This is a genomic window from Aeromicrobium flavum, from assembly GCF_007992115.1.
GTDB classification, from domain to species: Bacteria; Actinomycetota; Actinomycetes; order Propionibacteriales; family Nocardioidaceae; genus Aeromicrobium; species Aeromicrobium flavum.
Genome location: NZ_BJZQ01000003.1, coordinates 1 through 113,114 on the forward strand (window position 1 = coordinate 1; position 113,114 = coordinate 113,114).

Here is a 113,114-nt window from a genome sequence, read left to right on the forward strand (position 1 = left end):
CCCGCCACTCGCCGAGTGGCGGGCGTTTCTGCGCCACTCGGCACCCCGCTTTGCGCCACTCGGCGTCGCCCGCGCGATTCGGTCGTCCCCGACCCCGGGCGTCGGGGCAGGGCTAGGCTGCGAGGGTGAGGACCCTCATCACCGGAGGCGTGCGCTCGGGCAAGTCGTTCCACGCCGAGTCGCTCGTCGTCGCGGCCCCCGACGTCACCTACGTCGCGCCGGGCCCGCCGCCGGATCCTGAGTTCGACCCCGACTGGGCCGCCCGGGTCGAGGCGCACCGCGCGCGTCGCCCCGAGCACTGGAAGACGGCCGAGACCGCCGACCTCGAGCGCGCGATCGCGATGGCCGACGGCACCGTGATCGTCGACTGCCTCGGCACCTGGGTCACCGCCCTCATCAGCGAGCTCGACGGCTGGGACAAGACCCTCGACGACTGGGAGCCGGAGTTCTGGGACCGCGTCGAGCGCGCCGTGCAGGCCATGACGGCCCACGCGGAGGACGTCGTCGTCGTGACCAACGAGGTCGGCTGGGGCGTCGTCCCCGAGCACCGGTCCGGGCGGCTGTTCCGCGACCTGCTCGGCAAGGTCAACCAGCGGTTCGCGATGGACTGCGACGAGGTCCTGCTCGTCGTCGCCGGGCGCATCCTGCGCCTCTGACGACTGCCCGCCACCCTCCACTTTTGGAACTGGATCCACGCCACATCGGCTCGCCGAGGTGAATCCAGTTCCAAAAGTGGGGAGGGGGCCGGTCGGGAGCGGGCGGGAGTGGGTCAGGCCGGCCGGGGGAAGGCGGCGCGCGCGGCGTCGACGCGGGCGCGGACGACGCAGTCGCGCGCGTGGTCGTTGATCAGGCCCATGGCCTGCATGAACGAGAACACGGTGGTCGGGCCGACGAACTTCCAGCCGCGCTTCTTGAGGTCCTTCGACAGCGCGGTCGCGGTGGGCGAGGTCGTCAGCGACTGCGGCTCCGGCACCTCGGCCGGGTCGGGCTCGTGGCACCAGACGTACGCGGCGAGCGATCCCTCGGACTCGATGAGATCCAGCGCGCGGGCGGCGTTGTTGATCGTGGCCTCGATCTTGCCGCGGTGGCGGATGATCCCGGCGTCCTGCAGCAGGCTCGCCACGTCGGCCTCGTCGTAGCCGGCCACGGTCTGGAGATCGAAGCCGGCGAAGGCGGCGCGGAAGTTCTCGCGCTTGTCCAGGATCGTCCGCCACGACAGCCCGGCCTGGAAGCCCTCGAGGCAGAACTTCTCGAACAGCCGCACGTCGTCGGAGACCGGGAAGCCCCACTCGGTGTCGTGGTACTCGACGAAGCCGGGCGCACCGCCGGCCCAGTCGCAGCGCGGAGCGCCGTCGGGCCCGAGGAACGTCATGCGACGACCGCCGCGCAGCCGAGCAGGAGGACGGCCAGCGCGATCTCGACGGACGCACCGACCAGGTCGCCGATGATCCCGCCGAGCCGCCGCGCCACGTGGTGGACGAACGCGAACACCACGGCGAGGGTCAGCAGCACCACGGACACGCCCTGCAAAACTGGCCGATCGACCACGACCGCGACGACCGAGGCGATCAGCAGGACAAGAACCCACACGGCCGCCAGGGCCGGCACGGCCACGCTGCCGGCGAAGGTGGCGCCCATGCCGTCCGGGCGAGCCGGGGGGACCCCGCGACGCAGCGGCACGGTGGCCGCAGCGCGCGCCAGGCACCAGAGCACTCCCACGGCGACGGGCCCCCACGCCCAGGACGCCAGCGCCCCGGCCGAGGCCGCCTGCAGGAGCAGCACGAGCACGAGGGCGACGGCGCCGGCCGGTCCGACGTCACCGGTGCGGGCCACGGTCAGCGCCCGCTCCCGGTCGTAGGAGGAGGCGAGCGCGTCCGAGGTGTCGGCGAGCCCGTCGAGATGGAACCCGCGGGTCGCCCACGCCCCGGCACCGATCGCCAGGGCGCCGATCGCGACGGCCGGCAGGGCGAGCTCGCGGCCGGCCCAGGCGAGGGCCGCGACGAGCCCCCCGACGGGCAGCACGGCGAGCGGCGCGAGGGCGACGGCGATGCCGGCGGTGGCCCGGTCGACCCGGCGCGGCGCCGGGACGGGCACCGCGCTGAAGGTGCCGACCGAGAGTCGGACGGCGTCGCCGAAGCGGCTCACAGCAGCTCGTCGAGGCGGGCCATCTGGGCCAGCAGCAGGGCGGCGGAGCGGACCATCGGGACGGCGGCGACGGCCCCGGAGCCCTCGCCGAGCCGCAGGTCGAAGTCGACGAGCGGCGCCAGGCCGAGCGCCTCGAGTGCGCGCCACTGGGCCTGCTCGGTCGAACGGTGGCCGGCGGCGAGCCAGGGCGCGACGCCGGGCGTGAGCCGCTCGGCGACGGTCGCGGCGGCCACGGAGATCACGCCGTCGAGCAGCACGGGCACGCCGGCCTCGGCCGCGGCCGAGATGAACGCGGCCTGGGCGGCGAGGTCGGGGCTGCCGAGCGCGGCCAGCAGCTCGACGGGATCGGCGACGCGGTCGCCGGCGCGTTGCAGCGCGGTGGCCAGGACGTCGGTCTTCACGGCCAGCGCTTGGTCGTCGATGCCGGTCCCGCGGCCGACGACGTCCTCGGCCGGCAGGCCCAGGGCCCCGGCGATGAGAGCGACGGCCGTGGTCGTGTTGCCGATGCCCATGTCCCCGCCGATGAGCAGGTCGGCACCCGCGGCGATCTCCTCGGCCGCGATCTGGCGACCCGCCTCGATCGCGCGGTGGGTCTCGTCCACCGTCATGGCGTCCTTGAGGTGGATCGGCTCGGTGCCGCGGCGGATCTTGTACGCGCCGAGCGCCGGGTCGAGATCGGGGAAGTCGGCATCGACACCGAGGTCGAGCACGCGCAGCGACACGTCGTGCTGTCGGGCCAGGACCGACACCCCGGCGACGCCGGCGACGAAGCCGCGCACCATCGCCGCGGTCACCGCCGAGGGGTACGCCGAGACCCCGTGCGCGGCGACCCCGTGGTCGCCGGCGAACACGACGGCGCGAACGTGGGCGGGCGGTGCGGGCGTGGTCTCGCCGCGGACCGACGACCACCAGACCGCGAGCTCGCCGAGCCGGCCGAGGGCTCCGGTGGGGATGGCCAGCGCGGCCAGTCGGTTACGCGCTGCGGCCTGTGCGTCCGGCGAGGGTGGGGTGATCATGGGCCCATTCTCGCGCGAGCCCGACCACGTCGGCCTCGAGGGTCAGCAGCCGAGAAGTGGCCTCGCGGTCGAGCCCCGCGACCACGACGCGGTCGGTCGCGTCCTCGATCTGCTGGCGCGCCGCACGGCCCGTGTCGGTGCCCTCGCCGTCGGGCGTGAGCCAGCCGCGGGTGACGAGGTCGGTGATCGCCGCCTGCCACTCCTCCTCGGTCCAGCCACGCTTGCTGCGCTGGTCGGCGAACCACGCCCACCCGGTGCCCACGGCCAGGGCGTTGGCCGCGGCGCCGCTGAGCCCGGCGGCCGTGATCACCGCGAGGTGGCAGTCGCCGCGGTACTCGCGCAGGGCGGTGACGGACTGCCAGAAGTCGACGACGGGATCGTCCGACCGCGGCAGCCCGGCGTGCGCGGCGGCCAGCGGCTTGCCCGCCCAGTCGACACCCGCCAGCACCTGGCGCATCGAGCCGGCGAGGGCGGTCGCCCGCTCGGCCACCGGCGCGAGCAGGTCGCGGGCCAGTTCGTAGCGAGCCTCGAGGACCGCGTCGCGGTCGGCGAACCGCCAGGCGTCGGGGAGGGCGCGGTGCACCAGGCGCGGTGCGAAGCCGTGGAACGTCGCGACGACCAGCTCGGGTCCGGGCGTGCCCAGGGCGGCGGACCGGCTCGCGAAGTAGCCCATCCAGTAGCCCTTGAGGCCGACCGCCTCGTAGCGGGCCTGCGCGTCCGGGGCGAAGTACACGCCCCCGTGCAGGATCTCGATCGCGTTCCACAGGTCCTTCGAGGTCATGGCTGGACTCTAGGGCGGCGGGTTGCGAGATAGGGGAGCCACGGGCCCCCGGTCTCAGATACCATCGGTATGCGAAGCAGGGAGGAGCGATCGTGGCAGAGACCAGGGTGAGCCGGGCCGAGCGCCAGCGACAGACGCGCGAGCGCCTGATCGAGGTGGCCCGCGAGATGTTCCTCGCCGTCGGCTACGCCGGCACCTCCCTGGACAAGGTCGCCGTCGAGGCGGGCTTCTCCAAGGGCGCCGTCTACTCCAACTTCGCCGGCAAGGAAGAGCTCTGCATGGCGGCGCTCGACGTGATCCATGCCGAGAAGATCCGCCTCGTGCAGCAGGTCTTCACCGAGGAGACCTCGCTCGAGGCGCGCCTCAAGAGCTTCGTCGAGTGGTCGCGCTCGGGTCTGGGCGAGCCGCAGTGGACCGCCCTCGAGGTGGAGTTCGCCGCCGTCGCCCGGCACAACCCGTGGGTCGCGTCGGAGCTGGTGAAGCGGCACCGCGAGGTCCGCCGTCTCATCGGCCAGCTGATCTCGGCCACGATCGAGGAGGCCGACCTCGAGACGACGATCCCGGTCGAGCACGTCGCGACGGCCCTGCTGGCGCTCGGCGCGGGCCTGGGCGGCCTGCGCGCGCTCGACCCGAAGGTCGACCCCGACGTGTTCGGGGTGGTGCTGGCCGGTCTGGTCCGTCCCCGCCGGGGGACGGACGGGGCTCAGTAGCCCCCGTTGTCCTTGAACCGCTGGAAGCTGGCCTCGATCTCGGCCTCGGCCTCGCTGCGGCCGACCCAGTAGGAGCCCTCCTCGACGGACTTGCCCGGCTCGAGGTCCTTGTAGCTGGTGAAGAAGTGCTCGATCTCGCCGAGGTCGAAGTCCGAGACGTCGCCGACGTCCTGCGTGTGGTCGTGGCGCGGGTCGCCCGCGGGCACGCACAGGATCTTGTCGTCGCCGCCGGCCTCGTCGGTCATCTTGAACATGCCGATCGCGCGGCACTCGATGACGCAGCCCGGGAACGTCGGGAACGGCAGGATGACGAGCGCGTCGAGCGGGTCGCCGTCGTTGCCGAGGGTGTTGTCGATGAACCCGTAGTCGGCCGGGTACTGCATCGACGTGAAGAGGGTGCGGTCGAGCCGGATGCGGTGGGTCTTGTGGTCGAGCTCGTACTTGTTGCGCTCGCCCTTGGGGATCTCCACGGTGACGTCAAAGAACACGGTTCCTCCGGCTTTCGGGGTGATGACGGGTGTCACATAGTCTGACGCACGTGACAGCCCGTGGCGCCCGCAGGGGGGACAGGATGCGCGCAGCCTGGGTGCTGCCGCTGCTCGTCCTCGTCACCCTCGCGTCCATCGCGGTGCTCTACGTGCGTGGAGACCTGAACCCCATCCTGTGCGACGGGCCGTGCGCACCGCAATTCGTGACGCCTCCGGTGGGGCTCGGCACGCCGTCGCCCGACCCCGACCCGGTGGCCGCCGTGGGATCGGGCCCGGTCGATGCGACAGCGCTCGCCGCGGCGGTGGCCGGAGCGTCGGCGTCGGACGCGCTGGGCGGCCGCACGAGCGTGGTGGCGCTCGACGCCCGTGACGGCACGCCGCTGGTGGCGGACGCCCGCGGCACGCACGTCCCGGCGTCCACCACGAAGCTGCTGACCGCGGTCGCGGTCCTCGACCAGTGGGGGCCGGACGCGACGTTCACGACCTCGGTGGTCCGCGACGGCGATCGGCTGGTGCTCGTCGGCGGCGGCGACCCCTACCTCACCGCCACGCGGACGAAGGGCTCGTCGGTCGAGCGGGCCGACCTAGCCACGCTCGCCGCGGCGACGGCGAAGCAGGTCGGGCGCACGCCGGTGACGCTCGGCTACGACGTCTCGCTGTTCTCGGGCCCGGCAGTCAGTCCGGCCTGGGAGGAGGGCTACGTCGGCGGCGTCGTGGCGCCGGTCAGCCCGCTGTGGATCGATCGCGGTCGCGTCGGCGCCGGCCGTTCCACCGATCCCGCGGGCGACGCCGCCCGCCGGTTCGCCGAGCTGCTGCGGTCCCGGGGCGTGCCGGTGAACGGGACTCCGACGCAGGTCGAGGCTGCGGGCACCCCCGTGGCGAGCGTCCGCAGCGCCCGGCTCGCGCGGATCGTCGAGGCGTTCCTCGCCGACTCCGACAACGAGGTGGCCGAGGTGCTGCTGCGGCAGGCCGCGCTGAAGGCCGGCGAGCCGGGGTCGTTCGCCGGTGGCGCGAAGGTCGTCGCGCAGGTCCTCGGTGACGCCGGCGTCAGCACCGACGGGCTGGTCCTGAACGACGGCAGCGGGCTCTCGCGCAAGAACCGCATCGCAGCCGCCACTCTCGCCGAGGCGATGGTGGAGGTCTCGGCCGCGCCCCGGCTCGGCGCCGTCCTGACGGGCCTGCCCGTCGGCGGGTTCAGCGGCACGCTCGAGAACCGCTACGACCGGGCCGGCCGGGCGCGCGGTCTGGTCCGGGCGAAGACCGGCACCCTCACCGGCGTGCACTCCCTGGCCGGGATCGTGACCCTGCCGGGGGCCCGGCCCGTCGCCTTCGCGGTGATGGCCGACGACACCGAGGGGATCAACCCGCTCGTGACGCAGGCCGCGCTCGACGCCGTCGCCACGGCGATGGCCGGCTGCGCCTGCGGCGGCTAGATCGCCCGTCGCCGCGCCCGGCCGTGGCCGCGACGCCTAGGCTGCTCGGGTGGCTTCACGACTGGTCGACCTGCTCCCGGCGGAGCCGACCGAGGACGTCGACGCCGTCCACGAGGCGATCATGCAGTGGGTCGACGACCGTGGCCTGACGCTCTACCCCGCCCAGGACGAGGCGATCCTCGAGTGTGTCTCGGGCTCGAACGTCGTGCTCGCGACGCCCACCGGCTCGGGCAAGAGCCTGGTGGCCACCGCCGCGATGGGAGCCACGCTCGCCCGCGGCGGGTGCAGCGTCTACACCGCGCCGATCAAGGCGCTCGTCAGCGAGAAGTTCTTCGACCTGTGCGAGATCTTCGGGGCCGAGAACGTCGGCATGGTCACGGGCGACGCGGCGGTCAACGCCGACGCCCCGATCATCGCCGCGACCGCCGAGATCCTGGCCAACATGGCGCTCCGCGAGGGGGCCGCCGCCGACATCGCCACCGTCGTCATGGACGAGTTCCACTACTACGCCGACCCGGACCGGGGCTGGGCCTGGCAGGTGCCGCTGATCGAGCTGCCCCGCGCCCAGTTCCTGCTCATGTCGGCCACGCTCGGCGACACCTCGCGGCTCGAGGCCGACCTCGCCCGCCGCACGGGCCGCGAGACCGTCGCCGTCACCTCGGTCGAGCGGCCCGTGCCGCTGGTCAGCGAGTACGTGACGACCCCGGTCCACGAGACGCTCGAGCAGCTCGTCGAGACGCACCAGACGCCCGTCTACGTCGTCCACTTCTCGCAGGCGGCGGCGCTCGAGCGGGCGCAGGCGCTGACCAGCGCCAAGGTCGCCACCCGCGCCGAGCGCGACGCGATCGCCGAGGCGCTGGGCGACTTCCGCTTCACGTCCGCGTTCGGCAAGACCCTGTCGCGGCTGATCCGGATGGGCATCGGCGTCCACCACGCCGGCATGCTGCCGCGGTACCGCCGCCTCGTCGAGACGCTCACCCAGCAGGGCCTGCTGAAGGTCGTGTGCGGCACCGACACGCTCGGCGTCGGCATCAACGTGCCGATCCGCACGGTGCTGTTCAGCGGCCTGTCGAAGTACGACGGCGTCCGGCAGCGGCACCTGCAGGTCCGTGAGTTCCAGCAGATCGCCGGTCGCGCGGGCCGCGCCGGGTTCGACACGGTGGGCCACGTCGTCGTGCAGGCCCCCGACCACGAGGTCGAGAACGCCCGCCTCGTGCGCAAGGCCGGGGACGACCCCAAGAAGCTCAAGCGGATCCAGCGCAAGAAGCCGCCCGAGGGCTTCGTCTCGTGGGGGCACGGCACCTTCGAGCGACTGGTGAACGGCACCCCCGAGGCGCTCGTGTCACGGATGCGGGTGAGCCACGCGATGGTGCTCGACGTCATCACCCGTCCCGGCGACGCCCGGGCCGCGCTGGAGCACCTGATCCGCGAGAGCGGCGAGACGGAGGAGTCGCAGGAGCGGCTGCTCGAGCAGGTCGGCCACATCGTCGAGGCGCTCGTCGCCGGCGAGGTCGTCGAGCAGATCAACCCGCCCGACGCGCAGGGCCGCACCCTGCGCCTGACCGTCGACCTGCAGGCGAACTTCGCCCTCAACCAGCCGCTGTCGCCGTTCGCGGTGGCCGCGTTCGACCTGCTCGACCGCGAGTCGGAGACCTACGCGCTCGACGTGGTCTCGGTCGTCGAGGCGACGCTCGACGACCCGCGCCCGATCATCAGCGCCCAGCGGTTCCGGGCCCGGGGCGAAGCCGTGGCCGAGATGAAGATGGACGGGATCGAGTACGACGAGCGCATGGAGCTGCTCGAGGACGTCGAGCACCCCAAGCCGCTCGAGGAGCTGCTGACCGCGGCCTACGAGATGTACCGCAACGGGCACCCGTGGGTCGCCGACCACGAGCTGCGGCCCAAGTCGGTCGTGCGCGAGATGTGGGAGCGCGCCATGACGTTCTCCGAGCTCGTCTCGGACTACCAGCTCGCACGCTCCGAGGGCATGGTCCTGCGGTACCTGTCGGACGTCTACAAGACGCTCGTCCGCACGGTGCCGCAGGCGGTGCGCAACGACGAGCTGACCGACCTCACCGAGTGGCTCGGCGAGCTGGTGCGCCAGACCGACTCGAGCCTGCTCGACGAGTGGGAGGAGCTGATCGCGCCCGGGCAGGACCCCGCCGAGGTCCGCGCCCAGTCGACCGGCGCCGACACGCCGCGTCCGCTCACCGCCAACGCGCGGGCGTTCCGCGTGCTGGTGCGCAACGCGATGTTCCGCCGGGTCGAGCTGGCCGCCTTCGGCCGGTGGACCGCCCTGGGTGAGCTCGACGCCGAGTCGGGCTGGGACGCCGCCGCGTGGCGTGAGGCGATCGCCGAGTACCGCGAGGAGTACGACGAGCTCGGCACGGGCCCGGCGTCGCGCGGTCCGGACCTGTTCATGGTCGAGGACGACACGGTGCGCGTGTGGACGGTCCGCCAGGTCTTCGACGACCCCGAGAAGGACCGCGACTGGGGCATCGCGGCCGAGGTCGACCTCGACGCGTCCGACGAGGCCGGCGAGCCGGTCGTCCGGGTCCTCGACGTCGGCCCGCGCTGAGGCCCGAGGCCGTAGGTTGGACGCCATGATCGACTGGAACGTCGCGCAGGCCACGGCTCGACGCCTCATGCGCCCGGGCCCCGAGATGAGCCAGGCCGAGGTCGGCGAGGTCGTCGCCGAGCTGCGCGAGGCGTCCCTCGTCGCCGAGGGTCCCGTGCGCGAGTTCACCGGGCTCGTTCCCCGGTACCCGACGCCGGTCCTCGTCGTCGACCGGCCGCGCTGGGCCGATGCCAACCTCCAGGCGTTCAGCCTGCTGATGGCGCCGCTCGACGAGAAGCTCGCGGCCGCCGGCAAGCTGCCCACCGGCCTGCCCCGGGCGATCGGCGGGCGCGTCACCGGCGCGGAGCTCGGCGCGATCGTGGCGTTCCTCGGCGGCAAGGTGCTGGGCCAGTTCGACCCCTTCGCGGAGGGCGAGCACGGTCCCGGACGGCTGCTGCTCGTCGCGCCGAACATCGTCCACGTCGAGCGCGAGCTGGACGTCGACCCCACCGACTTCCGCCGCTGGGTGTGCCTGCACGAGGAGACCCACCGCGCCCAGTTCACGGCGGTGCCGTGGATGCGCGACCACATGATGGGCAAGGTCGACGAGCTGATGGACGCCACCGACGTCGGCGGCGGCGCCATGACCGAGATGGTCTCGGACGCGCTGCCGGAGCTGGTCCGCATCGTCCGCGGCGAGTCGGACAAGTCGCTGTCCGACCTGTTCCAGAACGAGCAGCAGCGCGCCGTGGTCGATGGGCTCACCGGCCTGATGTCGCTCCTGGAGGGGCATGCCGACGTCGTCATGGACGACATCGGCCCGGAGGTCGTGCCGAGCGTGGCCGAGATCCGCCGCAAGTTCACCAAGCGCCGGGGCGCCGGCTCCGCGCTGTCGAAGGTGGTGCGCCGACTGCTGGGCTACGAGGCGAAGATGCGCCAGTACAGCGACGGCGCGGCGTTCGTCCGGGCCGTCACCGACCAGGTCGGCAAGGACGGCTTCGACGCCGTGTGGGCCGAGCCCGCGCACCTGCCCACCCGCGCCGAGATCATCGACCCGAAGTCCTGGGTCTCCCGCGTCCACGGCTGATGGCCCGGCTCGACCCGTTCGTCGCGCGGGCCCGGAACCTGGTCGAGCCCCACCTCGTGCCCGGGGCGGTGGTCGCGGTGTCCGGCGGGGCCGACTCCCTCGCACTGGCTGCGGTCGTCGCCTTCTTCGTGCGCCGCCGCGAACTGGAGGCCCGGGCCGTCGTCGTCGACCACGGGCTCCAGCCCGGCTCGGCTGAAGTCGCCGCCCGGGCCGTGGAGCAGTGTGCAGGTCTCGGCCTGCCGGCCTCGGTACGGCGGGTCGAGGTGCGCGACGTCGGCACCGGCCCGGAGGACGCCGCCCGGGCCGCCCGTTACCTCGCCCTGCACGACGAGGCCGGGAACGCGCCGATCCTGCTCGCCCACACCCTCGACGACCAGGCCGAGACGGTCCTGCTGGGCCTCGGTCGCGGCTCCGGGCCGCGCGCGATCCAGGGCATGCGCGCGGTCAACGGACACCTGCGTCGCCCCTTCCTGACCCTGCGACGTGCCGACACCGAGCGGATCTGCGCCCTGCACGACCTCGACTGGTGGGACGACCCCCACAACGAGGACCCCGCCTACCGCCGCGTGCGGGTCCGCTGCGAGTTGCTGCCCCTCATGGAGGACGTGCTCGGCGGGGGAGTGGCCGAGGCATTGGCGCGCACCGCCGACCTCGTCCGGATGGATGCCGACGCGGTCGACGGCCTTGCGATCCGCGCAATGCCGACCTCGGGTGGGATCGAGGACCTGTGGACCTTCGCCGACCTCGACACCCCGGTGCGGCTGCGCATCTGGCGCCGTCTCGCGATCGACGCCGGCGCCTCGCCCGGCGAGCTGTCGCACGCGCACACCCTCGCCCTCGACGGTCTGCTGCAGGCGCGCGGCGGCACCCGGATCGAGCTCCCCGGTCACGTGACGGCCGTCCGCGAGGGCGACCGCGTGCGCTTCGAGCCGCAGACGCGAGATGTGTAGCGCTGCGTACCGAATTCGTGCCGAAACGGACCGCTTCGCTACACATCTCGAGCGGCGGCGCCGCTGGACCTTGGTGATTCGCGACCGGCTGGCGTGCGAAAGGTCGCTCTGTGGCACGCTGGCACCGTGGACACCGAGCGCGTTGAAGCCGACCTCGACCTGACCAAGACGCTCTTCACGGAGGAGCAGATCCAGACCCGGATCGCCGAGATGGCACGCCGGATCGAGGCTGACTACGAGGGGCGCGACCTGCTGCTCGTGGGCGTGCTGAAGGGCGCGGTCATGGTGATGGCCGACCTCTCGCGCGAGCTCGACCGTCACGTCGAGATCGACTGGATGGCGGTCTCCTCCTACGCAGGCACCAAGTCCTCCGGTGTGGTGCGCATCCTCAAGGACCTCGACACCGACCTCGACGGCCGCCACGTGCTGATCGTCGAAGACATCATCGACACGGGCCTGACCCTGTCGTGGCTGGTGGCGAACCTGCAGTCGCGCGGACCGGCGTCGGTCGAGATCGCCACGCTGCTGCGCAAGCCCGAGGCCCTCGAGATGCCCGTCGACGTCAAGTACGTCGGCTTCGACATCCCCAACGCGTTCGTCATCGGGTACGGCCTGGACTTCGACGAGAAGTACCGCAATTTGCGCAGTATCGGCACACTGGCCGAGCACATGTACTCCTGAGCCCAGGCACCGAACCGGACGGAACCCCACCTGCATGAACGACGAGGCGGCATGAACTTCAAGAGCCTGTTCAAGGGCCCGTGGCTGTGGATCATCCTCATCGCCGCCGTGGTCATCGGCGTGCTGTCGTTCTCCGGCTCGGCCGACGGGTACCGCGAGGTCAAGACCTCCACGATGGTGGGCTACTTCGACGACGCCAAGATCAAGGACGTCGAGTTCGTCGACGGCGACCAGGAGATCCGCGCAACGCTGAAGGGCGACGGGGCGAAGAAGGTCAAGGCCACGTGGCTCGGCCCCGACCAGGGCACCGAGTTCGTCACCAAGGCCCAGCAGCTGCGGGCCGACGACAAGCTGACCTCCTACAACGTCAAGCTCCCGCCGAAGAACACGCTGCTGTCGGTGCTGCTGAGCTTCCTGCCGTTCGTCATCTTCATCCTGATCTTCCTGTGGCTGATGAACTCGATGCAGGGCGGCGGCGGGCGCGTCATGCAGTTCGCCAAGTCCAAGGCCAAGCTCATGACCAAGGACACCCCGCAGACCACGTTCGCCGACGTCGCCGGGTGTGACGAGGCCATCGAGGAGCTCGGCGAGATCAAGGAGTTCCTCCAGGAGCCGGCCAAGTTCCAGGCCGTCGGCGCCAAGATCCCCAAGGGCGTCCTGCTGTACGGACCGCCCGGCACCGGCAAGACCCTCCTCGCGCGCGCCGTCGCCGGCGAGGCCGGGGTGCCGTTCTACTCGATCTCCGGATCGGACTTCGTCGAGATGTTCGTCGGCGTCGGCGCCAGCCGCGTCCGCGACCTGTTCGAGCAGGCGAAGGACAACGCGCCCGCGATCGTCTTCATCGACGAGATCGACGCCGTCGGCCGCCACCGCGGCACCGGCATGGGCGGCGGTCACGACGAGCGCGAGCAGACCCTCAACCAGCTGCTCGTCGAGATGGACGGCTTCGACGTGCGCGGCGGCGTCATCCTCATCGCCGCGACCAACCGTCCGGACGTGCTCGACCCTGCGCTGCTGCGCCCGGGCCGCTTCGACCGCCAGATCGCCGTCGAGGCTCCTGATCTGGCCGGCCGCACCCAGATCCTCAAGGTCCACGCCCGCGGTAAGCCGATCGGTCCCGGCGTCGACCTCGAGGCCGTCGCCCGCCGCACTCCCGGCTTCAGCGGCGCCGACCTGGCCAACGTCCTCAACGAGGCCGCGCTGCTCACCGCGCGTGGCGCCGCCACGACGATCGACAATGCCGCGCTCGACGAGGCCATCGACCGCGTCATCTCCGGCCCGCAGAAGCGCTCGCGCCTGATGAACGAGCACGAGCGCCTGGTGACGGCGTACCACGAGGGCGGCCACGCCCTGGTCGCCGCCGCGCTGCCGCAGAGCGACCCGGTGCACAAGATCACGATCCTGCCGCGAGGCCGGGCGCTGGGCTACACGATGGTCCTGCCCGACGAGGACAAGTACAGCCAGACGCGCGCCGAGCTGCTCGACAAGCTGGCCTACATGCTCGGCGGCCGCGCCGCCGAGGAGTTGGTCTTCCACGACCCCACCACGGGTGCCGGCAACGACATCGAGAAGGCCACCAGCCTGGCCCGCGCGATGGTGACGCAGTACGGCATGAGCCAGCGCATCGGCGCCGTCCGCTTCGGCGAGGACAACGGCCAGCCGTTCCTCGGCCGCGACATCGGCCACTCGCGCAACTACTCCGAGGACGTCGCCGCGACGATCGACGACGAGATCTCGGCGCTGATCAAGCAGGCCCACCAGGAGGCGTTCGACATCCTCGTCGAGAACCGCCACGTCCTGGACGAGCTCGTCCGCGAGCTGATGGAGAAGGAGACGCTCGACAAGGCCGAGGTCGCCCGGATCTTCGAGGCGCTCAACCGTCGCGACGTCCGTCCGGCCTGGACCGGCTCCGACCAGCGCCAGCCGTCGTCGCAGCCGCCCATCTCGGTGCCGGCACGCAACGGCGACGTTCCGCAGGAGGGCATCGTCGTGGGTCCGGACTCCGGCTCGGACGCCCCCGCCCCCGACGCGCCCCAGCCGGGCGAGTCCCCGACCCTCTAGGAGCACCGTGGCCGTCGACCAACCCCGTGCCGAGGCAGCCGTCCGCGAGCTGCTCGCGGCGATCGGCGAGGACCCCGACCGCGACGGTCTGCTCGACACGCCGGCACGCGTCGCCCGGTCGTACGCCGAGCTGCTCGGCGGGTACGACCAGGACGCGCGCGAGGTGCTGTCGGCCGTGTTCGAGGTCGGTCACCGCGAGCTCGTGCTGGTGCGCGACATCGAGGTCTGGAGCATGTGCGAACACCACATGGTGCCGTTCTTCGGCGTCGCCCACATCGGGTACATCCCTGGGGAGACCGGGCACGTCACGGGCCTGTCGAAGCTGGCCCGGCTCGTCGACGTGTACGCGCGCCGGCTGCAGGTCCAGGAGCGCCTCACGACCCAGGTCGCCGAGGCGATGGTCGAGGTCCTCGAGCCCCGCGGCGTCATCGTGGTGATCGAGGCCGAGCACCTGTGCATGACGATGCGCGGCGTCGCGAAGGCCGGCGCCCGCACCATCACCAGCGCCGTTCGCGGCCAGCTGCTCGACCCGGCCACGCGTGCCGAGGCGATGCAGCTCATCAGCAAGTGACCCCGTAGGACACCCGATGGTGACGCTCCCGCTGCCCGACCTGGCGCAGGACCGCTGCGTCGTCATGGGGGTCGTCAACGTCACCCCCGACTCGTTCTCGGACGGGGGATGCTGGTTCGACCCCGGCGCCGCCGCCGAGCACGGGCTCGAGCTGGTGCGCCGCGGCGCCGACCTCGTCGACGTCGGCGGCGAGTCCACCCGCCCGGGAGCCCTGCCCGTCGATCGTGCCGAGGAGCTGCGCCGGGTGGTGCCGGTGGTGCGCCGGCTCGCCGACGCGGGCGTCCCGGTGTCGGTCGACACGATGTGGGCCGAGACGGCCGAGCAGGCGCTCGACGCCGGCGCCGTGATCGTCAACGACGTCTCGGGCGGCCGTGCCGACCCGCGCATGGTGCCGCTCGTGGCCGCCGCCGAGGTGCCGTTCGTCGTCATGCACTGGCGGGGGCACTCCGACCGGATGCAGCAGCACACGGACTACACCGACGTGGTCGACGACGTCGTCTCCGAGCTGCGGGCGCAGGTGACGGCGGTGTGCGAGGCGGGGGTCGATCCGGCACGCGTCGTCGTCGACCCCGGACTGGGCTTCAGCAAGACCGGCGACCAGAACTGGACGCTGCTGGGCCACCTCGACCGCTTCGCCGCGCTCGGCCACCCGCTGCTGGTCGCCGCGAGTCGCAAGGGATTCCTCGGGTCGCTGCTGGCCGACGAGGCCGGTCCGCGGCCGGTCGACGAGCGCGAGGACGCCACGGCGGCCATCAGCATGCTCTCGGCGCTGGCGGGCGCGTGGGGCGTGCGGGTGCACGACCCCCGTCGCAGCGCCGACGCCGTCCGCGTCGCCGCCCGCGTCCGCGCGGAGGCGGCCGGTGGCTGACGTCCTGGCCGCGCACCGCGCCTTCTACGATGCGATCGAGACCGGCGACGTCGACCTGATGTCGTCGCTGTGGGTCGACGACATCGCCACCACGTGCGTCCACCCGGGCGCTCCGCCGCTCAAGGGCACCGGGCCGATCCTGCGCTCGTGGACCGTCCTGATGGCCGGCGTCGGGTACATCCAGTTCTTCCTGACCGACCTCGAGGTCACGCTGCTGCCCGCGCAGGACCCCACCACGGCGGTCATCGTGTGCACCGAGAACATCCTGTCCGACGCGGGCTCGGTCGAGTCGTTCAGCGGTGGCCGCGCGGTCGCCACGAGCATCCTCGTCCGCGATGCGGGACGATGGCGGTTCTGGGCGCGGCACGCGTCGCCCCTGATCGATCCTGAGGGGGACACGTGAGCGAGCGCCATGCGGGCGACCGGATCGAGTTGAGGGGCCTGTCGGCGATCGGCCATCACGGCGTTTTCGACCACGAGCGCAGGGACGGCCAGACGTTCGTCGTCGACCTCGTCCTGTCGGTCGACCTCGAGCCGGCGGCCACCTCGGGCGACCTCACCCGGACCGTGCACTACGGCGAACTCGCCGAGCAGGTCCACGCGATCATCACGGGGGAGCCGGTCGATCTCATCGAGACGTTGGCGCTCCGTATAGTGAGCGTATGTCTGGGCCATGAGCCCGTCCGCTGGGTCAGCGTGACGGTGCACAAGCCCGAGGCGCCGATCGAGGTGGCGTTCACTGACGTCACCGTGACGATGGAGCGGAGCAAGCTGTGACCGAAGCACCCACGCCGTACGAGCTCGATGCCGACACGATGACCGGGGGAATGCGTCCCATTCGCCAAGCCGTCCTGTCGATCGGCTCCAACCTCGGCGATCGTGCCGGCCGCCTGCAGGGCGCCGTGTCCGCCCTGGAGGACACCCCCGAGGTCACCGTCGTGGCCATCTCGTCGGTCTACGAGACCGAGCCCGTCGGCGCCCCCGAGGGCTCCGGTCCGTTCCTGAACGCCGTCGTCCTGATCGACACCACCTTGACCGTCCACACGCTGCTCGACCGCGCCCTGGCGATCGAGGACGCGTTCGAGCGTGAGCGCAGCGAGCCCGGTGCCCCGCGCACCCTCGACGTCGACATCATCGTCGTCGGCGACCGCGTCGCCCACGACGACTCCCTGACGCTGCCGCACCCGCGCGCCCACGAGCGCGCGTTCGTCCTCGTGCCGTGGCTCGAGATCGACCCTGAGGGCGAGATCCCCGGACACGGCTTCGTCGCCGACCTCGTCTCGGGCGTCGACGCCTCGGGCGTCACCAAGCGCGAGGACGTCGAGATCTTCCTGTGACCGACCGATGAGGAAGGTCCGGCGCAGTACGCCGCTCTACGTCGCGGGCCTCGTCGCGTCGGGCCTGGTCGTCGGTCGGCTGCTGCCGCCGCTCACGGTGCGGCTCGACGGCACGTCGCCGCCGGTCCCGGGCTGGGCGGCCGCCATCGTCCTGCTGTGTGGCGCCATCGCCGTCGGCGCCCTCGCGTGGGGCACCTGGCAGAACCTCCACCGCGACAAGCGCGTGTACTCCGCCGAGCACGCGATCCGGATCCTCGCGCTGGCCAAGGCGGCCGTCCTCGTGGGCGGCGTCTTCACCGGTGGCTACGCGGGCTACGCGCTGGCCTACCTCGGCTCGTCCACCGAGCTGGGCGAGTTGCGGCTGTGGCGCTCGGCCGCCGCGGCCGGCGCCGCGCTGCTGCTGCTGATCGCCGCGCTGGTGCTGGAGTGGACGTGCCGGCTGCCCTCGGACGACGACGAGGAGAAGTCGGCCCCCTCCGACGCCGATCCGTCGCCCGCCTGAAACGGCTGTCCACATGCTCCCCGCCCACTCTGGTGGGCGTCGGTGAGGTCTGGCATCGTCGTCCTCCAGTCGTCATGATGGGGGAGTGATCGAGTTGAACGAACCGCAGGTGTGGACGCTGATCGGGGTCTTCGCGGCGTCGACGTTCGCGCTGATGGGCGTGGTGACCGGCACGTTCACGCGTGTCCTGCGCGCCGAGATCGGCGGGGTGAACGCGCGCATCGACGGGCTGCGCGGCGAGATGGCCGCCCGCTTCGAACGGGTGGACGAGCAGTTCCGACGGGTCGACGACCGGCTCGACCACCTGGATCGCGACGTCCAGGCGGTTGCGCGCAAGGTGTTCGACCGGCCGGAGTGAGCGTCAGCCGCGGCGCCACCAGCGCCGCGGCGCCGGGACGGTCTGCTGCCAGGACACGTTGCGCCACGTCAGTAGCAGTCGTTCGTCGGCACCGCGCGGCGCGTGCTCGGCACGCACCGTGAACTCGGCGCCGTGGCTCTCGACCGAGGTTGTCAGGTCCGTCGGCGCCTCGTCGCCCGCGCGCCACGCCTGCCACCGGACGACGACCTCGTCGAGGTCCCCGTCGCCGGCCACGTGGACGTGGGCCGTGCGTCCGTCGAACGTGGCGGAGGCCTCGGTCATCCGCACGCGAGCGGCCTTCCGGGCCAACGCCCCGCGGGCGAGCTCGGCCCAGTCGGCCAGGAACGACGCGTGGCCGTGGGCGATGGCTCCGGCGCGGGCGCGGGACCGCATGGCCTCGAGGCGAGGGCGGTCGTTCAGCAGGTCGAGCGTCGCGTGGGCCAGCCGGGCGGCGTCGCCGGCGGGCACCAGCACGCCGTCGACCCCGGACTCGATCTGCTCGGCCGGGCCGTAGGGGACGTCGAACGCAAGCACCGGGCACTCGCGCATCCGCGCCTCGAGGATGAACAGGCCGTAGCCCTCGAACCGGCTGGTCAGCCAGGCCAGGTCGGCCTCCCAGAGGCGGTCGGCGGCGTCCGGGACGTGGCCGTGGAAGACGACGCGGTGGGCCACGTCGCGAGCCTGCGCCCGGGCGCGGAGCCGGGTCTCCTCGTCGCCGTCGCCGTAGATCTCGAGCATCGCGGTCGGGTGGCGCGGGGCGACGAGGGCGAATGCGTCGATGGCGCGATCGAGCTGCTTCTGGGGATGCAGGCGGGCGATCACGACGATCCGCCCGGGCACCCGCGCCGGCGCGGGGGAGGGCGGCTCGACGACCTCGACGGGGTTGGCCACGACATGGAGCTGTGGCAGGTCGCCGAACCGCAGCCGCAGGTCGTGCCGTTGGCGCTCGGTCAGGGTGTTGAGGGCGTCGAACCGGTCGACGTGCTCCAGCGACGACGCGTACGACGGCTCGATCGGCGAGTCCCAGCGCCGGTCGCCGCGCAGGTGCGGGTTGTGCATCTGGTGCATCAGCACGATCCGGGGATCGTCGAGCAGGCCCAGCTCCTCGGCGACGAACCGGCTGTCGCTGACCAGGAAGACCGGCCCGTCGGCGGGCACGACCCGCCGGGTCCACCAGCGCCACAGGTCGCCGAGCCCGTCGCCACGCAGCACCGTGCGCCCGTCACGGTCGAGCACGCGGGTGTCGCCCTCCATGACGTCGGGCGGGGTGAACGCATAGGTCGTGCCGTCCGGTCGGAGGTACTCCCACGTGGTCTCGACGCCCGCCTCGTCGAGGTGCCGCCGGCGCCACGCGTACCCGTCCTCGACGTCGTCCTCGGTGCGGGCCGCGGGTGGGATCGCCGGGGCGTCGGCTCCGGGCAGCCCGGAGAGGTCGCGCTCGCGCAGGTCCTCGTGCAGGTTGACCAGCCGGCTCTGCGGCAGCAGCAGCCCGTCGGCCAGCAGGCCGGCGCGGATCGGCTCGTACGAGGGAACCGGGTTGTAGGTCAGGATCGGGAAGTCCAGGCCCGCGGCGACGAACAGCCGGTGGCGCAGCAGGACCATGCGGGTCTGGCCGCCCGCGCCGAGCCGGACGTTGCCCACGACCGAGAACCAGGCCCCGGCGGGGAACGGTGTGGCCGGCTCGCCCGGTGCAGCGACGGAAGGCGACACGCGGCGAGCGTATAGCATCGACGCCGTCCGGGATGTTCGGCGAAGGCGTAGGTGACATGGGCAGGTTGCGGTCGCTCACGCGGCGGGTGCGAGACCTCGCGACGGGTCCGAACAAGCCCCTCGACGTCCTCGCGCGCGAGGTCCCGGCCGCGATCCGGAAGCTCCCCAAGGACCTCGACGGCAGCATCGAGGCCGAGCTGCGCGCGCAGGTGCCCGAGCTGCTCCGCGAGGTCGACCGAGCCGCGCTCGTCCGCGCGGTGCCGTCCTGGGCCAAGGTCGCGCTGCGCCACCTCGAGCACGACGACGTCGACGCCCTGCACGCGGCGCTCAACCAGGGGCTCATCGACGTCCGCCAGTTCGCGGGCGGCCTCCACGACGGGCTCCCGGTGCTGCACCTGCCCGGATGGGACGACCCCTCGATCCCGCGCGAGACGTTCGTGCTGGCCGACTCCGAGACCCGCTTCGCCGGCGAGGTCGTCCGTTCGCGCGTCGTCGACGACCGCTTCGAGGCCGTCCTGCGCGCCGGCTTCGCGCACATCGACGCCGACGGCGCGGTCCCCGAGCTGACGGTCATGACCCCCGGCGTGCGGGCCGCCTACGTCGGCGAGACCTCCGGGCACCGCGGCGGCGCCGCGATGTGGCGCGAGACCTACGACCTCAGCACCTGGGCGGTCGACCTCCCGCTGTCGCGGCTCGGCCCCGAGCAGGCGCTCGAGGTCGAGGTCGAGGTCCGGCTCGCCGGTCGCACCGCCCGCGGACGCCTGCAGCTCGTCGTCCCGCCCGAGCCGATCGGGCCCGCCGTCGACGCCATCGACCTGGAGCGGGGCACGATCGTCGTCCGGGGCCGCGGACTGGACACGGCGCCCACGCTGCAGTCGTCCTCGGTCACGCTGACGGCCACCGAGTTCACGCGGCTCGGCTCCAGCTTCCGCTGCGTCTTCCCCGCGACCGCCGACCGGTGGGGCCGGGGCGAGCTGCCGCTGCCGATCGGCGACTACGTCGTCGTCGCCGACGGTGAGCCGCTGCCGCTGGCGGCCGAGCTCGTCGGCTGGCCCGTCGACCTCGCGGACGGCCCGCTCGTCGGGCACACCTCCGACGCCGGCCTGCGGCTGATCAAGCCGCGGCTGCCCGACGAGAACACGATGTACGGCCAGCGGTACCTCCGGGAGGCGTACGTCGCTCTCGAGACGGCCGTGGATCCGAAGATGGCGATGTTCCAGTGCTACTGGGCCGAGGTCGCCACCGACAGCCAGGCGGCGATCCACCGCGAGCTCCACCGCCGCGACCCGCGGATGCGGCTCTACTGGGGCACGGTCGACCACTCCGTCGCGCTGCCCGAGGGCGCCAAGCGCCTCGTGGCCGGCACGCGGGAGTGGTACTCCGCGCTGGCGACGGCGCGACTCCTCGTCAAGAACACCGAGGTCGGCGCGTACACGCGCCTGCGCCCCGGGCAGGTCTACCTGCAGACGTTCCACGGCCAGCCGTTCAAGCGCATGGGCCGGCCCGACTTCGCGCGTCGCATGGCCTCGTGGCGGGCCGAGTACGAGGCCACCGAGCGGCGCTCCACCTATTGGGACGTCATCTGCCTGCCCTACCCGGAGGCCGACGAATTCTACCGCGAGGCCTACGACTGGCAGGGCCCGGCGTTCGACCACGGCCTGCCCCGCACCGACGCGCTGTTGGCCGAGGACGCCGACGACGTACGCCGCGCCACGCGCCGCCTGCTGGGCATCCGCGACGACCAGACCGCGGTGCTGCACGCCACGACGTGGCGCGAGGACCTGTCGCGCGGAGACAACACCTCGGCCGACCCCGGCCTGCTCGACGTGAAGGCGCTCGCCGAGGAGCTCGGCGACGACGTGGTCGTGCTGCAGCGCAGCCACCACTCCGTCGCGCGCTCCGACCAGCGCCACGGCAGCGGGGGAGGGGTGGTCGACGTCACCGACCATCCCGAGATCAACGACCTCGTGCTGGCGTCCGACCTGGCGATCCTGGACTACACCTCGCTGCGGTTCGACTACGCGATCACCGGCAAGCCCATGGTCTTCTTCGTGCCCGACCTGGAGAAGTACGAGCAGGAGCTGCGCGGCTTCCTGTTCCCCTTCGAGGAGTCCGCGCCCGGTCCCGTCGTCCGCGACTCCGGCGACCTCGCGGCCCTCGTGCGCGACACCGCGTGGGTCGCCGAGCACGCCGACGCCTACGCCGCCTTCAATGAGCGCTTCAACCGGTTCCACGACGGGCGCGCGGCCGAGCGGGTCGTCGACGGCCTGCTCGGGTGGGACGCGTGAGGCTGTTCCGGCGTGCGGCTCCCGAGCCGCTGCTCAGCGTCGTCGTGCCGGTGTACGCCGTCGAGCAGTACCTGGCGGCGTGCCTCGACTCGATCCTCGACGCGCCCCTGGCGATGGAGGTCATCGTCGTCGACGACGGCTCGCCGGACGGGAGCGCGAGGATCGCCCGGAAGTACGCGCGACGTGATCCGCGGGTGCGGGTGGTGACCCGCCCCAACGGGGGCCTCAGCGCCGCCCGGACGACCGGCGTCGAGCACGCGACGGCGCCGTACCTGACGTTCGTCGACTCCGACGACCTCATCGATCCCTACGGGTTCACGAGCGCCGTCGCCGCCCTCGAGCGGACGGGGTCGGACTACGCCCTCCTCCCGTACCGGCAGTTCCGCGATCCCGCCTCGCCCATTCCCACGCCGCCGTGGGTCGAGAGCCTCTACGAGGACGAGACCCGGACGCTGGTCGCCCACGACCACCCCGAGCTCCTGGCGCAGGCCACCGCCTGGTCGAAGGTCTACCGGCGCTCCTTCTGGGACGAGGCCGGCCTCGAGTTCCGCGAAGGCGTCCTCTACGAGGACCAGGAGGTCACCGCGCGCGCGTTCGTCGCTGCCGGCCGCGTCGACCTCGTGCCGTTGCCGACCTACCGGTGGCGCATCCGTCCGGGGTCGATCACGCGCGAGGCGACGGAACGGTCGCTGGGGGCGTTCTTCGACGCGATCGCGCTGAGCCTCGATGCGCTCGACCCGGTTCCGGGTGCGCGGGCCGCGCGAGCGACTCAGGTGCTGTCGAACGACGTGCCGCGGTACCTCCGCACGCTCGCGAAGGTGGGCGACGAGGGCTACCGCGAGCGGTTGTTCCGGGGCGCGCTCGACCTGCTCGCGGAGCCGGGCGTCGACCTGTCGCAGGCGCCGGCCGAGGCGCGCGTCGTCTACGCGCTGCTCAACGCCGGACGATCGTCGGACGTCAGCGTGTTCGTCGACCAGGGTGGGTTCGACCTGCCGTCGCTGCGGTCCGACGAGGTCGACGGCCGACCCGCCCTCGTCTTCCCGTTCACGGGCGACCCCGACGTGCCCGACGAGGCACGCATCCTGTCCGAGCGCCAGACGCCGGTCGACGCCACGGTCCTGCGGGCGCGGCTGGACGACGACGGCCTGCGCCTGACCGTGGCGGCGTGGTTGCGTCACGTCGACGGAGGTCGGCCGACCTGCCGGGCGTGGCTGCGGGACCTCACCGGCTGGGAGCGTGAGTTCACCGTCGCGCCGGCCGAGGAGCTCATCGGCCACCGGGTCCGTACGACGCGTCGGAGCAATGAGGACAGCGTCTGGGACCTGACGCTCGAGCTGCCGGACCTCGACGACGTCGACTGCTCGGAGCTGGTCGTCGAGGTCACGCACGGCGGACGTGTCCGGCGGGGGAGGGTCACGCGCATCGATCCGGGCGGATCGGCCGCGGTCCCGCAACAGGCCGGGTCCGCGGGACTGACGGGTGCCGAGCCGTGGGAGCTCGACTGCGTCGAGGTGAAGCCGTGGAAGGGCGACCTCGTCGATCCGGCCTCTGTCGAGATCCCTGCCGAGGTGGGCGAGCACGAGGTGCCGGGGCTGCTGGACCAGTCGCTCGCGCTGCAGCTGCCGTGGGACTTCGAGCTCGACGACCGGCAGGGCTACCTCGCGCTCGCCGGTCCGCGCCGGCTCAAGGTCGTCGTGCAGCCGAAGGTGCCGCGCGAGCAGCTCGCCTTCTGGTGGCGGCGCGATCATGGCTGAGTCCGCTGGAGGCATCGACATCGACGTTCCCTCGATCCGCGAGGCGTGCGAGGCCGGTGGGTACGACGCGTTCTGGCTCCGGCTGCGCACCGACGGCGACGACGCTGCCGGCGTCACCGCCGCCGCCGCCGAGGCCGACGAGGCGGCGCAGGAGGCGGAGCTCGACATCGCGGCGATGGGCGTGACGCCCTGTCCCGGTGGGTTCGCGCTCGAGCTGGGCGCCGCGTTCTGGGACGAGCACGTCGACGCCTGGCTGGATCACTTCGTCCGTGCGCTCGCCGGTCGCGGCATCCACGGACGACTCGAGGGCGCACGGGACGTGTGGCTGCCCGAGCTGCTCGCCGCGGCTCAGCCGCCGGTGCCCACGCTCTTCGTCTGGTTCGACGGCGTCGACCGTCCGGACCGGTACGCCGGGTGGCAGCTGCCCGCCGTGGCCACGCGAGAGGTGGTCGGCACGGCCGTCGCGTGGGTCCTCGAGCAACCGGGGCCGGTCGTGCTGACGCAGTTCGGGCTGTCGTTGAGGGCCGAGCGCGAGGGCCTGGCCCGTGAGCTCGGGCGAATCCTCTCCGGGGCGCCCAGCGGCGCCGTCGACCTGGTTGACGACGCCGCGTGGACGGCCCGCCGGGTGGCCTTCTGTCCCGAGGCGTGCGGTGTCTTCCAGACGCTCGGTGGCTCAGCGCAGGACCAGGTCGACCGGTTGCGCGATCTCGCCCTGCTCCTGGCGCCCCACACCCGTCTCGGGTTCATCCGGGTCGCGCAGCGGGGCGTGAGCGGTCCCCACGCCATCGACTCCGCGCAGCCGCTCGCCGGGATCGAGGAGTATCACGTCCGTCGGGCTCCCGCCCTGCTGGATCGGCTGGTGCCGGACGCCCACGGCGTCCAGGTGGTCGGCCGGGCGCATCTCGCCGCCGCCGGCGATCTCCCCGGCTGGAGGGTCGAGGAGCTGGGCCACGACAGGTTCCTGGTCTCGGCTCCCGACCTGGACGCCTGGTACGCCGGCGGCCGCCCCGACGCGGCGGTGCTGGCGCGCGCCCGTGCCGACTGGGACTCGGCCCTGCTCACCGCGGCCAGGTCCGACGCCCACGCGGCCGGCGAGGACTGACGCGTCCCGCGTGGCACCGAGCGCGGGAGGACTCCGGCGAAGGTAGGTTGAGCCGGTGGACCTCGTGCGGAAGGCGCTCCTGCGGTGGCGGCGGCTCGCCGGTGGCGACTCGCCCTCGCCCGTCGCCCTGGCGAAGCGGGCCCGCACCGCGTTCCGGCTCGACGACGCGGGATGGCGCCGACTGGTCGGCGAGGCGGCCGACGGCGCCGCGGTCTGGTCCCGCGACGAGTGGCTGAGCCTGCCCGTGCGCGACCGCGTGGCCCTGCACGCCGCGTCCGTCGACGACCGTGACGCCGTCGAGCTCCTCGCCGAGTCCCGGACCGTCCACGGCCCGTCGTTCCTCGTCGACCGCGGCTCGCGTCACATCGACCTCGGTGAGCGGATCGACGCGCCCGACTGGCTCCTCGTCGCCCAGGAGCACGACCTCGTCGCCCGGCTCACCATCGAGGCGGCCGGGTCGTCGCCGGTGTACGTGGCGGGCACCTCCTTCGTCTCGGGGATCACGTTCGACCCTGCCGCCGACTCCGTCCGCATCGAGGCCACCACGAGCCGTGGCACGGTCGAGCCCGAGGTGTCGATGCGGCCCGATCCGGTGGCCGACGCCGAGAGTGGCGAGCGCTGGGCCGACCAGACCGACGCGTCCTGGTGGACGCGGCTCGACCTCGATCGCACCGAGCCGATCACCCTGGCCGTCACCATCACCGTCGACGGGCTGGTCCGCCGCAGCGAGATCACGATCCCTCCGCTCGACGACGGCGTCTGCACGGTCGCGATCGATGCCACCGAGGCGGGCGTGCGCGTCACCGCCGACGGGGTCGACCTGCGCGTCGCCGCCCTCACCCAGGGCTGGAGCACCGGTCGCTCGCCGCTCGACCTGGAGGCTGCATGCGAACGGTTCGGCGCCGTCGCCACGGTGCCGATCGGGCGGTACTCGGTCACGTCCGACGTCACCCTGGACCTCGCCGATCCCGAGGTGCTCCGCCTGCCGATGGCCGAGCGCGCGATCGACCTGGTCGACCTGCTCGTCACCCCGCGAGCGTGGTCGCCGGGCGAGGCGGACGTGTCGCTCGTCGTGCGGAACCCGATCCCCGTCGCCGACCGTGGCCGCCGGCGCCAGCGACTGCTCCTCGACGAGGTGCGCGAGCACGCCGGTCCGCTGCGCGAGCGCGCGATGGCGATGTGCTTCGGCGGCAGTGGGGCCGGTGACAGCGTCGCGCCGATCGCGCGCGGCCTGGTCCGCCGCGGCATCCCGGTCGACTGGTGCGTCACCGACCACTCGGTGACGGTGCCCGAGGGCGTCCGACCGGTGCTGCTGCACTCGCGCGAGTGGCACGAGGCGTTCACCCACGCGCGCTACCTGGTCAACAACGCCGAGTTCCCGCACTACGTGAGGTTCCGCGAGGGCCAGCGCTACCTGCAGACCTGGCACGGCACGCCGCTGAAGCGCATCGGCCGCGACATCACGGTCAACCGGCTCTCGGCCGGGTACACCGCGGCGATGGCGCGCGAGGCCGTGGCGTGGGAGGCGCTGCTGGCGCAGAACGCGTTCGCGGCCGGCGTCCTGCCGCCCGCGTTCGGGTTTACCGGGCGCACGATCGTCGAGGGGTACCCCCGCAACGACGCCCTCGTCCTCGACACGGACGGCGCCCTGCGCCGCCGCACGCGCGACGCGCTCGGCCTCCGCGACGAGCGCGTCGTGCTCTACGCGCCCACGTGGCGCGACGCCGCGCGGGGTGCCGGTGGCCGTCGCGCGTTCGTCTCCCACCTCGATGCGGCGCTCGTCCATGAGCGCACCGGCGCCACCGTGCTCGTCCGCAGCCATGCCAACGCCGCCGCCGGCCGCGGCCGCATCGCCGAGCCGGGCGTCGTCGACGTCACGGCCCACCCCGACATCACGGCACTGCTGGCCGCGGCCGACGTGCTGGTCACGGACTACTCCTCGGTGATGTTCGACTTCGCCGTGACGGAGCGGCTCCAGATGCTGCTCGTGCCGGACGCGGACGAGTACCTCGGGGATCGGGGCTTCTACTTCGACCTGCGCCAGACCCCGCCCGGTCCGGTCGTCACGTCCACCGACGAGGTGATCGACGTGCTGCTGGACGGCGACCGCTCGGGCGCCGATCGCACCGCGTTCCGTCAGCGGTTCGCGCCGCTGGACGACGGCCGGGCGGCCGACCGCGTGCTCGACGCGTGGCTGGGCCCGGTGTCAGGAGCCGAGTAGGCCCAGCAGGTAGCCGCCGTAGCCGCTCTTCACGAGCGGCCTGGCGAGCTCGGCCAGCTGGTCGTCGGTGAGCCAGCCCTGGCGCCAGGCGATCTCCTCGGGGCACGAGATCTTCAGTCCCTGCCGCTTCTCGATGGTGCGGACGAAGGCACCCGCGTCGGCGAGGTCGTCGAACGTGCCGGTGTCGAGCCAGGCGGTGCCGCGGGGGAGGACCTCGACCTGCAGGGTGCCCTCGTCGAGGTACGTGCGGTTCAGGTCGGTGATCTCGAGCTCGCCGCGCGCCGAGGGCGACAGGGCGCGGGCCCGCTCGACGACGGAGTTGTCGTAGAAGTACAGGCCGGGGACGGCGTAGTTGCTGCGCGGCTTCTCGGGCTTCTCCTCCAGGGAGATCGCGCGGCCGGACTCGTCGAACTCGACGACGCCGTAGGCCGCGGGGTCGGCCACGTGATAGCCGAAGACCGCTGCGCCCACGGTCTGGTCGAAGCGGTGCAGGTTGGTGCCGAGGCCCGCGCCGTAGAAGATGTTGTCGCCGAGCACGAGCGCCGATCCCTCGTCGCCGATGTGGTCGGCCCCGATCAGGAACGCCTGCGCGAGGCCGTCGGGGGACGGCTGCTGCGCGAAGGTGAGGTTGACCCCGAAGCGGGAGCCGTCACCGAGCAGCCGCTCGAACGCCGCCGCCTCGTGGGGCGTCGTGATGACGAGGATGTCGCGGATGCCCGTGGCCATGAGGGTCGACAGGGGGTAGTAGATCATCGGCTTGTCGTAGACCGGGACGAGCTGCTTGCTGACGCCGAGGGTGAGGGGATGCAGTCGCGATCCGGTGCCTCCGGCCAGAATGATGCCGCGCATGCGATGACCCTACTGTGATCTGCGTCGTCTGAGCCCGCGTTCGGAAACCTGCCGTTACGCTCACCCCATGCGTCGCTTGCTGGTCACCGGGGGTGCCGGGTTCATCGGATCCAACTTCGTGCGTCAGGTCGTGGACCGGACGGACGACCACGTCACGGTGCTCGACAAGCTCACGTACGCCGGCAGCCGTGCGTCGCTGGCCGGGCTTCCCGAGGACCGTGTCTCGCTCGTCGTCGGCGACGTCGCCGACACCGAGCTGGTCGACTCGCTCGTCGCCGAGCACGACACGGTCGTGCACTTCGCCGCCGAGTCGCACAACGACAACTCCCTGGTCGGCCCGCGACCGTTCCTCGACACCAACATCGTCGGCACGTTCGCCCTGCTCGAGGCGGCCCGGAAGCACGACGTCCGCTACCACCACATCTCGACCGACGAGGTCTACGGCGACCTCGAGCTGGACGACCCGGAGCGATTCACCGAGTCGACCCCGTACAACCCCTCGAGCCCGTACTCCTCCACGAAGGCCGGGTCCGACCTGCTCGTGCGGGCCTGGGTGAGGTCGTTCGGCGTCCGCGCGACGATCTCGAACTGCTCCAACAACTACGGTCCGTTCCAGCACGTCGAGAAGTTCATCCCGCGCCAGGTCACCGGCCTGATCGACGGGATCCGCCCGCGGCTGTACGGCGAGGGCCTCAACGTGCGCGACTGGATCCACGTCGACGACCACAACGACGCCGTGCTCACGATCCTCGAGTCGGGCCGCATCGGCGAGACCTACCTGATCGGGGCCGACGGCGAGAGATCGAACCGCGAGGTCGTCGAGGCGCTGCTGGAGCTGTTCGGCCGCGCGCCCGACGACTTCGACCACGTGACCGACCGCGCCGGGCACGACCTGCGGTACGCGATCGACTCCACCAAGCTGCGCACCGAGCTGGGCTGGCAGCCGGGCTACCCGGACTTCTCGGCCGGTCTCGAGGCCACGGTGCGCTGGTACCGCGAGCATGAGGACTGGTGGCGCCCGGCGAAGGCCGCCACCGAGGCGAAGTACGCCGCGCTGGGCCAGTGAGGGAGACCTGATGAGGATCGAGACGACCCCCGTCCCCGGACTGCTCGTCGTCCACCTCGACGTGCACGGCGACAACCGTGGCTGGTTCAAGGAGAACTGGCAGCGCGAGAAGATGGTCGCCGCCGGGCTGCCCGACTTCGGTCCCGTCCAGCAGAACATCTCGTTCAACGCCACCGCGGGCACGATCCGCGGCGTCCACGCCGAGCCGTGGGACAAGTACGTCTCCGTGGCGGCGGGCCGCGCGTTCGGCGCGTGGGTCGACCTGCGTGAGGGCGACGCGTTCGGGACGACCTTCTGGACCGAGCTCGACCCGCAGACGGCCGTCTTCGTGCCGCGCGGCGTCGCCAACTCGTTCCAGGTGCTCGAGGACGGCACGGCCTACACGTACCTGGTCAACGACCACTGGTCGGCCGACGCGGTCTACGCCAACGTGAACCTGCTCGACCCGGCCCTGGCGATCCCGTGGCCGCTCCCCGTCGCCGAGATGTCCGACAAGGACCGCGCCCACCCCGTCCTGGCCGACGTCGAGCCGATGGCACCGCGCCGCACGGTCGTGATCGGCGCCGGCGGCCAGCTCGGCAAGGCGCTGCAGCAGGCGCTGCCGGGCGCCGAGTTCCACGACTTCCCCGAGGTCGACCTGTCCCGGCCCGAGACGCTCGACGCGATCGACTGGACCGGCGTCGGCACCCTGATCAACGCCGCCGCGTACACGAACGTCGACGGCGCCGAGACGCCCGAGGGCCGGCGGCTGTGCTGGGCGATCAACGTCACCGGGGTGGCGGCGATGGCCCGCATCGCGATCGAGCACGGCCTGACGTTCGTCAACGTCTCCAGCGACTACGTCTTCGACGGCACCGTCGAGGAGCACGAGGTCGACGAGCCGGTCTCGCCGCTGGGCGTCTACGGCCAGACGAAGGCGGCCACCGAGGCCGTCACGTCGGTCGTGCCGAGGAACTACCTCGTGCGCACGAGCTGGGTCGTGGGCGAGGGCGCGAACTTCGTCGACACGATGCGCCGCCTGGCCCGCGACGGCGTCTCACCGTCCGTCGTCGACGACCAGTTCGGCCGGCTCACTCCCGCCGCGGTCCTCGCCGAGGGGATCGTCGGCCTGCTCCGGTCGGGCGCGCCGTACGGGATCCACCACGTCACCGGCACCGGCCCGGTCGAGTCGTGGGCCGACATCGCCCGCCGCGTGTTCGCCGAGGAGGGCCGCGACCCCGCCGACGTCACCGGCGTCACCACCGAGGCCTACCTCGCCGGCCGCACCGCCGCCCCCCGGCCGCGCCACTCGGCGCTCCGGCTGGGGTGACGTTTCCCCCGCAACGCGGTGGGAAACCACGCATGGTCCGCGGGTTAGGGTGGCCGGCGTGGCCCGCACGCTGACCCCGCTCGATCCCGCCGAGTTCGCCGAGGTCTGCGCCCGCATCGACGCGGGCACCGCCGAGCGCGCCGACCTCAAGGCCGCCACCAAGCACCTGCTCGCCCTGCTGCAGCGCAAGGCGCCCGGGCACAGCGTCGAGGTCCGCATCCCGCCGTTCGCCGCGATCCAGTGCATCGCGGGGGCCAGCCACACCCGCGGCACCCCGCCGGCGGTCGTCGAGACCGACCCCGAGACGTGGATCGCGCTCGCCCGGGGCCGGCTCGCATGGTCCGATGCGACGGTGCGCGCGAGTGGCGAGCGGTCGGACCTGTCGCCGTTGCTGCCGCTGGTCGACGCCTCGGGTCGGTAGGATCCGGCGCATGCGTCTTCGTCTCCTGGCCCTGCTCGCCCTCCTCGCCCCGGTCCTCGTCGCCTGCGGTGGTGACGACGGCGGCGGCTCCGACGCCGCCTCCGACGAGACGTGCAGCTACGTCAAGGACGGCGACGCCGCCAAGGAGGCGAAGCTGCCGCCGTCGGAGCCCACCTCCGCCGAGACGCTGACGGTCGCGACGAACCGCGGCGACATCAAGCTCACGCTCACGCCCGACGCGGTGCCGTGCACCGTCAACTCTTTCGTCTCGCTCGCCGAGCAGGGCTACTTCGACGACACCAAGTGCCACCGCCTCGTGCCGGGCTTCGTGCTGCAGTGCGGCGACCCGGCCGCGACGGGCGCCGGCGGACCGGGCTACCGGTTCGACGACGAGCTGACCGGCGACGAGACGTACCCGGCCGGCACCCTCGCGATGGCCAACGCGGGCCCGGACACCAACGGATCGCAGTTCTTCATCGTCCTGGCCGACGCCGAGCTCCCGCCGAGCTACACCGTCTTCGGCAAGGTCGACGAGGCCGGACTGGCCGTCGCCCGCGCGATCGAGAAGGACGGCAACGGCCCGGACGGGGTGGCCCCCGCCAAGGACGTCGTCATCGAGTCCGTCTCCTGAGCGCTCAGACCTGGCGGCCGTCGGCCCAGTAGGGCTTGCGCAGGTCGCGCTTGAGGATCTTGCCCGAGGGGTTCCGCGGGAGCATCTCCACGACGTCGATCGTCCGCGGCACCTTGTAGTGCGTCATGTGCTCGCGTGCCCAGTCGATGATCTCGGCCTCGGTGGCCTCGGCGCCGGGGCGCAGCGCGACGACGGCCTTGACCGACTCGCCCCACGTGGGGTCGGGGACGCCGATGATCGCCACCTCCAGCAGGTCGGGGTGCTCGGACAGGACGCGCTCGACCTCGGGGGAGTACACGTTCTCGCCGCCGGTGATGATCATGTCCTTGATCCGGTCCTCGACGTAGACGTAGCCGTCCTCGTCGATCCGGCCGATGTCTCCCGTGCGCATCCACCCGTCGCCGGCGCGGATCTCGGCCGTGGCCTCCGGGCGGTCGTGGTAGCCGGGGGTGGCCTGCTCGGTGCGGAACCACAGCTCGCCGGCCTGCCCGGCGGGCACGTCCTGCAGGGTCGCGGGGTCGACGACGCGGGCCTCGACCCCGGGGATGGTCCTGCCGGCCGAGAGCAGCCGCTCGGGGTGCTCGAGGTCGCGGTGCTCGGCGTCGTGGAGCATCGTCACGACGCCGCAGAACTCGGTGAGGCCGTAGACCTGGTAGAACCGCGTCTGCGGCCAGTGCTTCTGCGCGCCCCGCAGGATCGTCTGCGGCATCGGCGCCGCCCCGTACGAGAACCCGCGCAGCCCGCTGAACAGCTTCATGGCCTCGTCGCCGGCCTGCAGCAGCATGGCGACCACCGCCGGCACGAGGAAGGCGTGCGTGACGCCGGACATCATCGCGCCGGCCAGGGCGCTCGGCTCGACCTCGCGGATGATGTGGCCCGGCACCCGGTTCTTGATGCCGAACATCGCGTAGGACGTGCCGCCGACGTGGAACATCGGCATCGCGATGAGCATCTTCGCGCCCTCGCCGTACTCGATCCCGGCGTCGGCGTTCGCGGTGTGCGCGACCAGGTTGCGCTGGGTCAGCAGCACGCCCTTCGGCCGTCCCGTCGTGCCGGAGCTGTACATGATGACGACCGGGTCGTCGGCGCTCACCTGCTCGGACTGGTCCAGCGGCTCGCCGGCCGCCTGCCAGGCCTCGAACTCGTCGCTCTCGCCGCCCATCACCACGATCTTCTCGACGGTGGTGAGCCGGTCGCGGATGACGTCGACCTGCTCGAGCAGCTCGTGACCGACGAAGAGGATCTTGGCGCCGGAGTCGTTGATCGTGAAGTCGAGCTCGTCGCCGGCGAGCCGCCAGTTGACGATCGCGGTGGCCGCGCCGACGAGGCTGGCGCCGAGCACGAGCTGCAGGATGGCCGGGTTGTTCTTGTCGACGACGGCGATGTGGTCGCCGTGGCCGATCCCGTCGGCAGTGAGGGCGCCCGCCGTGCGCCGGACCGACTCCCACGCCTGGCTCCACGTCCACTCGCGGCCCTCGTAGATCCACCCGGTCTCATCGGGCGCGACGTCTGCTGCGGTGCGGGCATGGTCGGCGATGAAGACGGCGTCGGTCATGGGCTCTCCTGGAGGACGGCACGGGCACGGGCTTGTGATGTGGCTCACACGCTAGCGCCCGGCGACAAGGAGCGGAAGACTTCCAGTCAGCCGTGACTGTTTCTTCCCGCGTCCGGGTTTCCCGGGCCGGTCATCGCGCGGGTGTGCGGCCGCTAGACTGGCGGCGTGCCCCGCGGAGATGGTCTCCTGACCCACGAGCTCGACCCCGCTGACGCCGGACCCCAGGACGCCTGCGGCGTCTTCGGTGTCTGGGCCCCCGGCGAGGAAGTCGCCAAGCTGACGTACTTCGGCCTCTACGCCCTGCAGCACCGCGGGCAGGAGTCGGCCGGCATCGCCGTGAGCAACGGCCGCCAGATCCTGGTCTACAAGGACATGGGCCTGGTGTCGCAGGTGTTCGACGAGGCCACCCTGGAGTCCCTCCAGGGCGAGATCGCCATCGGCCACGCCCGATACTCCACGACCGGCGCGAGCGTCTGGCAGAACGCGCAGCCCACGTTCCGCCCCACGGCGCAGGGTTCGGTGGCCCTCGGCCACAACGGCAACCTCACCAACACCCACGAGCTGGTGCAGCTGCTGCTCGAGCGCACCGCCGACGACCCGAAGTCGGCCCACGCCGAGACCGCCACCACCGACACGTCCGTGATGGCGTCCCTGCTGTCGTCCTACCGCGACCGCTCGGTCGAGGACGCCGCGATGGAGGTCCTGCCGAAGCTGCGGGGTGCCTTCTCCCTCGTCTTCATGGACGAGTCCACGCTCTATGCGGCGCGCGACCCCCAGGGCGTCCGCCCGCTCGTGCTCGGCCGGCTCGAGCGGGGCTGGGTCGTCGCCAGCGAGACCGCCGCCCTCGACATCGTGGGCGCCTCGTACATCCGCGAGATCGAGCCGGGCGAGTTCGTCGCCATCGACGAGAACGGCCTGCGGACCAGCCGGTTCGCCGAGGCGGCGCCGAAGGGCTGCATCTTCGAGTACGTCTACCTGGCCCGTCCCGACACCACGATCAACGACCAGCGCGTCTTCAGCGTCCGCGAGCGCATCGGTCGCAAGCTGGCGCGCACCGCTCCGGTCGAGGCCGACCTGGTCATCCCGGTCCCGGAGTCGGGCACGCCCGCGGCGATCGGCTACGCCGAGGAGAGCGGCATCCCGTTCGGCCACGGCCTGGTCAAGAACGCCTACGTCGGCCGCACGTTCATCCAGCCGTCGCAGACGATCCGCCAGCTGGGCATTCGGCTCAAGCTCAACCCGCTCCGCGACGTGATCGCCGGCAAGCGCCTGGTGGTGGTGGACGACTCGATCGTGCGCGGCAACACCCAGCGCGCCCTCGTGCGCATGCTGCGCGAGTTCGGTGCCGCCGAGATCCACGTGCGCATCTCCAGTCCGCCGATCAAGTGGCCCTGCTTCTACGGCATCGACTTCGCGACCCGTGCTGAGCTGATCGCGACCGGCCTCTCGGTCGACGAGATCCGCCGGTCGATCGGCGCCGACACGCTGTCCTACGTCGAGCTGGACGACCTCATCGAGGCCACCAACGTCCCGGGCGACAACATGTGCCGGGCGTGCTTCGACGGCGTGTACCCCATCGAGCTGCCCGATGACGACCTCATCGGCAAGCACCTGTTGGAGCTGCCGGCCAACGGAACCGAGCCCCTGAAGGTGATCCAGTGACCTCCTACGCCTCCGCCGGAGTCTCGATCGAGGAGGGCGACCGCGCCGTCGACCTCATGAAGCAGTGGGTCGCGAAGGCGACCCGGCCGGAGGTCGTCGGCGGCATCGGCGGCTTCGCCGGACTGTTCGACGCCTCGGCGCTCAAGAGCTACACGCGCCCGCTGCTGGCCACCAGTGCCGACGGGGTCGGCACGAAGGTCGCCATCGCGCAGGCGATGGACCGCCACGACACGATCGGCTTCGACCTGGTCGGCATGCTCGTCGACGACCTGGTGGTCTGCGGTGCCGAGCCGCTGTTCCTCACCGACTACATCGCCTGCGGCAAGGTCGTGCCGGAGCGGATCGCCGACATCGTCAAGGGCATCGCGGCGGCGTGCGTCGAGACCGGCACCGCCCTGCTGGGCGGCGAGACCGCCGAGCACCCCGGACTGCTGGGCGTCGACGAGTACGACGTCGCCGGCTCCACCACGGGCGTCGTCGAGGCCGACCGCCTGCTGGGCGCCGACCTGGTCCGCGACGGCGACGTTGTGATCGCCATGGCCTCCTCGGGCCTGCACTCCAACGGCTACTCGCTCGTGCGCCACGTCTTCTTCGACATCGCCGGCTGGCAGCTCGACCGCGAGGTCCCCGAGTTCGGACACACGCTGGGCGAGGAGCTGCTGACGCCCACCCGGCTCTACACGAAGCCGTGCCTGGCGCTGGCCGACGGCGTCGAGGTCCACGCGATGTCGCACATCACCGGCGGCGGCCTGGCGGCCAACCTCGAGCGGGTCCTGCCCGACACGGTCTCGGTCCGCCTCGATCGCTCGTCGTGGACCCCGGCCCCGGTCTTCTCCCTCGTCGGCGAGCTGGGCGGCGTCGCCCAGGCCGACCTCGACCAGGCCCTCAACATGGGCGTGGGCATGGTCGCGGTGGTGGCCCAGGAGGCCGCCGATGCGGCGGTCGCGCTGCTCGGGTCGCACGGCGTCGACGCCTGGATCGCCGGAGAGGTCGGCGCGGCCGACCAGTACGCAGCGGGCGGTTGCGTCACTCTCGGCTGACGATATTGGCTGCGATCACGGTTCGGGCACGCGCCGAACCGGGGGTCGTGCATGCGTTCTGGGAACGTTTGGGTACGCTGGGGAGCACGACATACTGGACCACTGAGTGCGAGGGGGTCGAGCCCATGGGCCGCGGCCGTGCGAAAGCGAAGCAGACCAAGGTCGCTCGCGATCTCAAGTACCGGACATTGGACACTGATTTCAATGATCTGGCCCGAGAACTTCACGGAGAGTCCGGTGACCCAATCCCGGACCAGTACGTGGATCTCGCCAAGGAGCTGGGGGGACCTGCCGCCAGCTGAGCGGCCGGTCGATGTTCTCTCCACGGCTGAGCCGTGGGACCCACGTAACGCAGGACCCGCGGGGCACGTCCGTGCCCCGCGGGTTCTTGGTGTCCGCTCGCGCGGTGTCGGTCGCCGCTCAGCGTGAGAGCTTGCTGGGCCACCAGAACCAGCGCCCGCACAGCGAGACGATGGCCGGCGTCGCGACGCCGCGCACCAGCACGGTGTCCAGCAGCACGCCGAAGCCGACGACCACGCCCAGCTGCGCGAGCAGCACCAGCGGCAGGACGCCGAGCACCGTGAACACCGCGGCCAGCAGCACGCCGGCGCTGGTGATCACGCCGCCGGTGACGGCCAGGGCCGTGACGATCGACTTCGTCGGGTCGCCCGTGCGGCGCATCTCCTCGCGGGCTCGCGCCGTCAGGAAGATGTTGTAGTCAACGCCCAGGGCGACCAGGAAGATGAAGGCCAGCAGCGGCGTGCTGACGTCCATCGCCGACCAGCCCAGCAGGTGGTCGAACAGCAGCCAGCCCACGCCGAGCGCGGAGAAGTACGACAGCACCGTCGTGGCGCAGAGCACGACGGCGGCGACGACCGAGCGCAGCAGGATGAGCAGCATCAGCAGCACGATCGCCAGGACGATCGGGATCACGCGGCCCCGGTCGTCGGTGGCGGTCTGGGCCTCGTCGAGCGCCTGGGCGTCGGGCCCGCCGACGAGGGCGTCCGGGTCGGCGTCGCTCACGGCGGCGCGCAGGTCCTCGACGGCCGTCAGGGCCCGGTCGCTCTCGGGGGCCACGGACAGCACGACCTGCACCTCCGCCAGGTCCTCCGCCGCGCCGGCGGGGCGCGCGCTCTCGACGCCGTCGACCCCGTTCGCCGCCTCCGTGACGGCCTCGACCTTGTCGGGAGAGGTGGCGATGACGGTGGGCGCCGAGATGCCGGCGGGGAACGTCTTGCCCAGCGTCTCCTGGGCGGTGATCGACTCGGGTGTGTCCAGGAACTGCTCGCTCTGGCCGAGGCCCGTGGTGAGGCCGATCGTGCCGGCGGCCATGGCGCCGAGGATCGCCAGGGCGCCGATCGTGGTGGGCCAGGGCTTGTCGGTCACGGTCTTGCCGACGCGGTACCACCAGCCCTTCTCCGAGGGGTCGGCGTCGCCGTTGCGCGGCACGAACGGCCAGAACAGCCAGCGGCCGGGCAGCACCATCGCCGAGGGCAGCACCAGCAGCGCGAACGCGACGGCCACGACGATGCCGATCGCCCCGGCCAGGCCGATGCCGCTGACGAAGGGCGAGTCGGCGATCAGCAGCGAGAGCAGGGCCAGGATCACGGTGCCCGAGCTGGACAGGATCGCCGGCGCGGCCCCGCCGACGGCGGTCTGCATCGCCTCGTGGCGGGACTCGTGGCGGCGCAGCTCCTCGCGGTAGCGGGCGATCAGCAGCAGGGCGTAGTTGGTGCCCGCGCCGAACACCAGCACCGAGGTGATGCCGGTGATGGATCCGTCGATGCCGAAGTCGAAGGCGCCCGAGAAGCCCTCCAGGGTGCGGGCGGCCACGCGGTCGCCGATGCCGATGACGGTCAGCGGCACGAGCCACAGCCACGGGCTGCGGTAGGTGATGATCAGCAGCAGCGCGACGACCGCCGCGGTGACGGCCAGCAGGCGCACGTCGGCGCCGTCGAAGACCTTGCCGAGGTCGGCCTGCACGGCGGGGGCGCCGGTGACCTCCGAGCGGAGGCCGTCGGGGAGGTCGGTCTTCGCGAGCTGGCGGATGTCCTCGACCAGCGCGGAGTTCTCGTCGGACTCCAGCCTGGTCTCGACGGGGATGGCCACGATCGCCGCGGCCCCGTCCTCGGACGGCACTGGGGGACTGGCCTGCAGGTCGAGCTCGGTGGAGATCGCCTCGGAGCGCGCGCCGAGGGCCTTGAGGTCCTCGGGCGTCAGGCCCCCCTCGCGGGAGTACACGACGATCGCGGGCGACTCGTCCGCCTCGGGCAGCTCCTTGAGCAGCTCGGCTGCGCGGGCCGACTCGGCCGAGTCGGGCAGGTTCGATCCGGCGGACGATCCCGTGGTCGGCTCCGGCGCGAACGCCATGATCAGGCCGGCGACGACCAGCCCGAGCAGGACGACGACGATCGAGCGGCGCGGGCCGACGAGACGGGCGAGGGGGAAGGACCGATGGTCGATGGACTCCACGCGTAGAAGGTTAGACTGTCTAGCGAAATTCCATCTGCCGGGTCACGGCACGAGGATCTGCCCCAGCCGACCGATCTCGCGGATCCGCTGCTCGGCCTGACGGTCGGCGGCCTCGGCGGTGGTGATGCCCTCGGCGGCCGCGCGCTCGAGCACGGCGAGGGTCGTGTCGAAGATGCCGGTGGCGCGTGCCTTCGCCCGGTCGAACGAGAATCCGCTGGGGTCGAGCTCGTCGGCCACCTGGATCACGCCGCCGGAGTTCACGCAGTAGTCCGGGGCGTAGACGATGCCGCGGTCGGAGACCAGCTTGCCGATGCCGTCGTGCGCCAGCTGGTTGTTGGCGGCACCCGCGACGACCTTGGCGGTCAGCAACTCGACGCTCGTCTCGTCGAGCGCTCCGCCCAGGGCGCACGGCGCGTAGACGTCGAGGTCGGCGGCGATCAGCGCCTCGGTCGACTCGGCCACCTCGATCGACGGGTGCTGCCCGACCAGGCGTGCCACCGCGTCGGAGTCGATGTCGGTGACGACGACGCGGGCGTCCTCCTCGACGAGGTGCGCCGTGAGGTGCCGGCCGACCTTGCCGACGCCGGCGATCCCGACGCGCCTGCCCGCGAGCGAGGTGTCGCCCCACGTGTACTGGGCCGCGGCCCGCATTCCCTGGTAGACGCCGAAGGCGGTGAGGACGCTCGAGTCGCCGGCGCCTCCGTGGTCGACGGTGCGCCCGGTGACGTAGTCGCACTCACGGGCGACGACGTCCATGTCGGCGGAGTACGTGCCCACGTCGCAGGCGGTGAAGTAGCGCCCGTTCAGCGTCTGGACGAAGCGTCCGTAGGCGCGCAGCAGGGCCTCGGACTTGTCGGTGCGCGGGTCGCCGATGATGACGGCCTTGCCGCCGCCGAGATCGAGTCCGGCGAGGGCGTTCTTGTAGGCCATGCCCTGGCTGAGGTTGAGCACGTCCGCGAGCGCATCGGCCTCGCTGGCGTAGGGGAAGAACCGCGTGCCGCCGAGGCCGGGACCGAGGGCGGTGGAGTACAGGGCGATGATCGCCCGCAGTCCGGAGGCCTCGTCGTGGCAGAAGACGACTTGCTCGTGGTGGGTGCCGAAGCTGCTGGGCGTGCTCATGCTTCCTCTTCCTGGGCTGGCGGGGGTGGTGCCGACCGGTCGGTGGTGGGTCGCGGCCGGGGGTGGTGGTCGCTGTGACCCACGCTACTCGTGAACGTCGCCGGCGGCGGCACGACGGGCGAGCTCGCGGTCCATCCGTCGGAAGAACGGCGCCGTCGCCCGCGTGACCACGCCGGGCAGCAACGCCATCGAGGCCTCGCCGGCCACCCCGAACGCGCTGGTGACCCTCGACGGCCGCGAGACCACGGCGCGCTCGATCCAGCGTGCTGCCTGGTCGGGGCTCATCATCCGCATCGCCCGGTAGATCTCGGTGCCGCCGGACATGGGCGTGCGCACCATCGGGAAGTGGACGACGGAGGTCGTGATCCCGGCGTGCCCCAGCTCGGCCGAGAGGGAGCGGACGTACGACTCCAGGGCGCTCTTGCTGGCGAGGTAGGCCGAGAACAGGGGGATCGGCACCTGGGTCGAGAGCGTCGAGCTGACGACGACGTGACCCCCGCCCTGCGCGAGCATCGACGGCAGCAGCAGGTGGACGAGCCGGACGGCCGCGAAGTAGTTGATCGCCATGACGCGCTCGTGGTCGTGCAGGCGGTCGAGCGACTCGGCGATGGGCCGGCGGATCGAGCGCGCCGCGTTGCTGAGCAGCACGTCGACGCGCCCGTGCGCGGCGAGGACCTCGGCCACCGTCCGTCGCGTGGCCGCCTCGTCCGTGAGGTCGACGGGGTACGCGTCCGCGCGGCCTCCGTCGGCTCGGATCCCGGCCGCGACGGACTCGAGCTCGTCGGCGCGGCGGGCCAGCAGGCACACCGTCGCGCCACGGGCGGCCAGTCGTCGCGCGGCGGCGGCGCCGATGCCGCTCGAGGAACCGGTGACCACGATGACCTGCCCGGCCGGATCGATGCCCATGGGGTGTGATCGTAGTCACAGGGACGACGTATCGTGGGTCCGTGCTCGCCGACCTCCTCGACCCGATGAAGAACCCGCTGACGTACGCGGTGCCGTTCTTCCTGCTGAGCATCGCGATCGAGGTGGCGGCGCTGCGCTGGCTCGACCACGACGACAACGTCACGGGCTACGCGCTCAAGGACGCCCGCACCTCGATCTCGATGGGCCTCGGGTCGATCGTGTTCCTCACGACGTTCAAGGTCATCACGTTCTTCGCGTTCGTCTTCGTGTTCGCGCACTTCGCGCTGTTCGAGCTGCCCACCTCGGCCTGGTGGTACTGGCCGGCGCTGATCATCGGGCTCGACTTCTGCTACTACTGGCACCACCGCTTCAGCCACCGCGTGCGCATCGGCTGGGCCGGCCACCAGGCCCACCACTCCAGCGAGTTCATGAACTTCGGCACCGCCCTGCGGCAGAAGTGGAATCCCTGGTTCGAGTTCTTCTTCTGGCTGCCGTTGCCGCTGCTGGGCTTCGCGCCGTGGACGCTGTTCGCGGCCTTCGCGATCAACCTGATCTACCAGTTCTTCGTGCACACCGAGATGGTCGGCCGGCTGCCCCGCCCGATCGAGCTCGTCTTCAACACGCCGTCGCACCATCGGGTGCACCACGGGTCGGACCCGGAGTACCTCGACAAGAACTACGGCGGCATCCTCATCGTCTGGGACCGGCTCTTCGGCACCTTCCAGCCCGAGCTGCGCCGGCCGCGCTACGGGTTGACCCACCCCGTGGAGACGTACAACCTGCTCACCCTGCAGTACGGCGACTACCGGAAGATGGTCGCCGACGTCCGATCGGCGGCGACCTGGCGCGACAGGCTGGGCTATGTGCTGGGGCCCCCGGGCTGGAAGCCGGACGGATCGATCGACCGCGGCCGTACGGAGGCCGGCACGGGCTGAGCCTCGTCGTGGCGAGGGGCGCGACCGGCCTTCCCCTCGTAGGGTGAGGCCTGTCGCCGACACGCAACCGAGAGGATCCGACGATGGCCAAGAGCAACGTCGAGAAGAAGCTCCGCGAGACGATCGCCACGATCAACGACCTGCGCGGTGAGGTGAAGAAGGTCCGCAAGGCGGCTGAGAAGGCCGCGGCCCAGCAGTTCGACAAGGCCACCAAGTCGTCCTCGTCCGAGTTGAAGAAGCTGCGTGATGAGCTGGCCCAGGTGCGTGACACCACGGCGAAGCAGATCGCCGACCTGACCGCGATGGTCGCCCGGCTCGCGCCCGACCTCGTCAAGCCCGGCGGCTCGACCCCGTCGGCCGCGCCGAGCGAGGCGCCCGTCGGGTCCCCGCACGGCGACCCGCTCGGCACGTCCGCGGCGAAGACCACGCCCGCGGCGAAGAAGGCCACGGCCACCCGGGCGCCCGCGAAGAAGGCTCCCGCGAAGAGGGCACCCGTGAAGAAGGCCACGCCGCCGGCCCCGGCCGCCGCAGCCGACGACACGCTCTCGTTCGCGGGCGAGGCACTGGCCGCGTCGGAGGCCAACGGACCGGTCGATCCCGAGATTCCCGGCACCGCCCCCACGGCCGAGGTGACCCCGGTCGGCACGACGGCGAAGAAGGCCGGCACGGCGAAGAAGGCTTCGGCGAAGAAGTCGAGTCCGGCCAAGAAGACCAGCGCGGCGAAGAAGTCGAGCCCGGCGAAGAAGGCCTCCGCGGCCTCCTCGACGTCGGCGACGAAGTCCGCTCCCGCCACGAAGACGACGGCGAAGAAGGCGGCCACCAAGAAGGCGGCCACCAAGAAGGCGACGACGAAGAAGGCCGCCGCGAAGAAGGCGCCGAGCGCGACGCCGGGCGCACCGGACACGAAGTCCGAGACCCCGTCGGCGGGCCAGAAGACGACCGCGCGCAAGGCGACGTCCGCCTCGACGAGCGCGGCGGCGACGCCGAAGGCCACGCCGCAGAGCTCGGCCGACGCGAGCACCCCGCAGTCGGACTGAGCCGGGCGGTCGCCCAGGTCACGACGGTCGGCGGTGCACCTTCCACTGCGCGGCCTGGGCGACCGGCTTGATCACCATCAGGTCGATGTCGACGTGCGCGGGGCGCGTCGCGACCCAGCAGATCGCGTCGGCGATGTCCTCCGCCACGAGCGGCTCGTCCACGCCCGCGTAGACGGCCTCGGCGCGGGCCGAGTCGCCGTCGAACCGGGTGAGGCTGAACTCCTCGGTCTTGACCATGCCGGGCGAGATCTCGGTGATCCGCACGGGCTGGCCGTTCAGCTCCAGCCGCAGGGTCTCGGTGACGGCGGCCAGGGCGTGCTTGGCCGCGGTGTAGCCGCCCCCGCCCTCGTACACGACGCGGCCGGCCGTCGAGCCGACGTTGATGATCGTGCCGGCGCCGGAGGCGACCAGCGCGGGCGCGAGGGCCTTCGTCACGGCCACCGTGCCCAGCACGTTGACCTCGTACATCCAGCGCCAGTCGTCCAGGTCGGCGGCGGCCACGTCGGCCATGCCCTTGGCGCCGCCGGCGTTGTTGACCAGCAGATCGAGCCGGTCGCCGACGGCCTCGGCCAGGCGCGCGACGTCGTCGGCGTCGGTGATGTCGCAGGTCAGCGCGATCGCGCCGATCTCCTCGGCGAGCCGCTCGATGCGGTCGCGACGGCGGGCGACGGCGAGGACGGTGTATCCGGCGGCCGAGAGGGCGCGGGCCGTGGCCTCGCCGATCCCGCTGCTGGCTCCGGTGACGACTGCGGTGGGCATGGGCACAGCGTGCCAGAATGGATCTCATGGCTGCTCGAGGGATCCATCGTGTCGCGATGCTCTCGGCTCACACCTCCCCGCTGGACCAGCCCGGCACGGGCGATGCCGGGGGCATGAACGTCTACGTCATCGAGCTCTCGCGCCGATTGGCCGCGCGGGGCATCGAGGTCGAGGTGTTCACGCGCGCCACGTCCCGGCACCTGCCTCCGGTCGTGGAGGCCGGCGACGGCATCCGCGTGCACCACGTCGCGGCCGGACCGTTCGAGGGCCTCACCAAGGGCGACCTGCCGAGCCAGCTGTGCGCGTTCGTGCGCGACGTCCTGCGGGTCGAGGCGTGGCACGAGCCCGGCTACTTCGACCTCGTCCACTCGCACTACTGGCTCTCGGGCCAGGTGGGCACGGTCCTGCGCGAGCGCTGGGGCGTGCCGCTGGTGCACTCGATGCACACGATGGCCAAGGTCAAGAACGCCGCGCTCGCACTCGGCGACCGTCCCGAGCCCGTCGGCCGGGTCGCGGGCGAGGAGGAGATCGTGCGGTTCGCCGACCGCCTCATCGCCAACACCGCCGAGGAGCGCCGCGAGCTGATCGACCTGTACGACGCCGACCCGCTCGGGGTCGAGGTCGTCCACCCCGGCGTCGACCTCGACGTCTTCAGCGGCTCCGAACCCGACGACGAGCCGCCCCTGATCGTGTTCGCGGGCCGCATCCAGCCGCTCAAGGCGCCCGACGTGGTGCTGGAGGCGTCCGCCCTGCTCGACGTGCCGCACCGGGTGGCCGTCATCGGCGGCCCGTCCGGCAGCGGCCTCGACCGGCCCACCGAGCTGACCGACCTCGCCGAGCGGCTCGGCATCGCCGACCGGGTCGAGTTCGTCCCCACCGTCAGTCAGGCAGAGCTCGCCGGCTGGTACTCGAGGGCCGCCGTGGTGTGCGTGCCCTCGTACAACGAGTCGTTCGGCCTCGTCGCGATCGAGGCCCAGGCCTGTGGCACGCCGGTCGTCGCCGCGGCCGTCGGCGGCCTCACCACCGCGGTGGCCGACGGCGTCACCGGCACCCTCGTCGACGGTCACGACCCGGCCGACTACGCCGCGGCGATCCGGCCGTACCTGACCGATCCCGCGTTCCGCCGAGATGCCGGCGCGAAGGCCGTCCGCCATGCTGAGTCCTTCGGCTGGGACGCCACCGCCGAACGCACGCTCGACGTCTATGCCGCGGCGCTGCGGGACCGTGAGGCGGCGCAGGAGGAGGCAGGATGACCGACGTTCGCGACGTGATCGTCGCAGCACTCGACGAGGCCGGACACGAGTACGTCCGGCACGGTGGCGACGTGTTCGAGGTTGAGCTGCCCGGCGAGCGCAAGCTCAAGACCGCGTGTCGGCTCGAGGTCGGCAGGCACGCGCTGGGGGTGCACGCGTTCGTCGCCCGGCACCCCGACGAGAACCACGAGGCCGTCTACCGCTGGCTGCTGGAGCGCAACCTCAAGCTCTACGGCGTCGCGTTCGCCGTCGACTCGGCGGGCGACATCTACCTCGACGGCCGGATGCCGCTGGAGGCCGTGACGGCGCAGGAGCTCGACCGGGTGCTCGGCGCGGTGCTGTCGTACGCCGACGAGTCGTTCAACACGATCCTCGAGCTCGGCTTCGCCAGCAGCATCCGCAAGGAGTGGCGCTGGCGCGAGTCGCGGGGCGAGTCCACGCGCAACCTCGACGCATTCCGCCACCTGCGTCCCACCGATTGAGCAGCTTCCCCGTACCCCGACGGCCCCAGGAGGCCCCGCATGCCCCGCTTCTTCCCGCTCGGAACGAGCCGGTTGCACGAGACCATGGAGGTCCACCCCGACCTGATGGCGTTCCCTCACCTGGGCTACTTCCACTCGAGCTCGCAGATGGTCGACGTGGTGGCGTTCCTCCAGGGCGAGCGCGACCTGTCGCCCGAGCAGGCGCGGTACTTCTTCCGCAAGGACCAGACACCGCACAACCGCTTCGACCCGACGCTGTGGTCCGACGAGCCGCAGGCGGCGTTCGACACCGCCCGCGCCGCTTTCGGCGAGGCCGATCGCGTGATCATCGAGATCTGCAGCCCGCAGAGCTACCGGTGGGGTGACCTGCACGTCCAGGGGAACCCGAACCACTACCGCGACGCCCCGTATGCGGAGGTCTGGCGCGAGGGCTACTACGCGACGTACGACCCGTCCGCCGGTGTCACGGTCTTCGACGACACGGAGAGCGTGTCGGCGAACGTGCGCGCCTTGGCATCGACGCTGGGTCGCTCGGGCAAGGAGCTGACCGTGCTGGGCCACCTCGTCGACCCGGGCAATCCCAACGCCACCCGCGTCGCGAACAACCGCGCGGTGGAGGCGGCGGCAGCGGACAGCGCCGACCTCGGCGTGCGGTACTTCGACGCCTCGCCGTTCGTGGCCGAGCACGGCTTCCGGGTGCTGGACAACGGCACGGTCGACATCCACCACCTGCCCCACGCCGCCTACCCCTCGCTGTTCGACGCGCTGACGGGGACGTCGAACTAGCCGGCACCTCGACCTTCAGGTCGTCCGGAGGTCGTGACCTATGCTCGGCTCATGGGAACCGACGGACCACGCGTGCTGGCGATCGGCAGTTGTCGGGTGTTCCGGCCGCTGCGCAAGCTCGCGGCGGACGACCACCTGACGCTGGTCAACGCAGCTGCCCACGAGTCGTGGTTCACCCACACCAGCGCCGCTGCCGTGCAGTACCTGGATGTCGTCCAGGGGAGGCGGGAGATCCCGCACGAGCTACGTGGTGCGGTGATGGAGAGCCCGTTCACGGAGTGGGCGGACGACATGAGCGTGGAGCTGCCGGCCGCCGACGTGGTCGTGGTCGAGGTCTCGTCGATGAAGCGACACGTCGTCGACGGCTTCCACCTCAACGCCCACAAGGTCTACGGGATCGCGAACGAGGGCGGGTTCGACTACCGGCGAGTCGTCCACGGAGACACCGGCGAGCTGCCGGACGACCACCGGCTCAAGCAGATGACGGTCACGCCGACGTCTCTGGCCGAGACCGTCGCGGACGTCCAGCGCATCGAGCAGCTGACGGGTGTCCCGGTCGTGCTCGTCGACCATCTGCACGCGTTGACCGACGGTGGGGTGGTGCTGGCCGGGCGTGAGGAGCTCGCAGCCCAGCTGCGCGACGCAGCCGCCGAGACGGGGGCGACGTTCCACTCGACCCGTCCGCTGATCGAGGAGCACGGGCAGGACATCGCCCTGCTCGACGTGAACCATTACCGCGACGAGTTCGAGATCACCGCCGGGAAGTCGCTCCTGACGACGATCGAGAGCGCCGCCCAGGTGTCGTCCGGCTCCGCCTCCGGTCGTCCGGGTCCGCAGGACTGACCGGCGCGGGGTCGTCACGTAGCGTGGTGGCCGTGAAAGCCATCGTGTTCGCGGACGTCGTGGACGCCTGGTCGTACGTGGGGGCGGTGCGCTTCGAGCGCGCGGCCGCGCTCTACACGATCCTCACCGGCGAGCCGATCGAGGTCGCCTACCGCGCGGCGGCGTTCGACGCCGTGTCCGAGGCCGGAGACGTGGCCGCGGCCGCCCGGATCACCGGCATCGACCTCAACGTCGACGAGGTCGTCCCGGCCGACTCCACCGATGCGTGGCGGCTGCTGACGTGGGCCGAGGAGTCCGGCGCCGACGTGCAGCGCGAGCTGCTGCACCAGCTCTGGCGCGCGCACTTCCTCGAGGGCACGGACGTCTCCGACGCCTTCGTGCTGGCCAGCCGTGCAGCGCTCGTGGGACTCGACCTCGAGACCGCCGACGCCCTGCTGGCCAGCGACGAGATGCGCGCCGAGGTCGAGCAGCAGCGCGACACCGCCGCGGCCATCGGTGCGACGTCCTCGCCGTTCGTGGTCGTCGACGCCCGCTACACGCTCGCCGGCGTCCACTCCCAGGACGACTACCTGAGGGCCCTGCAGTCGATCGCGGCCCAGCACTAGGGTGGTCGCCATGAGCACTCTGGTCCTGCTGCGCCACGGGCACAGCGAGTGGAACGCCCGCAACCTCTTCACCGGCTGGGTCGACGTCGACCTAAACGAGCAGGGCGTCGAGGAGGCGCTTCGCGCCCCGGCCCTGCTGCGCGACGCCGGCATCCTCCCGGACGTCTCGCACACCTCGCTGCTGCGCCGCGCGATCCGGACGGCCGAGATCACCCTCAACGGCATCGATCGGCACTGGATCCCCGTGAAGCGCAGCTGGCGGCTCAACGAGCGCCACTACGGCGCCCTGCAGGGCAAGGACAAGAAGGCCACCCTCGAGGAGTTCGGCGAGGAGCAGTTCATGACGTGGCGCCGGTCGTACTCGACGCCGCCGCCTGCGCTCGACGACGCGTCGGAGTTCAGCCAGGTGGGCGACGCCCGCTACGCCGAGCTGCCCAGCGAGCTGATGCCGCGCACCGAATGCCTGGCCGACGTGCTCGACCGGATGCTGCCGTACTGGTACGACCAGATCGTGCCCGACCTGCGCGACGGCAAAACGGTGCTCGTGACGGCCCACGGCAACTCGCTGCGTGCGCTGGTCAAGCACCTCGACGGGCTGGGCGAGGACGAGGTCGTCGGCCTCAACATCCCCACCGGCATCCCGCTGGCCTACGACCTCGACGACGACCTCAAGCCGACCCAGCGCGGTGGCCGCTACCTCGACCCCGCGGCCGCCGAGGCCGCCATCGCCGCCGTCGCCAACCAGGGCCGCTGAGGCAACGCTGGCAGTGACGTTCGCGGGGTCGACACGCCGTGACGGACCCCCGGAACGTCACTCCCAGCGCTTCCTGCGGATCAGGCGTACTTGTAGCCGAGCCCGCGCACGGTGGTGAGGACCGTCGGATGGGCCGGGTCCGCCTCGATCTTGGCGCGCAGCCGCTTGACGTGGACGTCGAGCGTCTTGGTGTCGCCGACGTAGTCCGAGCCCCACACGCGGTCGATCAGCTGACCGCGGGTCAGGACCCGACCCGAGTTGCGCAGGAAGAACTCGAGCAGCTCGAACTCCTTCAGCGGCAGCTTGACCTCCCGGCCGTCGACCGCGACCAGGTGGCGGTCGACGTCCATGCGCACGGCACCGACCTCGATCACACCGTCCTCGTCGACCTCCTCGGGGGCGCCTCGGCGCAGGACCGCCCGGATCCGCGCCACGAGCTCGCGCGGCGAGTACGGCTTGGTGACGTAGTCGTCGGCGCCCAGCTCGAGGCCGACGACCTTGTCGACCTCGGTGTCCTTCGCGCTGACCATGATGATCGGCACCGAGGACGTCTGGCGGATCGTGCGGCACACCTCGGTGCCGGACAGGCCCGGCAGCATGAGGTCGAGCAGGATGATGTCGGCGCCGCCGCGCTCGAACGCGGTCAGGGCGTCCGGACCGGTCTCGGCCACCGCGACGTCGTACCCCTCCTTCCGCAGGACGTACGACAGGGCCTCGCTGTAGCTGGCCTCGTCCTCGACGATCAGGACCTTGGTCACTCGTGCTCTCCTTCATCGACGTCCCGCGCCGGCAGCACCAGCGTGAAGGACGATCCGAGGCCCGGTTCGCTCCAGACCTCGACGGTGCCGCCGTTGCTGGCGGCGACGTGCTTGACGATCGACAGCCCCAGGCCGGTGCCCCCGGTCGCGCGGGCGCGCGCGGGGTCGACCCGGTAGAACCGCTCGAAGATGCGCTCCTGCTCCTCGGGGGCGATGCCCACCCCGCGGTCGGAGACGGTGATGCGGACGTCCTCGCCGTCGGCGGACGCCGCGACGGCTACGGCCGAGCCCGGCGGGCTGTACGTCACGGCGTTCTCGACGAGGTTGCTGACGGCGGCGTGCAGCTGGGCGCGGTCGCCGCGCAGGTGCAGGCCGGGCGCGACGTCCTGGGTGATCTTGATGTCCTTGGCCTCGGCGTCGGTGTGCGAGTGCTCGACCGCCTCGGCGACGAGGTCGCCGACGGTGACGACGCCCGCATCGGCGCTGGCGACGTCGGCCTGCAGGCGCGACAGGTCGATGATCTGCTGGACGAGGCGGGTGAGCCGCTCGCCCTCGGTCTGCATGCGCGCGGCGAACCGCTCGACCGCCTCGGGATCGTCGCGCGCCTCGCCGACGGCCTCGGCCAACAGGCTGATCGCGCCGATCGGGGTCTTGAGCTCGTGGCTCACGTTGGCCACGAAGTCGCGGCGCAGCGCCTCGACCCGCTGCTCGGTGGTGCGGTCCTCGACCAGCGCGAGCATCAGCCCGTGGGACAGCGGAGCGACCCGGGCGCGCACGTAGACCGGCGGACGGCGGCGGATCCGGATCTCGAACTCGGCCTCTCGGACCTCGCCGTCACGACGCACCCGGCGCACCAGCTCGAGGAGCTCGGCGCTGCGCAGCTGGTCGTCGTCGGTGACCAGGCCGAGGCCGATCGCGGCGGCGGAGGCGCGCAGCACGCGCTCCTGCTGGTCCATCACGAGGGCGGACGACCGCAGCACGGACAGGACGGTGGAGATGTCGGGCGGGACGGCAGGACCCGGCGACGGGGGCACGGCGTCCTGGGAGCGCTCGGAGAACCACCAGACGTACGTGATGAGCGCGCCGAGCACGACGCCGACTGCGCCGGCCAGGATCCAGGAGACCTCCACGTGGTCGATCGTAGGCCGCTGCGTGCCTGCGACCCGCATCGCAGGCACGGGTACCGCCACCCTTTCCGCTGGCGTTCACCCCGCGTTCATCGCAGGTCGCCGGGCATTCATGCGCCACGCCTACCGTCGACTCATGCGCGACCAGTACTACGAGCAGCTCGACCAGATCGTCGACGAGCTCGTCCTCATCACCGACCGGGTGCGATCCGCCGTGGCCGATGCCACCACGGCCCTGCTCGACACCGACATCGCGACCGCCGAGCGGGTGATCGCGAACGAGAGCACCATCGAGGAGGCGATCGACGAGGTCGAGGAGCGCGCCCTCGTCCTGCTGGCGACCCAGCAGCCGGTCGCCACCGACCTGCGCCAGCTCGTCTCGACGCTGCGCATGGTCGCCGACCTGCAGCGCATGAGCGCGCTCGCGGTGCACGTCTCCAAGACCGCCCGGCGGCGCATGCCTGACGCCGCGGTGCCGCTGCCCGTGCAGCCGCTCATCCGCGACATGGCGAAGGTGGCGGACTCGATGATCGCCTCGGCCGCCCGGATCGTGTCCGAGCGCGACCTCGACGCGGCTGCGGCGCTGGAGTTCGAGGACGACGAGATGGACCGGCTCCGCAAGGAGCTGTTCCGTGTCCTGCTCGACGGCGAGTGGCCGCACGGCGTCGACACGGCCATCGACCTGGCCCTGCTCGGCCGCTACTACGAGCGCGTGGGCGACCACGCCGTCAACATGGCCCGCCGGGTCGTCTACCTCGTCACCGGCGAACTGCCGGTCGCCTGACCACCGAACGACGAACGGCCCGGGCGGGTGCCCGGGCCGTTCGTCGTCGTTCGCGGTGTCGCGTCACTGCGAGGGAGGCGAGGTGTCCTCGTCGTCGCTGTCCGTCTCGGGCTCGGCCGGAGCGGACTCCTCCTCCGCCGCCTGCGCCGTGGCGCTGGGGGAGGGGCGCTTGGCCACGCTCTCGTACATGCTCGTGCGGCCCACGACCGGCACCTCGACGCTGGCGTCGCCGCCTGGGGTGGCCGCGAAGCTGATGGTGACGTAGGCGCCCTCGGCGACCTCGTCGCCCTTGACGACGATCTCGCCCGCGGGGCCGAGGGTGAGCAGCGTGTCGGCCTTGAGCTGGATGGGGCGCGCGAGCTTCTTCGCGGCGCCGTCGACCGAGACCGACTCGATGGTCTGGTCCTCGTCGGCCAGCAGCGCACCGGAGAAGGTGGCGGTGCCGTCGCCGTTGTCGACGAACAGTCCGTTGTGGACCTCGACCGGGCCGTGGCGCAGGTTCGACCCGACGGCGGCCTGGTACTGCTGGTTGGTCTGGGCGCCGAAGCTCGTGCCGCACGCGGAGAGCGCGAACGGGGCGGTGAGGGCCAGGGCGATGGCGGCGATGGTTCGTCGTGTGCTCACGCTGGCATGGTATCCGGGACGGCCGCGGACGAAGGCAGGCAGGGTACTCGTCCCCTTCTGTTATTCTGGTCACCTAGGAAAGGTGCGTCATCCATGGCTTTCTCTGTCGGCGAAACCGTTGTCTACCCGAATCACGGGGCTGCGGTGATCGAAGACATCGAGGTCCGGACCATCAAGGGTGAGGACCGCGCGTACCTCGTTCTCCGGATCATCGCTCAGAACGATCTGGTCGTGCGCGTGCCGGCCGACAACGTCGACCTGGTGGGGGTGCGCGACGTGGTCGACGAAGCGGGGCTGGAGAAGGTGTTCAGCGTGCTTCGTGCCGAGCACGTCGAAGAGCCCACCAACTGGTCCCGGCGTTACAAGGCGAACCTGGAGAAGCTGCACTCCGGTGACGTCCTCAAGGTGGCCGAGGTCGTCCGCGACCTGTGGCGCCGTGATCACGAGCGCGGCCTCTCGGCCGGCGAGAAGCGGATGCTGGCCAAGGCGCGCCAGATCCTCGTCTCCGAGCTCGCGCTTGCCGAGAACACGAACGAGGACAAGGCCGAGACCCGTCTCGACGAGGTCCTCGCCTCCTGACCGCAGCACTCACGACGAACGCCCGGCTCCGGCCGGGCGTTCGTCGTCTGTGGGGGGCGGTCACCACCAGGCCAGGCCCAGGGCGACGAGGTCCTCGACCAGCTGGTCGCGCGTCAGCGGCGGGTCGTCGTCGAGCACGAAGCGCACCGCGAGCGACTCCACCGCCAGCACGATGAGCCACGACGCCCGCGCGGGGTCGCGGCGTCGGTCGCCGGCGGGCATGCGCCCGCCGAGGTAGGCGCGCAGCACGTCGCGGACGCGACGCTCGAGGCCCAGTCGGTCGTCGAGGTGGCGCGACGCCGGCAGCTCCTGCCAGACCACGCGCAGCAGCGTCGCGTCGCGCTCGAGCGCGCTGAGCAGTGCCACGGCCGTCGTCCGGGCCATGGCCTGGGGGTCCTCGTGGACGTGGTCGACCAGCGCCGCCACGACGTCCTCGGCCAGCCGGTCGACGTAGCGGGCGGTGACCTCCTCCACGATCGAGGCCTTGTCCGGGAAGTACTGATACAGCGACCCGGGGCTGACGCCGGCTCGATCGGCGACCCGGTTGGTGGTGAGGCGGTCGTAGCCGTCGGCGACCAGGACGTCGCGCGCCGCGTCGACGATCCGGTCGACCATGTCGCGCGACCGTTGCTGACGGGGCTGCTTGCGAAGGGCCATGACGCGAATTGTATGCGAGTAAATGCTCGTGTCAGGCTCGACGCATGACGAAGCTGCAGAGCTACCCCACGCGGTTCCGCGCGGGCGGGGAGCGCAACACCCGGCTGGGCCGACCGCTCAAAGTGTTCGCCGGGGTGCGCGAGGTCGACGAGGTGCTCATGGCGCGGATCGGGCGGGGGTTCACCCAGCGCGACGAGGTGGGTGCCGCGTTGGCCGAGGCCATGCGGCTCGCGCCGGGTGACCCCGAGCGCGTGACGATGGCGCAGTTCCGTGCCGCGCTGGAGCAGGGCGTGCCCGCGGACGCGCCCGCGGCGCTCGCTGAGTTCTTCGCGGTCGTGCTGCGGGAGCCGGACTGGCTCGACCGCGATCTCGTCGACGAGGGCGCCCGCGTGTTCCGCCGCTTCGGCCGCAACGCCGCGGACGTGCTGCTGCAGTTGTCGCTGATCGGCGGCTACCGCTTCGGCGGTCCGCCCGACCTGCTGGTCGCGACCGGCGGGCTCTCGGGGTCGAGCACCCGGCGCCGCCTGGCCGAGACGCAGTCCTGGGCGGTCGCCGTCACCACCCCCGGCGAGCTGATCCCGCACGGTGCGGGCTGGCGCGCGACGGTGCACGTCCGGGCCATGCACGCCCTCGTGAACCACGCCTTCGAGCCGCGCTGGGACATCGGTCGCTGGGGACTGCCGATCAACCAGGCCGACCAGGCCGGCACTCTCGGCCTGTTCGACGGCGCGGTGCTGATCGGCGTGAAGGCGCTGGGCGTGCCGGTCAGTCGGCGGGAGTCGCGCGCGGTGATGCACCTGTGGAAGTACGTCGGTTGGCTCATGGGGGTCGACGACGCGTGGCTGGTCGACTCCGAACGCGAGCGACAGCGCATCAACTACCACGTGGTGCTGGCGCAGGAAGGGATCACGGAGGCCGGACCACAGCTCGCGCAGGACATCATCGCGGTGCTGGGCACCCTGCCGCACGGCCGCTGGAAGACCGAGCGGAACCTCAGCATGCTCAGTTTGTTCCTGGGCCGCGAGAGCATGCGCGAGCTGGGATTGCCGTGGCGCCCGGCGTGGGCGCACCTGGTGCTGTGGGGCGCGAACACGATGCGACACCGGGTGCTGGGCCGACTGCCCGGAGGGCGTGAACGGCTCGAAGTCGCAGGGGCGCGGGTGGCGCAGAAGATCCTCGGCGAGTACTACGGCTCGGACGACGACCGCGCCGTCGCCGACCTGCCGGCCTGAGCGACTGCTCCGCTCCGGCGCCCCCGCTCCACTTTTGGTCCCCGATCCACGCGTCGAGGCGGATCCGAGGTGGATCCGGGACCAAAAGTGGGACTCAGGCCAGGACGAGGGCGACCGCGACGGCGGCGATGCCCTCGCCGCGGCCGGTGAGGCCGAGGCCGTCGGTGGTGGTGCCCGAGAGCGAGACCGGCGCGCCGATCGCGTCCGAGAGGACCGCGGTGGCCTCGTCGCGCCGGCCCGACAGCCGCGGCTCGTTGCCGATCAGCTGCACGCTGACGTTGCCGATCGACTGGCCGGACTCGCGGACGAGCTCGGCGGTTCCTCGGAGGAACTCCAGCCCCGGGGCGCCGGCGTAGCGCGGGTCCGCCGTGCCGAAGCGCGACCCGATGTCGCCCAGGCCCGCGGCGGTCAGGACGGCGTCGACCATCGCGTGCGCGACGCAGTCGCCGTCGGAATGGCCCTCGAGCCCGCGCGGGGCGTCGGGCCAGTGCAGCCCGGCGACCCACAGGGGCCGGCCCTCGACGAGTCGGTGGACGTCGGTGCCGATGCCGATCCGCGGAACGCTCACGCCTGAACCCTAGTGGGGATCAGAACGCGAGCCGCTTGTTGCGCGGCGCGATGACGTACGTGACGCCACCGCTGCCCTTGAGCCACGCGCGCTCGAACTGGGCGCGGTCGTAGACCCGGCGGACCTGGGCGTTGGTGCGGGCGGCGGGATCGTTCACGATGACGTCGCCGTCCTTCTCGAACCCGCGCACGACCATGAGGTGTCCCGGGGTCGAGCTGATCGGGGCTCCGCGCAGCTGGCCGCGCCCGAACGCGACCGACGCGATCACGGGCACGCCCTTCTTGAGGTACGCCTCGATCTCACGCAGGTTCACGAGGCGGTGGACGACCGCGTCGGTGCTGTACATCGAGGCGTACGCGGTGTTGAACGGCCACGTGCCGGTGCCCCGGTAGGCCGAGTCGTAGGAGTAGCGGGCGGCGTGGTCGACCCAGCGGTCGGCACCGGAGGCCCACGAGTAATCGGCGGCCTTCGGGCCCAGGCCGAAGTAGCGCAGCACCATCGAGGTCGAGGTGGGCGAGCACCAGGCCTCGCCACCGCCGCCGAACTGCGGGTAGTGACCGGTGTGGATCATCTGCGACGACATCGGCACCTTGAGGTCGACCGTCCTCGTCATGGTCGTCCGCGAGGTCCCGGCCGACTTGGTGACGTAGGTGGACGAGACGCCCGAGACGGTGCGGACGATGGGGGACTTCGTCCGCGTCGTCCTCCGGGACGCGGAGACCTGGATCTGCCACTTCGAGAACGTGCGGCCGGCGGCGGCACGGACGACGTCGGTGTCGACGCGGGCCAGGGCGTCGGCCTGCGTGCCGTAGGTGCGGCGGGCGCCACCGGCGAGGGCGTGGCGCCACTGGGCGACGGTCTTCCAGGACGAGACCGTGGAACCGCTCGCGACCCGCACCTTGACCTTGAGGAACGTGCCCGACGGCATCCGCGTGACGTTCCACGAGGGGATGAGGGCTGTGCTCGCCTGCGGCGTCGCGACCCACGGGGAGCGCCAGCTCTTGGACCTCGACCCGGCCGGGATGACCAGCTTGGGCGTCCAGCGGGTCAGCTGCGGACGCGGGTGGGAGGCGGCCTCGGCGGGCGCGGACACCAGCGTGGGAGCGATCAGGGCGGACGTCAGCAGGGCGGTGAGCGCTGCCGCGACGGGGAAGAGTCGGCGGAACACCGCCTCAGGGTAGGTGAAAACTGAGGCCGGTGGTAGTGAAGTGATGCAGGGGCCCGGATTCGGCGCGGTCCTGCGAGGGCGCTGTGGCCGATACTCTTGACCCGTGACGCTGCACCTGTATGACTCCGCCAGCCGTGAGCTGAGGCCGCTCGACCCCGTCGTGCCCGGCCGCGTCGGCATCTACCACTGCGGACTCACGGTGCAGGGCCCGCCGCACATCGGCCACATCCGCAAGGAGCTCGTCTTCGACGTGCTGCGCCGCTGGCTCGAGCGCTCGGGCCTCGAGGTCACGATCATCGCCAACGTCACCGACATCGACGACAAGATCCTCGCGAAGGGCCGCGAGCGCGGCGAGTCGTGGTTCGCCGTCGCGTACGAGAACGAGCGCGCCCTGCACGCCGCCTACGAGGTCCTGGGCTGCCGCCCGCCCACGTACGAGCCGCGCGCCACGGGCCACGTGCCCGAGATGATCGAGATGATCGAGGCGCTGATCGAGCGCGGTCACGCCTACCCGGCCACCGACGGCTCGGGCGACGTCTACTTCGACGTGCGGTCGTGGCCCGACTACGGCGAGCTGTCCAACCAGCGCATCGACGACATGCAAGCCGCGCCCGACGCCCCGGCCGACGGCAAGCGCGATCCCCGCGACTTCGCCCTGTGGAAGGGCCGTAAGGACGACGAGCCCGAGTCCGCCTCCTGGCCCACCCCGTGGGGTCGCGGCCGCCCCGGCTGGCACCTCGAGTGCTCGGCGATGGCGGCGAAGTACCTCGGCACCGAGTTCGACATCCACGGCGGCGGTCTCGACCTGCGCTTCCCGCACCACGAGAACGAGCTGGCCCAGTCGCGCGCCGCGGGCCAGGCGTTCGCCCGGGTGTGGATGCACAACGCGATGCTCAACCTCGGCAACTCCAAGATGAGCAAGAGCGTCGGCAACACGCTGACCGTCGCCGAGGTCGTGAAGCGCGTCCCGGCCATCGCCCTGCGCTACTACCTCATCGCCGCGCACTACCGCTCGATCATCGAGTTCAGCGAGCAGTCCCTGGCCGAGGCGGCCACCGCCTTCGAGCGGATCGAGGGCTTCTGCCTGCGCGCCGCCGAGCTGGTCGGGGCCGGCGAGCCGGGCGACGTGCCCGCCGACTTCGCCGCCGCGATGGACGACGACCTCTCGGTGCCGGCCGCGCTCGCGGTGCTGCAGGCCACCATCGGCGAGGGCAACCGGCTGGTGGCCGACGGCGCCTCGGTAGCCCTCGCCGACACGCTCGCGTCGGCCCGGGCGATGCTGGACGTGCTCGGTCTCGACCCGCTCACCTGGGCGACGCAGGGCGAGTCGTCCGCGACCGCCGACGCGCTGGGCCAGCTGGTCGACGCGCTGGTGGCCGCGCGCGCCGAGGCCAAGGCCGCCAAGGACTGGAACCGCGCGGACGAGTTGCGCGATCAACTGACTGCTGCGGGGATCGAACTCGAGGACACGCCCTCGGGGACCCGCTGGAACCTGAAGGGTGGCCACTGATGGCCGGCAACAGCAAGCGCAAGGGCGCGATCAAGAAGACGGGCAAGGGCAACCCCACCGCGGGCTCGGGCGGCCGTCGCCGCCAGGGGCTCGAGGGCAAGGGGCCGACGCCGCGCGCGGAGGATCGTCCCAACCACAAGAAGTACAAGATGGCCCAGGCAGCCGACAAGCGTCAGTCGAGCCGGCCCAAGCGCCGCAACGACGAGGGCCCGGAGCTGGTCGTCGGCCGCAACTCGGTCGTCGAGCTGTTGCGCGCCAACGTGCCGGTCCTGTCGCTGCAGATCGCCGAGGGCATCGACCGTGACGACCGCGTGCGCGAGATCTTCCAGCTCGCCGCCGACCGCCACGTGCCGCTGCTCGAGGTCGCCCGCGTCGAGCTCGACCGCATCACGTCCGGTGCGGTGCACCAGGGCGTCGCCGCGAAGCTCGAGGCCTACGACTACGCCGACGCCGACGAGCTGCTCGACCTCGCCGCCGAGCGCGGCGAGCCGGCCCTGATCGTCATCCTCGACGGCATCACCGACCCCCGGAACCTGGGCGCCATCGTCCGCTCGGCGGCGGGCTTCGGCGTGCACGGCGTCGTGATCCCCGAGCGTCGCGCCGCCCACATGACGGCGGCGGCGTGGAAGACCTCGGCCGGCGCGGCGGCGCGGGTGCCGGTGGCCCGCACCACCAACCTGACCCGCCAGATCAAGGCGTACCAGGAGGCCGGCCTCATGGTGATCGGCCTCGCGGCCGACGGCGATGTCGCGCTGCCCGACACCGACCTGCTCGACGGTCCGCTCGCGGTCGTCATCGGCAGCGAGGGCAAGGGCCTGTCGCGCCTTGTCGGCGAGACGTGCGACCAGCTCGTCTCGATCCCGATGTCGTCGTCCCTCGAGTCGCTCAACGCCGGCGTCGCCGCGGGCATCACCCTCTACGCGATCAGCCAGGTCCGCGCCTGAGCCCGGGGGAGCGCTGAGCGTGACGTTCGCGGGGGCGACACGCCGTGAGGCACCCCGCAAACGTCACTGCCAGCGCTTCCTCAGCCGCCCAGGACCTGCCTCAGGTAGGCGTTGGTGAACTTGCGGGCGGGGTCGAGGCGGTCGCGGACGGCCACGAAGTCGTCGAAGCGCGGGTAGACCGTGCGGAAGTGGTCGGCGCCGAGGGTGTGCATCTTGCCCCAGTGCGGGCGGCCGCCGTGCGCGACGAAGATGTCCTGCATCGCGGCGAAGTAGCGCGTGGGGTCGGTGCGGTGGAACTGGTGCACCGCGAGATACACGTTGTCGCGCTCGTACCCGGTCGACAGCCAGATGTCGTCGGCCGCCGTGAACCGCACCTCGACGGGGAACGAGACGTGCTCGCCGGACCGGTCGTACCACCGCCGCATCTCGGCGATGGCCTCGCCGGCGGCGGCCCGCGGCAGCGCGAACTCCGACTCGCGGAACCGCACGCGCCGCGGCGAGATGAAGACCTCGTGGGACGCGTCGGTGTACTCGCGAGCGCCGAGCAGTGACCCCGAGAGCTCGTTGATCCGCGGGACGAGTCGCGGCCGGCGCGCGGCGATCCGCTGCACGCGCTCGTAGACGGTGTTCGACAGGAGCTCGTCGTCGAGCAGGTGTCGCCAGCGCGGCAGTGGAGCGGGGGGCGTGCCCTCGGGGACGCGGTTGTTGCGCTTGGTCAGCGCCTTGTCGGTGTGCGGGAAGAAGTAGAACTCGAAGTGGTCGTTGCCGTCGACGAGGTCGTCGAGCCCGGTGAGCACGTCGGAGAGCGCCATCGGCTCCTCGCGGGCGTGCAGCAGGAACGCCGGGACGCACTGCAGGGTGACCTCGGTGACGATGCCCAGGGCGCCCAGGCCCACGCGGGCCGCGTCGAACAGCTCGTGGTCGCCGTCGATCTCCAGCACGGCCCCGTCGGCGGTGACCAGCTGCAGGGCGGCCACGGCCCGGGCGATCCCGAACAGCCGGGCGCCGGTGCCGTGCGTGCCGGTGGAGGTGGCGCCGGCGACGGACTGCGGGTCGACGTCGCCCAGGTTGGGCAGGGCGAGGCCGAGGGCGGCCAGGCTCCGGTTCAGGTCGTGCAGCGAGATGCCCGCCTGGACCCGGACGAGCCCGGTGGTGGTGTCGGCGCTGAGGACCAGGTTCATCCGGTCGAGGTGCAGCAGCGCGCCCTCGGGCGCGGCGATCGGCGTGAACGAGTGGCCCGCGCCGACGGCCTTCACCTGCGGGTGGGCCAGGACGAACGCGACCACCTCGTCGGTGGTGGCCGGGTGGCCGACGGCGGTGGGGTCGGCGCTGACGTTGCCGGCCCAGTTGGTCCAGGTGCTCATCCGAAGTTCTTCCCCTCGCCGCGGTAGGTCGGGATCAGCGAGGCCTGACCCGCGGTGTCGACGAGGGCGACCTGGTCGAAGCGCTCGCACATCTCGCCGGCCTTCGCGTGCCGGAAGAGGACGCGGTCGCCGATCGCGAGCGACCGCGCGACCTTGCCGCGCAGCGGCGTCTGGACCTCGCCGGCCCCCTCCGCGGGATAGAGCTCGAGGCCCTCGGGCCACACGGGCGTGGGCACGCGTGAGTCGCCCGCGGGACCGGAGGCGATGTACCCGCCGCCGAAGCACGTGGCGGCGTCCGGGGACGGCTTGCGGACCACCGAGAGCGCGAAGAACGCCGCCGGTCGCGGCGTGAACGAGCGGTAGTCGTCGAAGAGCGTGGGGACGAACAGTCCGGATCCGGCCGCGAGCTCGGTGATCGTGGGGTCGTCGCGCCACACGTCGAGGCTGCCGGTGCCGCCGGCGTTGACGATCTGCAGGTCGGTCATGGACGACACGGCCTTGACGATCCGGCGCCGACGTTGCCGCAGCTCGGACGCGGAGCGTCGCTTGACCATCCGGATGGCGGCGCCGCTGTCGGGCATCCCCGCGATCTGGGCGTCGTAGAACATCAGCCCGACGAGGTCGAAGCCGGGACGCTCGGCGATGGCCGCCGCGATCCGCTTCGTCTCGCGGGTCGTGTGGACCGGTGAGCGGTGCGCGCCGAGGTGGGCGCCGAACACCCGCAGGGACGCGTCGACGTCGAGGCAGACCCGGATCGGCGGGTGCCCCGGGCCGGCGTAGGAGTCGATCAGGTCGAGGGCCTCGAGCGAGTCGACCATGACGGTGATCGACGCGAGCCGGCGCTCGTCCGCGACGAGGTCGGCGTACGCCTCGCGCTCGACGCTGGGATACGCCAGCAGCACGTCGTCGACGCCGTGGTCGGCGAGCCACACCGACTCCGCCAGCGAGTAGGTCATGACGCCGCGGAACCCGTCCAGCGTCAGCACGTTCTTGATGATCGAGCGCACCCGGACGGACTTCGTGGCCAGTCGGACGGGCACGCCGCCGGCTCGCCGGACGAGGTCGCCGGCGTTGGCCCACAGCGCCTCCTCGTCGATCACGGCGTACGGCGTGTCGAGCAGGGAGGTGGCGCGCAGCAGGCGGGGGAACGGGGGAGTCAGGTCGAGGGGGGCCACGGGGCCAGTATGCATACTGGTCGCGTGCGCCGACCCGTCCTGTTGCTCGTGTTGACGGCGTTCGTGCTGGGCGGCTGCTCGTGGGGGTCCGACCATCCCGACCCCGCCCCCACGCCGAACCCGCAGCCGAGGCCGACGCAGCAGATCTCGCTCGACGAGCTCGGCATCGCCCGGTGGCCCGCTCCGGACGAGGACCGGCTCCCGGAGCCGCCCGCGCGCCCCGAGGGCGTCGAGCCGGCCGAGTACGCGCGGATGGTGGCGGCGGTCCGGACCTGGGCGATCCAGGCGGCCACCTCGCCCGAGACCGTCGGCACCGGGTTGCCCGCGTCGCTGAAGGCGGCGATCGCCGACCTCGAGGACGCGCAGGACGAGGCGCCGGAGCTGGCCCGGGGGAACGTGCTGGACCCGGACCTCGAGGTGCTCACGTCGGGCCTCACGGGGGCGTGGACCGTGTCGGCCGACGACGAGGGCTCGGTGAACGTCTCGTTGCAGACCCGGACGGCCTACGAGGTCCGCTCGCCCGGTGGTCCGGTGCGCGTCATCGGCGTCCTGCGGACCCAGGGCGTCATCGGCGGGCCCGACGACGACGGCTGGGGCACGATCACGGGCTGGCAGGAGTTCGGGGCCGCGGACTGCGCGACCGTGCTCGACGGCTTCCTCACGCCCGGCGGCGACGCCGACGACCAGCAGGCCGACCTCACGACGTTCGCCGAGATCGGCAACGGCGACGAGGCGATCACGCCCGAGCTGCCCGACGACGAGCGGGTCGACGAGGAGTTCGCGCGCACATGTCAGGCCGGACGGGTCTGAGGCTCGTTAGGATGAGCCGTCGGCCTCACCGCCGCGCCCCTGTAGCTCAGTCGGTAGAGCGCTTCTCTTGTAAAGAAGATGTCGCGGGTTCGAATCCTGTCGGGGGCTCCGCCGTGGTCCGGCGGGCGGTCGGGCCGCCCACGGGTTCTCGCGTCGCCACAGCGTCGGCAGGTGCAGGCGCACCCCGTCGCGGTCGGCCAGCCGTCCCAGCACGCGGAGCGTCACGTCGAGGTCGTCGCCGGCGTACGGCAGGGCCCGCAGCGGTGCGCTGAGCGGTCGGAAGAAGTCGTCCCAGTGGGTCAGCACCGCACGCCGTGCGCCGACCGCGGCGACGGTGTGCTGCCAGTACTGCGCGATGTAGTCCTCGCCGAGCACCCCGAGCTGGCCGACGCCGAGGTAGACCACGTCGGCCTGCCGACCGTCGAGTGCACCGGGCATGAAGCCGGCGCTGCCCTGGACGAGCGTGACACCGGAGTCCGGGTGCTCGACCAGCAGCGACCACGCCTCACCGCAGCGGTAGGCGGACGCCTTCGCCGGGGTCCGCAGCGGCTCGTCGATGGTGCCCGGGTAGCGATCGGGCGGGCAGTGCTCCGAGGGCACCGCGGTGACGGTCCACGGCCCGTACGCCGTGGGGGTCCAGGGTGTCAGGAGGCGGGTCTGCTCGGGCTCCAGGCCCGCGCCGGTGCCGACGTGGAGCGTGGAGGTGCCCCCGACCAGCAGGGCTCCGGTGCGCCGCGCGACCTCGGGGGAGTCCATCACGTGGTCGAAGTGGCTGTGCACCGGCAGCACGGCCTCCACCCGTGGCGCGGTCGGACCCAGCAGCCCGAGCCGCTCCAGCCCCGCGTCGATCCGCTCGGGGACCGGCGCGATCCGGCCCACGCCGACCTTCAGCAGCGACGGACGCGAGAAGAACCCGTCGACGACCAGGGCCGAGGCCCCGTCGTCGAACGAGAGCGTCGACACCCCGGCGAAGGTCACGCCGGGCCGGCCCTCGGCCGCCTCGGGGACGTCGAACAGGCTCGCGTACGGGGTCAGGTCCGGGCGACCGAGCTTCATGCGCATGCAGGCACCCTAGGCGCGACGGCCGGACCGCGGACACCGTACGGTCGGAGCATGGAGTCCACCGACCTGACCGACCTCGTCCGCGAACACCTCGACACCGCGCGCTCGGCACGAGCGGGACGCAGCGCCGTCGCCCTGCACCGGGGCCGGCACCACCAGCTGCGCCAGACCGTCATCGCGCTGTCCGCCGACCAGCGACTCGACGAGCACGAGGCCCCCTCGGAGGCGACCCTGCTCGTGCTGGCCGGCCGGGTGCGGCTGACCGCCGGCGACGAGTCCTGGGAGGGCGGCGCGAACGAGCTGCTCGTGATCCCCGACCGCCGCCACGACCTGCTCGCGCTCGAGGACGCGGCCGTCCTGCTCACGACGATCGTGGATGCCACCTGAGGAGGGCCGCTCCGCGGGCGCCCGGGCACCTGAGACGATGCAGACCATGGACGTTCCCCAGGCGCACAGCGACTTCATCCTGACCTTCGCCTGCCCCGACCGGGTCGGCATCGTCGCGGCGATCGCGTCGACCCTGGCGCAGGACGGCTGGACGATCACCGAGAGCCAGCAGTACGCCGACCCCGACACGCGCCGGTTCTTCATGCGGGTGCGGTTCTCGGCCGACCGCGCCGTCGCGCTGGACGAGGTGCGCACGACGCTGGCGCCGGTCCTCGAGCCGTTCGAGATGGACTGGGACCTGCACGACGCGTCCGCGCCGCTGCGCGTCGTGGTGATGGTGTCGAAGCAGGGCCACGTCCTCAACAACCTGCTGTTCCACACCCAGCAGGGGCAGGTGCCGATCGAGATCGTCGCCGTCGTCTCGAACCACCCCGACTGGCGCGACGTCGTGGAGTGGCACGGCATCGAGTTCCACCAGATCCGGGTCACGGCCGAGACCAAGCGCGAGACCGAGCAGTTCGTGCTCGACCTCATGGAGCGCACCGACGCCGAGGCGCTGATCCTGGCTCGCTACATGCAGATCCTGACCGACCAGATGTGCCGCGACGTCCACGGCCGCGCCATCAACATCCACCACTCGCTGCTGCCCAGCTTCAAGGGCGCCCGACCGTACGAGCAGGCGCACCGGCACGGCGTCAAGGTCATCGGCGCCACCGCCCACTACGTCACGGCCGACCTCGACGAGGGGCCGATCATCGAGCAGGACTTCCGTCGGGTCGACCACCGGTCGTCGGCGGCCGAGCTGGCGGCCATGGGCCAGGACCTCGAGGCCCGTGCCCTCGTGCACGCGGTGCGCGCGCACGCCGAGCACCGGGTGCTGCTGAACGGGATGAAGACGGTCGTCTTCGACTGACTCAGCCGAGCTCGCGCTCGGCCCGGGCGAGCCAGGTGAGCGCCCGGACGGCCTCCCAGGTGCCCGGCTTCAGCCGGCCTGCGGTCGTGCGCGCGGTGTCGAGCAGGCCGGACGCCTCGGGCCGACCGGACGCCTCGATCGCCAGCAGCGCGAGGGACTCGACAGCCTCCCACGTGCCCGGTTTGAGGCCGGCGGCCGTGGCGAGGGCGCGGTCCAGCGCCTCGCCGGCACTCATCGCTGCTTGCCGCCCTCGTCCTCGACGGCGGCGGGGTCGGACGCGGTCGCCGGAGCGGTGGACGTCATCGCGACGGGGTCGCCGCCGGTGGTCAGCGTCGTGTCGATGCGCTCGTTGGCGTAGCGCAGGATCTCGGCGACGGTGGCGGTGACGGGCACCGCGAGGAACGCGCCGGTGATGCCGAACATCGAGCCGCCCGCGGTGACCGCCATGAGCACGACGGCCGGATGCAGGTTCATGCTCTTGCCCTGCAGCATCGGCGAGAGCACGTTGCCCTCGAGCTGCTGCACGGCGATGATCACCGCGAGGATGATCAGCGCGTCCTGGGGGGAGTTGGTGACCAGGGTGACCAGCACCGCGATGGCGCCACTGGCGAACGCGCCGACGATCGGGATGAAGCCGCCGATGAAGGTGATGACCGCCAGCGGCACCCACAGCGGCTGGCCCACGAGCGCCAGCGCGACGCCGATCAGCACGGCGTCGATGAAGGACACCAGCGCCTGCGTCCGGATGAAACCGCCCAGCGTGTTCCACGCCCGGTAGAGCAGCTCGCGCAGGTGGCCGCCGACGCGGTGGCCGCCGAGACGCTCGACGTAGGGCAGGAAGCGGTGGCCGTCCTTGATGAACAGGAACGTCAGGATCAGGATCAGGACGGTGTTGACGATGACGTTGGTGGCGACGCCGATCGTCGAGAGGACGCCGCTGCTGATGTCGCCGGCGCTGTCGCGCAGCCAGTCCTCGACGGAGTTGAGCGCGTTGCTGATCTGGCCGGACTCGATCGGCAGTGGGCCGTTGACCAGCCAGTCCTGCACCTCGCCGACACCCTTGGCCGCACGGTCGGCGATCTGCGGCGCCTCGTCGACCAGCTGCGGGATGAGGATCGAGAACAGCACGCCCAGCGCCGCGAGGAAGCCGAGCATGACCAGGCCCGCCGCGGCCGCGGCCGGGACTCCCCGGTCGCGGAGCGCCTTGGCCGGCGGACCGAGGACCGTGGCGAAGAGGATCGCCAGCGCGACGGGGAACCAGACCACCCACGTGTGCCCGACGGCCCAGCCCAGGACGTAGAGGGCGGCGGCGATCACGATGATCCGGATGCCCCAGCGTTGGATCACGACGAAGCCCTGATCGATGATCACGGCCCGGTCGCGAATGCGTGTCTCGCTCACGCGGCAACCCTATCCGGGCAGGGCCCACTCGACCGGTTGCGCGCCCTGCGCCACCAACGCGTCGTTCGCGCGGCTGAACGGGCGCGAGCCGAAGAACCCGCGCGAGGCGGACAGCGGGCTCGGGTGTGCCGACTCGATGCGGGGGACGTCCGCGAGCCGCGGCGCCAGCGCCTGGGCGTCGCGGCCCCACAGGATCGCGACGAGCGGGCCGCCGCGCTCGACGAGGGCGGCGATCGCGCGGTCGGTGACCGCCTCCCAGCCCCGGCCGCGGTGGCTGGCGGACTCGCCGGGCCGCACGGTGAGGCAGCGGTTCAGCAGCATGACGCCGCGATCGGCCCAGGCCGAGAGGTCGCCGTGCGGCGCCGGCGCGATGCCGAGGTCGGCCTGCAGCTCGGTGTAGAGGTTCACGAGGCTGCGAGGCAGCGGGCGCACGTCGGGCTGGACGGAGAACGACAGCCCCATCGGGTGGCCGGGCGTGGGGTAGGGGTCCTGGCCGGTGATGAGCACGCGCACGTCGGCCAGCGGCGTGCGGAACGCGCGGAAGATCGCGTCCGGCGCGGGCAGGTAGCTGCGACCGGCCGCGACCTCGGCGCGCAGGAAGTCGCCCATCGCGGCGATCTGCGGTGCGACCGGCTGCATCGCCTCGGCCCAGTCGGGGGCCATCAGGTGGTCGAGGTCCACGAGATCTCCTGTCAGTGCTTGCGCAGTGCGGTCGGCGCCAGGGCGCTGGCCACGAGGGCGAGGGCGAGCGGCACGAGGAACGCGGTGGTCAGCGACACCCAGTTCGTCAGCAGGCCGATGACGGACGGGCCGCTCAGCAGCGCCACGTACCCCATGCCCGTGACCCGCGCGATGATCGCCGCGCCGTGCCGGGGGTCGACGTTGCCGGCGGCGCTGAAGAACTGCGGGACGCAGCCGGCGAGCCCGATGCCGACGACGGCCCAGCCCGCGATGGCCACCGCGGGCGTGGGGGCGACGATCGCGATCGCGAGCCCGACGGCGCCGAGGATCGAGGCCCACCGGACGAAGGTGCCCGGTCCGGTGAGGGCGACGATCCGGTCGGCGACCAGCCGGGACACGAACATCGCGAGGCTGAACGCGCCGAAGGCCACGGCGGCGAGCGCCTCGGTGGTGCCGAGCTCGTCCCGCAGGTGCACGGTGCTCCAGTCGTACGCCACGCCCTCGGCCAGCATGAGCGCGAACGCCAGGGCCCCGAGCAGCGCGACCTGGGCGGTCCACGGCGGGCGCTCGAGCTGCTCCTCGCGGTCGCGGACGTCGTGGTCGAGCAGGTGCGGCCGGGCCGCGACGACCAGGGCGAGCCCGACGACCGCGAAGACGATGAAGTCGAGGGTGACGGGCCAGCCGAGCGCGAGCATCGCGCCCCCGAGCCCCGAGGCCGCGAGGCCGCCGGCCGAGAACCAGGCGTGGAAGGACGACATGATCGGGCGGCCGTAGGCGCGCTCGACCGTGACCGCCTGCGCGTTCTGGGCGACGTCGACCAGGCCGTTGGTCGCGCCGAGCACAGCCAGGGCCGCGCCGAGCGTCCACGCGTCGGTGGCGAGCGCGGGCAGCGGGAGGAACACGCACATCAGGACCAGCCCGACGGTGGCCGCCCGCGCGCTGCCGGTGCGGTCGACGAAGAACCCCGCGGCCTGCATGCCCAGCCACGCGCAGACGCCCATGAGGAGCAGCAGCGTGCCGAGCGTGGCCGCCGACACCCCGGTGCGGTCCATCACGACGGGGATGTGCACGATCCACGCACCGAGCAGGAACCCGTTCGAGAACAGCAGCGAGGCCGCCGCGACACGGGCCCGGGTCAGCGTCGTCTCGGTCTCCCTCACCCGACGAGTCTAGGAGCGTCCGGCGACGGTGCCCGTGGGGCCGGAGGGCACCTGCGGTGCTGGGACCCGGCCGGTAGCATGGGCTGGTTGTGTCTTCTGCGCTCACCGACTACCGCCGCCTCTGGGGCGCAGCTGGATTCTCGTTCGTCGCGGTGGCGTTCCTGGGTCGCATCCCGCTGGCGATGAGCCAGATGGGCGTCCTGCTGCTGGTCGCGCAGGCCACCGGCCGCTACGGCATCGCCGGGGCCACCGCGGGTGCCCTCGCCGTCGCCAGCGCGATCGGCTCGCCCTTCTTCGGTGCGGCCGCCGACCGGGTCGGGCAGCGCCCCGTCGTGCTCACGCAGTCGATCCTGGGTTCCCTCGGCCTGGTCGCCGTCGTGTACGCCGCCGACCAGGGCGTCTCGTCCGGTGCCCTCATCGGGGTCGCGGCGATGACCGGCCTCGTGATGCCGCAGGTCGGACCGTTGGCCCGCGTGCGCTGGCGCCCGGTCCTGGACAGGCGGGTCAAGCAGGGGCGCATCCGCGACTCCGAGGTGCACCGCTTCGTCGACCTCGCCTTCTCGTACGAGGGTGCGGGCGACGAGGCCTCCTTCGTCCTCGGCCCGGCCCTGGTCGGCATCCTCGGGGTGCTCATCGGTGCCGACGGCGCACTGCTCGCCGCCGCCGCGCTGCTGCTCGTCTTCGGCTCCTGGTTCGCCGTGCACCCGACCGCGGCGCTGGTGCCTCGCGGCAGCGAGCACGCCCCCACCCACGGCGTGAAGCTGTGGACCGCCGCGTTCATCGTGCTGGCGTTCGCCGTCTTCCTCATGGGCACGTTCTTCGGCAGCATCCAGGCCGGCTCCACGGTGCTGGCCACGCAGCAGGGACACCCCGACGTGGCGGGCCTGATCCACGCCGTCCTCGGCGTCGGCAGCATGATCGCGGCGCTGTCGCTCGCGGCGGTGCCGGTCAGCGTCCTGTACGCCACCCGGATGCTGTGGGCGTCCGGCGCGATGGTCGTGCTCGCGCTGCCGCTGCTGCTGGTCCAGACGATCCCTCAGGTCGTCGGGGTGATCGCGGTGCTGGGCTTCGCGGTCGCGCCCTATCTGATCAGCGCCTTCGCGCTGGCCGGCCTCATCGTCCCGCCGGCCCGGATCGGCACGGCGATGACGTTCATGGCCGGCGCCACCGGGCTGGGCTACGCCACCGGCGCGTCGCTCGCCGGTCGCGCCGCCGACGGGGCGTTCGGTCCGTCCGGGCCCACCCCGGCCTTCGCCGTGACGATCCGCGCGATGGCGGTGGCGTTCGTGGTCTCGCTGGTCACGCAGCGCATCCTGCGCAACGCCCGCATCGTCTCCTGACTCAGCGGTCGAGGGCGGCCCGGAGCCGCGACCTCGCCTCCGGCCACTCGTCGTCCAGCATCGAGAAGGTCACGGTGTCGCGCCACGATCCGTCGTCGCGGGGCTTGTGCTTGCGCAGCACGCCCTCGCGGGTGGCCCCGAGGCGCGTGATGGCGGCCTGCGAGCGCTCGTTGCGGATGTCGGTGTGCCACACGACGCGGAGGCAGTCGAGCTCCTCGAACGCACGGGTCAGCAGCAGCAGCTTCGCCTCGGTGTTGAGGCCCGACCGCCAGAACCGCCGGCCGATCCAGGTGTGACCGATCGCGACGGTCCGCAAGGCGGCGCTGACGTCGTAGAAGCAGGTCATCCCCGCCACCTCGCCGGTGCGCACGTCGACCTGCGCCCACGGCACGAGGGCCGGGTCGTCGAGGGTCCGCCGGATGCGCTCGGCGGCGAGGGCCGCGTCCATCACGTCCCAGCCCCGCAGGTGCTCGAAGACGGACTGGTCGTCGCCCGCGGCCGCCAGCCCCTCGGCGTGCTCGAGGGACAGCGGCTCGAGCCGCACGATCTCGCCCTGCATCACGACCGGGGTCCGCCACACGTCCTCCACGCGGAGCACCCTACTGAGTGGCGTGCGCGGCGTCAGCGGGTGAGCCGGTCGAGGAACGCGATCATCAGCGCCTCACGGACCCGCGGGGGAGCGAGGTCGACCAGGGCGTTGACCGGGCCGAGCCGCTCGGGCACGGCCACCGCGCCGTCGCCGCCGGTGAGGCCGGCCAGCGCCAGCAGGGCGTCGAACGCCGCGTCGTCGAGCGTGGCGGGGTCGAGCGTGGCCGCGGCCTCGGCGAGGGCGGGGTCGATCCGCACCGGTCCCGCGGCGACCGCCTCGGCCACGGCCTCACGCAGGGCGGTGAGGAACTCCCCGACGGAGTCGGCCGTCGCCGCCGAGATGGTCAGGTGCAGCGTCGCCGGCTCGTCGCCGAAGCGCATCTGCGGCTGCACGAACCAGCCCCGGTCGAGCATGAGGTCGCTGAGGGTGAAGACGTCGACGGCGTCGTCGGTGCCGGCCACGACGAGCGAGGTGTCGGGACGCTCCACGAGGTGCAGGTGCTCGATCTGCTCGATGCCCTCGGCCAGGGCGCGGGTGCCGGCGAGGGTGCGCTCGACGAGTCCGCGGTAGCCGTCGGCGCCGATGAGGCGCACCACGGCCCACGCGGCGGCGAGCGGGCCGCCGGACTTCGTCGACTGCATCGTCGAGTTGAGCATCGTGTAGCCGGGCCAGTCGGCGTGGGCGAAGAACTGGGGGCGACGCAGGCCGGCGTCGGCGTGCAGCAGCAGGGACACGCCCTTGGGGGTGTACGCGTACTTGTGCAGGTCGACCGAGAGGCTGGTGACCCCCTCGACCGCGAAGTCCCACGCGGGGGCGCCGGGTGTCCACGGCAGGATCCAGCCGCCGATGCAGGCGTCGACGTGCAGCCGCAACCCGCGCTCGCGGGTGACCGCCGCGAGCTGCGCGATCGGGTCGACGACGCCGTGCGCGTACGACGGCGCGGACGCCGCGACCAGCACCACGCGGTCGCCGAGCCGGTCGATCACTTCGGTCATGGCGGCCACGTCGGCCCGGTGCTCGGCTCCCACCGGCACGGTGACCAGCTCGACGCCGAAGTAGTGGGCCGCCTTCGCGAAAGCGGCGTGGATCGTGTCGGGCACGACCATCGCTGGACGCTCGACCCGCGCGGCGTCCCGCGCGGTCTGCACCGCGAGCAGGATCGACTCCGTGCCCCCGGAAGTCACCGTGCCGACGACCTCGTCCGACGCGTGCAGGATCGACCGGGCGAACCCGACGAGGTCGGCCTCCATGGACAGCAGGCTCGGGAACGCCGTGGGGTCGAGACCGTTGCTCGACGCGTACATCGACAGCGCCTGCCGCGCGACCTCGTCGGCCTCGGCCAGGCCGGAGTCGTAGACGTACGCCAGGGTGCGACCGCCGTGGGTGGGCAGGTCGTGCTCCCGGCGGGCGGCCAGCTCGGCGAGGATCTGCTCAGGCGACATCGGCGCTCCTCAGACGGTCATCGAGCCGGTAGCCCCGCAGGGCCACCAGGCTCAGGGCGGTCAGGACGGCCGGGACGAGCGAGAACCCGAGGGCGATGGCCAGGCGCGCGCCGTCGGGCTGCGTCACCGTCTCGTCGCCGGTAGAGGAGACGTAGCCGCCGACGGTCAGGGCGATCGCGAAGATCCCCGGTCCCATCGCGAGGCCGAGGGTCTCGCCCGCGGTCCAGACGCCGGTGAAGACGCCGATCCGGTTCGCGCCGCTGCGCTGCGCGTCGTCGGCGGCGACGTCGGGCAGCATCGCCATCGGGAAGACCTGGGCGCCGGCGTACCCGATGCCGACGAGCGCGGCGGCCACGTACGTCAGCGTGGTCCAGCCGGCGTGGGCGGTGAGGAGGGTCGTCATCCCGACGATGAGGAACGCGCTCGAGAAGGCGTAGCCCGACCGCTTGCCCCGGGTGTGGGCGTACCGCTCCCACAGGGGCGTCACGAGCAGGGCCGGACCGACGAAGGCCAGGAACAGGAACGTGTGGGCCGCGGCGCTGTCGAGCAGGTCGTCGGCGACGTAGGCGACGCCCGCCAACACCGTGCCGATCGCGGCCGCCTGGACCATGAAGGTCAGCAGGACGGCCCGGAAGTCGGCGTTGGAGGCGACCAGGCGCAGCTGGTCGGCGAACGTGCCCGGCGCGGCCTCGCCCGGGTGCTCCGGCGCGCCGCGCGTGCCCCACCACGCCCCGAGGACACCCAGGGCGATGACCGCCCCGACGTACACGCCCATGGCGCGGTGGCCGAGCTGATCGGCGACGAGCGGGGCGGTGGCGCCGGACACGAGGATCGCGAGCGCCAGCACCACGACGCGCCACGTCATGAGCCGCGTGCGCTCCTCGTAGTCGAGCGTCAGCTCGGCCGGCATGGCGACGTACGGCACCTGGAAGAACGCGTACGCGCTGGCGCACCCGAGGAAGGCGACGGCGACCCACGCGGCGGCCAGGACGCGGGGCTCGCTCGGGCCCGCGAACAGCACCGCGAACAGCACGGCCAGCGTGAGCCCGGCGCGGACGAGGAAGGGACGGCGGCGCCCGGCGGGATGCGTGGACCGGTCGCTGATCCGGCCCGCGATCGGGTTGAGGACGACGTCCCACGCCTTCGGCGCGAAGACGAGCACGCCCGCCAGGGCGGCGCCGACGCCGATCGTGTCGGTCAGGTACGGCAGCAGCAGCAGGCCGGGGACGGTGCCGAAGGTGCCGGTCGCGACGCTGCCCAGGGCGTAGCCGCGGCGGACCCGGGCCGGGAGCTCAGTCGTCACCGTCGGACGGGCCGAGATCGCGGACCGCCGCCAGCTCGTCGAGGAACGTCTTGGCCCAGCGCTCGATGTCGTTCTCCATCACCTGCTTGCGCAGCGCGCGCATCCGCTTGCGCAGGTCGACCGGGCTGGCCTGCATCGCGTCGACCATCGCCTGCTTCATGCCGTTGATGTCGTGCGGGTTGACCTGGAAGGCCTGCTTGAGCTCGCCGGCCGCGCCCGCGAACTCGCTCAGGACGAGCGCGCCGCGGTCGTCCCAGCGGGTGGCGATGTACTCCTTGGCGACGAGGTTCATGCCGTCGCGCAGCGGGGTGACGACCATGACGTCGGCGGCCCGGTACATCGCGGCCATCTCCTCGCGCGGGTAGGAGGTGTGGAGGTACTGGATCGGCTGCTGGCCGATGCGGCCCATGTCGCCGTTGATGCGGCCCACCAGCCGGTTGATGTCGTCGCGCAGCACGCGGTACTGGTGCACCCGCTCGCGCGACGGGGTGGCGACCTGGACGAACACGGCGTCGTCGACGTCGATGACGCCGTCGCTCACGAGCTCGCCGAACGCGCGCAGTCGTTGGGGCAGGCCCTTGGTGTAGTCGAGGCGGTCGATGCCGATCAGCACGTGGCGCGGGTTGCCGAGGCTGTCGCGGATCTCCTGGGCGCGGGCGATGACCTCGGGCGTGCGCGAGAGCTGCTCGAAGCCGCGGGCGTCGATCGAGATCGGGTAGGCCTTCGCGATGACCTTGCGGCCGTCGGGCAGGAAGACGGTGTCCTTGACGGTGCGGTGGCCCACGCGCTGGCGCACGAGGCGGGCGAAGTTCTGCGCGCCGCCGGGCATCTGGAACCCGACGAGATCGGCACCGAGCAGCCCCTCGAGGATCTGGCGGCGCCACGGCAGCTGCTGGAACAGCTCGGTGGGCGGGAAGGGGATGTGCAGGAAGAACCCGATCAGCAGGTCGGGACGCAGCTCGCGCAGCATCTGGGGGACGAGCTGCAGCTGGTAGTCCTGCACCCACACGACCGCGCCCGGGGCGGCGAGCGAGGCCGCCTTCTCGGCGAAGCGCCGGTTGACCGTGACGTAGGCGTCCCACCACTCGCGGTGGTACTCCGGGGTGACGACGACATCGTGGTAGAGCGGCCACAGCGTGCCGTTGGAGAAGCCCTCGTAGTAGTCCTCGACCTCCTGCTCGGAGAGGGGGACCGGCACCAGCCGCAGGCCGTCGTGCTCGAAGTCGTCGAGCTCCTCGTCGGACGCGCCGTGCCAGCCGATCCACGCGCCGCCGCGCAGCTTCATCACCGGCTCGAGGGCGGTGACCAGCCCGCCGGGGGACGTGCGCCAGGAGACCTCGCCGTCGGCGGCCACCAGCCGGTCGACGGGAAGGCGGTTGGCGATCACGAGGAAATCGGTCTGCTCGGGCGCCATGGGGCAACCCTAGAGGAGAACGGGTCCTCCCGCGTGTGCGCGACGCGTGGGCGGACCGATTCTCGATCGCGAATGACAACGGTGTGATTCCGGCGGTACCATCGGAGCCATGGCAGCGGTGGAGAAGCACGACGAGATGGTCCATGAGGGCACGTTGTCCGATCGCGACCGCGAGATGCTCGAGCTCGAGCGCCTGTGGTGGAAGTACGCCGGCGCCAAGGAGCAGGCGATCCGCGACAAGTTCGACATGACGGCCACCCGCTACTACCAGATCCTCAACGCGCTGATCGACTCCGAAGAGGCGCTCGCGCACGACCCGCTGCTCGTCAAGCGCCTCCGTCGCCTGCGCTCGCAGCGCCAGCGCCAGCGCCAGGCCCGGCGCACCGGCTCCGACCGCTGAGGTGGAGCAGCCGCCGATCGAGCGTCCCGACGACCGGCGCGACGCCCGACCCGGGCCCACCTGGACCCTGATCGCGCTCCCGGCCGCCTGGCTCGTGTTCGGCGTCCTCGGCGGCGTCGGCATCATCAAGGTCGTCCAGTCCGACGACGCGCCCGCGGCCCAGACCTCGTCGAAGGGCCCCGCCGCGACCACCAAGAAGACCGTGAAGCCGCAGGCCTCCGCCAAGCCGAAGCCGAAGGCGAAGCCCAGGCCCGAGCCGTCGACCGAGCCCACGACGGAGGCCACCACCGAGGCCCCGGCCACGCGCTCGCTCAGCGTCTCGGTCTACAACCAGGTCGGCATCGGCGGCCTCGCCGGCCGGGTCGCGGGTCAGCTCCGCGGCCTCGGATGGACCGTCGGCACCGTCGCCGACTGGCGTGGCGGCGTCCCGCAGGACACCGTCTACTACCCCGCGGGCGGGCAGGCCGAGGCCGCGCTGCTCGCGCAGGACCTGGGCATCGCCCGGCTCATGCCGGCCATCGCGAACATGTCCACCTCGGCACTGACCGTCGTGCTGGCCAGCCCCCGCTGACCCGTCACGGCGACGCGCCATACTCGTGTTCATGAGCGACCCGGGGAACACCCTGCTGGCCCTCGACTTCGACGGCACCCTCGCGCCGATCGTCGAGGACCCCGCGTCGGCCTGGATCCACCCCGACTCCCTGGCGGCGCTGCGCCGGCTCGGGCCCGTGCTCGGCGGCATCGTCATCATCACCGGGCGACCGGTCGACCAGGCTCGACGGCTCGGCCGCTTCGAGGAGGGCCCCGGGCTCGAGCGACTGGTCGTCTGCGGCCAGTACGGCGCCGAGCGGTGGGACGCGTCCAGTGGCGAGGTCCGCCGGCCGGGCCGCCCGCAGGCCGTCTCCGATCTCGCGGAGTGCCTGCCCCAGTGGCTCGAGGACCACGACGCGGCGCGGATCCGGGTCGAGGACAAGGGCCTGGCGATCGCCCTGCACACGCGGGGGATCGCGCCGGGTCTGCTCGACGAGCTGCGTCCCCAGATCGAGGCGCTGGCCGCCCGCGTCGGCCTCCACCTCGAGCCCGGCCGCCAGGTCATCGAGTTGCGGGCGGCGGGCACCGACAAGGGCCAGACCCTGCGCCGGGTCGTCGGGCCCATGAACCCGGCCGCCGTCGTCTACGCCGGCGACGACCTGGGCGACCTGCCGGCGTTCCAGGAGGGCATCCTCCTGCGCGAGCAGGGCGTCGACGTCACACTGGTCTGCTCGGCCTCGGCCGAGCAGGACGCCCTGGTCGCCCTGGCCGACGTCGTCCTCGACGGCCCGGAGGCCGTGGCCGCGTGGCTGACCGGCCTGGCCGACGAGCTCGCGCCGGCCTGACCCACGCCGCTCCGGGCGTCTCGAAGTGTGGACGATGTAGACGTATCGTGAGACGCCGCCCTAGGCTGAAGTCACTCATCCCGAGGGGCAGAGGGACACGGCCCGACGAAGCCCCAGCAACCAGCCGATCACGGCCAGGTGCTAATTCCGTCCGCGGTCGATCGCCGGCCGCGGAGAGATGAATGGAGCCTTCGTGAGCACCACGCTGTCCGACACCCCCACCCTCCGCGCCGGCGCGTTCGGCAACGCCACGTGCCTGAAGTGCCGCGAGTGCGGCGCCACCCGCGAGCTCGGTCCGCACTACGCCTGTTACGAGTGCTTCGGCCCGCTGGAGATCGGCTACGAGTTCGGCGAGGTCACCCGCGAGCAGATCGAGGCCGGCCCGGCCAACATCTGGCGCTACAAGGCACTGCTTCCCGTGCCCGACGACATCGAGTCCAGCCCCAACCTCGAGCCCGGCTTCACGCGCCTGCTCGACGCCCGCAACCTCGCCGCCGAGCTCGGGCTGACGAGGCTCTGGGTCAAGGACGACAGCACCAACCCCACCAACTCCTTCAAGGACCGCGTCGTCGCGTGCGCCCTGAGCGCCGCCCGCGAGTTCGGCAGCAAGGTCTTCGCCTGCCCCTCCACCGGCAACCTCGCCAACGCGGTCGCCGCGGCCGGCGCCCGCGCCGGCATCCGCACGGTGGTGTTCATCCCCAGCAACCTCGAGACTCCCAAGCAGGTGAACTCGGCGATCTTCACCGAGAACCTCGTCGCGGTCGACGGCACGTACGACGACGTCAACAAGCTCGCCAGCGAGATCGCCGGCGAGGACCCGGGCTGGGCCTTCGTCAACGTCAACGTCCGGCCCTTCTACGCCGAGGGCTCCAAGACGCTCGGGTACGAGATCGCCGAGCAGCTGGGCTGGCGACTGCCCGACCAGGTCGTCATCCCGGTCGCCTCGGGCTCGCAGCTGACCAAGGTGCACAAGGCGTTCCGCGAGCTGGTCGAGCTCGGTCTGGTCGAGGACAAGCCGGTCCGGATCTTCGGCGCGCAGGCCCAGGGCTGCAACCCCGTCGCCACCGCCTTCAAGGACGGCGTCGACGCCATCCGCCCGGTCAAGCCCGACACGATCGCCAAGTCGCTGGCGATCGGCAACCCGGCCGACGGCATCTACGTGCTCGACATCGCCCGCTCCACCGGCGGCGCCGTCGAGGAGGTCGACGACGACCAGATCCGCGACGCGATCGTGCTGCTGGCGCGCACCGAGGGCATCTTCACCGAGACCGCGGGCGGCACCACGGTGGCCGTGCTGAAGAAGCTCACCGAGACCGGCCAGCTCGACCCGGAGCTGGAGACGGTCGTGATCAACACCGGTCACGGGCTCAAGACGCTCGACGCCGTCTCCGGGGCGGTCGGGCCCCGCGCCACCATCGCCCCCACCTACGACGCCTTCACCGCGGCCGGCATCGCCTGAGCCGTCCGACCCGAACCTTCCCGAGGAGCACCACCATGGCCGTGTCCGTCCGCATCCCCACCATCTTGCGCAGCTACACCGGTGACGAGTCCCAGGTCACCGCCGAGGGCGACAACCTCAGCGCCGTCCTGGAGTCGCTGGAGGCGAGCTACCCCGGCATCAGGGCCCGCATCGTCGACGAGGACGGCAAGCTGCGCCGGTTCGTCAACGTCTACGTGGCCGAGGAGGACGTGCGCTTCTCGGACGGCCTCGACACCCGCACGGTCGACGGCACGCAGATCTCGATCATCCCGGCCGTGGCCGGCGGAGCGCGCTGACAGGACGACGTCACACGACGCCGATTCACGCGGAACGGCCTGCTGCCGATACGCTGGTTTCAGGCTCGGTCGCGGGCCTTTCGCGCAGAACAGGTGGTCGTATGGTGCAGGGCACCGTCAAGTGGTTCAACTCCGACAAGGGCTACGGCTTCATCGCCGTCGACGGCCAGGACGACGTCTTCGTCCACTGGTCGAAGATCGCGGTCAACGGCTTCAAGACCCTCGAGGACGGCCAGAGCGTCGAGTTGGAGGTCGTCGACGGCCCCAAGGGACGCGAGGCCGAGAACGTGCAGCCCCAGCACTAGCGGGGATCGACCGGCCCCGGTGCGGGGGCGCTTGAGTTGTCGTGATTAGCACTCGTATAGTGAGAGTGCTAGTTCCACTTCTACCCATTGTCGGAGACACGCACCCATGGCTAAGTCCATCGCATTCAACGAAGAAGCCCGGCGCGGGCTCGAGCGCGGCATGAACCAGCTCGCCGACGCCGTGAAGGTCACCCTCGGCCCGAAGGGCCGCAACGTCGTCCTCGAGAAGAAGTGGGGAGCCCCCACGATCACGAACGACGGCGTCTCCATCGCCAAGGAGATCGAGCTCGAGGACCCGTACGAGAAGATCGGCGCCGAGCTCGTCAAGGAAGTCGCCAAGAAGACCGACGACGTCGCCGGTGACGGCACCACCACGGCCACCGTCCTGGCCCAGGCGCTCGTGCGCGAGGGCCTGCGCAACGTGGCCGCCGGCGCCAACCCGATGGGCCTGAAGAAGGGCATCGAGACCGCCGTCGAGGCCATCAGCGCCCAGCTGCTGGGCATGGCCAAGGATGTCGAGACCAAGGAGCAGATCGCCTCCACCGCCTCCATCTCGGCCGCTGACACCACGGTCGGCGAGATCATCGCCGAGGCCATGGACAAGGTCGGCAAGGAAGGCGTCATCACCGTCGAGGAGTCGAACACGTTCGGCCTCGACCTCGAGCTCACCGAGGGCATGCGGTTCGACAAGGGTCACCTGTCGGGCTACTTCGTCACCGATCCCGAGCGCATGGAGACGGTCCTCGAGGATCCGTACATCCTGATCGTCAACAGCAAGATCAGCACGGTCAAGGACATGGTCCCCGTGCTGGAGAAGGTCATGCAGACCGGCAAGCCGCTGGCGATCATCGCCGAGGACGTCGAGGGCGAGGCCCTGGCCACCCTCATCGTCAACAAGCTGAAGGGCACCTTCAAGTCGGTCGCCATCAAGGCGCCCGGCTTCGGTGACCGCCGCAAGGCGATGCTCACCGACATCGCGATCCTCACCGGTGGCGAGGTCATCAGCGAGGAGGTCGGCCTCAAGCTCGAGAACGCCGATCTGACGCTGCTGGGCACCGCGCGCAAGGTCGTCACGACCAAGGACGAGACCACCATCGTCGAGGGTGGCGGCGACGAGGCCCAGATCCAGGGCCGCGTGGCGCAGATCAAGGCCGAGATCGAGAACAGCGACTCGGACTACGATCGCGAGAAGCTCCAGGAGCGCCTGGCGAAGCTGGCTGGCGGCGTGGCCGTCATCAAGGTCGGCGCGGCCACCGAGGTCGAGCTCAAGGAGCGCAAGCACCGCATCGAGGACGCCGTCCGCAACGCGAAGGCGGCCGTCGAGGAGGGCATCGTCGCCGGCGGCGGCGTGGCGCTCGTCCAGGCCAGCAAGGCCGTGTTCGAGAAGCTCGAGCTCGTGGGCGACGAGGCCACCGGCGCCAACATCGTGCGCCTGGCCGTCTCGGCCCCGTTGAAGCAGATCGCGGTCAACGCCGGCCTCGAGGGCGGCGTCGTCGCGGAGAAGGTCGCCAACCTGGAGCCCGGCCTGGGCCTCAACGCGGCCACCGGCGAGTACGTCGACATGATCGCCTCGGGCATCATCGACCCCGCCAAGGTGACGCGCTCGGCGCTGCAGAACGCCGCGTCCATCGCCGCGCTGTTCCTCACCACCGAGGCCGTCGTGGCCGACAAGCCCGAGCCCGCTGCCGCGGGTGGCGCGCCCGACATGGGCGACATGGGTGGCATGGGCGGCATGGGCTTCTGATCCCGTCCCCCCTCCTCACCGGACCCCGGCACCTCGCAGGTGCCGGGGTCCGGTGCGTTCGCGGGTGGGAGGATGTCCGGCGTGACCACGTGGCGTGACCTGACCCGCACCGACGACCCGATGACCGACGCCCACCGGACGCGGCTCATGGCCGCCGGGGTCGATCCCGAGCGACTGGAGGCGGTCGACTGGCGCCGGGTCGACGGCGCCCTGCCGTCGTGGTGGAACGACCTGGACAACGCCCTCTACACGGCGCCGGGCGCGCGGCTGCCCGACCACGTCGTCCAGGCCCTGACCACCTTCTACTTCCGGGACGCCCTGATCGTCGTGGGGTCGCCGATGGACCACCTGACCTCCCTGCTGCTGGGTGGCGACGAGGCGACCGTCTTCCTCGACGAGCGCGTCGTGCTGACCGCCGGCGAGGTGTACTGCGGTCCGGGTTCGTCGATCGTGCTCCACGGGCCACTCGTGGCCACGCGGTCCCCAGTGGTCGACGCACGCAACGGCGGCCGTGTCGTCGCGGCGGGCGACCAGTTGTGGGCGGCGGGCGTGTACATCGCCACCGACGACATGCACCGGCTCGAGGACGCCACCACGGGGGAGCGGCTCAACCCCTTCGGCGCGACGATCCGGCTCGGGCACCACGTGTGGCTGTGCCGCGAGTCGGTGGTGTCGGGTCACGTCGACATCGGCGACCACGTCTGCGTCGGATTGCGGGCCGTGGTGAGGGGTCAGAAGGTCCCCGCCCACGTCGTCATTGCGGGGTCCCCGGGGCGTGTGGTGCGGGAGGGGACAACGTGGTCATTCGAGGACACGCCCTGAGCGGTCAAACGCCCCTGTCACGCCGGGAAGCTCGGCTTTTGGCGCCGTTCGCGCCGTGAAAGTGGTGATTCGACTGCATGGACCCCTGTAAACCGCAGTCTCAGTTGTTGTGACATGCGCAACAGCGAAGATTTTGCGGATTGGCGGGACAGGGGTGCCGAGATGGCCTACTTTCGAGGGGAAAGCAGGGGGCGTCGCAGCTTTCGGTGGCCGTCGGAGGGGGAATCCGGCGGGGAGACCACCGGAGGCCGAGGGAGTCGATCGGGGGCATGCCCACGGGTGTGTGTATCGGAACCCTTCGAGGACGCTCTTGGCTGGGTACGCAGACACGACGGCACGTGAGCCACAGGTGAGGCGGAGGGGTCCGCAGCACGCCACCGGGTTCGCATTGGGGAGAACGCATGACTTCAGCGATCGACGGACGAGACGACGTCGTCCTACCGCTGCGACTGGTGGACCCGATCACCAGCGACTCCGCGACCGGATCGCCCTCGGTCCACCGCGAGCTCACGACCATCCCGCTGGGACGCTCGTCCTTCGAGGCCCAGGTCCGCCAAGGACTCATCGGCCACCTGCTGGTCCTGGCCGGCACCCTGATCACCGGCGGACTGATCGACATGGCCCCCGGCGCCCTGGCGCTGCTGGCCGTGGGTGTCGTCGGGTGGCTCGGGTTCAGCCTGGCCGCCCTGCCCGCCTACGAGCGTGCCGTGTCCCTGCGGCCGGCCAAGCGCCTCATCGGCGTGCTGGCCCTCGGCGCCCTGGCCACCCTCGTGGTCGCGGAGGACGTGTCCGCCGAGCTGCGCTCGGTGGTCGTCGTCCTGAGCGTCACCGCCGCCCTGATCGTCGCGTCGGCCCTGGTCCACCGTGCCGCGCTGCGCCGCGTCCCGACGCTGCTGGTCGGTCCCGCGGACGCCGTCAACCGCCTGGCCGCCCGCTGGGAGGACCGTGACGACCTGGTCGTCGTCGGTCGGTGCACATGGGACTCCACGCTGCCGCTGGGCAGCGCCACCGTGAACTCCGTCGTCCGCGACGTCCCGAAGCTGCTGCGCACCGTGCACGGCGCCCGCGTCGTCATCACGGCCGACCAGGCGCTCGGCGACTCGTCGCTGCGGCACCTCGCCTGGGGCCTGCAGCGTGCCGAGATCGAGTGCCTCGTCCTGACGGACATGAACGACTACGTCGAGTTCGTGCGCCCCACGCGCGTCGGCGACCAGCTGGCCCTCGCCCTCGACCCGCCGAACTCCCACCTCGTCGGGCAGGCCACGAAGGCGTTCTTCGACCGCTGCGTCGCGGTGCTGGCGATCGTGTTCGGCGCCCCGCTGATGGCGCTGATCGCGCTGGCGATCCGGCTCGACTCCCGCGGCCCGGTCATCTACCGGCAGGAGCGCACCGGCAAGGACGGCGTGCCGTTCGTCATCTACAAGTTCCGCACGATGGTCGTCGACGCCGACCAGAGGGTCGAGGAGCTGCGCGAGCTGAACGAGGGCTCCGGGCCCCTGTTCAAGATGACGCAGGATCCCCGCGTGACCCGCGTGGGCCGGTTCCTGCGGCAGACCTCGCTCGACGAGCTGCCCCAGCTGTTCAACGTGCTGCTCGGCGACATGGCGCTCGTCGGTCCCCGCCCGGCCCTGGACAGCGAGACCTCGCAGTACAGCCAGTGGGTGTGGCGCCGGCTGCACGTCAAGCCCGGCATGACCGGCCTGTGGCAGGTCAGCGGCCGCTCGTCCCTGTCGTGGGACGAGTCGATCCGACTCGACCTGATGTACGTGAACAACTGGACGCTGTGGATGGACCTGTCGATCCTGCTCAAGACCGTCGGCGTCGTCCTCAACCGCAAGGGCGCCTGGTGAGCACGGACGGGGCGGTCGACGCCGTCGAGGTCGGGTACGCCAGCGGCGTGTTCGACATGTTCCACATCGGCCACCTCAACCTGCTGCGCCGGTCGCGCGAGCACTGCCAGACCCTGGTCGTGGGCGTCGCCAGCGACGAGTACGTGATGGCACTGAAGGGCCGGGCCCCCGTCGTGCCGCTGCCCGAGCGTCTCGAGATCGTCTCGTCCCTGCGCTTCGTCGACGAGGTCATCGTCGACCGCAGCGAGGACAAGCGGGTCGCCTGGGGCGAGCGCAACTTCGATGCCATCTTCAAGGGCGACGACTGGCGCGGCTCGCCGAAGGGCGCGCGACTCGAGGACGCGATGGCCGACGTCGGTGCGCGGGTCGTCTACTTCCCGTACACGCTGCACACCTCCAGCACGCGCCTGCGCACCTTCATCGAGCGCGCCGAGACCGACTTCTACGCCTCGCGCTGATCGAATGCCGGGGCGATCGCCCTCGGCACCCGGGTCAGTGCTCGGTGATGGTGCCTGCCCCGACGGTGCGGTTGGTGGCCTCGTCGATCAGGATGAACGAGCCCGCCTGGCGGTTGCGCTGGTAGGGGTCGACCATCAGCGGCTGCGTCGTGCGAAGCGTGACGCGGCCGATCGCGTTCAGCGGCAGGTCCGACGGCGACCGGTGCCGGTGCAGCGTGTTGACGTCGAGCTCGTACTTGATCTCCTTGATCAGCGCCCGGGCCGACCGCGTCGTGTGCTTGATCGCGTACTTGGCGCCGACACGCATCGGCTCGGAGTCCATCCAGCAGATCATCGCGTCGAGGTCCTGCGTGACCGTGGGCTGGTTGTTCGGGCGCACGATCATGTCGCCGCGCGACACGTCGACCTCGTCCTCGAGTCGGACCGTGACCGACATGGGCGAGAAGGCCTCGGCCAGCTCGCCCTTCGCGGTGTCGATCGCCTTGACCCGCGAGGGCAGCCCGCTGGGCAGCACGATGACATCGTCGCCGGGGCGCAGCACGCCGCTGATGACCTGACCGGCGAACGCGCGATAGTCGCCCTGGCCGTTCTGGGGCCGGATGACGTACTGCACGGGGAACCGCACGTCGACCAGGTTGCGATCGCTGGCGATGTACACGTTCTCGAGGTGGTGCAGCAGCGACGGGCCCTCGAACCAGTCCATGTTCGCCGAGCGGGACACGACGTTGTCGCCGGTCAGCGCCGACAGCGGGATCGTGGTGACGTCGGTGAACTCCAGCCGGGCGGCGAAGTCGACGAACTCCTCGCTGATCTCGCGGTAGACGTCCTCGGACCAGTCGACCAGGTCCATCTTGTTGATCGCCAGCACGATGTGCGGCACGCGCAGCAGCGAGACGAGCGTCGCGTGGCGCCGGCTCTGCTCCTGCAGGCCCTTGCGGGCGTCGACCAGGATGATCGCCAGGTCGGCCGTCGATGCGCCCGTGACCATGTTGCGCGTGTACTGGATGTGCCCGGGGGTGTCGGCGATGATGAACTTGCGCTTGGGCGTCGAGAAGTAGCGGTAGGCCACGTCGATCGTGATGCCCTGCTCGCGCTCGGCGCGCAGGCCGTCGGTCAGCAGCGCCAGGTCGGTGTACTCGTCGCCGCGCTGGGCGCTGGTGGCCTCGACGGCCTCCAGCTGGTCGGTGAAGATCGACTTGGAGTCGAACAGCAGCCGGCCGATGAGCGTGCTCTTGCCGTCGTCGACCGAGCCGGCCGTGGCGAATCGCAGGATGTCCATCAGAAGTAGCCCTCCTTCTTGCGATCCTCCATCGCGGCCTCACTGACCTTGTCGTCGCCCCGGGTCGCACCGCGCTCGGTGATGCGGGTGGCGGCGACCTCGTCGACGACCTCGGCGGGCGTGGTGGCGGTGGAGGGGACCGCGGCCGTCAGGGTGGCGTCGCCGACGGTGCGGTAGCGCACCGACTCGACGAACACCTCGTCGTCGTCTCCCGGACGGCAGTGCTGGTTGATCGTGAAGTACATGCCGTCGCGCAGGAAGACCTCGCGCTCGCGGGCGTAGTAGATGTCGGGCAGCTCGATGTCCTCGCGGGCGATGTACTGCCAGATGTCGAGCTCGGTCCAGTTGGACAGGGGGAAGCAGCGGATGCTCTCGCCGGGGTGGATCCGGCCGTTGTAGAGCGACCACAGCTCGGGGCGCTGGTTCTTGGGGTCCCACTGGCCGAAGTCGTCGCGGAAGGAGAAGACGCGCTCCTTCGCGCGGGCCTTCTCCTCGTCGCGGCGGGCGCCGCCGAAGAGGGCGGAGAGGCCGTGCTGCTCGGCGGTGCGGATGAGGACCGGCGTCTGGATGCGGTTGCGCGAGCCGTTGGGCTCCTCGCGGACGAAGCCCTCGTCGATCGCCTCCTGGACGGAGCCGACGATCAGCCGGACGCCCAGCTGCTCGACCACGCGATCGCGGAAGGCCAGCACCTCGTCGAAGTTGTGGCCGGTGTCGATGTGCACGACCGGGAAGGGGATCGGACCGGGCGCGAACGCGCGCACGGCGAGGTTCAGCATGACGACCGAGTCCTTGCCGCCGGAGAAGAGCAGGGCGGGCCGCTCGTTCTCGGCGACGAGCTCTCGGATGATGTAGATCGCCTCGGCCTCGAGGTGGTCCAGCTGGCTCAGGCCGTAGCGGCGTGTCTCACTCGTGTCGGTAGTCATCGACGAGGTCCTCCCCACGCGGGTCGATCGGCGCCACGGTGCTGCGGGGACACGCGGAACAGGGGTGTCCGCGTCGGTCGCACCGTCGGCGCGGCATGACACTAACACCGCTCAGAAGGGGTTCCTGACGACGGCTTTCTGCGTGAGACGGCTGTGACAGAATCGGCGCCCATGGACCCGTGGCTGATGGTCGGCGCCTTCGCCGTCGGGGTCGTCGTGGGCCTCACCGGCATGGGCGGCGGGGCGCTGATGACCCCCATGCTGGTCTTCTTCTTCAACGTGCCGCCGCTGACCGCCGTCTCCAGCGACCTCGTCGCCAGCGCCGTGATGAAGCCGGTCGGCGCGGGCGTGCACCTGCGCCGCGGCACGGTCAACCTCACGCTCGTCGGCTGGCTCTGCGCGGGATCGGTGCCGGCCGCGTTCTGCGGGGTGCTGATCCTGCGCGCCTTCGGTCAGTCCGAGCAGGCGCAGGAGTCCATCAAGGTAGCCCTGGGCGTCGCCATCCTCCTGAGCGCCGCGATGCTGCTGGTCCGGGCCTACCTGCGGCTGCTCGAGCGGGCTCGCACCCGCGACGGCCGGGGCGAGCCGCTGCCCCAGTCGCGACCCGATCGCGCCGTGCGCCCGCTGCCGACGCTGTGCCTGGGGATCGTCGGCGGCCTCGTGGTGGGCATGACCTCCGTGGGGTCCGGCTCGCTCGTGATCATCGGCATGATGCTGCTCTACCCGGGCCTGAAGGCGAGCCAGCTCGTGGGCACCGACCTCGTGCAGGCCGTCCCGCTGGTCGCCGCGGCGGCGATCAGCCACGCGATCTTCGGCGACCTCGACGTGAGGATCTCGCTGCCGCTGATCATCGGCTCGATCCCCGGCGCCTACCTCGGGGCCCGGCTCTCGGCCCGGCTGCCCGGCGGCTGGGTCCGTCGGGCGCTGGCCTTCGTGCTGCTCGCCTCGGGCCTCAAGCTGGTCGGCGTGCCGACCGACGTGACCGGCACCGTCCTCGTGCTCGTCCTGTTCGGAGCGCCGCTGGTGTGGATGGTCGTGCGGCGGCAGCTCGGCTTCCCGGCCTTCGCCCTCACCGAGCACCGCCGGCAGCGTGCCGCGGAGTCGGGGGAGGAGGGCCGGTGAGCGCGGCGGCCGTCCTGCGGGGCGCGGAGCTGGACGCGCTCGAGCTGATCCTCGGCCGGTTCCTCGGACCCGTCGACGGCTACTGCCTGCCCGGCCGCGCCCCGGCCGACTGGCCCCTGGAGGCCACCCTCGCGGTGCCGGCCGAGGCGGCACGTCGCGCCGTCGACCAAGGCTCGCTCACGCTCACCGACCCCGACAACACGCCGTTGGCGGTGCTCGTGCTGGGCGACACCCGGCGCCGCGACGAGCGCAGCACCTGGGTGGCGGGCCGCGTGCGTGCGCTGAAGGCCGCCGAGCACCCGCCGGCGCGCGTCGTGCGGCTCGTCGTCCCCCTCGACCTGAGCCGGCACGTCGTCGCCCTGTTCGGCGGGAACGTCAGCGCCGCCGACGTCATGCGCGCCGTGCGCTCGGCCGACGGGCGACCGCTGGCCCTGATCGGCGTCGCGAGCCAGGACGTCCCCGCCCTGGACGTCGCGATGATGGACGAGCTGCGGCACTGCGCCGACGAGATCCCCGGGGCCCGGGCCTGGTACCTCGCCGCCCCGGCCGTCAGCGCCACGAGCACGCCCGAGGAGGTCCTCGCGCTCGCGCTCGAGGCGTCGGGCGTCGAGGACCCGCTGGACTTCCGCCGCCCGGGCGCCGCCGTGGCCGGTGGCGCGGTGCTCCTGTTCACCGGACTGTCCGGCGCGGGCAAGTCGACCGTCGCGCGGGCGCTCGTCGAGACGGTCACGGCGCGCGGGCTGGCCAGGCCCGTCCTGCTCGACGGCGACGACGTGCGCCAGGAGCTCTCCGCCGGCCTCGGCTACGGGCGCGAGGACCGCGAGCGCAACCTCACGCGCATCGCCTGGGTGGCCGCGCGGGTCGCGGAGGTCGGCGGACTGGCGGTGTGCGCGCCGATCGCGCCGTTCGCCTCGGCGCGCCAGGCGATGCGCGAGCGGGTCGAGCCGGCGTCGCCGTTCCTGGTGATCCACGTGGCCACGCCGATGGCCGTCGCGGAGGCCCGCGACCGCAAGGGGCTCTACGCCAAGGCGCGCGCCGGCCTCATCGCCGACTTCACCGGGATCGACTCCCCGTACGAGGTCCCGCAGGACGCCGACCTCGTCATCGACACGTCCCGTACAGGGGTCGGTGAGTGCGTCGAATCCGTGCTGGGAATGCTGCGCGAAAAAGGCCTCGTCGTGGAGTCCTGAAAAGGCGAGATGCTCCTGTGGACAACTGTTAGGCTCCCTGTCCATGGGTGACTTGGGTTACAAAATGAAGGTTCTGCGGCGCATGGGCGTCATCAAGGCGCTGCCGCCGCACAAGCTGATCGGCGCGGCTCGCCAGCTCAAGAAGTGGGGTCCGGGCCTGCCGTCCGGCGTCAACGCCGCGGCCAAGCGCTACCCCAAGCAGCTCGCGATCATCGACGACGCGGGCGAGATCACCTACGAGGACCTGGTCAAGCAGATCAACCAGTTCACCGAGGTGCTCCGGGAGCGCGGCCTGCAGCCCGGCGACTCGATCGCCGTCCTGTGCCGCAACCACCGCTACCTCGTCATCGCGCTCATCGCGGTGCTGCAGCTCGGTGGCCGCATCCTGCTGCTCAACACGATGTCCAGTCGCGCCCAGCTGACCGACCTCGCCGAGCGCGAGGGTGCCGAGCTCCTGATCCTCGACCAGGAGTTCCTGCCCCTGGTGGAGGACGTCCGCCGCAGCCGGCTGATGCTGGCGTGGGCCGACGCCGACGCCCCCGGCGACCTGGCCTCGATCGAGTCGTCCACCGTCGGCAAGCCCTCCGACGAGCAGCCGCTGCCGTCCAAGCACGGCGAGATGATCATCTTCACCTCCGGCACGACGGGCCTGCCCAAGGGCGCGAAGCGCAAGGAGCCCGAGGACCTCAAGCCGGTGCTCGCGTTCTTCGGCTCGATCCCCTACCGCAGCAACTCGGTGGTCGCGATCGGTGCGCCGCTGTTCCACTCCTGGGGCCTGATCAACCTGGGCTTCGGCATGTCGACGTGCCCCACCTTCGTGTTCCGCCGCCGCTTCGTGCCCGAGCAGACGCTCCGCGACATCGAGCAGTACAAGGTCGAGGTCCTCGTCGTCGTGCCGCTCATGCTCCAGCGCATGGTCAAGGCCAACCCGTCGGTCGTCAAGAACACCGACGTGTCCAGTCTCAAGATCACGGCGTCCAGCGGCTCGGCCCTGGCCGGCGACCTGGCGCTGCACTACATGGACATGTTCACGGACTCGATCTACAACTTCTACGGCGCGACCGAGACCAGCTGGATCACGATCGCCGACCCGAAGGACCTGCGCGCGGCGCCCGGCACCGCGGGCCGCGTCCCGTGGCGCACGACCGTCAAGATCCTCGACCACGACGGCAACGAGGTGCCCCAGGGCGACATCGGCGTCATCCACGTCGTCAACGACATGCCCTTCGGCGGCTACACCGACGGCCGCAACAAGTCGTTCCACTCGGGTCTCATGGACTCGGGCGACCTCGGCTACTTCGACGAGGAGGGTCGCCTGTTCGTGGCCGGCCGCGACGACGACATGATCATCTCCGGCGGCGAGAACGTCTTCCCGCGCGAGCTCGAGGACTGCCTGGTCGAGCACCCGGAGGTGGCCGACGTGGTCGTCACCGGCATCGCCGACGCCGAGTGGGGCCAGCGCCTGGCCGCCTACGTGGTGCGCCGGTCCGGCAGCGACATCAGTGCCGACGAGCTCGTCCAGTACGCGAAGGACAACGTCGCCCGCTCGGCCGTGCCGCGCGGGGTCATGTTCCTCGACACCCTGCCGCGCAACCCCACCGGCAAGGTCATGAAGCGCCAGCTGCCGGCCTTCGAGACGACTGTCTGACCCCGTGGCGCGTCGGAGCCTGCCGAGCGTCCTGCGCTCGCTGGTCCGGATCGGCCGTGCCGTCGCCGACGCCTCGCGGACGACCTCCGCGCCGGCGCCCGCGCGGGGTGGGCTCGACACGACCTGGGCGGGCGACCGCGACGGTCGGCCCGACCCGGGCGAGGTCGTCTGGACGTGGGTCCCCTACGAGGACGACCCCAGTCAGGGCAAGGACCGTCCTGTGCTGCTCATCGGGCGTCGTCCCGACGGCACGCTCGTCGCGTTGCAGATGACCTCGAAGGACCACGACCGCGACGCCGCCCAGGAAGCCCGGGCCGGGCGGTACTGGATGGACCTCGGGTCGGGGTCGTGGGACGCGCAGGGCCGACCCAGCGAAGTGCGGCTCAACCGCCTCATCGACGTCCGCGAGGCCGACGTGCGCCGAGAAGGCGCGGTGCTTCCCCGCGAGGTGTACGAGCGCGTCCTGGGGGCTGCGCGACAATACCTGCCATGAGCATCGTCGCCCGGGTCGACCGCTTCCAGCGGCAGCACCCGGTCGCCGGCTTCCCGATCGCGGTCATCTACAAGTTCTTCGACGACCAAGGTCCCTACCTGGCCGCGATCATGACGTACTACTCGTTCATCGCGATCTTCCCGCTGCTGCTCATCGCCTCGTCGATCCTGGGCTTCGTGCTGCAGGACGACCCCGAACTGCAGCAGCGTCTGCTCGACACGGCGCTGGGCCAGTTCCCGATCGTCGGCGACCAGCTCGGGCGCCCCGGTGGCGTCACCGGGAGCACGTCGGCCATCGTCGTCGGCTCGCTCGCCGCGCTCTACGGGGCGCTCGGCGTCGGCCAGTCCACCCAGAACGCGGCCAACGTGGCCTGGGGCGTGCCGCGCAACAGCCGGCCGAACCCGATCATGATGCGGTTGCGCAGCTTCGTGGTGCTGGGCATCGGCGGGCTCGGGATCGCGTTCATCGCCATCGTGCAGTCCCTCGTGGACAACCCGCAGGTCGTCGGCATCGACCACCTGCCCGACCTCGGCCTGCTCATGCGCCTGGTCGGCTTCCTCGTCTCGTGGGGCATCTTCATCACGGTCTTCAAGCTGGTCAGCCTGCGCCGGGCGTCGTGGCGCTCGGTGCTGCCGGGCTCGCTGTTCTGCGCCCTGGGCTGGCAGATCCTGCAGTACGTCGGCGACGCCTACGTGCAGGACGTCATCGCGCGCGCGTCGTCGATGAACCAGACCTTCGCCCTCGTCCTGGGGCTCATCGCGCTGCTGTTCCTGCTCACCTCCACGATCGTCATCGGGCTCGAGATCAACGTCGTGCGCCGTCGCCACCTGTACCCCCGGGCCCTGCTGACCCCGTTCACCGACAACGTCGTGCTGACGGCCGGCGACCGCCGCGCCTACGCCCAGTACGCGCGCATGCAGCGGCACAAGGGATTCCAGACGATCTCGGTCGACTTCGACGACGACGCCTGACCCGCGCGGTGCGCGGCGATCATCGGGGGACGTCAGGGGCGGCCTCCCGGGAGGTGAGGTGGATCTGGAGGGCCCGGCGGGCGCCGTGGCGGCGCAGGGCGGTCACGGCGGCACGGGTGTTGGCCAGGAAGAGGGCGTCCGTGGCGAGCGTGCCGTAGATCTCCCCGTCGCGGATCACCAGCGGGGAGGGGACCCCCCGGCTCCGGGACTCGAGCACGAGCCACGCCGCCACGGCCAGGGTCGAGAGCTCGTGGCGTCGCCCGGCGCGCATCGCCTCGTGGACGGACGGGACGAGGTACCGGGCCACGTTCCGCTCCCCGTCGAGGCACAGCCGCGCGAGCTCCTCGGCCGTGCCCAGTCGGCTCAGCCGCCGGACGATCGCCGCTCGGTGGGCTGCGGGATCGGCGGCGGGCAGGGACGGCCACCGTGGAGCCACCTCCTGCTCCAGCAGCACCCGCAGGTACTCCCGGAAGACGGGGTCCTCGAGGGTCTCCGAGGTCGTGGCATGGCCCGCCAGGATGCCGAGGAAGCCCAGTGCCGTGTGACCGACGCTCAGCAGGTGCGTCCTCACCGCCCGCTGGGCGGGGCCGTCGTCCGGCTCGATCGGCGGCACGGAAAGCGACATCGCGAGAGGGCCTCTCCGCCTGGTGGTCGATGGCGCTGTGCTGCACCGATGTCACACCTGTACCCCCTTTCGCGGAGGCCACACGTCCGCGTCGACACCTTCGTCGCACGCGGGGGGACGAGCACGCCCACTACACTGCAGGGGTCGCACTCCGAGAACGCAAAGGAACGGTCATGCCCACCGGCAAGGTCAAGTGGTACGACCCCGAGAAGGGGTTCGGATTCCTCAGTCGCGAGGACGGTGAGGACGTCTACGTCCGCGCCGAGGCGCTGCCCGACGGCGTGACCACGCTCAAGGCCGGCACCCGCGTCGAGTTCGGCATCGCCGCCGGCCGGCGCGGCGACCAGGCGCTCCAGGTGCGCGTGCTCGACGCCACCCCCTCGGTCTCGCAGGCCCAGGCGCAGGCGCGGCGGAAGTCCCCCGAGGACATGGTCGTCATCGTCGAGGACCTCGTGAACCTGCTCGACGGGCTCGGCGAGGGCTACCGTCACGGCCGCCACCCCGAGGGCAAGCGGGCCCGCCAGGTCGCGCAGCTGCTGCGCCGCCTGGCCGCCGACCTCGACGCCTGATCGGGTGACCGGGGCGCTCGAGGGCTTCGCGGTCATCGGTGCCCTCATCGCGGTGGGCTACGTGCTCGCCGCGACCGGGGTGCTGGACGCCGCCAGCCAGGTCGTGCTCTCGCGGCTGGTCTACTTCGTCGCCACGCCCGCGCTGCTGATCGACGTCCTGGGCTCGACCGACCTCGGCACCGTCTTCGGGCCGTGGTTCGCCGTCGCCGTGGCCGGCGTCGTGGGCACCCTGCTGGTGTACCTGCCGTGGGCGCGGTGGCGGGGGTGCCCGCGTCCGGACGCCGTCGTCGGAGGGCTCTCCGCCTCGTACGCCAACGCGGGCTACCTCGGGCTGCCGATCGCCGGGTTCGTCCTGGGCGACGCGGCCTTCGCGCTGCCCACGATGGTGCTGCAGCTGACCGTCTACGCGCCGCTCGCGCTGACGTTCCTCAGCATGGAGGCCGGGCGTCGGGCCACGCCGTGGTCGTTCGTGCAGGCCGGGCTGCGCAACCCCGTCTCGGTCGCCGCGGTCATCGGCGTGCTGGTGTCGCTCGCCCACGTCGAGCTGCCGCGGGTCGTCGACGAGCCGATCTCGCTGCTGGGGGCGATGGCCATCCCGAGCGCGCTGCTGGCCTACGGCGTCGCGCTGCGGTTCGGACCGCGGATCGGCCACGGCAACGGGCGCGAGGTCGCGTTCGTGTCCGTCCTCAAGCTGGCCTGGCAGCCCCTCGTGGCGTACGTGGTGGCCCGGTACGGCCTCGACCTGACCGCGCACGAGGTGGCCGGCGTGACCCTCATGGCCGCCCTGCCGACCGCCCAGAACGTGTTCGTGTACGCCTCGCGCTTCGGGCACGCCCCGGTGCTGGCGCGCGACTGCGTCGCGGTCACGACGGTCGCCTCGCTGCCGGTGCTCGTGGGCCTGGCCGCGCTACTCGTACCCTGAGCCGAGGCCGGACCGGCCGGTTTCGTCCGGTGTTGACCGGTGGGGGACAATCGGTGCATGAGCACGGTGACCTCCCACGCACGCGCCGCCCTCGACGAGAGCGTCGAGGCCGGCACCGTCGGCGACCACCTCGGCACCACCGAGGAGGCGCCCGGGCTGCTCACCGAGCGCTTCGCCTGCCTGCTGCCGGGATACCGGGGTTGGTACTGGGCCGTCAGCGTCTCCGTCCTCGACGACGAGTCGACGATCAACGACATCGTGCTGCTGCCCGGCGACGAGGCGATCGTCGCCCCGGCCTGGACCCCCTACCGCGAGCGCATCCGTCCCGGCGACCTCGGTCCCGGCGACGTGCTGCCGCCCGAGGAGGACGACATCCGGCTCGTCCCGGCCTGGTCGGCCGGCGACGGCGACGGCACGGGCGTCGTCGACCGCCACTTCGCCCGCGAGATCGGCCTGGGCCGCGAGTGGGTGCTGTCGCTCGAAGGACGCGAGGACGCCGCCGACCGCTGGTACGACGGCGAGGCCGGACCTGACACCCCCATCGCCAAGCAGGCGCCCGGCGTGTGCGGCACGTGCGGCTTCCTGGTCTCGCTCGCCGGCGACCTGTCCGACCGGTTCGGCGTGTGCGCGAACAAGATGGCGAACGCCGACGGACGCGTCGTGGCCCTGACGCACGGCTGCGGTGCCCACTCGGGCACGCGACCCAAGCGGTCGGCCTCGGCCAGCCAGCTGCCCGATCCCGTCATCGACACGATGCGCGCCGAGCTCGAGGAGTTCTGAGCCGGTCGTGCTCCCTGCGATGCGAGGCCGCGAGGCCTCAGGTCCTGCGACGCCTGCCGCCGGCGGGTCGGTCGGGCGTCTCGGTCGGCGCGACCGGGCGCGACTCGGCCGGACGCTGCGCGACGGGCGGGGTCGGCTGCTGAAAGGTCGGAGCGGCCACGGTCGGAGCGGCCACGGGCGGGACGACCTCGGCGGGGCGGTCGTGCAGGGCGTCGCGACGACGCTTGCAGAACTCGATGCCCATCAGGCCGAGCCCCAGACCGGCGATCGCGGTCCACAGCCACCACGTGCGGCCCTGGTCCTGCAGGTTGCCCCAGAACGGCAGCAGCGCGACCGCCACGATGCCCCAGCCGATCGTGCCGACGGTCATCGTGCGGACGCCGTCGACGTCCATCGGCTCGACCGCGGCGACGCGGTGGGTCGTGCGACCGAACTCCAGCTCCGTGACCTCGGGCCGGCCCAGGTCGGGGATGCGGGAACGCTTCTCACGGGCCATGCCCCCACGATAGCCCGCGGACTGACGGCGGAGGTGACGGTGTGAACCCCCGTCATCGCCGGCTCCTGATCCCGGGGCTGCTGCTGGCGCTGATCGTCGTGGTCGTCGTCGCGTCGCTGATCGACCGCGCCGATGCGGCTCCGGCCGAGCCGCTCGTCACGGTGTCCGACTCCCGCATCACCGAGTCCAGCGGACTCGTCGTCAGTGCCGAGCACGACGACCTCGCCTACACGGTGAACGACTCCGGCAACGCGCCCGAGGTCTTCGCGATCGACCTCACGACCGGTGAGGTCGTCGGCGTCACCACCGTGCGCGCGGACCTCCGCGACGTGGAGGCCCTGGCCCTGCGGGACGGGCGGCTGTGGATCGGGGACGTCGGCGACAACGACGCGGTGCGCGACGACATCGCCCTCCACGTGATCGACGAGCCCGGCCGCGCCGGCGGCACGGTCGACGCGCAGCGGTTCCCCGTCGCGCTGGCCGGCGGGCCCGCCGACGTCGAGGCGCTGCTCGCCCCCGCCGGCTCCGACCGGCTGCACCTGGTGACCAAGAGCCTCGGGGGCGGCTCGGTGCTCTCGGTGGACGTGTCGGACCTGGCGGAGGACCGCACCGCCACGGCCGAGGTCACGGCCACCGGCCTGCCGGCCCTCGTCACCGACGGCGCGGCCTCGCCCGACGGGTCGCAGGTCGCGCTGCTGTCGTACGCCTCGTTGTGGACGATCGACCCCGAGGACTGGACGGTCGTCGGCAGCCGGGCGCTGCCGCCGCTCGACCAGGCCGAGACCGTCGCGTTCGTCGGCGAGGACGCCGTGCTGGTCGGCAGCGAGGGGAAGGACTCACCGCTGTACCGGCTGTCCCTCCCGGCCGGGTCGGCCTCGGCCGCCGCGCCGGCCACGGTCACGACGGAGCTGCCGAAGCCCACCCCGGAGCCCTCCGCCGCACCCGCCGGGTCCGCCGACGACGCGGGGTTCGCGACCGACGCCCGCACCGTGGTGCTCGGCGGCGTGGGCGTGGCGGCGGTGCTCGGCCTGGTCGTGGTCGTGGCCCTGCGTCGGGCCTGGTCGGGAGGCTCGCGCCGGGCGCTACGGTGAACCCCATGCAGATCGCTCTGGGAGACAGGTCACCGCAGGTCGCCGAGTCGGCGTTCGTCGCCGCCAGCGCCACCCTCGTGGGCTCCGTCGTGCTGGAGGAGGGCGCCAGCGTCTGGTACGGCGCGGTCCTGCGGGCCGACAACGAGCCGATCACGATCGGGCCCCGCAGCAACGTGCAGGACAACTGCGTCTTCCATGTCGACCAGGGCAAGCCGCTGACCCTGGGCGAGGGTGTCTCGGTCGGCCACGGCGCGATCATCCACGGGGCCACGGTGGGCGACCATGTCCTGGTCGGCATGGGCGCCACGATCCTCAACGGCGCCGAGATCGGCGACGAGTGCCTGATCGCCGCGAACGCGCTGGTGCCGCAGGGCGCCGTCATCCCGCCGCGCTCCCTCGTCGCGGGCGTGCCCGGCAAGGTCCGCCGCGAGCTCACCGACGACGAGGTCGCCACCCTCCACCTCAACGCCGCGATCTACGAGGAGCACCGCGAGCTGCACCGCGGCGCCACCGTCGTCGACTGACCGTCATTCCGCGGCGAGCCGCTCCACGACGTGGTCGATGCAGCGGGTGAGGGCGGTGATGTCGTCGGGCTCGATGGCGGGGAACATCGCGATGCGGAGCTGGTTGCGGCCGAGGCCGCGGTAGCCGGCGACGTCGACGATGCCGTTCTCGCGCAGGGCGGCGACGACGTCGGCCGCGGCCACGCCCTCGAGGTCGATCGTGCCGACGACGAGCGACCGGTCGGCCGGGTCGGGGACGAACGGCGTGGCGAACGCACTGGCCTCGGCCCAGGCGTAGAGCCGCGAGGACGAGTCGGTGGTGCGCGCGACGGCCCAGTCGAGGCCGCCGTTGTCGTTCAGCCAGCGCACCTGCTGGTCCATGAGGAATAGCGTCGCGACCGCCGGGGTGTTGTAGGTCTGGTCCTTCAGCGAGTTGTCGATCGCGGTCGGCAGGTCGAGGAACCCCGGGATGTGGCGGCCCGACGCCTTGATCCGGCGGGCGCGCTCGATCGCGGCGGGGGACATGAGCGCGATCCACAGGCCGCCGTCGGACGCGAAGCCCTTCTGCGGCGCGAAGTAGTAGACGTCCGTCTCGGCGACGTCGACGGGCAGGCCCCCCGCCCCGGACGTGGCGTCGACCAGCACGAGGGCGCCGTCGTCGATGCCGGTGGGCCGGCGCACGGGCACCATCACGCCGGTGGAGGTCTCGTTGTGCGCCCAGGCGTACGTGTCGACCCCCGCCGTGGCGTGCGGGTCGGGGTGCGTCGAGGGGTCCGACTCGAGGATCTCGGGGTCGTCCAGGAACGGTGCCGCGGCGACCGCCCGGGCGAACTTGGTGGTGAACTCGCCGTGCACGAGGTGCTGGCTGCGGCGGTCGACGAGGCCGAACATCGCGGCGTCGAAGAAGGCGTGCGAGCCGCCCAGCCCGAGGACGACCTGGTGGCCGTCGGGCAGGGAGAAGAGGTCGGCCAGGCCGGCGCGGATGCTGCCGACCACGGCCTTGACCGGCGCCGCACGGTGCGACGTGCCCAGCAGGGTGTCGCCGGTGGCGGCGAGCGCGGCCAGCGCCTCCGGGCGCACCTTCGAGGGGCCGGAGCCGAAGCGTCCGTCGCCGGGCAGGAGTTCGTCGGGGATGCGCACGGCGTCATTCTCGCAGCAGCCACCGGAACGATGCGTTGAACCGTCCGCCGGACGGGACGGATACCATGCCTCGCATGGCGACAGACCAGCCCGTGGTGCCCCTGGCTGAGGGCATCGAGCACGACCAGTCGGAGTGGGAGAAGGCCACGGCGGCCGTCCTGCGCAAGACGCGTCGGCTCGCCGAGGACGCTCCCGACTCCGACGTGTGGTCGCTGCTGACCACCACGACGCTCGACGGGCTCAGCATCACCCCGCTGGGCACCGCCGACCTCGTCGCCGACCTGCCCGAGACCGGGCTGCCGGGTGAGGCGCCCTACACGCGCGGGTCCGGAACGGCCGATCCCGAGCTGACCGGGTGGGACGTCCGCGGCTGGTTCACCGATCCCGACACCACGCCCGAGGACCTCGCCACCGAGCTCGAGAACGGCGCCAACTCGCTGTGGCTCACCGTGGGCGAGCGCGGCATCGCCGCCGACCGCCTGGCCACGCTGCTCGAGCCCGTCTTCCTCGACCTCGCACCCGTCGTGCTGGACGCCCCGGAGGATCCGGTCGCCGCCGCGGAAGCCTTCCTGGCGGTGTGCCGCGACAAGGGCACCGACCCCCACGCGCTGACCAACCTCGGTGCCGGCGGCCATGACCTCGAGGCCGTGGTGCGCGTCGCCACGCTCGCGAAGGAGGCCGGTGTCCGCGGCGTCGTCGTCGACGCCAGCGCCCTGCACGACCGCGGCGCGTCCGAGGTGCAGGAGCTCGCCTGGTCGATGATGGTCGCCGTCACCTACCTGCGCGCGCTCGAGGCCGCCGGGTTCACCACCGACGAGGCCGCCGCGCAGCTGGAGTTCCGCTACGCGGCCACCGACGAGCAGTTCCCCACCATCGCCAAGTTGCGCGCCGCGCGCACCCTGTGGAACCGGGTCGGCGAGCTGAGCGGCATCGGCGAGGCGGCCCGCGCCCAGCGCCAGCACGCCGTCACCTCGCGGCCGATGATGGCGCGTTACGACTCGTACACGAACATGCTCCGCACGACGGTCGCCGGCTTCGCCGCCGGCGTCGGCGGTGCGGAGGCCGTCACGGTGCTGCCGTTCGACGAGCCGCTCGGGCTCCCGACGCCGTTCAGCCGCCGCATCGCGCGCAACACCTCGAGCCTGCTGATCCACGAGTCGCACGTCGCGAAGGTGGCCGACCCCGCCGGTGGCGCGTACGCGGTCGAGAAGTTCACCGACGACCTCGCCATGGCGGCGTGGGAGCTGTTCGCCGAGCTCGACGGTCTCGACGAGCTGGAGGGCGTGGCCGACCTGGACGCGGCCGCCGAGCGCCTCCTGCCGCTCGTCGAGGCCGTGCGCGACGACCGCGCGCTGCAGATCGCCCGCCGCCAGCGGCCGATCACCGGCGTGAGCGAGTTCCCGAACCCCGCCGAGACGCTGCCCGAGCGCCGCCCGTACCCGGTCGCGCCCGAGGTCCACCGCTACGCCGGCGAGTTCGAGCAGATGCGCGACGAGCCGGTCGCGGCCCCGGTCTTCCTGGCCACGATGGGCCCGATCGCGGCGCACACCGCGCGCGCCACCTTCGCCATCAACCTCCTGGCGGCCGGCGGGATCGGCATCGGCGCGGCCGGTGCCACGGCCGACGTCGCCGAGGCCGTCGACCGGTACCTCGAGGCCGGCGCACCCCCGGTCGTGTGCCTCGCCGGCACCGACCAGGCCTACGGCGCATGGGGTGCCGACCTCGTCGCCGCCCTCCGCGAGAACGGCGCGTCCCACGTGGTCGTCGCCGGCAAGACCGACATCGGCCAGGACGCCTCGGCGGCCATGGGCCTGGACGCGCTGGCCTTCCTGCGCGGCCTGCGAGAGGAGCTGCAGAGATGAGCACCCCCCAGAGCTTCGCGGGCGAGCCGTGGCAGAGCCCCGAGGGCATCCCCGTCAAGCGTCTCTACACGCCTGACGACCTCGAGGGCCTCGACGCGCTCGACACCTACCCGGGCATGAGCCCGTTCCTGCGCGGTCCGTACCCGGCGATGTACACGACCCAGCCGTGGACGATCCGCCAGTACGCGGGCTTCTCCACCGCCGAGGAGTCCAACGCGTTCTACCGCCGCAACCTGGCCGCCGGCCAGAAGGGCCTGTCGGTCGCGTTCGACCTCGCCACCCACCGCGGCTACGACTCCGACAACCCGCGCGTCGTCGGCGACGTGGGCATGGCGGGCGTCGCGATCGACTCGATCTACGACACGCGCACGCTGTTCGAAGGCATCCCGCTCGACCAGATGAGCGTCTCGATGACGATGAACGGCGCGGTGCTGCCCGTCCTCGCGCTCTTCATCGTGGCGGCCGAGGAGCAGGGCGTGAAGCCCGAGCAGCTGACCGGGACCATCCAGAACGACATCCTCAAGGAGTTCATGGTCCGGAACACGTACATCTACCCGCCGGCGCCCTCGATGCGGATCATCTCCGACATCTTCGCGTACACGGCGGCCAAGATGCCGCGGTTCAACTCCATCTCGATCTCCGGCTACCACATCCAGGAGGCCGGGGCGACGAACGACCTCGAGCTGGCGTACACGCTCGCCGACGGCGTCGAGTACATCCGCGCGGGCCTCGACGTCGGTCTCGACATCGACGCCTTCGCACCCCGGTTGAGCTTCTTCTGGGCCATCGGCATGAACTTCTTCATGGAGGTCGCCAAGCTGCGCGCCGCCCGCGCGCTGTGGGCCCGGCTGGTCAGCGACTTCGACCCGAAGAACCCCAAGTCGCTGAGCCTGCGCACGCACTCGCAGACCTCGGGCTGGAGCCTGACGGCGCAGGACGTCTACAACAACGTCGGCCGCACGGCGATCGAGGCGATGGCAGCCACGCAGGGCCACACCCAGAGCCTGCACACCAACGCGCTCGACGAGGCCATCGCGCTGCCCACCGACTTCAGCGCCCGGATCGCCCGCAACACCCAGCTGCTGCTGCAGCAGGAGTCGGGCACCACGCAGACGATCGACCCGTGGGCCGGCTCGTACTACGTCGAGAAGCTGACCCACGACCTGGCCAACCGCGCCTGGGCGCACATCCAGGAGGTCGAGGCCGCCGGCGGCATGGCCAAGGCCATCGACGAGGGCATCCCCAAGATGCGCATCGAGGAGGCCGCGGCCCGCACCCAGGCCCGCATCGACTCGGGCCAGCAGGCCGTGATCGGCGTCAACACCTTCCGCGTCCCCGACGAGGAGCCCTTCGAGGTCCTCAAGGTCGACAACAAGGCCGTGCTGGCGTCGCAGATCGCCAAGCTCGAGCGCCTGCGCGCCGAGCGCAACGACGACGACGTCCGCTCCGCGCTCCACGCGCTGACGGCGTCGGCCGAGCGGGGCGCGCAGCAGTCCGGCGGCGAGGGCTCGATGGACGGCAACCTGCTGAAGCTGGCCGTCGACGCCGCGCGCGCCAAGGCCACCGTCGGCGAGATCAGCGATGCGCTGGAGAAGGTCTACGGGCGCCACCAAGCCGTGATCCGTACGATCTCGGGTGTGTACCGCACCGAAGCCGGACAGGCGGGCAACGTCGCCCAGGTCATCGAGGCCACCGACGAGTTCGAGCGTGCCGAGGGCCGTCGCCCCCGCATCCTCGTGGCCAAGATGGGCCAGGACGGTCACGACCGCGGCCAGAAGGTCATCGTCACGGCGTTCGCCGACATGGGCTTCGACGTCGACGTGGGCCCGCTGTTCTCGACGCCGGAGGAGGTCGCCCAGCAGGCGGTCGACGCCGACGTCCACGTCGTGGGGGTCTCGTCCCTCGCGGCGGGTCACCTCACGCTGCTGCCGGCGTTGAAGGCGGCGCTGGAGGAGCAGGGTCGTCCCGACATCATGGTCGTCATCGGCGGCGTCATCCCGCCCGACGACGTGGCGACGCTCAAGGAGATGGGCGCGGCCGAGGTGTTCCTGCCCGGCACGGTCATCGCCGACTCCGCGCTCGACCTGTTGGCGCGCCTGCGCGAGCAGGGGGCCTGACCCGGCCAACCGCGTCGACGTAACTGCGAGTTGCCCTAGCATGCAGGGGTGGACGACCGCCTCGCCCTGATGGACCAGGGCTCGTTCCTGGGGCTGCGCGCCCTGGGGCACCAGCCGTGGACCTTCTTCACCTGGGTGTACGACCGACCCGTCGACCTCGCCGCGCTCCGGCGCGTCAACGAGGACCTCGCCGGCACGCTGCTGGGACGGCTCGTCCAGCGGTCGCCGCTGCCCGGCGGCCGGCACCGCTGGGTGGCCGTCGACGCGGTGCCGCCGATCGAGATCGAGCCCGTCCCGCGCCCGCGGGACGCGATCCAGGACTGGACCGACGAGCTGGGCGACCGCGGCGTCGATCCCGAGCACGGGCCCGGTTGGCGGATCGGCGTGCTGCCGCTGACCGACGGGGGCACGGCCGTCGCGATGGTGTCGCCGCACGCGCTCGGCGACGGCCTCTGCAAGCTCGACGCGATCGCCGACGCCGTGAAGGGCGTCCGTCGTCGCCCGGACTACCCGGTCCGCGGCACCCGGCAGCGACGGTCGCTGCTGTGGTCGGACCTCGCCACGTTCGTGCGCGATCTTCCGGCGGTCGTCCGCGCGGTGATCGCGGGGATCCGCGTCGCGCGCTCCGAGGGCGGAGGGACGACCGCGGCGGCGGCGACCCCCGCGCCGCAGCCGGCGGCAGCGACCGGCCCGGACGAGCCGTTCCACGCCACCGCCGCCTGCGTGCGGGTCGCCGGGGCGGACTGGGAGGCGGTCGCGACGCGGCTCGGCGGCACCAGCAACACGCTCGTGTCGGCGTTCGCCGCGCGCCTCGGGCGACGGCTCGACCGCGTCGACGAGGCCGGGCGGGTGACGCTCGCGGTGCCCGTCAGCGTGCGGATCGAGGGCGACACCCGCGCGAACGCGCTCGACTCGGTGATGGTGCAGGCCGACCCGGACGAACTCGACCACGACCTCACCGCGCTCCGGGCCGCCACCAAGGCCGCCTTGCGCGAGCGGACCGAGCAGCCCAACGAGATGCTGGCCGTGCTGCCGCTCGTGCCGGTCACCCCGCCCGCGGTCGTCCGTCGCGCCGAGCAGCTCGCGATGGGCTCGACCGCCGCGCCGATCGGCTGCTCCAACCACGGCCGGCTCGATCCCGCGATCCTGCGGATCGACGGCGCTGATCCGGACGACTTCTGGGTGCGGTCCGCCGAGCCGGGGCAGACGGCAGCCGAGCTCGACCGCCTCGGCGGCAAGCTCTACGTGCTGGCCGGCACGGCGCTGGGCGCGGTCTACCTCTCGGTCGTCGCGCACCCGGTCGGTGGTGGTCTCGGCCGCGAGCAGCTGCACGAGCACGTCGCGGCGACGCTGGCCGACTTCGGCCTCACGGCCGCGTCGGTCACGCCGTGACCGCCGATACGATGCAGGCGTGACCGACCAGACCCAGTTGATCGACGGTGTCCGTGAGGGCCGGCGGGCCGCGGTCTCGCGGGCCATCACGCTGGTCGAGTCCCGCCGGACCGACCACCGTGCCGCCTCGCGTGAGCTGCTGGCCGAGCTGACGGCCGCTCCCGACTCGAAGGTCGGCGGAGCGGTGCGGGTGGGGATCTCCGGCGTCCCCGGCGTGGGCAAGTCGACGTTCATCGAGGCGCTCGGCGTGCACCTGACCGGTCGCGGCCACCGGGTGGGCGTGCTCGCCGTGGATCCGTCCAGCGTCCGCACCCGCGGCTCCGTGCTGGGCGACAAGACCCGCATGGTGCGCCTGTCCGCCGACCCGAACGCGTACATCCGCCCGTCGCCCAGCGCCGGCAGCCTCGGCGGCGTCGCGCGCGCCACGAGTCAGGCCCTGACCGTGCTCGAGGCCGCCGGCCACGACGTGGTGCTGGTCGAGACCGTCGGCGTCGGGCAGTCCGAGATCACGGTCGCCGGGATGGTCGACACGTTCCTGTTCCTGACGCTGGCCCGCACGGGCGACCAGCTGCAGGGGATCAAGAAGGGCATCCTCGAGATCGCCGACGTGATCGCGGTCAACAAGGCCGACGGCGAGCGCGAGCGCGAGGCCCAGTCCACCGCCCGCGAGCTGGCCGGCGCGCTGCGGCTGGTCTACGCCGGCACGCAGGACTGGGTGCCGCCCGTGCTGACCTGCTCGGCGCTCGAGGGCAACGGGATCGACACCGTGTGGAGCCGGGTCCTGCGGCACCGCGAGTTCATGGGCCAGCGCGGCGTCGCCGAGAAGCGGGCGCAGCAGCAGCTCGACTTCACCTGGGCGCTCGTCCGCGACGAGATCGAGCAGCGGCTGGCCACCGACGAGGCGGTCGGACAGGTCCGCGACCGGGTGCGCGACGAGGTGCTGGCCGGCCGGCTGTCCCCGGCCGCCGCCGCCGACGAGATCCTGGGCGCCTTCGACCGCTGAGGGTGGCGCTCGTCGCATCGCGCGGCTGGGGCGCGCGTGCCAGCATGGTGCGAGTGAAGCGCACCGTCTCCGCCCATCTCGAGCTGCACACCTTCGACCGGGCCGACCTCGTCCTGTCCGTCGCCGTCGCGGGCAACGTCGAGACCGAGCGCGAGACGCTGACGGTCGTGCAGAACGGCTCCGCGCTGGAGGCCCGCGAGATCGCCGGGCGGCACGAGACCCGTCTGCACCGGATCGACGCTCCGCCCGGTCCGGTCACCATCGACTACGAGGCCGTGGTGGTCGGGCACGCGAGCCCGATCGTCACCGAGGAGCTCGACATCATCGAGTACCGCCGGCCGAGCCGCTACGCCGAGTCGGACTCGCTCTTCGCGATCTCCCGCGCCGAGTTCAAGGGCCTGGCCGGCAAGCCGCTGCTGGACGCGGTGACCTCCTGGGTCGGCACCCAGCTGTCGTACGTGACCGGCAGCAGCCAGCCCACCGACGGCGCGGTCCAGACGATGCTGAAGCGCCAGGGCGTGTGCCGCGACTTCGCCCACCTGGTCATCGCGCTGCTGCGCGCGCACGACGTGCCCGCGCGGCTCGTGTCGGTCTACGCGCCGGGCCTGCAGCCGATGGACTTCCACGCGGTGGCGGAGGCCTACGTCGAGGGCGACTGGCACGTCGTCGACGCGACGTCGCTCGCCCCGCGCGAGACCATGGTGCGCATCGCGACGGGGATGGACGCCTCCGAGACGGCCTTCCTCTCGCAGCACCATGCGGCGGTCACCCTCAACCGCATGAACGTCACCGCCGTGGCCGACTCGCTGCCCAGCGACGACGTCACGCGCCTGGTGACCCTGGGGTGAACGTCCCGTGACATGCCGAAAAGAACCAGCTTCCTAGTTCCAAAGAACTACCGGGATGGGTTAAGGTCGTGCCCAAGCGACTGCCGCGTCGCCGCATCGCCTCGGGGGGGCGATCCGGCGTCGCGGCAGCTCCGTCTCCGGAGACGTCCCGCGTGGCCTCACGTCGGACGCGGCAGCGCCCCCATCCCCACCAACCGGCGGTAGACGTACGGCGTCATGGTGCGCACGTACGTGACGCTGAGGTGCGTGATGTCGCGGTAGACGTTGACGCCGCCGATGATGGCGGGGCACGTGGCGTCGTCGCAGTAGAACGGGGTCAGGTCCAGCACCTGGGCGCCGTCGACCTGCGTGCCGGCCGCCGCGAAGGCGTCGACGTGGCCCAGGGCCTCGTCGCGGTCGAAGGCGCACGCGTCGGGCGTGATCTGCTCGAGCTGCGACAGGCACTTCTGGGGAGGGCTCGGGAGGCGCGGGTTGTCGCGGATCGCCACGATCCGGACCCCGGCGTCGATGATCGGCCGCCAGACGGCCGCCATGCTGTCGACCTGCTCCTCGCCCGAGCCGGTCAGCAGTCTCGCGTACCCCGTGGTGAGGATCAGGTCGGTCTCGGGCGCGCGGTCGACCAGCCAGGCCTGCAGGTTCTGCTTGAACTCCTGGCAGCTGCTGACGCGCAGCGGGTCCTCGTGGTCGATCTCGTCGCGCGTCCACGAGCAGCTGCTCTTGAGCTGGGCCGACAGCGTGATGAGCCTCTGGTCCGCCATCCGCACCAGGGCCGGCAGGAACGACCGGGCGTGCGAGTCGCCCAGCAGGGTCACGTGCGGCAGCGAGTCGTCGGAGAGGTCGCCGAACGTGCAGTCGTTCAGCTTCGTGTCGTGCACGCCGGCGAAGCAGCCGGGGTACTGCCGGGCGTAGTCGTCGACGACGGCCTCGGGGCTGGGGACCAGCTGGTCGGCCAGCTCGGGGTTGACGCAGTGCTTCTCGGGATCGCGCGAGGCGGCGCCGAAGCAGTCGGGCGCGTCCTCGACGAGCTGCGCGGCCACCTCGCTCGCGCGTTGCTCGGCCGCGACGGCCGACTGGTGCCCCACGAGGCAGCCCGACACCAGCAGGGCGGCCCCCGCGAGCGTGGCCACGCCGGTCCTCGCCGGACGGCGCAGCCCGAGCCTGCCGGTGAAGCGGACGGGGTCCTCGACCCACCGCTTGGTGGCCCAGGACGCGGCGATCGTGAAGGCCAGGATGCCGATGCGCTCGCCGAGCCCGAGCTCGTGACCGAGCACGTACGGCAGGATCACGATCGGCGGCCAGTGCCACAGGTACATCGAGTACGAGATCTCGCCCAGGGTGTGCGTCACGCGCCAGCGCATGAGCGCCGTGGGGGACAGCGGACCGGTGGGCTCACCCGCCCAGATGACCGCGAGGGTGGCCACGACCGGCACGATCGCCGCCGTGCCGGGGAACGGCGTGGACGCGTCGTAGGTCAGGCCGCACCACGCCAGGGCCCCGAAGCCGGCCCACGACAGCGCGGAGGCCGCGCCGCCGCGGCGCACGGTGGCGCTGCCCATCGCGAGGGCCAGCAGGGCCCCCGCCCCGAACTGCCACGCGCGCGCCGGGGTGACGAAGTAGGCCGCCGGGGGATTGGCCTGGGTGATCCACAGCGAGTAGGCCAGGCTCGCGATCGTCGTGGCACCCAGCACGACCGCGACGGTGAGGCGGCGCGAGCGGCCCAGTCGCACGGCCAGCACGGTGGCCAGCAGCACCAGCAGCGGCCACACCAGGTAGAACTGCTCCTCGATCGAGAGCGTCCAGTAGTGCTGGACGGCCGTCGGCTCGGCCTCGGCGGCGAGGTAGTCGACCGAGTCGGCCGCCAACGCCCAGTTCTGGACGTACAGGGCCGAGGCGATGACCTCCGTGAAGTTCTGGCGCCAGCTCACCAGCGGCAGCCACAGCCACACCGCCAAGGCCGAGGACGCCAGCACGAGATAGGCCGCGGGCAGCAGCCGCCGGGCGCGCCGGGCCCAGAATCGGGCGAGGTCGATCCGGCCCGTGTCGGCGGTCTCGCGCAGCAGGTGGCCGGTGATGAGGAAGCCGGAGATCACGAAGAAGACGTCGACGCCGATGTAGCCGCCCGGCAGGCGGCCCGGCCACAGGTGGTAGAGCACCACGAGCAGCACCGCACAGGCGCGCAGGGCCGCGATCTCGGCCCGGAAGCGGTCACGAGGAGGGCTGGCAGGCACCGGACCACGATACGTTCCGGGCCCAGCGCCGCCCCGGCGGTCCGGCGCGGGCGTCCGGCCGGCCACGGGCCGGTCCCACTAGACTCGACACTCGCGTGAGCACAGCGGAGTCGACGGAACCGAGGAGAGCATGCCGGACGTGGGTCGAGTGCGTCGTCGCGTCGTGGCGTTGGTCCCGGCGGCGGCCAAGGAGCGACTGCGCCGGGCTCTCGGCCGTGCACCGGCACCGAGTCCGCACGCCGAGCTCGTCGTGCGGCACGAGGGCGGCCGCATCGTCTACACCGGCGAGCTCCACGAGCCGCTGCGGGCCGTCGCGCTCGTCGTGCGGCCGGCCAGCCGGCTCGGGCAGGTGTGCCTGCGACTCGAGCAGGCCCCCGATCGGCGGTTCGGCTTCACCCTCGATCCGGTGGCCCTGTGGGAGGCCGGCGGCCGGGCCGCGGGGCGGTTCGACCTGTTCATCGAGGTCGAGCGCAGCGGCGGCAAGCGCAGCGAGGTGCGACTGGGACGCTTCGTGCGCACGGACACGTCCGCGGCGATGTCGTTCCTCGAGATCGAGGGTGCGGCCTCGCCCTTCGGCGAGCAGGTGCACGCGTGGTCCCACGTCACCGACCAGGGCAACGTCTCGGTGCGCTACGCCGCCGAGCCCATCCGCCGCTTCGAGGTGGAGGGGACGCGCCTCGACGTGGGCCCCGGCGGCATCGCCGCCGACCTGGTCCTGAAGACCTTCTCGCGCCCCGCGCGCGACATCCGGCTGTCGCTGCAGTGGCGCTTCTCCGGCACCACGCAGGAGATCCCCGTGCGCGTCGAGCCGCTCGACGCCACCGCCGGCTTCGGCCTCCACGAGTACCGGATCGGCTTCGACATCATGCCGCCGGCGGTCGACGACGCCGAGCGCGAGGGCATCATCGACCCGCACCTGATCATGGAGCTCGACGGCTTCGAGCTGCCGGTGCGCGTGCCGTTCGCGGAGAAGAGCTTCGCCCGCTTCCGGCTGCGCGACCTCCCGGTGCCCACCACCGGAGGTGGCCACGTCGACCAGTGGGTGCCCTACCTGACGTTCCGCGCCAAGCGGCTGGCGTTCTGGTCGGAGCGGTTCACGGTCGAGAACCACCGTTACCTGCGCCGGATCGAGCGCTGGGCCTGGCTGCTCGCCCCGCTGCGACCGTTCTCGGGCATCTGGCTCGTCGGCGAGGTGCCCTACAAGGCGCAGGACAACGGCTTCGCCCTGTTCCGGTGGATCCGGCGCCACCATCCCGACCGGCGCGCCTACTACGTCATCGACGCCGACTCGCCCGACCGCGAGAAGGTCGAGCCGTTCGGTCACGTCGTCACCGCCCGCTCGCGCGACCACATCCGCTACACGGCGCTGGCGTCGCGCTTCGTCGGCAGCCACCATGCCGAGTACCTGCACGCCTCGCGGTCGCCGCGGCTGGCCCGCCACGCGCGCGGCCTGCGCGTGTTCCTGCAGCACGGCGTCACCGGCATGAAGAACGTGCGCCTCAACTACGGCCGCCTGCACATGCAGGAGATGCCGCCGGACCGCGTCGTGGTGAACTCGGCCGCCGAGCGGCAGATCTTCATCGAGGACCTCGACTTCTTCCCCTCGCAGGTCGCCGTGACGGGCTTCGCGCGCTACGACTCCCTCTTCGAGGGCGAGCCGCAGGTGCGGCGACGCCTCCTCGTGATGCCCACCTGGCGTGACTGGCTGACCAGCCGCGAGAGCGTGCTCTCCAGCACCTACCTCGCCAACTGGCTGGAGTTCCTCAACGATCCCCAGATCCAGGGCCTGCAGCGCGACGGGGTCGAGATCCTCATGGTGATGCACCCGAACCTGCGGGCGCTGGTGGACGACCTGCCGCTCGAGGGCATCTCGATCGCGCCCCGCGACGCCGACGTGCAGGAGCTCATCCGCACCAGCGCCGCCCTGGTGACCGACTACTCCAGCGTGGCGTGGGACGCGGCGTTCCTGCGCCGGCCGGTGTTCTTCTTCCGCTTCGACGACGCCGTCCTCACCGGCGCCCGCACTCCGTTCGTCGACGCCGCCACCGCGCTGCCCGGCCCGATCGCCCACCGCGCCGCCGACCTGGCCCGCGAGGTGGCCGGCTCCGCCGCGTCGGGCTTCGTGATGGCCGACGAGTACGCGGGGCGCGCCGCGACGTACCTCGAGCTGCCGCCGACGGGCTACGCCGAGCGCAACTACGAGATGGTGCGCACCGCCGACGGACTCTCCACCCGCCTGCTGCGCCTGCGCAACGCGCGCCCGGTCCGCGACGCGTTCAAGCGCTTCCGCGCCGGACCGCACTACTACCGCGTGATGTCGCTGATGTTCCGCTTCGGCAGCCTGCTGCCGCGGCGCGACATCGCCGTGTTCGAGAGCGATCGCGGCGGCGCCTACGGGGGCAGCCCCCGGGCCCTCTTCGAGCGCCTGCACGAGCGCGGGACGTCGTTGGACCTCTGGTACGTCAACAACTCCACGCTGCGGGTGCCGCCGGGCGCGCACAAGGTGTTCCGGCTGACCCCGCGGTACTTCTGGACCCTGTCGAGGGCGCGCTACTGGGTGTTCAACCAGAACGTCCACGACCTCTGCCGGCGCCCCCGCGGGACGCACTACCTGCAGACCTGGCACGGCACGCCGCTCAAGAGGATGCAGAACGACGTGCCGGTGATGCACGGTCGCGCCGACGACTACCACCAGAAGGCCCAGGAGCTGGTCGAGCGGTGGTCGTCGCTCGTGTCGCCCAGCGAGTACGCGACGCAGGCGTTCCGCAGCGCGTTCGGCTTCACCGGGCCGATCATCGAGTCGGGATACCCGGGCAACGACGTGTTCCACACCGAGGTCGGCCGTCGACGAGCGCGCGAGACCCGGCTGCGCCTGGGCCTGCCCGAGGACCGCACCGTGGTGCTCTACGCGCCCACGTTCCGCGACGACGGCCGCGCGGCCGGGGCGAAGGGCGCGTGGTCACACGACATGGCCCTCGACCTGGGGCGGTTCGCCGAGCGCCTCGGCTCCGACGTCACCCTGCTGGTGCGCCTGCACCCGCTGGTGAAGTTCACCTGGCCCAAGGACCTCGACGCGAGCATCGTCAACGTCTCGAAGTACCCCGACACGCAGGACCTCCTGCTCGTGGCCGACGCGCTGATCACCGACTACTCGTCGATCATGTTCGACTACGCGCAGCGGCAGCGCCCGATCATCTCGTACGTGTACGACCTGGAGCACTACCGCGACGACCTGCGCGGCTTCTACGTCGACCTCGAGGAGATCGCCCCCGGGCCGGTGGTGCGCACGAGCGACGAGGTGATCGACGCGATCGCGAGCCTGCCCGACGTCGAGGCCCGCTACGCCGGGCGCCTGGCCGCCTTCCGCGACCGCTTCGGCAGCCTCGAGGACGGGCACGCCTCCGACCGCGTCATCGACGCCGTGTTCACCGAGACCGAGCGGGGCACCGCCCCGACTCCCTGAGATGCACGTTCGGCCAGCAACTCGCCGGGGAGTGCTGGCCGAACGTGAAACTCAGCGGGTTGGTCAGGCCTTGACGTCGGCCCAGGCCGGGTTCCAGCCGGGGACCTCGTCGGCCGTGCGCGACGACGGGCCCGTGTAGATCGCCGAGGGGCGGATCAGACGGCCGGTCTTGTACTGCTCGAGGATGTGGGCGCTCCAGCCGGCCGTGCGGGCCGACGTGAACATCGCGGTGAACATGTTCGCCGGGATCTCGGCGAAGTCCAGCACGATCGCGGCCCAGAACTCGACGTTCGTCTCGAGCACGCGGTCGGGACGGCGCTCGCGCAGCTCCTTCAGCGCCGCCTGCTCGAGGGCCTCGGCGACCTCGGCACGGGGCGCGTTGAGCTCCTTGGCCGTGCGGCGCAGCGTGCGGGCGCGGGGGTCCTCGGCGCGGTAGACGCGGTGGCCGAAGCCCATGAGGCGCTCGCCGGAGTCGAGCAGCTGCTTGACGTAGGCGGTGGCGTCGCCGGTCTTCTCGACCTCCTCGATCATGCCGAGCACGCGCGAGGGGGCGCCGCCGTGCAGCGGGCCCGACATCGCGCCGACCGCGCCGGACAGGGCGGCCGCGACGTCGGCGCCGGTGGAGGAGATGACGCGGGCGGTGAAGGTCGAGGCGTTCATGCCGTGCTCGGCGGCCGAGACCAGGTAGGCGTCGATGGCCTTGGCGTGGGCGGGGTTGACCTCACCGCGCCAGCGGGTGAGCATGCGCTCGACGATGGTGTCGCACTTGTCGATCTCGGCCTGGGGCACCATCGGCTTGCCGAGGCCGCGGGCGGCCTGGGCGACGTAGGACAGCACCATCACGGCGGTGCGGGCGAGGTCGTCGCGCACCTCTTCGGGGGTCTCGATGTCGTACAGCTGGCGCAGGCCCCACACGGGAGCCATCTGCGCGATGGCGCTCTGGACGTCCGCGCGGATGTCGCCGGAGTGCACGGGGATGGGGTAGGGCTCCGCCGGGGGGAGGCCGGGATCGTACGACCCGTCGACCAGCAGTCCCCAGATCTTCTCGAACGGCACGCGGCCGACCAGATCATCGATGTCGACGCCGCGGTAGCGCAGCGCAGACCCTTCCTTGTCGGGTTCGGCGATCTCGCTCTCGAACGCTACGACGCCTTCCAGTCCGTGGTGCACTTGAGTCATGCCTTAATACTGCCCTGTTGCCCGTGGCTCCCGCGCAGGGCGGTCGTCCTACCCGCGGGTAGCCGGCGCCCGCGGTCCGGCGACTCGTGGTCGCCCGGATGGCTACGGTGGGCCCATGGTGAACGAGGACCTGGCCAGGATGCGCACCGAGTACGCCCGGGCGGGGCTGGACGAATCGGCCGCGGGGGACGACCCCATCGCGCTCGCGCAGGTCTGGTTGGCCGAGGCGATCGCCGCCGGCGTCCACGAGCCGAACGCGATGGCCGTGGCCACCGCGACCCCGGCGGGCGAGCCGTCGGTGCGGATCGTCCTGCTCAAGGGACTCGACGACGCCGGCGCGGTGTTCTTCACGAACTACGCGTCGCGCAAGGGGCGCGAGCTGGCCGAGAACCCCCGGGCCGCGGCCGTGATGCTGTGGCACCCGCTGCACCGGCAGCTGCGCCTCGAGGGTGCCGTCGAGCGGCTCGACCCGCAGGAGTCGGACGCGTACTTCCTCGCCCGACCGGAGGGCGCACGCATCAGCGCCGCCGCGTCCCCCCAGTCGCAGGTCGTCGCGGGTCGCGACGAGCTGGAGCGTCGCTGGCAGGAGGCCGAGGCCGCGGGGGCCGCGGGCGAGCGTCCGGCGGGGTGGGGCGGCTACCGGATCGCGCCGGAGGTCGTGGAGTTCTGGCACGGCCGCGAGAACCGGCTGCACGACCGCATCCGGTTCACCCGGTCGGACGCGGGCTGGAGCCGCGACCGCCTCGCGCCCTAGCGGGACGTCTCAGGACAGGAAGCCCTGCGGGTTGTCCTGCTGCCAGCGCCACGCGTCGGCACAGGCCTCCTCGATGCTGTGCGAGGCGGTCCAGCCCCACAGTCGTCGGGCCTTGGACACGTCCGCGTAGCACGCAGCGACGTCCCCGGGCCGTCGTTCGGTGACCCTCAATGGGACCGGTCGCCCCGACACGCGCTCGAAGGCCGCCACGAGCTCCAGGACGGACGTGCCACGGCCCGTGCCGACGTTCACGGCGTCGAACCCCGGGGCGCAGTTCTCGAGAGCCGCGAGGTGGGCGTCGGCGAGGTCCATGACGTGGACGTAGTCGCGCACGCCCGTGCCGTCGGCCGTGCCGTAGTCGTCACCGAACACCGACAGCTCCTCCAGCCGGCCGGCCAGGACCTGGGTGACGTACGGCGCGAGGTTGTTGGGGATGTTGCGGGGGTCCTCGCCGATGCGGCCGGACGCGTGGGCTCCGACCGGGTTGAAGTAGCGCAGGGAGACGAACTCCCACGGCGCGTCCGACAGCGCCAGGTCCTCGAGGAGCTGCTCGATCACGAACTTCGTCCGGCCGTAGGGATTGCTGATCCCGACGCCGACCGGCGCCGTCTCGTCGATCGGCAGCGCGCCCGGCGTGCCGTACACCGTCGCCGACGAGCTGAAGACCAGCCGCCGCACGTCGTGACGCTCCATCACGGCGAGCAGGGCCATCGTCGAGTCGACGTTCACCTGCCAGTAGCGCAGCGGCTGCGCGACCGATTCCCCGACCGACTTCAGGCCGGCGAAGTGGATGACCGCCTCGGGAGCGAACTCGGTGACCACCTGGTCGAGAACCGACTCGTCCCGGACGTCGGCGACCGTGAGCGGCACCGCACACCCCGTCAGCGTGGCAACGCGCTCGAGGGCGACCCTTGAGCTGTTCGACAGGTCGTCGACGACGTGGACCTCGTGGCCGGCCTCGAGCAGGCGCAGGCACGTGTGGCTGCCGATGTACCCGGCACCGCCGGTGACGAGGACCCTCATCGGCCGGCGATCGCGTCAGGCCCGTCGAACCGCAGCTCGACCGCGCCCTTCTCGAACCGCATCGTCTCGGCGACCAGCCCGGGGCAGGTCTCGAGCCACGCGGCGACGATCGCCTGCTCGTCGCGCCGGATCGTGTCGTCGAGGATGATGACGGCGTCCGGCAGCAGGGTCGGCAGCAGGGCGTCGAGGGCGGGCTTGCGCGCCAGCGGCCCGGTGTTCTTCGGCGGCCCGTCGATGAAGACCAGGCCCACGTCGGAGATCCCCTCCAGCGCGGAGGTCGCGTACCAGAGCGGTCCGCCGGCCCCGCCGAACGGCTCGAGGGGAGCGTCGCGCACCTCGGCCCAGGCGTCGAGGCCGTTGTCGCGCAGGTTGCGCCGGGTGTGCTCGGCGAACTTCTCGTCGTGGTCCAGCGCGATGATCCGCGTGCCGGGGGAGTACTGGCGCGCCGCAGCGGCCATCCACGTCGTGGAGACGCCGCTGCCGCACTCGACCACGATCGGCGGCTGGTCGGTGATGAGGAGGTTCACCAGGTGCAGGACGACGTCGGGCGAGGCCGCCCAGCCGCGCATGGTCGGCACCACGGGGGGCGCGTCGAAGCGCGTGCTCAGTTGGACGAAGGCCTGGAGCTGGCCGAACGTGTCGAGGACGTCCTTGCGGCTGGCCTTGTGGGACTCGAGGCCCTGCAGCAGCTCGGTGATGTGCTGGAGCTGCATTCCCTGCATCGCCAGGGCCTGCTGCACCTGCATCCCCTCGCGCCGGACGGCCTGCTGCACCTGCAGGCCGTTCTTCTGCGCCGCCTGCTGCAGCTGGAGGCCCTGGGCCTCGACCGTCTTGTGCACCTGGACGCCCTGGCGGTCGAGCGCCTTCTTGAGCTCGGTCGTGCGGGCGGGCAGCTGGCGCAGCCGCTTCATCAGCGGGGCGGAGGCGGCGTCGGCGCCGACGGCGGGCAGGATGCGCCGCGCGCGGTACTCGCCCCGGATGGCGGTGAGCAGGACCAGCGCCGCGGTGCCGGCGCTCAGCGCACCCACCCAGGCGGTGCCCCCGATGCGCGCGAGGAGACCGCCGAGTGCGGCAGCGGCGACGACCGCCACCACGGCCAGCAGGACCCTGCCCGGGCGCGACCGGGGAATGACTCGACTCACCGAAGACATGAGTGAATCGTAGGTGCAGACCCCAGCCTGTCCGGTTTCCGGGCGGAACCGCTCGCGGTGCGGTCGGTCGGGCCCGGCGGACCGTGACGGCATCTGCGCCCTGGGGTCCGAGGCGGCACCCTAGGATGTGCACCATGGATGGGCGAACTCTCGGGGTCAGCGTCGTCATCCCGACCCACCGCGGCGTGTCGCGGATCGCCTCCATGCTGGACGCACTCGCCAAGCAGAGCCTGGACCCGGCGTCGTACGAGGTCATCGTCGTGGAGAACGGCTCCGACGACGGCACCCGGTGGATCGTCGAGTCGATGGCCCGGACGCACCCCGAGCGCGTGTTCCGGTACGTGCACCTGCCCGACGCCGACAAGGCCTCCGCCTCGAACCACGGGATCGCCGAGGCCGCCTACTCGCACCTGACCTTCGTCGACGACGACGACACCGTCCCGCCGCGGTACCTCGAGGCGCTCTGGGAACAGCGTCAGGAGGGCGCGATCGTCGTCGGATACGTGGCCGACCTGCAGGGCGCCGATGCCGTGCCCTCGTTCGACACCTACGTCGTCCGCGCGCTGTTGCCCTGGGCCGGCCGCCGTGTGAGCGTCGACGACGCCACGACCGCCGTGGCGTTCAACGTGGCCAAGCTCGTCCCGACGGAGGTCGCCTGCCGCCACCGGTTCGACGAGGGCCTGCTCAGCGGGGACGACGTGGTGTTCTGGGCCGGCCTGACCATCGCGGAGGGCCTCGAGGTCGTGGTCGCCCCTCCGGACACGGGCGCGATCTACTACCGGACGCTGCGGCCGGGCTCGCACTCGCGCCCGCGCGAGCGGGACTTCCGCTGGGGGATCGAGGCGAAGCTCGCGGTGATCGCGCGCCTGGCCGTGTGGGCGCGCCTCAAGGGCGACAGCCCGGGCTCGCGTGCGGCCAAGCGGCTGGTCACGGCGCAGACCGAGCACATGAACCACTTCCTGAAGGCCCGACCCCGGTACCAGGACGAAGCCGTGGCGGCGATCGAGGCGGCGGGCCTCGAGGACGTCATCCACTGGTCGTTCTTCACGCGCGGCCGCGCCCGCCGCCTGGTGGTGTCCTACTGCTTCCCGCCGACGGCCGACTCGAGCGCGATCGTCGCTGCGCGGCGCGTCGTCGCGCACGGCGAGTGCGTGGACGTCGTCTCCCACGCCATGGGCCGCCTCCGGGGCAAGGACAGCAGCGTGCGCCGGCTCACCCGGCCCTACGTGGCCCGCCAGTGGGTGCTGAGCGGACCGACGGCCACCCTGTCGTGGAGCGGCGGCGTCCGCGACTTCGTCGAGAAGGGCTGGGCGCGCGTCGAGGCCGAGAACAAGGACGACTGGCCGTACGAGTCGATCTACAGCCGGGCGATGTGGCCCGCGTCCCACCTGCTCGCGGCGCACGTCGCGCTCCAGCGCCCGGGAACGCGCTGGACGGCCGAGATGTCCGACCCGCTGTCGATCAACACCGAGGGCGGGGAGAAGGAGGGCGACTGGGATCCGGACGACACGCTGC

At 72.0% G+C, this 113,114-nt stretch carries 107 protein-coding genes, 1 tRNA gene, 2 pseudogenes and 1 riboswitch (1 of these 111 running past the window's edge); of the genes and pseudogenes, 72 read left to right on the forward strand and 38 right to left on the reverse strand.

Annotated elements, in window-relative coordinates; translation table 11 throughout:
• Window positions 1-125: 125 nt before the first annotated feature.
• Complete coding sequence (cobU, locus tag AFL01nite_RS04500) at window positions 126-656, forward strand: bifunctional adenosylcobinamide kinase/adenosylcobinamide-phosphate guanylyltransferase (protein ID WP_146825988.1); 531 nt, start codon at window positions 126-128, stop codon at window positions 654-656.
• A 113-nt stretch (window positions 657-769) separates the two neighbouring features.
• Here cobU and AFL01nite_RS04505 read toward each other — a convergent pair whose 3' ends face one another.
• Genes AFL01nite_RS04505 through AFL01nite_RS04520 form a run of 4 tightly spaced genes read right to left on the reverse strand, consistent with a single transcriptional unit; the run spans window position 770 to window position 3,942 of the window.
• Window positions 770-1,372, reverse strand: coding sequence for a DNA-3-methyladenine glycosylase I (locus AFL01nite_RS04505; RefSeq protein ID WP_146825989.1), 603 nt, complete (start codon window positions 1,370-1,372; stop codon window positions 770-772).
• Window positions 1,369-2,145 (reverse strand): adenosylcobinamide-GDP ribazoletransferase, encoded by a 777-nt coding sequence (locus AFL01nite_RS04510; protein WP_146825990.1) that lies wholly within the window; start codon window positions 2,143-2,145, stop codon window positions 1,369-1,371. The genes AFL01nite_RS04505 and AFL01nite_RS04510 overlap by 4 nt, the downstream gene beginning before the upstream one ends.
• On the reverse strand, window positions 2,142-3,161 hold the full coding sequence (gene cobT / locus AFL01nite_RS04515) for a nicotinate-nucleotide--dimethylbenzimidazole phosphoribosyltransferase (RefSeq protein ID WP_146825991.1): 1,020 nt from the start codon (window positions 3,159-3,161) through the stop codon (window positions 2,142-2,144). Before cobT ends, AFL01nite_RS04510 begins: the two co-directional genes overlap by 4 nt.
• Window positions 3,118-3,942 carry an SCO6745 family protein gene (locus AFL01nite_RS04520; RefSeq protein ID WP_146825992.1) on the reverse strand — a complete coding sequence of 275 codons (825 nt, stop codon included), beginning with the start codon at window positions 3,940-3,942 and terminating at the stop codon, window positions 3,118-3,120. The genes cobT and AFL01nite_RS04520 overlap by 44 nt, the downstream gene beginning before the upstream one ends.
• Before the next feature lie 92 nt (window positions 3,943-4,034).
• On the opposite strand from AFL01nite_RS04520, the gene AFL01nite_RS04525 reads away from it, so the two are divergent.
• Entirely contained in the window at window positions 4,035-4,652 is a 618-nt protein-coding gene (locus tag AFL01nite_RS04525; RefSeq protein ID WP_246119582.1) for a TetR/AcrR family transcriptional regulator, read from the forward strand.
• On the opposite strand, the gene AFL01nite_RS04530 is transcribed toward AFL01nite_RS04525, so the two are convergent.
• Complete coding sequence (locus AFL01nite_RS04530; protein WP_281285727.1) at window positions 4,646-5,176, reverse strand: inorganic diphosphatase; 531 nt, start codon at window positions 5,174-5,176, stop codon at window positions 4,646-4,648. The two genes, AFL01nite_RS04525 and AFL01nite_RS04530, sit on opposite strands and share 7 nt — an antisense overlap.
• 47 nt (window positions 5,177-5,223) lie before the next feature.
• Here AFL01nite_RS04530 and dacB point away from each other — a divergent pair, with 47 nt between their 5' ends.
• From dacB to AFL01nite_RS04595, 13 genes are all read left to right on the forward strand, one after another.
• Window positions 5,224-6,573, forward strand: coding sequence for a D-alanyl-D-alanine carboxypeptidase/D-alanyl-D-alanine endopeptidase (gene dacB, locus AFL01nite_RS04535; protein WP_146825994.1), 1,350 nt, complete (start codon window positions 5,224-5,226; stop codon window positions 6,571-6,573).
• 121 nt (window positions 6,574-6,694) lie between these two features.
• On the forward strand, window positions 6,695-9,151 hold the full coding sequence (locus AFL01nite_RS04540) for a DEAD/DEAH box helicase (RefSeq protein ID WP_146826236.1): 2,457 nt from the start codon (window positions 6,695-6,697) through the stop codon (window positions 9,149-9,151).
• 25 nt (window positions 9,152-9,176) lie between these two features.
• Window positions 9,177-10,217 carry an Rv3626c family coenzyme F420 biosynthesis-associated protein gene (locus tag AFL01nite_RS04545; protein WP_146825995.1) on the forward strand — a complete coding sequence of 347 codons (1,041 nt, stop codon included), beginning with the start codon at window positions 9,177-9,179 and terminating at the stop codon, window positions 10,215-10,217.
• A complete protein-coding gene (gene tilS, locus AFL01nite_RS04550; protein WP_146825996.1) occupies window positions 10,217-11,167 on the forward strand; it encodes a tRNA lysidine(34) synthetase TilS in 951 nt (316 codons plus the stop codon). The genes AFL01nite_RS04545 and tilS overlap by 1 nt, the downstream gene beginning before the upstream one ends.
• A gap of 126 nt (window positions 11,168-11,293) precedes the next feature.
• Window positions 11,294-11,848, forward strand: a complete 555-nt coding sequence (gene hpt / locus AFL01nite_RS04555; RefSeq protein WP_146825997.1) for a hypoxanthine phosphoribosyltransferase — start codon at window positions 11,294-11,296, stop codon at window positions 11,846-11,848.
• 51 nt (window positions 11,849-11,899) lie between these two features.
• The gene (gene ftsH / locus AFL01nite_RS04560) at window positions 11,900-13,909 is read left to right on the forward strand and encodes an ATP-dependent zinc metalloprotease FtsH (RefSeq protein WP_146825998.1); all 2,010 of its coding nucleotides are present in this window, start codon (window positions 11,900-11,902) and stop codon (window positions 13,907-13,909) included.
• Window positions 13,910-13,916: 7 nt separating this feature from the next.
• Complete coding sequence (folE, locus tag AFL01nite_RS04565; protein WP_146825999.1) at window positions 13,917-14,480, forward strand: GTP cyclohydrolase I FolE; 564 nt, start codon at window positions 13,917-13,919, stop codon at window positions 14,478-14,480.
• Between the two features lie 16 nt (window positions 14,481-14,496).
• A complete protein-coding gene (gene folP, locus AFL01nite_RS04570) occupies window positions 14,497-15,348 on the forward strand; it encodes a dihydropteroate synthase (protein WP_146826000.1) in 852 nt (283 codons plus the stop codon).
• Entirely contained in the window at window positions 15,341-15,751 is a 411-nt protein-coding gene (locus AFL01nite_RS04575; protein ID WP_146826001.1) for a nuclear transport factor 2 family protein, read from the forward strand. Before folP ends, AFL01nite_RS04575 begins: the two co-directional genes overlap by 8 nt.
• A complete protein-coding gene (gene folB / locus AFL01nite_RS04580; protein WP_146826002.1) occupies window positions 15,748-16,125 on the forward strand; it encodes a dihydroneopterin aldolase in 378 nt (125 codons plus the stop codon). Before AFL01nite_RS04575 ends, folB begins: the two co-directional genes overlap by 4 nt.
• Window positions 16,122-16,685: a 2-amino-4-hydroxy-6-hydroxymethyldihydropteridine diphosphokinase gene (gene folK / locus AFL01nite_RS04585; RefSeq protein ID WP_146826003.1), complete on the forward strand. Its 564-nt coding sequence runs from the start codon at window positions 16,122-16,124 to the stop codon at window positions 16,683-16,685. Before folB ends, folK begins: the two co-directional genes overlap by 4 nt.
• Before the next feature lie 7 nt (window positions 16,686-16,692).
• Window positions 16,693-17,187 (forward strand): DUF3180 domain-containing protein, encoded by a 495-nt coding sequence (locus AFL01nite_RS04590; RefSeq protein WP_146826004.1) that lies wholly within the window; start codon window positions 16,693-16,695, stop codon window positions 17,185-17,187.
• Between the two features lie 85 nt (window positions 17,188-17,272).
• Window positions 17,273-17,545, forward strand: a complete 273-nt coding sequence (locus AFL01nite_RS04595) for a hypothetical protein (RefSeq protein WP_146826005.1) — start codon at window positions 17,273-17,275, stop codon at window positions 17,543-17,545.
• A gap of 3 nt (window positions 17,546-17,548) precedes the next feature.
• Here AFL01nite_RS04595 and AFL01nite_RS04600 read toward each other — a convergent pair whose 3' ends face one another.
• On the reverse strand, window positions 17,549-19,255 hold the full coding sequence (locus AFL01nite_RS04600) for a glycosyltransferase (protein WP_146826006.1): 1,707 nt from the start codon (window positions 19,253-19,255) through the stop codon (window positions 17,549-17,551).
• A gap of 56 nt (window positions 19,256-19,311) precedes the next feature.
• Here AFL01nite_RS04600 and AFL01nite_RS04605 point away from each other — a divergent pair, with 56 nt between their 5' ends.
• Genes AFL01nite_RS04605 through AFL01nite_RS04620 form a run of 4 tightly spaced genes read left to right on the forward strand, consistent with a single transcriptional unit; the run spans window position 19,312 to window position 26,620 of the window.
• The gene (locus tag AFL01nite_RS04605) at window positions 19,312-21,543 is read left to right on the forward strand and encodes a CDP-glycerol glycerophosphotransferase family protein (RefSeq protein ID WP_146826007.1); all 2,232 of its coding nucleotides are present in this window, start codon (window positions 19,312-19,314) and stop codon (window positions 21,541-21,543) included.
• Complete coding sequence (locus tag AFL01nite_RS04610; RefSeq protein ID WP_186813810.1) at window positions 21,540-23,297, forward strand: glycosyltransferase; 1,758 nt, start codon at window positions 21,540-21,542, stop codon at window positions 23,295-23,297. Before AFL01nite_RS04605 ends, AFL01nite_RS04610 begins: the two co-directional genes overlap by 4 nt.
• Complete coding sequence (locus AFL01nite_RS04615; protein WP_146826009.1) at window positions 23,290-24,399, forward strand: hypothetical protein; 1,110 nt, start codon at window positions 23,290-23,292, stop codon at window positions 24,397-24,399. Before AFL01nite_RS04610 ends, AFL01nite_RS04615 begins: the two co-directional genes overlap by 8 nt.
• A 55-nt stretch (window positions 24,400-24,454) precedes the next feature.
• Entirely contained in the window at window positions 24,455-26,620 is a 2,166-nt protein-coding gene (locus AFL01nite_RS04620; protein WP_146826010.1) for a CDP-glycerol glycerophosphotransferase family protein, read from the forward strand.
• Here the strand turns inward: AFL01nite_RS04620 and rfbA are convergent.
• Window positions 26,606-27,469, reverse strand: a complete 864-nt coding sequence (gene rfbA, locus AFL01nite_RS04625; RefSeq protein ID WP_146826011.1) for a glucose-1-phosphate thymidylyltransferase RfbA — start codon at window positions 27,467-27,469, stop codon at window positions 26,606-26,608. The two genes, AFL01nite_RS04620 and rfbA, sit on opposite strands and share 15 nt — an antisense overlap.
• 67 nt (window positions 27,470-27,536) lie before the next feature.
• On the opposite strand from rfbA, the gene rfbB reads away from it, so the two are divergent.
• Genes rfbB through AFL01nite_RS04645 form a run of 4 tightly spaced genes read left to right on the forward strand, consistent with a single transcriptional unit; the run spans window position 27,537 to window position 30,896 of the window.
• Complete coding sequence (gene rfbB, locus AFL01nite_RS04630; RefSeq protein ID WP_146826012.1) at window positions 27,537-28,535, forward strand: dTDP-glucose 4,6-dehydratase; 999 nt, start codon at window positions 27,537-27,539, stop codon at window positions 28,533-28,535.
• 10 nt (window positions 28,536-28,545) lie between these two features.
• Window positions 28,546-29,844: a sugar nucleotide-binding protein gene (locus tag AFL01nite_RS04635; RefSeq protein WP_146826013.1), complete on the forward strand. Its 1,299-nt coding sequence runs from the start codon at window positions 28,546-28,548 to the stop codon at window positions 29,842-29,844.
• Between the two features lie 58 nt (window positions 29,845-29,902).
• The gene (locus AFL01nite_RS04640; protein ID WP_186813811.1) at window positions 29,903-30,265 is read left to right on the forward strand and encodes a sterol carrier family protein; all 363 of its coding nucleotides are present in this window, start codon (window positions 29,903-29,905) and stop codon (window positions 30,263-30,265) included.
• Window positions 30,266-30,275: 10 nt separating this feature from the next.
• Window positions 30,276-30,896 carry a peptidylprolyl isomerase gene (locus AFL01nite_RS04645; RefSeq protein WP_146826014.1) on the forward strand — a complete coding sequence of 207 codons (621 nt, stop codon included), beginning with the start codon at window positions 30,276-30,278 and terminating at the stop codon, window positions 30,894-30,896.
• Between the two features lie 4 nt (window positions 30,897-30,900).
• Here the strand turns inward: AFL01nite_RS04645 and AFL01nite_RS04650 are convergent, their stop codons facing one another.
• Window positions 30,901-32,451 (reverse strand): long-chain-fatty-acid--CoA ligase, encoded by a 1,551-nt coding sequence (locus AFL01nite_RS04650; protein ID WP_146826015.1) that lies wholly within the window; start codon window positions 32,449-32,451, stop codon window positions 30,901-30,903.
• Window positions 32,452-32,616: 165 nt separating this feature from the next.
• Between AFL01nite_RS04650 and purF the strand changes: the two genes are divergently transcribed.
• From purF to AFL01nite_RS04665, 3 genes are all read left to right on the forward strand, one after another.
• Window positions 32,617-34,113, forward strand: coding sequence for an amidophosphoribosyltransferase (gene purF / locus AFL01nite_RS04655; RefSeq protein WP_146826016.1), 1,497 nt, complete (start codon window positions 32,617-32,619; stop codon window positions 34,111-34,113).
• Window positions 34,110-35,153 carry a phosphoribosylformylglycinamidine cyclo-ligase gene (purM, locus tag AFL01nite_RS04660; RefSeq protein WP_146826017.1) on the forward strand — a complete coding sequence of 348 codons (1,044 nt, stop codon included), beginning with the start codon at window positions 34,110-34,112 and terminating at the stop codon, window positions 35,151-35,153. The genes purF and purM overlap by 4 nt, the downstream gene beginning before the upstream one ends.
• A gap of 125 nt (window positions 35,154-35,278) precedes the next feature.
• Complete coding sequence (locus AFL01nite_RS04665; protein WP_146826240.1) at window positions 35,279-35,455, forward strand: DUF3073 domain-containing protein; 177 nt, start codon at window positions 35,279-35,281, stop codon at window positions 35,453-35,455.
• A gap of 118 nt (window positions 35,456-35,573) precedes the next feature.
• Here the strand turns inward: AFL01nite_RS04665 and AFL01nite_RS04670 are convergent, their stop codons facing one another.
• From AFL01nite_RS04670 to AFL01nite_RS04680, 3 genes are all read right to left on the reverse strand, one after another.
• Window positions 35,574-37,625 carry an MMPL family transporter gene (locus AFL01nite_RS04670; RefSeq protein ID WP_146826018.1) on the reverse strand — a complete coding sequence of 684 codons (2,052 nt, stop codon included), beginning with the start codon at window positions 37,623-37,625 and terminating at the stop codon, window positions 35,574-35,576.
• A 42-nt stretch (window positions 37,626-37,667) separates the two neighbouring features.
• Complete coding sequence (locus tag AFL01nite_RS04675; RefSeq protein WP_146826019.1) at window positions 37,668-38,744, reverse strand: Glu/Leu/Phe/Val dehydrogenase dimerization domain-containing protein; 1,077 nt, start codon at window positions 38,742-38,744, stop codon at window positions 37,668-37,670.
• Window positions 38,745-38,828: 84 nt separating this feature from the next.
• Window positions 38,829-39,650, reverse strand: a complete 822-nt coding sequence (locus AFL01nite_RS04680) for an SDR family NAD(P)-dependent oxidoreductase (RefSeq protein WP_222593392.1) — start codon at window positions 39,648-39,650, stop codon at window positions 38,829-38,831.
• A gap of 41 nt (window positions 39,651-39,691) precedes the next feature.
• On the opposite strand from AFL01nite_RS04680, the gene AFL01nite_RS04685 reads away from it, so the two are divergent.
• Complete coding sequence (locus tag AFL01nite_RS04685; RefSeq protein ID WP_246119583.1) at window positions 39,692-40,585, forward strand: sterol desaturase family protein; 894 nt, start codon at window positions 39,692-39,694, stop codon at window positions 40,583-40,585.
• Between the two features lie 83 nt (window positions 40,586-40,668).
• On the forward strand, window positions 40,669-41,622 hold the full coding sequence (locus AFL01nite_RS04690) for a hypothetical protein (protein ID WP_146826020.1): 954 nt from the start codon (window positions 40,669-40,671) through the stop codon (window positions 41,620-41,622).
• 18 nt (window positions 41,623-41,640) lie between these two features.
• Here the strand turns inward: AFL01nite_RS04690 and AFL01nite_RS04695 are convergent, their stop codons facing one another.
• Window positions 41,641-42,381, reverse strand: coding sequence for an SDR family NAD(P)-dependent oxidoreductase (locus AFL01nite_RS04695; protein ID WP_146826021.1), 741 nt, complete (start codon window positions 42,379-42,381; stop codon window positions 41,641-41,643).
• Window positions 42,382-42,407: 26 nt separating this feature from the next.
• Here AFL01nite_RS04695 and mshA point away from each other — a divergent pair, with 26 nt between their 5' ends.
• The 6 genes from mshA to AFL01nite_RS04725 are packed head-to-tail and all read left to right on the forward strand — an operon-like array spanning window position 42,408 to window position 47,104.
• Window positions 42,408-43,634, forward strand: a complete 1,227-nt coding sequence (gene mshA / locus AFL01nite_RS04700) for a D-inositol-3-phosphate glycosyltransferase (protein WP_186813812.1) — start codon at window positions 42,408-42,410, stop codon at window positions 43,632-43,634.
• The gene (locus AFL01nite_RS04705; protein ID WP_146826022.1) at window positions 43,631-44,116 is read left to right on the forward strand and encodes a type III secretion system chaperone family protein; all 486 of its coding nucleotides are present in this window, start codon (window positions 43,631-43,633) and stop codon (window positions 44,114-44,116) included. Before mshA ends, AFL01nite_RS04705 begins: the two co-directional genes overlap by 4 nt.
• A gap of 39 nt (window positions 44,117-44,155) precedes the next feature.
• On the forward strand, window positions 44,156-44,902 hold the full coding sequence (locus AFL01nite_RS04710) for a hypothetical protein (protein WP_146826023.1): 747 nt from the start codon (window positions 44,156-44,158) through the stop codon (window positions 44,900-44,902).
• Window positions 44,903-44,953: 51 nt separating this feature from the next.
• Window positions 44,954-45,745 carry a DUF362 domain-containing protein gene (locus AFL01nite_RS04715; protein WP_146826024.1) on the forward strand — a complete coding sequence of 264 codons (792 nt, stop codon included), beginning with the start codon at window positions 44,954-44,956 and terminating at the stop codon, window positions 45,743-45,745.
• Between the two features lie 32 nt (window positions 45,746-45,777).
• Complete coding sequence (locus AFL01nite_RS04720; RefSeq protein ID WP_186813813.1) at window positions 45,778-46,350, forward strand: DsbA family oxidoreductase; 573 nt, start codon at window positions 45,778-45,780, stop codon at window positions 46,348-46,350.
• 10 nt (window positions 46,351-46,360) lie between these two features.
• Window positions 46,361-47,104, forward strand: coding sequence for a phosphoglyceromutase (locus AFL01nite_RS04725; RefSeq protein WP_146826026.1), 744 nt, complete (start codon window positions 46,361-46,363; stop codon window positions 47,102-47,104).
• 80 nt (window positions 47,105-47,184) lie between these two features.
• Here the strand turns inward: AFL01nite_RS04725 and AFL01nite_RS04730 are convergent, their stop codons facing one another.
• Window positions 47,185-47,862: a response regulator gene (locus tag AFL01nite_RS04730; RefSeq protein WP_146826027.1), complete on the reverse strand. Its 678-nt coding sequence runs from the start codon at window positions 47,860-47,862 to the stop codon at window positions 47,185-47,187.
• Window positions 47,859-48,992 carry a sensor histidine kinase gene (locus AFL01nite_RS04735; protein WP_246119584.1) on the reverse strand — a complete coding sequence of 378 codons (1,134 nt, stop codon included), beginning with the start codon at window positions 48,990-48,992 and terminating at the stop codon, window positions 47,859-47,861. Before AFL01nite_RS04735 ends, AFL01nite_RS04730 begins: the two co-directional genes overlap by 4 nt.
• A 133-nt stretch (window positions 48,993-49,125) precedes the next feature.
• Here AFL01nite_RS04735 and phoU point away from each other — a divergent pair, with 133 nt between their 5' ends.
• A complete protein-coding gene (gene phoU, locus AFL01nite_RS04740) occupies window positions 49,126-49,773 on the forward strand; it encodes a phosphate signaling complex protein PhoU (RefSeq protein WP_146826028.1) in 648 nt (215 codons plus the stop codon).
• 63 nt (window positions 49,774-49,836) lie between these two features.
• Here phoU and AFL01nite_RS04745 read toward each other — a convergent pair whose 3' ends face one another.
• Complete coding sequence (locus tag AFL01nite_RS04745) at window positions 49,837-50,397, reverse strand: hypothetical protein (RefSeq protein ID WP_146826029.1); 561 nt, start codon at window positions 50,395-50,397, stop codon at window positions 49,837-49,839.
• Window positions 50,398-50,490: 93 nt separating this feature from the next.
• Here AFL01nite_RS04745 and AFL01nite_RS04750 point away from each other — a divergent pair, with 93 nt between their 5' ends.
• A complete protein-coding gene (locus AFL01nite_RS04750) occupies window positions 50,491-50,976 on the forward strand; it encodes a CarD family transcriptional regulator (RefSeq protein ID WP_146826030.1) in 486 nt (161 codons plus the stop codon).
• Window positions 50,977-51,036: 60 nt separating this feature from the next.
• On the opposite strand, the gene AFL01nite_RS04755 is transcribed toward AFL01nite_RS04750, so the two are convergent.
• Window positions 51,037-51,633 carry a TetR/AcrR family transcriptional regulator gene (locus tag AFL01nite_RS04755; RefSeq protein WP_222593393.1) on the reverse strand — a complete coding sequence of 199 codons (597 nt, stop codon included), beginning with the start codon at window positions 51,631-51,633 and terminating at the stop codon, window positions 51,037-51,039.
• A gap of 44 nt (window positions 51,634-51,677) precedes the next feature.
• Here AFL01nite_RS04755 and AFL01nite_RS04760 point away from each other — a divergent pair, with 44 nt between their 5' ends.
• On the forward strand, window positions 51,678-52,865 hold the full coding sequence (locus AFL01nite_RS04760) for an oxygenase MpaB family protein (protein WP_146826031.1): 1,188 nt from the start codon (window positions 51,678-51,680) through the stop codon (window positions 52,863-52,865).
• Between the two features lie 94 nt (window positions 52,866-52,959).
• Here the strand turns inward: AFL01nite_RS04760 and ispF are convergent, their stop codons facing one another.
• Both ispF and AFL01nite_RS04770 read right to left on the reverse strand, forming a co-directional pair.
• A complete protein-coding gene (gene ispF / locus AFL01nite_RS04765; RefSeq protein WP_146826032.1) occupies window positions 52,960-53,433 on the reverse strand; it encodes a 2-C-methyl-D-erythritol 2,4-cyclodiphosphate synthase in 474 nt (157 codons plus the stop codon).
• Between the two features lie 19 nt (window positions 53,434-53,452).
• Entirely contained in the window at window positions 53,453-54,601 is a 1,149-nt protein-coding gene (locus AFL01nite_RS04770) for a C39 family peptidase (protein WP_186813814.1), read from the reverse strand.
• 103 nt (window positions 54,602-54,704) lie between these two features.
• Between AFL01nite_RS04770 and cysS the strand changes: the two genes are divergently transcribed.
• Both cysS and rlmB read left to right on the forward strand, forming a co-directional pair.
• A complete protein-coding gene (gene cysS / locus AFL01nite_RS04775) occupies window positions 54,705-56,111 on the forward strand; it encodes a cysteine--tRNA ligase (protein ID WP_146826034.1) in 1,407 nt (468 codons plus the stop codon).
• The gene (gene rlmB / locus AFL01nite_RS04780; protein WP_146826035.1) at window positions 56,111-57,055 is read left to right on the forward strand and encodes a 23S rRNA (guanosine(2251)-2'-O)-methyltransferase RlmB; all 945 of its coding nucleotides are present in this window, start codon (window positions 56,111-56,113) and stop codon (window positions 57,053-57,055) included. The genes cysS and rlmB overlap by 1 nt, the downstream gene beginning before the upstream one ends.
• Window positions 57,056-57,135: 80 nt before the next feature.
• Here rlmB and AFL01nite_RS04785 read toward each other — a convergent pair whose 3' ends face one another.
• Together AFL01nite_RS04785 and AFL01nite_RS04790 are read right to left on the reverse strand one after the other, a co-directional pair.
• The gene (locus AFL01nite_RS04785; RefSeq protein ID WP_146826036.1) at window positions 57,136-58,419 is read right to left on the reverse strand and encodes a D-arabinono-1,4-lactone oxidase; all 1,284 of its coding nucleotides are present in this window, start codon (window positions 58,417-58,419) and stop codon (window positions 57,136-57,138) included.
• The gene (locus AFL01nite_RS04790; protein ID WP_246119585.1) at window positions 58,416-59,594 is read right to left on the reverse strand and encodes an amino acid deaminase/aldolase; all 1,179 of its coding nucleotides are present in this window, start codon (window positions 59,592-59,594) and stop codon (window positions 58,416-58,418) included. The genes AFL01nite_RS04785 and AFL01nite_RS04790 overlap by 4 nt, the downstream gene beginning before the upstream one ends.
• A gap of 24 nt (window positions 59,595-59,618) precedes the next feature.
• Between AFL01nite_RS04790 and AFL01nite_RS04795 the strand changes: the two genes are divergently transcribed.
• Together AFL01nite_RS04795 and AFL01nite_RS04800 are read left to right on the forward strand one after the other, a co-directional pair.
• Entirely contained in the window at window positions 59,619-60,404 is a 786-nt protein-coding gene (locus AFL01nite_RS04795; protein WP_146826038.1) for a hypothetical protein, read from the forward strand.
• Between the two features lie 35 nt (window positions 60,405-60,439).
• Window positions 60,440-60,512: transfer RNA gene (locus AFL01nite_RS04800), tRNA-Thr, on the forward strand.
• 558 nt (window positions 60,513-61,070) lie between these two features.
• Here the strand turns inward: AFL01nite_RS04800 and AFL01nite_RS15780 are convergent.
• Window positions 61,071-61,466 (reverse strand): annotated as a pseudogene (locus AFL01nite_RS15780) (hypothetical protein); the annotation flags it as partial.
• A gap of 51 nt (window positions 61,467-61,517) precedes the next feature.
• On the opposite strand from AFL01nite_RS15780, the gene AFL01nite_RS04810 reads away from it, so the two are divergent.
• Complete coding sequence (locus tag AFL01nite_RS04810; protein ID WP_146826039.1) at window positions 61,518-61,853, forward strand: cupin domain-containing protein; 336 nt, start codon at window positions 61,518-61,520, stop codon at window positions 61,851-61,853.
• A 46-nt stretch (window positions 61,854-61,899) separates the two neighbouring features.
• Window positions 61,900-62,766 carry a formyltetrahydrofolate deformylase gene (purU, locus tag AFL01nite_RS04815; protein WP_222593394.1) on the forward strand — a complete coding sequence of 289 codons (867 nt, stop codon included), beginning with the start codon at window positions 61,900-61,902 and terminating at the stop codon, window positions 62,764-62,766.
• 1 nt (window position 62,767) lies between these two features.
• On the opposite strand, the gene AFL01nite_RS04820 is transcribed toward purU, so the two are convergent.
• From AFL01nite_RS04820 to AFL01nite_RS04835, 4 genes are read right to left on the reverse strand one after another with little or no spacing between them, the layout of a single operon-like run.
• On the reverse strand, window positions 62,768-63,001 hold the full coding sequence (locus AFL01nite_RS04820; RefSeq protein WP_146826041.1) for a hypothetical protein: 234 nt from the start codon (window positions 62,999-63,001) through the stop codon (window positions 62,768-62,770).
• The gene (locus AFL01nite_RS04825) at window positions 62,998-64,167 is read right to left on the reverse strand and encodes an AI-2E family transporter (protein ID WP_146826042.1); all 1,170 of its coding nucleotides are present in this window, start codon (window positions 64,165-64,167) and stop codon (window positions 62,998-63,000) included. The genes AFL01nite_RS04820 and AFL01nite_RS04825 overlap by 4 nt, the downstream gene beginning before the upstream one ends.
• A gap of 9 nt (window positions 64,168-64,176) precedes the next feature.
• Entirely contained in the window at window positions 64,177-64,848 is a 672-nt protein-coding gene (locus AFL01nite_RS04830; RefSeq protein WP_281285728.1) for a uracil-DNA glycosylase, read from the reverse strand.
• An 11-nt stretch (window positions 64,849-64,859) separates the two neighbouring features.
• Complete coding sequence (locus AFL01nite_RS04835) at window positions 64,860-66,008, reverse strand: MFS transporter (protein WP_146826043.1); 1,149 nt, start codon at window positions 66,006-66,008, stop codon at window positions 64,860-64,862.
• Window positions 66,009-66,097: 89 nt separating this feature from the next.
• On the opposite strand from AFL01nite_RS04835, the gene AFL01nite_RS04840 reads away from it, so the two are divergent.
• Window positions 66,098-67,348 (forward strand): MFS transporter, encoded by a 1,251-nt coding sequence (locus AFL01nite_RS04840; protein WP_146826044.1) that lies wholly within the window; start codon window positions 66,098-66,100, stop codon window positions 67,346-67,348.
• A gap of 1 nt (window position 67,349) precedes the next feature.
• Here AFL01nite_RS04840 and AFL01nite_RS04845 read toward each other — a convergent pair whose 3' ends face one another.
• From AFL01nite_RS04845 to AFL01nite_RS04860, 4 genes are read right to left on the reverse strand one after another with little or no spacing between them, the layout of a single operon-like run.
• Window positions 67,350-67,937, reverse strand: coding sequence for a GNAT family N-acetyltransferase (locus AFL01nite_RS04845; protein ID WP_246119586.1), 588 nt, complete (start codon window positions 67,935-67,937; stop codon window positions 67,350-67,352).
• Between the two features lie 32 nt (window positions 67,938-67,969).
• The gene (locus tag AFL01nite_RS04850) at window positions 67,970-69,379 is read right to left on the reverse strand and encodes a pyridoxal phosphate-dependent decarboxylase family protein (RefSeq protein ID WP_146826045.1); all 1,410 of its coding nucleotides are present in this window, start codon (window positions 69,377-69,379) and stop codon (window positions 67,970-67,972) included.
• Window positions 69,369-70,682, reverse strand: a complete 1,314-nt coding sequence (locus AFL01nite_RS04855; protein WP_146826046.1) for an MFS transporter — start codon at window positions 70,680-70,682, stop codon at window positions 69,369-69,371. The genes AFL01nite_RS04850 and AFL01nite_RS04855 overlap by 11 nt, the downstream gene beginning before the upstream one ends.
• Entirely contained in the window at window positions 70,672-72,096 is a 1,425-nt protein-coding gene (locus tag AFL01nite_RS04860; protein ID WP_146826047.1) for an alpha,alpha-trehalose-phosphate synthase (UDP-forming), read from the reverse strand. The genes AFL01nite_RS04855 and AFL01nite_RS04860 overlap by 11 nt, the downstream gene beginning before the upstream one ends.
• A 109-nt stretch (window positions 72,097-72,205) precedes the next feature.
• Here AFL01nite_RS04860 and AFL01nite_RS04865 point away from each other — a divergent pair, with 109 nt between their 5' ends.
• The 10 genes from AFL01nite_RS04865 (at window position 72,206) to AFL01nite_RS04910 (ending at window position 80,827) form a co-directional block, all read left to right on the forward strand.
• On the forward strand, window positions 72,206-72,496 hold the full coding sequence (locus tag AFL01nite_RS04865) for a DUF3263 domain-containing protein (protein ID WP_146826048.1): 291 nt from the start codon (window positions 72,206-72,208) through the stop codon (window positions 72,494-72,496).
• 1 nt (window position 72,497) lies between these two features.
• Window positions 72,498-73,067 (forward strand): LytR C-terminal domain-containing protein, encoded by a 570-nt coding sequence (locus tag AFL01nite_RS04870; protein ID WP_146826049.1) that lies wholly within the window; start codon window positions 72,498-72,500, stop codon window positions 73,065-73,067.
• Between the two features lie 31 nt (window positions 73,068-73,098).
• Entirely contained in the window at window positions 73,099-73,872 is a 774-nt protein-coding gene (otsB, locus tag AFL01nite_RS04875; RefSeq protein WP_146826050.1) for a trehalose-phosphatase, read from the forward strand.
• A 72-nt stretch (window positions 73,873-73,944) separates the two neighbouring features.
• Window positions 73,945-74,057, forward strand: a riboswitch (SAM riboswitch).
• An 8-nt stretch (window positions 74,058-74,065) separates the two neighbouring features.
• Complete coding sequence (gene thrC / locus AFL01nite_RS04880; RefSeq protein WP_246119587.1) at window positions 74,066-75,331, forward strand: threonine synthase; 1,266 nt, start codon at window positions 74,066-74,068, stop codon at window positions 75,329-75,331.
• A gap of 35 nt (window positions 75,332-75,366) precedes the next feature.
• A complete protein-coding gene (locus tag AFL01nite_RS04885) occupies window positions 75,367-75,648 on the forward strand; it encodes a MoaD/ThiS family protein (RefSeq protein WP_146826052.1) in 282 nt (93 codons plus the stop codon).
• Between the two features lie 101 nt (window positions 75,649-75,749).
• Window positions 75,750-75,953, forward strand: coding sequence for a cold-shock protein (locus AFL01nite_RS04890; RefSeq protein ID WP_146826053.1), 204 nt, complete (start codon window positions 75,750-75,752; stop codon window positions 75,951-75,953).
• A 106-nt stretch (window positions 75,954-76,059) separates the two neighbouring features.
• Window positions 76,060-77,697: a chaperonin GroEL gene (gene groL, locus AFL01nite_RS04895; protein WP_146826054.1), complete on the forward strand. Its 1,638-nt coding sequence runs from the start codon at window positions 76,060-76,062 to the stop codon at window positions 77,695-77,697.
• 72 nt (window positions 77,698-77,769) lie between these two features.
• The gene (locus tag AFL01nite_RS04900; protein ID WP_146826055.1) at window positions 77,770-78,519 is read left to right on the forward strand and encodes an acyltransferase; all 750 of its coding nucleotides are present in this window, start codon (window positions 77,770-77,772) and stop codon (window positions 78,517-78,519) included.
• 401 nt (window positions 78,520-78,920) lie between these two features.
• The gene (locus AFL01nite_RS04905) at window positions 78,921-80,369 is read left to right on the forward strand and encodes a sugar transferase (RefSeq protein ID WP_146826056.1); all 1,449 of its coding nucleotides are present in this window, start codon (window positions 78,921-78,923) and stop codon (window positions 80,367-80,369) included.
• A complete protein-coding gene (locus tag AFL01nite_RS04910) occupies window positions 80,366-80,827 on the forward strand; it encodes an FAD synthase family protein (RefSeq protein ID WP_246119589.1) in 462 nt (153 codons plus the stop codon). The genes AFL01nite_RS04905 and AFL01nite_RS04910 overlap by 4 nt, the downstream gene beginning before the upstream one ends.
• A gap of 34 nt (window positions 80,828-80,861) precedes the next feature.
• Here the strand turns inward: AFL01nite_RS04910 and cysN are convergent, their stop codons facing one another.
• Both cysN and cysD read right to left on the reverse strand, forming a co-directional pair.
• Complete coding sequence (cysN, locus tag AFL01nite_RS04915) at window positions 80,862-82,106, reverse strand: sulfate adenylyltransferase subunit CysN (RefSeq protein WP_146826057.1); 1,245 nt, start codon at window positions 82,104-82,106, stop codon at window positions 80,862-80,864.
• Entirely contained in the window at window positions 82,106-83,029 is a 924-nt protein-coding gene (gene cysD, locus AFL01nite_RS04920) for a sulfate adenylyltransferase subunit CysD (protein ID WP_146826058.1), read from the reverse strand. The genes cysN and cysD overlap by 1 nt, the downstream gene beginning before the upstream one ends.
• A 171-nt stretch (window positions 83,030-83,200) precedes the next feature.
• Between cysD and AFL01nite_RS04925 the strand changes: the two genes are divergently transcribed.
• From AFL01nite_RS04925 to AFL01nite_RS04945, 5 genes are all read left to right on the forward strand, one after another.
• Window positions 83,201-84,151, forward strand: coding sequence for a sulfite exporter TauE/SafE family protein (locus AFL01nite_RS04925; protein ID WP_146826059.1), 951 nt, complete (start codon window positions 83,201-83,203; stop codon window positions 84,149-84,151).
• Complete coding sequence (gene cysC, locus AFL01nite_RS04930; RefSeq protein ID WP_146826060.1) at window positions 84,148-85,341, forward strand: adenylyl-sulfate kinase; 1,194 nt, start codon at window positions 84,148-84,150, stop codon at window positions 85,339-85,341. The genes AFL01nite_RS04925 and cysC overlap by 4 nt, the downstream gene beginning before the upstream one ends.
• Before the next feature lie 64 nt (window positions 85,342-85,405).
• Entirely contained in the window at window positions 85,406-86,989 is a 1,584-nt protein-coding gene (locus tag AFL01nite_RS04935; RefSeq protein WP_186813816.1) for an AMP-binding protein, read from the forward strand.
• A 4-nt stretch (window positions 86,990-86,993) separates the two neighbouring features.
• A complete protein-coding gene (locus AFL01nite_RS04940; RefSeq protein WP_246119590.1) occupies window positions 86,994-87,482 on the forward strand; it encodes a type II toxin-antitoxin system PemK/MazF family toxin in 489 nt (162 codons plus the stop codon).
• The gene (locus AFL01nite_RS04945) at window positions 87,479-88,453 is read left to right on the forward strand and encodes a YihY/virulence factor BrkB family protein (protein ID WP_146826063.1); all 975 of its coding nucleotides are present in this window, start codon (window positions 87,479-87,481) and stop codon (window positions 88,451-88,453) included. The genes AFL01nite_RS04940 and AFL01nite_RS04945 overlap by 4 nt, the downstream gene beginning before the upstream one ends.
• 19 nt (window positions 88,454-88,472) lie before the next feature.
• Here AFL01nite_RS04945 and AFL01nite_RS04950 read toward each other — a convergent pair whose 3' ends face one another.
• Window positions 88,473-89,078, reverse strand: a complete 606-nt coding sequence (locus tag AFL01nite_RS04950; RefSeq protein ID WP_146826064.1) for a mannitol dehydrogenase family protein — start codon at window positions 89,076-89,078, stop codon at window positions 88,473-88,475.
• 173 nt (window positions 89,079-89,251) lie between these two features.
• Between AFL01nite_RS04950 and AFL01nite_RS04955 the strand changes: the two genes are divergently transcribed.
• The 3 genes from AFL01nite_RS04955 to AFL01nite_RS04965 are packed head-to-tail and all read left to right on the forward strand — an operon-like array spanning window position 89,252 to window position 91,349.
• Window positions 89,252-89,647 carry a cold-shock protein gene (locus AFL01nite_RS04955; protein ID WP_146826065.1) on the forward strand — a complete coding sequence of 132 codons (396 nt, stop codon included), beginning with the start codon at window positions 89,252-89,254 and terminating at the stop codon, window positions 89,645-89,647.
• Window positions 89,648-89,651: 4 nt separating this feature from the next.
• A complete protein-coding gene (locus AFL01nite_RS04960) occupies window positions 89,652-90,569 on the forward strand; it encodes an AEC family transporter (RefSeq protein WP_146826066.1) in 918 nt (305 codons plus the stop codon).
• Window positions 90,570-90,626: 57 nt separating this feature from the next.
• Window positions 90,627-91,349 carry a DUF3027 domain-containing protein gene (locus AFL01nite_RS04965; protein WP_146826067.1) on the forward strand — a complete coding sequence of 241 codons (723 nt, stop codon included), beginning with the start codon at window positions 90,627-90,629 and terminating at the stop codon, window positions 91,347-91,349.
• Between the two features lie 37 nt (window positions 91,350-91,386).
• Here AFL01nite_RS04965 and AFL01nite_RS04970 read toward each other — a convergent pair whose 3' ends face one another.
• On the reverse strand, window positions 91,387-91,845 hold the full coding sequence (locus AFL01nite_RS04970; protein ID WP_146826068.1) for a DUF2530 domain-containing protein: 459 nt from the start codon (window positions 91,843-91,845) through the stop codon (window positions 91,387-91,389).
• 41 nt (window positions 91,846-91,886) lie between these two features.
• On the opposite strand from AFL01nite_RS04970, the gene AFL01nite_RS04975 reads away from it, so the two are divergent.
• Together AFL01nite_RS04975 and AFL01nite_RS04980 are read left to right on the forward strand one after the other, a co-directional pair.
• A complete protein-coding gene (locus AFL01nite_RS04975; protein WP_146826069.1) occupies window positions 91,887-92,936 on the forward strand; it encodes a hypothetical protein in 1,050 nt (349 codons plus the stop codon).
• Between the two features lie 5 nt (window positions 92,937-92,941).
• The gene (locus tag AFL01nite_RS04980) at window positions 92,942-93,460 is read left to right on the forward strand and encodes a gamma carbonic anhydrase family protein (protein ID WP_146826070.1); all 519 of its coding nucleotides are present in this window, start codon (window positions 92,942-92,944) and stop codon (window positions 93,458-93,460) included.
• A 3-nt stretch (window positions 93,461-93,463) separates the two neighbouring features.
• On the opposite strand, the gene serC is transcribed toward AFL01nite_RS04980, so the two are convergent.
• Window positions 93,464-94,579 (reverse strand): phosphoserine transaminase, encoded by a 1,116-nt coding sequence (serC, locus tag AFL01nite_RS04985; protein WP_146826071.1) that lies wholly within the window; start codon window positions 94,577-94,579, stop codon window positions 93,464-93,466.
• Between the two features lie 74 nt (window positions 94,580-94,653).
• Between serC and AFL01nite_RS04990 the strand changes: the two genes are divergently transcribed.
• The 5 genes and pseudogenes from AFL01nite_RS04990 (at window position 94,654) to AFL01nite_RS05010 (ending at window position 101,801) form a co-directional block, all read left to right on the forward strand.
• Entirely contained in the window at window positions 94,654-96,441 is a 1,788-nt protein-coding gene (locus AFL01nite_RS04990) for a methylmalonyl-CoA mutase family protein (protein WP_146826072.1), read from the forward strand.
• Window positions 96,442-96,458: 17 nt separating this feature from the next.
• Window positions 96,459-98,558 (forward strand): annotated as a pseudogene (gene scpA / locus AFL01nite_RS04995) (methylmalonyl-CoA mutase); the annotation flags it as partial.
• A gap of 48 nt (window positions 98,559-98,606) precedes the next feature.
• Window positions 98,607-99,950 (forward strand): hypothetical protein, encoded by a 1,344-nt coding sequence (locus tag AFL01nite_RS05000; protein ID WP_146826074.1) that lies wholly within the window; start codon window positions 98,607-98,609, stop codon window positions 99,948-99,950.
• A gap of 19 nt (window positions 99,951-99,969) precedes the next feature.
• Window positions 99,970-100,953: a methylmalonyl Co-A mutase-associated GTPase MeaB gene (meaB, locus tag AFL01nite_RS05005; protein ID WP_146826075.1), complete on the forward strand. Its 984-nt coding sequence runs from the start codon at window positions 99,970-99,972 to the stop codon at window positions 100,951-100,953.
• A 53-nt stretch (window positions 100,954-101,006) separates the two neighbouring features.
• Window positions 101,007-101,801 carry a transglutaminase-like domain-containing protein gene (locus tag AFL01nite_RS05010; protein ID WP_146826076.1) on the forward strand — a complete coding sequence of 265 codons (795 nt, stop codon included), beginning with the start codon at window positions 101,007-101,009 and terminating at the stop codon, window positions 101,799-101,801.
• Between the two features lie 158 nt (window positions 101,802-101,959).
• On the opposite strand, the gene AFL01nite_RS05015 is transcribed toward AFL01nite_RS05010, so the two are convergent.
• The gene (locus tag AFL01nite_RS05015) at window positions 101,960-104,029 is read right to left on the reverse strand and encodes an acyltransferase family protein (RefSeq protein ID WP_186813817.1); all 2,070 of its coding nucleotides are present in this window, start codon (window positions 104,027-104,029) and stop codon (window positions 101,960-101,962) included.
• 139 nt (window positions 104,030-104,168) lie between these two features.
• On the opposite strand from AFL01nite_RS05015, the gene AFL01nite_RS05020 reads away from it, so the two are divergent.
• Window positions 104,169-107,492, forward strand: a complete 3,324-nt coding sequence (locus AFL01nite_RS05020; RefSeq protein ID WP_146826078.1) for a CDP-glycerol glycerophosphotransferase family protein — start codon at window positions 104,169-104,171, stop codon at window positions 107,490-107,492.
• A 63-nt stretch (window positions 107,493-107,555) separates the two neighbouring features.
• Here the strand turns inward: AFL01nite_RS05020 and AFL01nite_RS05025 are convergent, their stop codons facing one another.
• Entirely contained in the window at window positions 107,556-108,671 is a 1,116-nt protein-coding gene (locus AFL01nite_RS05025; RefSeq protein WP_146826079.1) for a citrate synthase 2, read from the reverse strand.
• Window positions 108,672-108,786: 115 nt separating this feature from the next.
• Between AFL01nite_RS05025 and pdxH the strand changes: the two genes are divergently transcribed.
• Window positions 108,787-109,425, forward strand: a complete 639-nt coding sequence (gene pdxH, locus AFL01nite_RS05030) for a pyridoxamine 5'-phosphate oxidase (RefSeq protein ID WP_186813818.1) — start codon at window positions 108,787-108,789, stop codon at window positions 109,423-109,425.
• A 9-nt stretch (window positions 109,426-109,434) separates the two neighbouring features.
• Here the strand turns inward: pdxH and galE are convergent, their stop codons facing one another.
• Together galE and AFL01nite_RS05040 are read right to left on the reverse strand one after the other, a co-directional pair.
• Complete coding sequence (gene galE, locus AFL01nite_RS05035; RefSeq protein ID WP_146826080.1) at window positions 109,435-110,448, reverse strand: UDP-glucose 4-epimerase GalE; 1,014 nt, start codon at window positions 110,446-110,448, stop codon at window positions 109,435-109,437.
• The gene (locus AFL01nite_RS05040) at window positions 110,445-111,599 is read right to left on the reverse strand and encodes a class I SAM-dependent methyltransferase (RefSeq protein WP_146826081.1); all 1,155 of its coding nucleotides are present in this window, start codon (window positions 111,597-111,599) and stop codon (window positions 110,445-110,447) included. Before AFL01nite_RS05040 ends, galE begins: the two co-directional genes overlap by 4 nt.
• 134 nt (window positions 111,600-111,733) lie before the next feature.
• Between AFL01nite_RS05040 and AFL01nite_RS05045 the strand changes: the two genes are divergently transcribed.
• A protein-coding gene (locus AFL01nite_RS05045; RefSeq protein WP_186813819.1) for a glycosyltransferase crosses the window boundary here: on the forward strand, window positions 111,734-113,114 show its 5' portion. The gene runs 710 nt beyond the window's last position; 1,381 of the gene's 2,091 nt are visible here — the first part of the coding sequence; the start codon lies at window positions 111,734-111,736; the stop codon falls past the right edge of the window.

Coding starts and splice junctions, on each gene's coding strand:
- AFL01nite_RS04505 (WP_146825989.1), bottom strand. CDS start 1,372: ATGACGTTCCTCGGGCCCGACGGCGCTCCGCGCTGCGACTGGGCCGGC.
- cobT (WP_146825991.1), bottom strand. CDS start 3,161: ATGATCACCCCACCCTCGCCGGACGCACAGGCCGCAGCGCGTAACCGA.
- AFL01nite_RS04520 (WP_146825992.1), bottom strand. CDS start 3,942: ATGACCTCGAAGGACCTGTGGAACGCGATCGAGATCCTGCACGGGGGC.
- dacB (WP_146825994.1), top strand. CDS start 5,224: ATGCGCGCAGCCTGGGTGCTGCCGCTGCTCGTCCTCGTCACCCTCGCG.
- AFL01nite_RS04540 (WP_146826236.1), top strand. CDS start 6,695: ATGCAGTGGGTCGACGACCGTGGCCTGACGCTCTACCCCGCCCAGGAC.
- AFL01nite_RS04545 (WP_146825995.1), top strand. CDS start 9,177: ATGATCGACTGGAACGTCGCGCAGGCCACGGCTCGACGCCTCATGCGC.
- tilS (WP_146825996.1), top strand. CDS start 10,217: ATGGCCCGGCTCGACCCGTTCGTCGCGCGGGCCCGGAACCTGGTCGAG.
- ftsH (WP_146825998.1), top strand. CDS start 11,900: ATGAACTTCAAGAGCCTGTTCAAGGGCCCGTGGCTGTGGATCATCCTC.
- folP (WP_146826000.1), top strand. CDS start 14,497: ATGGTGACGCTCCCGCTGCCCGACCTGGCGCAGGACCGCTGCGTCGTC.
- AFL01nite_RS04590 (WP_146826004.1), top strand. CDS start 16,693: ATGAGGAAGGTCCGGCGCAGTACGCCGCTCTACGTCGCGGGCCTCGTC.
- AFL01nite_RS04605 (WP_146826007.1), top strand. CDS start 19,312: ATGGGCAGGTTGCGGTCGCTCACGCGGCGGGTGCGAGACCTCGCGACG.
- AFL01nite_RS04615 (WP_146826009.1), top strand. CDS start 23,290: ATGGCTGAGTCCGCTGGAGGCATCGACATCGACGTTCCCTCGATCCGC.
- rfbA (WP_146826011.1), bottom strand. CDS start 27,469: ATGCGCGGCATCATTCTGGCCGGAGGCACCGGATCGCGACTGCATCCC.
- rfbB (WP_146826012.1), top strand. CDS start 27,537: ATGCGTCGCTTGCTGGTCACCGGGGGTGCCGGGTTCATCGGATCCAAC.
- AFL01nite_RS04635 (WP_146826013.1), top strand. CDS start 28,546: ATGAGGATCGAGACGACCCCCGTCCCCGGACTGCTCGTCGTCCACCTC.
- AFL01nite_RS04645 (WP_146826014.1), top strand. CDS start 30,276: ATGCGTCTTCGTCTCCTGGCCCTGCTCGCCCTCCTCGCCCCGGTCCTC.
- AFL01nite_RS04650 (WP_146826015.1), bottom strand. CDS start 32,451: ATGACCGACGCCGTCTTCATCGCCGACCATGCCCGCACCGCAGCAGAC.
- AFL01nite_RS04665 (WP_146826240.1), top strand. CDS start 35,279: ATGGGCCGCGGCCGTGCGAAAGCGAAGCAGACCAAGGTCGCTCGCGAT.
- AFL01nite_RS04675 (WP_146826019.1), bottom strand. CDS start 38,744: ATGAGCACGCCCAGCAGCTTCGGCACCCACCACGAGCAAGTCGTCTTC.
- AFL01nite_RS04680 (WP_222593392.1), bottom strand. CDS start 39,650: ATGGGCATCGATCCGGCCGGGCAGGTCATCGTGGTCACCGGTTCCTCG.
- AFL01nite_RS04690 (WP_146826020.1), top strand. CDS start 40,669: ATGGCCAAGAGCAACGTCGAGAAGAAGCTCCGCGAGACGATCGCCACG.
- AFL01nite_RS04695 (WP_146826021.1), bottom strand. CDS start 42,381: ATGCCCACCGCAGTCGTCACCGGAGCCAGCAGCGGGATCGGCGAGGCC.
- mshA (WP_186813812.1), top strand. CDS start 42,408: ATGGCTGCTCGAGGGATCCATCGTGTCGCGATGCTCTCGGCTCACACC.
- AFL01nite_RS04705 (WP_146826022.1), top strand. CDS start 43,631: ATGACCGACGTTCGCGACGTGATCGTCGCAGCACTCGACGAGGCCGGA.
- AFL01nite_RS04710 (WP_146826023.1), top strand. CDS start 44,156: ATGCCCCGCTTCTTCCCGCTCGGAACGAGCCGGTTGCACGAGACCATG.
- AFL01nite_RS04715 (WP_146826024.1), top strand. CDS start 44,954: ATGGGAACCGACGGACCACGCGTGCTGGCGATCGGCAGTTGTCGGGTG.
- AFL01nite_RS04725 (WP_146826026.1), top strand. CDS start 46,361: ATGAGCACTCTGGTCCTGCTGCGCCACGGGCACAGCGAGTGGAACGCC.
- phoU (WP_146826028.1), top strand. CDS start 49,126: ATGCGCGACCAGTACTACGAGCAGCTCGACCAGATCGTCGACGAGCTC.
- AFL01nite_RS04750 (WP_146826030.1), top strand. CDS start 50,491: ATGGCTTTCTCTGTCGGCGAAACCGTTGTCTACCCGAATCACGGGGCT.
- AFL01nite_RS04755 (WP_222593393.1), bottom strand. CDS start 51,633: ATGGCCCTTCGCAAGCAGCCCCGTCAGCAACGGTCGCGCGACATGGTC.
- AFL01nite_RS04760 (WP_146826031.1), top strand. CDS start 51,678: ATGACGAAGCTGCAGAGCTACCCCACGCGGTTCCGCGCGGGCGGGGAG.
- rlmB (WP_146826035.1), top strand. CDS start 56,111: ATGGCCGGCAACAGCAAGCGCAAGGGCGCGATCAAGAAGACGGGCAAG.
- AFL01nite_RS04785 (WP_146826036.1), bottom strand. CDS start 58,419: ATGAGCACCTGGACCAACTGGGCCGGCAACGTCAGCGCCGACCCCACC.
- AFL01nite_RS04810 (WP_146826039.1), top strand. CDS start 61,518: ATGGAGTCCACCGACCTGACCGACCTCGTCCGCGAACACCTCGACACC.
- purU (WP_222593394.1), top strand. CDS start 61,900: ATGGACGTTCCCCAGGCGCACAGCGACTTCATCCTGACCTTCGCCTGC.
- AFL01nite_RS04820 (WP_146826041.1), bottom strand. CDS start 63,001: ATGAGTGCCGGCGAGGCGCTGGACCGCGCCCTCGCCACGGCCGCCGGC.
- AFL01nite_RS04850 (WP_146826045.1), bottom strand. CDS start 69,379: ATGTCGCCTGAGCAGATCCTCGCCGAGCTGGCCGCCCGCCGGGAGCAC.
- AFL01nite_RS04860 (WP_146826047.1), bottom strand. CDS start 72,096: ATGGCGCCCGAGCAGACCGATTTCCTCGTGATCGCCAACCGCCTTCCC.
- AFL01nite_RS04865 (WP_146826048.1), top strand. CDS start 72,206: ATGGCAGCGGTGGAGAAGCACGACGAGATGGTCCATGAGGGCACGTTG.
- otsB (WP_146826050.1), top strand. CDS start 73,099: ATGAGCGACCCGGGGAACACCCTGCTGGCCCTCGACTTCGACGGCACC.
- AFL01nite_RS04885 (WP_146826052.1), top strand. CDS start 75,367: ATGGCCGTGTCCGTCCGCATCCCCACCATCTTGCGCAGCTACACCGGT.
- AFL01nite_RS04890 (WP_146826053.1), top strand. CDS start 75,750: ATGGTGCAGGGCACCGTCAAGTGGTTCAACTCCGACAAGGGCTACGGC.
- groL (WP_146826054.1), top strand. CDS start 76,060: ATGGCTAAGTCCATCGCATTCAACGAAGAAGCCCGGCGCGGGCTCGAG.
- AFL01nite_RS04900 (WP_146826055.1), top strand. CDS start 77,770: ATGTCCGGCGTGACCACGTGGCGTGACCTGACCCGCACCGACGACCCG.
- AFL01nite_RS04905 (WP_146826056.1), top strand. CDS start 78,921: ATGACTTCAGCGATCGACGGACGAGACGACGTCGTCCTACCGCTGCGA.
- cysN (WP_146826057.1), bottom strand. CDS start 82,106: ATGGACATCCTGCGATTCGCCACGGCCGGCTCGGTCGACGACGGCAAG.
- cysD (WP_146826058.1), bottom strand. CDS start 83,029: ATGACTACCGACACGAGTGAGACACGCCGCTACGGCCTGAGCCAGCTG.
- AFL01nite_RS04925 (WP_146826059.1), top strand. CDS start 83,201: ATGGACCCGTGGCTGATGGTCGGCGCCTTCGCCGTCGGGGTCGTCGTG.
- AFL01nite_RS04935 (WP_186813816.1), top strand. CDS start 85,406: ATGAAGGTTCTGCGGCGCATGGGCGTCATCAAGGCGCTGCCGCCGCAC.
- AFL01nite_RS04945 (WP_146826063.1), top strand. CDS start 87,479: ATGAGCATCGTCGCCCGGGTCGACCGCTTCCAGCGGCAGCACCCGGTC.
- AFL01nite_RS04950 (WP_146826064.1), bottom strand. CDS start 89,078: ATGTCGCTTTCCGTGCCGCCGATCGAGCCGGACGACGGCCCCGCCCAG.
- AFL01nite_RS04955 (WP_146826065.1), top strand. CDS start 89,252: ATGCCCACCGGCAAGGTCAAGTGGTACGACCCCGAGAAGGGGTTCGGA.
- AFL01nite_RS04965 (WP_146826067.1), top strand. CDS start 90,627: ATGAGCACGGTGACCTCCCACGCACGCGCCGCCCTCGACGAGAGCGTC.
- AFL01nite_RS04970 (WP_146826068.1), bottom strand. CDS start 91,845: ATGGCCCGTGAGAAGCGTTCCCGCATCCCCGACCTGGGCCGGCCCGAG.
- AFL01nite_RS04980 (WP_146826070.1), top strand. CDS start 92,942: ATGCAGATCGCTCTGGGAGACAGGTCACCGCAGGTCGCCGAGTCGGCG.
- AFL01nite_RS04990 (WP_146826072.1), top strand. CDS start 94,654: ATGGCGACAGACCAGCCCGTGGTGCCCCTGGCTGAGGGCATCGAGCAC.
- AFL01nite_RS05025 (WP_146826079.1), bottom strand. CDS start 108,671: ATGACTCAAGTGCACCACGGACTGGAAGGCGTCGTAGCGTTCGAGAGC.
- pdxH (WP_186813818.1), top strand. CDS start 108,787: ATGGTGAACGAGGACCTGGCCAGGATGCGCACCGAGTACGCCCGGGCG.
- galE (WP_146826080.1), bottom strand. CDS start 110,448: ATGAGGGTCCTCGTCACCGGCGGTGCCGGGTACATCGGCAGCCACACG.
- AFL01nite_RS05040 (WP_146826081.1), bottom strand. CDS start 111,599: ATGTCTTCGGTGAGTCGAGTCATTCCCCGGTCGCGCCCGGGCAGGGTC.